Below are 89773 nucleotides of genomic sequence, written 5' to 3' on the forward strand. Positions count from 1 at the left end.
GTACTAGCACACCACATGCGCGGTGCGGCGCGCTAGCGGACGCCGTCGGCCCAGTTGTCGCCGTGTTCGTGGCGCAGGTGTTCGGCGAGGATGGCGGCCTGGGAGCGGCGGGCCAGGCCGAGTTTGGCCAGCAGGGCGGAGACGTAGTTGCGGACTGTTTTTTCGGAGAGGTAGATCTTGCCCGCGATTTCCTTGTTGGACAGGCCCTGGCCGATGTGGAGGAGGATCTGCTTTTCGCGTTCGGTGAGGTCTACGTCGGCCAGAGGGTTGGCGGGGGTGCGCTGTTGGAGGCGTTCGGTGACCTCGGCGGCGGTGCGGGGGTCGATGAGGGTTTCGCCGGAGGCCACGCGGCGGATGGCGTCGATGAGCTGGGGGCCGCGGAGTTGTTTGAGGACATAGCCTTTGGCGCCGGCCAGGACCGCGCCGAGCAGGGCCTCGTCGTCGGAGAACGAGGTCAGCATGAGGACGTTGAGGCCGGGCATCTCCGACATCAGGTCGCGGCAGACCGTGACGCCGTCGCCGTCCTCGAGGCGGACGTCGAGGACCGCCACGTCGGGGCAGACGGCGGGGACGCGGCGCAAGGCCTCGGCGGCGGAGCCCGCCTCACCAGCCACCTCGATGTCGCCCTCGGCTTCCAGCAGGTCCTGGAGGCCGCGGCGCACGATCTCGTGGTCGTCGAGTAGGAAGACTCGGATTTTGTCTGAGTTGTCCACGGTGATCATCCTCGCAGGTGGTCGGGTCGGATCGACGTAGGGGAGCACGGCGGGTGGCGGTCCGAAACCTCCGCCACCCGCCGTGTATTTCCCCTGTTCCTTGTCCCCGACAAGGTCTTCTAGTAGGCCGTCAGTCCTGCGGCCCGGAATACGTCTCGCGCCTCTTCGACCTGTTCAGCGGTCGGTGTCGGGGTGTCGGCGAGCACGAAACGACGGTTGAGCGCCTCCCACTTGGACTGGCCCAGCGTGTGGAACGGAAGCACGTCCACGCGCTCGATATTGCCCAGGCCGCCGGCGAATCCGGCCACCGCGCCGATCTCCTCGATCGCGTCGGTGAGCCCGGGCACCAGCACGTAGCGCAGCCACACCCGCTTGCCGCGCTTGGCCAGCTTGGTGGCGAAATCGAGGGTGGGCCGCAGTTCGCGGGAGGTCAGGCGGCGGTAGGTCTCGGGCTGTCCGGCCTTGATATCCAGCAGCACCAGGTCCGTGGCCGCGAGCAGCCGATCGGAGGCAAGGCGCCCCAGGTAGCCGGAGGTATCGAGGGCGGTGGACAGTCCGAGACCTTGGAACCCCTCCAGCAGCGAGGTCGCAAACTGAGGCTGCTGCATGGGTTCCCCGCCGCTGATGGTTGCGCCGCCGCCTGCGGCACGGATGAACGGCACGTATTTGGCCGCCTCGGTGAGCACATCGTCGACACTCATCGGAGTTCCGTTGCTGCGCAACCAAGTATCGGGGTTCTGGCAGTAGAGGCATCGGAGGGGGCAGCCGCTGAGGAAGGTCACGAAGCGGGTGCCCGGGCCGTCCACTCCGGTGGAGATGTCCCAGGAGTGAACGGTTCCGGTGGTCGAGCTGTCATCGGAGCTTTTTGCCTGACCGAAAGGATCGCCGACACCGAGACTCGGCTGGGGGAGAAGCACGGTGGTCATTCTGTTTCACCCTTTCTCGATGTCGGCGGCGCGATCTACAGGCTCGCGTGGAAGGTGCGGTTGATGACGTCGAGCTGCTGCTCCCGGGTCAGGCGAACGAAGTTCACCGCGTAGCCCGAGACGCGAATCGTCAACTGCGGGTAGTTCTCCGGGTGCTCCATGGCGTCGAGCAGCGTGTCCTGGTTGAGAACATTGACGTTCATGTGGAACCCGTTGGTGGCGATGTAGCCGTCCAGCACGCCCACCAGGTTGGTGATGCGCTCGTCGGCGCTGCGGCCCAGACCCTGCGGCGTCACCGTGGTGGTGAGCGAAATGCCGTCCGTCGCATGCTCGTAGGGCAGCTTGGCGACCGACATGGCCGAGGCCACGATGCCGTGGGTGTCGCGGCCGTTCATCGGGTTGGCGCCCGGCGAGAACGGCTCGCCCGCGCGGCGACCGTCGGGGGTGTTGCCGGTCTTCTTGCCGTACACCACATTCGAGGTGATGGTCAGCACCGACTGGGTGTGCTCGGCATTGCGGTAGGTCGGGTACATGCGGACCTTCTGCATGAACCGCTCCACCAGTTCGGCGGCAATGGAATCGACGCGGTCGTCATTGTTGCCGTACTTGGGGAAATCGCCCTCGATCACGTAGTCGGTGGCCAGGCCGGTCTCGTCGCGCACCGGGGTCACCTTGGCGTACTTGATGGCCGACAGCGAGTCGGCGGCGACGGCCAGACCGGCGATACCGCAGGCCATGGTGCGGCGAATATCCAAGTCGTGCAACGCCATTTCGATGCGCTCGTAGGCGTACTTGTCGTGCATGTAGTGAATCACGTTGAGCGCGTGCACATACGTCTTGGCCAGCCAGTCCATCAGCTTGTCCAGCGCGGCGTCGACCTCCGCGTAGTCGAGCACCTCGGAGGTGATGGGCTCGAAGCCGCGAGCCACGACCTTGCCCTTCTTCTCGTCGCGCCCGCCGTTGATGGCATACAGCAGCGTCTTGGCGAGATTGACGCGCGCGCCGAAGAACTGCATCTGCTTGCCGACCTCCATGGCCGAGACACAGCAGGCGATGGCGGTGTCGTCCCCGAAGCGCGGCCGCATCAGCTCATCGGACTCGTACTGGATGGAGCTGGTGTCGATGGACACCTTGGCGCAGAACCGCTTGAAGCCCTCCGGCATGGCCGGCGACCAGAACACGGTCAGGTTCGGCTCGGGGGCCGGGCCCAGGTTGTAGAGGGTCTGCAGGTAGCGGAAGCTGGTGCGGGTCACCAGCGGACGCCCGTCCACACCGATGCCGCCGATGGATTCGGTCACCCAGGTCGGGTCGCCGGAGAACAGCTCGTCGTATTCCGGGGTGCGCAGGAAGCGGACGATGCGCAGCTTGATCACGAAGTCGTCGACCAGTTCCTGGGCGCGCTCCTCGGTGATCAGGCCCTCGGCCAGGTCACGCTCGAGGTAGATGTCCACGAAGTTCGCGGTCCGGCCCAGCGACATGGCCGCGCCGTTCTGCTCCTTCACCGCGGCCAGGTACGCGAAGTACAGCCACTGGATGGCCTCCTGGCCATTGCTCGCGGGCTTGGAGAGATCGAAGCCGTAGGACGCGGCCATCTCCTTCAGCTCGCCCAGCGCGCGGATCTGCTCGCGGACTTCCTCACGGCGGCGGATGGTTTCGTCATCGGCCCACAGATCCTCGAGCGCGAGGTGGTCGGCCTTCTTGCCCTCGATGAGCTTGTCCACGCCGTAGAGGGCGACGCGGCGGTAGTCGCCGATGATGCGGCCGCGGCCGTAGGCGTCCGGCAGGCCGGTCACGATGCCCGCGCTGCGGGCCGCGCGAATGTCGGCGGTGTAGGCGTCGAAAACGCCGTCATTGTGGGTCTTGCGGTACTTGGTGAAGATCTCCGCGACGCTCGGATCCTCCTCCACGCCGTACGCGGCGAGGCTGGTCTGCACCATGCGGTAGCCGCCGTAGGGCATGATGGCCCGCTTCAGAGGCGCATCGGTCTGCAGTCCGACGATGAGCTCGTGGTCCTCGTCGATGTAGCCCGGCTGGTGCGCGGTGATGGTGGAGGGGGTGTGCTGGTCCACGTCGTAGATGCCGCGCTCGCGCTCGGCGGGGAACATGGCGCTCAGCTTGGCCCAGATGCCCAGGGTGCGGGCGGTGGGACCGGCCAGGAAGCTGCCGTCGCCCTCGTAGGGCGTGTAGTTCTGCTGAATGAAATCGCGCACGTCGATGGCGTCCCGCCACAGGCCGCCTTTAAAACCGGTCCAGGCTTCGGTGCGCGGTTCGGTTCCGATCATCGTCATTGTGTGACTCCTAAATCAGCCGAATGGTCTGATTACAGACTTCTCCCCGGCGACACCCGGTCCCAGAGACAAATGTCCCCATGTTGCTGGTCGGTAGCCTTTTGTCATGCCCGAAGAGCCGTGGAGTGTCGTACCGGATGAGCTGCGGGAGCTGACCGCCCCGGAGGAACGACTGCACGACCTGGTCGAAGCCGTCTACACGGTGGTCTCCGAGCTGGACGTGGATCGGGTGCTACAGCAACTGGTGACCGCGGCGGTCCGGCTGGTGGACGCGGAGTACGGCGCGCTGGGCCTGCTCGAACCGGAGAGCGGGAGCGGTGAGCGGCGGCTCGCGCAATTCGTGCCGGTCGGAATGAATGAGGCGACCATCCAGCGAATCGGGCACTGGCCGCGCGGCGAGGGCGTGCTCGGCGCGGTGCTGTCCGGAGATTCGGCGCTGCGCCTGGACGATCTCACCCGGCATCCGGCCTTCCGCGGCTGGCCCGCGGGTCATCCGCCCATGCACAGCTTCCTCGGGGTGCCGGTCCGCATGCGCGACACCATCCTCGGCGACCTCTATCTCGCGAACAAGCGCGGCGGCGGCCCCTTCACCGACGAGGACGAGCGGATCATCGACGCGCTCGGCGTGATCGCGGCGGTGAAGATCATCAATGTCCGCATGTACGACCAGGTGCAGCGCGATACCGTCCGCCGCCAACAGGATTCGGCCAAGATCGCCGTCATGGAGGACCGCGACCGCATCGCGCGCGATCTGCACGACTCGGTCATCCAGCGCATCTACGCCTCGGGCCTGGCCTTGCAGGGCGCGCTGCGCATGCACCCCACCCCCGATGTCGCCGACCGCCTGGAACGGGTGGTGGCCGACCTGGACGACACCATCCAGGACATTCGCGGCACCATCTTCTCGCTCCAGTCCACCTCCGGCGGGCAGGGCGGATTGCAAAGCGAGATAAGCGAATTGGTGACGCGGGCCGCCCGCCACCTCGGCTTCACCCCGGCCCTGCGCCAGAAGGGACCGATCGAAGCCGTGGTCCCGCCCGACACCGCCCGCCAGGCGATGGCGGTACTGCGCGAATCACTCTCGAACGTGGTCCGCCACGCCGACGCCACCCGCATCGACGTGGCCGTCACCGCCGCCCGCGGCGAACTCCGGATCTCGGTGGCCGACAACGGAATCGGCGTCGGCGAGGCACCGCGCCGGGGCGGTCTGCGCAATATCGCCGAACGCGCCACCGAACTCGACGGCGTGGTCGAGATCGGGCTGGGCCTGGACGGGCGCGGCACGACCGTGGTCTGGCGGGTACCGATTCCCGGGGCGTGACGCCCGACTTCAGCTGCCTGGCTGTGGGGCGGCGGGGGTAGGGGCGGTGGTGGTCTTGTCGGCCCACTTCGTGGTGCCGTCCGGGGAATTCATGGTGGTCAGCAGGTCGATGCCGGAGATGATGAGGGTCGGGCCACCCAGGGCGATGGTGCCGATGATGCCGCCCGCGGCCGCGCCGGTGGTGAGGCCGGGAATGCAGCCCGCGACCAGGGTGACCACGCAGCCGATGGTGGCGCCGATGGCGGTGCCGACGAAGGTGCCGATGCTGGTGGCCAGGCTGAACTGAGTGATGAAGTAGTTCAGGGCGCGGTTGTTCTCCAGCTCCGAGGCAACGGGTTTCACGGCGATGGGCTGATTGAACGACAGACCGGACGGCTTGTCCGGGGTCAGCGCCAGCACGGTGCCGTCCTTCTGCACCTCGGGCTTGACCGGAATGTCGATGGGGCCCAGATGGAATACCAGCGGCAGCGTGAGCAGTACCTTGCCGTCACCGTCTTTCACGTTCACCACGTCGACGGGCTTGACCGGGAGTGCGCCGGGCTCCGGTGCCGCGGGCGTCCGGGAGAGCTCGAAGGTGCCGCCCTCGAGGGTGGTGACGACCGTCTTGTCCACCAGCTTGGCCGAATACGCCAGGCTCGGCGCGGCCGGTTCGGGCGCGGCAGCGGGCTGGGCGTTCGCCGGGCCGGTTGCCGGCGATAGCGCGGTTGCCGAGGTGACCAATGCGCCGATCACCAGGGTGGCAGCCGCGGAGACAGTGCGGAACTGCATGCGGTATCCAATCAGTCATCAGGTGGGGCCGATCCAAATCCTGGATCTTAATGGAAGACATAGGTGCCGAACAGGTTTCGGCCGCAAGAGACCACGCGGGAAACTATTCGTCCGATATTCAGGATTAATCCGAAACGTCCGAGTTGCCGCAACGTCGCGCACGATAGCGCCCGAGGTGTGCCCCCGCGGAAGGATTCGGCAAACTCGATCCCAGGACCCTCCGATACAGCGCCGGCGTCCTGCTCTTCCGCCGCACCCCCGGACCGGAAGTGCTGCTCGGCCACATGGGCGGCCCACTGTGGGCCAAGAAGGACACCTCCGCCTGGTCCATCCCCAAGGGCGAATACGACCCCGCCGAGGAGCAACCGCAAGAGGCCGCTCGCCGCGAATTCGCCGAGGAACTCGGCCTGCCTGTCCCCGACGGCGACTGGATCCACCTCGATGAGGTCGAATACGGTAGCGGCCGGGGCAAGAAACAACTCACCGTCTGGGCGGTCGAAGCCGACCTGGACCCAACCCTGATAGTCCCCGGCACCTTCGAAATGGAATGGCCCCCACGCTCGGGCCGCACCGCCGAATTCCCCGAAATCGACCGAGTCGACTGGTTCGACCTGACCACCGCCGAGGACAAGCTGACCAAAGGCCAACGCCCCTACCTCTCCCGCCTCCGAACCCACCTGGCCTGATTCGGCGAGTGGCAACTCCTGGAGAGGAATTCGGACAAAACTCCTCCAGGAGTTGCCATTCGACGATCAGAGGCGGGGGTCGACGGGCTCGGTTTCGAGGGCGAGGATGGCGAAGACGGCCTCGTGGACTCGCCAGAGGGGCTCTCGGGCGATGAAGCGGTCCAGAGCCTCCAGGCCCAGGGCGTATTCGCGCAGTGCCATCGAGCGCTTGCCGCCCAGGCCGCGGCTGCGCAAACGCTGCAGCTGGTCCGGGCGGAGGTACTCCGGGCCGTAGATGATCCGGAGGTATTCCGGGCCAAGGCATTTCACACCCGGCTGCACCGGTCGGCCGCTGCGGGTGCCGGTGCCTGGCACCAGCGAACCGAGCGGCTTCACCACCATGCCCTCGCCGCCGGCCGCGGTGAGGGTGGTCCACCAGGCCGTCGCGTCCGCCTCGGCCTCGGGGGAGGCGAGGTCGACCACGCGGCGGCCGGTCGCGGTGAAGAACTCCGGATCCGCCGCGACCAGGCGGTCGATGCGCTCCAGGTGCCAGTTGTGTTCGCGGACGGCGCAATTCGCGCCGGACGCGGCCAGCAGCTGGAACGGGGCCAGGCGCACGCCGTCCAGGCCGTCGGTGGGCCAGCAGTAGCGGCCGTAGGCGGTGGTGAAGGCGTCGGCATCCTCCCGGCGCGCGGCGGTGCGCGCCGCGAGATCGCCTGTATCCAAACCCCTTTCGGCCGCCGCCGCCAGCACCGCGGAGGCGTCCGCGAGCGAGGCTCGCGCCGCCGCGCCGACGACCGCGTACTGGGACCGCAACAGCCCCAGTGCCTTGGCCGACCACGGCAGCAGTTCGGTGTCCAGCAGCAGCCAGTCGGTGCCCAATTCCTCGAAGAGCCCAGCGGTTTCGGCCGCCGCGCGCACCCGGGCCAGCAGGATTTCGGTGCGGGCCGGGTCGTCGAAGAAGGGGCGGCCGGTGCGGGTGTACACCGCGCCGGTGCTGCCGTCCTCGACGCCGAACCGGTCCCGTGCCGCCGCCGCGGATCGCGAAACCACCACGATCGCACGCGAACCCATGTGCTTCTCCTCGCACACCACGGTGTCCACGCCCTCGGAGCGGTAGTACTCGAAGGCCTGGGTCGGGTGCTCGAGGTAGCCGTCCAGGGTTGAAGTGGCGCACGGCGACATGGTCGGCGGCAGGTACACCAGCCAGCGCGGGTCCACGGCGAAGCGGCTCATCACCTCGAGCGCGGCGCTCGCGGCATCCTCCTGCACGCCGACGCGGCCGAGGTGGCGGGTTTCCACCACGCGGCGGCCCAGCACGTCGTCCAGGTCGAGCACGCCCGGATCGCGCTGCACCACGGCCTCGCCGGTGGCGAAGCTCGCGGCCTGGAGCGGGCGCACCGGTTCGAACCAGACCTGTTCGGCCGCAACCGAAACCGGCTCGCGCTCCGGGTAGCGCAAGGCGGTCAGGCGGCCGCCGAACACCACGCCGGTGTCCAGGCACAGCGTGTTGTTCACCCACGCCAGCTCGGTCATCGGCGTGTGACCGTAGAGCACCAGCGCCTTGCCGCGGTAGTCGTTGGCCCACGGGTAGCGCACCGGCAGCCCGTATTCGTCGGTCTCGCCGGTGGATTCGCCGTACATGGCGAACTCGCGCACGCGTCCGGAGGCGCGGCCCTGGTACTCCTCCTTCAGACCGGCGTGCGCCACCACCAGCTGCCCGCCGTCGAGCACGTAGTGGCTGACCAGGCCTCGCATGAATTCTTGTGCGGCCTTGCGGAACTCGGCGTCCTCGGCCTCGAACTGGGCCAGCGACTCGGCCAGCCCGTGCGCCACCTTCACGCGGCGGCCGTCCAGGGCGCGCACCAGCTTGAACTCGTGGTTGCCGGTGACGCACAGGGCGTTTCCGGCCGCGACCATGCCCATGACCAGCCGGACCACGCCGGGCGTATCGGGGCCGCGGTCGACCAGGTCGCCGACGAACACCGCCGTGCGTCCCTCCGGATGCCGGGCGTCCACCGCGCGGCCCGCCGCATCGCGGGCGATGAGGTAGCCGAGCTCGCCCAGCAGCGTCTCCAGTTCGGCGCGGCAGCCGTGCACGTCACCGATCACATCGAACGGGCCGGTGCGATCGCTCTTGTCGTTCCACAGCCGCTCGTCCCGGATGGTCGCGGCCTCGATGTCCTCGACCCCGCGCAGCACGTGCACCTTGCGGAAACCCTCGCGCTCCAGGAACTTCAGCGAGCGCCGCAGATCGCGCTGGTGGCGGCCCACCACGTGCGGGCCCAGATCGGCGCGATCCACCCGCAGCGCATTGCGCCGCACGCACTCGGCCTCCGGCACGTCCAGGACGATCGCCACCGGCAGCACGTCGTGCGCCCGCGCCAGTTCCACCAGCGCCTGCCGCGCCTTGGGCTGCACATTGGTGGCGTCGATGACGGTCCGCAGCCCGCGCCGCAGGCGCACACCCGCCACGTGGTGCAGCAGCTCGAACGCCTCGTTGGTGACCGACTGATCGGCCTCGTCGTCGCTCACCAGCCCCCGATAGGCATCGGAGGACAGCACCGCCGTCGACCGGAAGTGCTTGTGCGCGAACGTGGATTTGCCGGAACCGGAGCTGCCGATCAGTACGACCAGCGACAGCACCGGGATGGACAGCTCAGCCATTACGCGGCTCCTTTCTCGTCGCTGTCGTTCTCGGTTTTCGTGAACTTCGTGAACACGGCCATCTGTGTCGACGCCCCCACTTCCGCATCCTCGGGCCCGACCGGCTCGAATCGCACGGTGTACCCGTACGTTTCGCCGACCCGGTGCGCCCAGTCCGCGAATTCTGCCCGGCTCCACTCGAATCGGTGATCGGTATGCCGGAAATCCCCCGCCGCGAGCCCGTCGTAGCGCACGTTGTACTCGCTGTTGGGCGTGGTCACGATGACCGCGCCCGGGGCCGCCGACCCGAATACCGAGTGCTCCAACGCCTTCAGCCGCGGTGCGTCCACATGCTCGATGACCTCCATGAGCACGGCCGCGTCATACCCGCGCAACGACGCGTCGGTATACGTGAGCGCGCCCTGCCGCACGGTGACCCGCCGCGACTGCCACTCCGGCAGCCGCCGCAGCCGCCTCGCCGCGATCTTCAACTCCCGCATCGACACATCGATCCCGACGATCTCGCTGAAGGCCCGATCGACCACCAACTCCCGCAGCAGAGACCCCTGCCCACAGCCCAGATCCAGCACCCGGCTCGCCCCGACCGCCAGCAATGCCTCGTGCACCGCCGCCCGCCGCAGCACGGCCAGCGACGGCCCTCGCTCGTCCGGCTCCGCAGTGCTGTCCGTACTGTCCACCGCAGCGTCGTCCTCGCGGCCCGCGGGGACCGGGGCGGTTGCTTCCGCCCCGCCCGCCGACGCGGCTCCAGCGGCCTCCGCGAGCTCCGAATCCGCCGGTGCGGCAGCTGAATCCGGCGCGGTGACGCCGGTCCCGGCCGGGCCGGCATCGATGCGGACTGCCGCTGCGCCTGCGTGGGCGGCGGCGTCCACCGCATGGCGGTCGGAATCGGCCTGGCTGTCGGACGCGTCCTCGAAGTCCTCCTCGACCGCGTCCAGCTCCTCCGGTTCCGCGTCGTCCAGCTCGGCCAGGCGGGCCAGGGCGGTGCGGACCAGGGTGTGGCGGCGGGTCAGGTAGCGACGGGTGATCCACTCGCGTTCCGGATGGGGGGCGAGCCAGCCTTCGCCGAAGCGGAGCAGCTTGTCGATCTCGGCGTCGTCGAGCCAGTAGTGCTTGCTGCCGTCGAGGACGGGCAGCAGCACGTACAGGTGCGACAGGGCGTCGGCGAGCCGCAGCGTGCCGGTGAGTTCGAGCCGTAGGTAGTGCGAATCGCCCCAGTCCGGGAAGGCCGGATCCAGCGGCAGGGGAGTGGCGGCCACCGTCCAGCCCAGTGGGGCGAAGACGCGTTCGGCGTACTCCGGCCCGCCCTTGCAGGGCACCGCCGGGAGCTCGATCCGCAGATTCAGCGGGGTCTAGGCCAGTTCGGGGCGCTGCTTGCAGCGACCGTGCAGGGCGGTGCCGAATACCGTCGAGATGGCGACCGACAAAAGCGAGGACGCCGCGTAAGGGCGATCGTTCACATACTGGCCCAGGCTGAATTCGGGCGCGCCCTTGGACTTTCCGCGCACCAGCCGCACCGGGTCGATCTCCAGCAGCAGCGCCGCGGTGCAGCGCTGCTCGCCGGCCTCCGGATACAGCACGTGCGCCACACCGTAGGACTGCTCGAAAGTTTGTATGCGAGAAGGATTCTTGTGCAGCAGGTAGCCGAGATCGCTCGCCGCCCAGGCGGCGCCATCGGGTCGCGTACAAGAAATCGTCAACAGCATCCTGAGATGCTCCCTTAGGTCGAAGGCGGTCGCAAATACATTTCCGTCTACGGAAGGCGGCGTGTTTGCCGGAATTGTCACGGACCGGTCCCGATCTTCCGGTAACCGGGTGCCGCGCATAACCACTGCGATCACACTCGAAAAGGTGCGTCCGGGGGAGGATCTCGCCGATTTTCGACGGCGTGGCACGAAGCTTGCGCCCACCCAGGGCAATAGGTGATCCAGTCGCCCCGGAGCGAAGCTGTGCGACGGGTGGTGGCGGGATGCGCCGAGCTGATCCGAAGGTCCGGCGGGCCCATGCCGGACGGTTGGCGCTGGTCTCGGTCGCGGCGCTGGTGAGCGCCTGCGCCATCGCGGGGACACCGCGGGCGGCGCGGCCACAGCTCGGCGGCCTCGATCTGAGCGGCTACGCCGGACTACCGCTGTCCGCGCCGGTAGCCGGTGAAACCTATGGCGGATTCCTGGAATCGGCGCGCATGTCGGAGGCGGTGGTGTCGCCGCGCGATATCGACCCGGCCCTGCGGTACGTCTCGTCCGTTCCGGTGCCGACGCCCACCTCGGCCGTCGGCATCCTGGCCGACGTCAACAGCGGCACCCTCACCCGCTTCGGCATGCCGGCTCGACGCCTTCACCCCGACCCCCGCCGCGGACCTGTCCACGCTGCCGCTGGACCCGGCCGGAATGCTGAGCCGGATCCTGCCCGACGATCCCGGAAAATGGCCCTACCCGGCGCTTTCCGTGACCGGCGGCGGCCGCATCGCCGGTTGGGGTGGCAGGCGGGCGGCGACCGGGGTGGTCTACGGCCCCGTCGAGGCCGCCCTCTTCCTCGATCTCACCGAATCCGCGCCCGAGGCCCTGACCCTGCTGGATTCGGCACGGCTGCTGCGCTTCTCGGACGTGGTCGCCGCGCACCGCGCCCTGCGGCGGCTGACGAATTCGATCATCCCCCAGATCGCCGCCGCCCCGCCGCCCGGTCTGCCGGACGCCGCCTGCACGCAGGACCGGGTGGGGGAATCGCAAGGGGCCGCACGAGCCGTCGTCTGCGTGGTCCAGCACGGCCGCTATCTCGCCTTCGTGTACGGCCCGAACCAGCAGGCCGTCCACCGTAAGGCGGCCGCGCATACGCGCTCCTGGTGGACGCCGGCTGACGCCCGGAACCGGGTTGCCGGGCGTGCCCGCCCCGGCGCGACCCGATTCCGGCGTGTAGGTTCGGCGCGGCGTCGCAATCTCTGCGGCCATCCGGATCCGTCGGACAGGAGCGGTGAATGCGCTTGGTGGGCAAGGTCGGTGCGATCGGCGCGGTCGCGGTGGCCGTGGTGCTGGTGGCGGGCTGCGGGAGCGGCAAGTCCGACGACAAGGCGGCGGCGACGTCCACCACCGCCGCCGCGACCAGCGCGAGCAAGAGCAAGGGCCGCGAGTGCACCGCCGACGACATCAAGGTCGACGGCGGCTTCGGCCAGGCGCCCGAGATCACCATCCCCGACGACTGCGATCCGCCCAAGCAGCTCATCGTGAAGGACCTGGTCGCGGGCAGCGGCCCGGGCGCGGAGACCGGCCAGCAGCTGTCGATGAACTACACGCTGGTCACCTGGTCGGACAAGAAGGTGCTCGACAGCTCGTTCACCCGCGGCCAGACCTTCGACCTCACGCTCGGCTCGGGCAAGGTCATCAAGGGTTGGGAGCAGGGTCTGGTCGGCGTCCAGCAGGGCGCGCGGCGGCTGCTCATCGTCCCGCCGGACCTGGGCTACGGCGCGGGCGGCCGCGGCATCAAGCCCTACGAGACGCTGGTCTTCGTGACCGACGCCGTCAAGGGCTAACCCGCCTCTCCGCGCCTTTTGCCGGTCGTTGGGTGCCCCCACCTGTCCCGTACCGGGCCGCCGGGAGGTGCCGGGCTGGATTTTGGGCGTGCCCGACGAGTTACCCCGGTCGGTACCAGATCAGTCGTCGCGTCCCCTACGCATCCGATTGCGTGCCCCGAACGGCGGTCGACTAACCTGGTCGGGATGCGTTCGGGGGGAACCTAGACGTCAACCATGTACAACGAACAAGGAGCATGTCCGTGAAGAGCACCGTCGAGCAGCTGAGCCCGACTCGGGTCCGCATCAATGTCGAGGTGCCCTTCGAGGAGCTCAAGCCGGACTTCGATCGCGCCTACAAGGCTCTCGCGCAGCAGATCCGTATCCCCGGCTTCCGCCCGGGCAAGGCCCCGGCCAAGCTTCTCGAGGCCCGTGTCGGCCGTGGCGCGGTGCTGGAGCAGGTCGTCAACGACGTGCTGCCCAAGCGCTACAGCGAGGCCGTGATCGAGACCCAGGCGAAGGTCATCGGCCAGCCGGAGATCGAGATCACCAAGATCGAGGACGGCGAAGAGCTGGCCTTCACCGCCGAGGTCGACGTCCGCCCGGACGTCACCCTGCCGGACTTCTCGACCCTCGCGGTCGAGGTCGACCCGATCGAGATCACCGACGCCGACATCGACGAGCAGCTGCAGTCCCTGCGCGCCCGCTTCGGCACCCTCAAGGCCGTCGAGCGCGCCATCGAGAACGGCGACTTCGTCTCCATCGACCTGTCCGCCACCGTCGACGGCGAGGCCGTCGAGGAGGCCTCCACCACCGGCCTGTCCCACGAGGTCGGCTCCGGCCAGCTCATCGAGGGCCTGGACGAGACCCTGGTCGGCCTGAAGGAGGGCGAAGCCAAGGACTTCACCTCCAAGCTGGTCGCCGGCGATCACGCGGGTTCCGAAGCCGTCATCACCGTGACCGTGCAGTCGGTCAAGGAGCGCGAGCTGCCCGAGGCCGATGACGACTTCGCCCAGCTGGCAAGCGAATTCGACACCATCGACGAGCTGAAGGAAGACCTCAAGACCCGCGTCGAGCGCGTCAAGAAGGTCACCCAGGCCGGCGAGATCCGCGACAAGGTGCTCGAGGCCCTGCTCGCGGCCGTCGAGATCCCGCTGCCCGAGGGCGTCGTGAAGGCCGAGGTCGACGCCGTCGAGCACGACGCCGTGCACGGCTTCGACCACGACGAGGCCAAGCTGGCCGAGGCCCTCGAGGCCGAGGGCTCCTCGCTCGAGGAGTTCAAGAAGGACACCAAGGAAGCCGCCGAGAAGTCGGTCAAGACCCAGCTGCTGCTCGACGCCGTCGCCGAGCAGGAGAACACCCAGGTCGGCCAGGACGAGCTGTACGAGCGGATCATCTTCCAGGCGCAGCGCTACGGCATGAGCCCGGACCAGTTCATCCAGCAGATCCGGCAGGCCGGCCAGCTCGGCGCGGTCTTCGCCGACGTCCGCCGCGGCAAGGCCCTCGCCGGCGTCGTGGTCGCGGCCACCGTCACCGACACCGCGGGCAACACCGTGGACACCGCCGAAATGTTCGGCAACCCGGCCGCCGAGGCCGAAGAGGTGTCCGCCGAGGAGCTCGCCACCGTCGCCGACGCGACCGAGGCCGCCGAGGCCGAGGCCAAGTAAGTAATTGCACAACCCCGGAGTTCAGGGTCTCGGCGGGTGAGACCGCCGAGAACCCCCGTACACGGGAACGCGCGGGTTTCGCGTAAGTTTGCGCTGTGAGCGAAGCAGGGCGGTACCGGGAGTTCGGTGCCGCCCTGCTTCGTTAGGGTTTGTGTCAGCGAATCAGTAGGGGCTTTTAACCGAGCCGTTGAGAGAGGGCAGGTATCCGTGACAATTCATCAGGCAGGGGTGCACATGACATCCGCGACTGCTGGTCTGAACCTCAGTGATTCGGTGTACGAGCGCCTGCTGCGCGAGCGCATCATCTTCCTGGGCACTCAGGTCGACGACGACATCGCCAACAAGCTGTGCGCGCAGATTCTCCTGCTGACCGCCGAGGATCCGACCAAGGACATCTCGCTCTACATCAACTCGCCCGGTGGCTCGGTGACCGCGGGTATGGCCATCTACGACACCATGAACTTCGCCGAGTGCGACATTCGCACGGTCGGTCTGGGTCTGGCGGCCTCCATGGGTCAGTTCCTGCTCGCCGCGGGCACCCCGGGCAAGCGCTTCTCGCTGCCGCACGCGCGCATCATGATGCACCAGCCCTCCGCCGGCATCGGTGGCTCGGCCGCCGACATCGCCATCCAGGCCGAGCAGTTCGCCTACACCAAGCGTGAGATGAACGAGCTGCAGTCGCAGTTCACCGGCAAGTCCGTCGAGCAGGTGACCGCCGACGCCGACCGCGACCGCTGGTTCACGGCGAAGGAAGCCAAGGAATACGGCTTCATCGACCACGTGATCACGCACGCGAGCCAGGCGAACGGCAACTAGGTCCGCAACCCACACAGACTTTGGAGACGCGTATGTCCAACATGATCGATCCGCGGGCCGCGGGCATCACCTTCAGCGCCGCCGGTTCCTCGCTCAACCAGATGCAGATGCCGCAGGGCCGCTACATCCTGCCGTCCTTCGTCGAGCACTCCAGCTTCGGTGTCAAGGAGTCGAACCCGTACAACAAGCTGTTCGAGGAGCGCATCATCTTCCTCGGCGCGCAGGTGGACGACACCTCCGCGAACGACATCATGGCGCAGCTGCTGGTGCTGGAATCGCTTGACCCGGACCGCGATATCACCATGTACATCAACTCGCCCGGTGGTTCCTTCACCGCGCTGATGGCCATCTACGACACCATGCAGTACGTGCGCGCCGACGTCGCGACCGTTTGCCTGGGCCAGGCCGCCTCGGCCGCGGCCGTGCTGCTCGCCGCCGGCGCCCCCGGCAAGCGCGCCGCGCTGCCCAACGCCCGCATCCTGATCCACCAGCCGTCCACCTCGGGCGGCATCCAGGGCCAGGTCTCCGACCTCGAGATCCAGGCCGCCGAGATCGAGCGCATGCGTCGCCTCATGGAGACCACGCTGGCTCGCCACACCGGCAAGGACGCGGATGTCATCCGCAAGGACACCGACCGCGACAAGATCCTCACCGCCGACGAGGCGAAGGATTACGGGATCGTGGACACGGTGTTCGAGTACCGCAAGCTCAGCGCCCAGAAGTGAGCTGGGCGGGTGGCGGGGTCGGGAGTCGTCTCGGGCGTCCCCGCCACCCGGGCAGGGGTGAGTCCACGCACATGTCCGGTGAGAAACGTGCCCAAGTTGTCGACCTCGGTCACGCGAAGCGGGTACGGTCACTCTAGGGACCTTTGCTCGTGGTTGTCGGCTCTGCTTATTGGATCCAACACAGGGTGCTCGAATGGGCGCCGTGGAAACACACAGCCGAATTGCCGGATCCGCAAACTCAGGGGTCGCGGCATACGCTCGAAGTAGGCAGCTCGCCGGCAGCCAGGGACAGATGGTTGCACGCGGACAAGGAAGTAGGGACCCAGGAGATGGCGCGCATCGGTGATGGCGGCGATCTGTTGAAGTGCTCGTTCTGCGGAAAGAGCCAGAAGCAGGTCAAGAAGCTCATTGCGGGACCGGGGGTGTACATCTGCGACGAGTGCATCGACCTGTGCAACGAGATCATCGAGGAAGAGCTCGCCGAATCCAGCGAGGTCAAGCTCGACGAGTTGCCCAAGCCCGCGGAGATCAGGGATTTTCTCGAGCAGTATGTGATCGGGCAGGACGCCGCCAAGAGAACGCTAGCCGTGGCTGTTTACAACCACTACAAGCGAATTCAGGCGGGCGACAAGGGCCGTGACTCCCGGGGCGAACCGGTCGAGCTGGCCAAGTCCAACATTCTGATGCTCGGCCCGACGGGCTGTGGCAAGACCTATCTGGCGCAGACCCTCGCGAAGATGCTGAACGTCCCGTTCGCCATCGCGGACGCCACGGCGCTCACCGAGGCCGGCTACGTCGGCGAGGATGTCGAGAACATCCTGCTGAAGCTGATCCAGGCCGCCGACTACGACGTGAAGCGCGCCGAGACCGGCATCATCTACATCGACGAGGTCGACAAGATCGCCCGCAAGTCGGAGAACCCGTCCATCACCCGTGACGTCTCCGGTGAGGGCGTGCAGCAGGCGCTGCTGAAGATCCTGGAGGGCACCCAGGCGTCGGTGCCGCCGCAGGGCGGTCGCAAGCACCCGCACCAGGAGTTCATCCAGATCGACACCACCAACGTGCTGTTCATCGTGGCGGGCGCGTTCGCGGGTCTGGAGAAGATCGTCCAGGATCGAGTCGGCAAGCGCGGCATCGGTTTCGGCGCGGAGGTCCGCTCCAAGGCCGAGATCGACACCGCCGACCACTTCGCCGACGTCATGCCCGAGGACTTGATCAAGTTCGGTCTGATCCCCGAGTTCATCGGCCGCCTCCCCGTCGTCGCCTCGGTCACCAACCTGGACAAGGAATCCCTGGTCCGCATCCTGGCCGAGCCGAAGAACGCCCTGGTGAAGCAGTACGTGCGCCTGTTCGAAATGGACGGCGTCGACCTGGAATTCACCCAGGACGCGCTGGAAGCCGTTGCGGATCAGGCGATCCTGCGCGGTACCGGCGCCCGCGGCCTGCGCGCCATCATGGAGGAGGTGCTCCTCCCGGTCATGTACGACATCCCCAGCCGCGACGATGTCGCCAAGGTGGTCGTCAACGCCGACACGGTGAACGACAACGTCCTACCCACGATCGTGCCCCGCAAGCGCCAGACCCCGGAGCGCCGGGAGAAGTCGGCCTAGCCCGTACCGAACGAAACCGGCTCCGCGAGAATCTCGCGGGGCCGGTTTTTCGTAAGGGCCGAAGTTCGCGGGAACCGACGGGCGCGGTCCAGCCGCCGTGCGCGAATCCCCCCGCTCGGATCTTCTTGTTCTGCTGTGGGCCGTCCGATCCCGGATAGCCGTGGAGTCGGTGACGGTCGGTGGGGCCGATCGCGCCCGTGGCGAGGATCGCCGTTGATCCCCCGTGGTTCGCCGTTGAACCTTTACTCCGTTACTCCGAAAATCGGTGCGGCCGGGTCACCTGTTACGACGGTGTGATGCCCCCGATTTCATCGGCATCGGGCAGGGAAATTCATCGGCACGGGGTCAGCGGCGGGGAAATTTCACGGTGAAGGGGGCGGGCTCGGGGACCGGGAAGCGTTCGCGCGGGGCGACCAGCAGAACGGCCAGGCCGAGGGCCGGAAGGGCCAGCGCGGCAAGCAGTTCGAGGGTGAAGCTGAAGCCGCTCAGGGCGTCGGGGCGGTGGAAGGCGTGGTAGATGAAGTGGGGTACGCCGAAGACCAGCCAGGCCAGCCCGGCGATGCGGGCGATGACGCTGTCGCGGTAGTAGAGCGCGGCCGCGGTGATGGCGGCCAGCGCCAGGAAGAAGGCTCCCGCGTCGCCGACCAGATGGTGGTTGTACGGCCCGTCGGCGCGCACCCAGTGCAGGCCGAGGCCGGGGAAGCTGTTGTAGAACGATTCGGGCGCGACCACCGCCCACAGCCCGGGCATGACTCCGGCCGCGGTGAGCACCCCCAGCATGATGAGCAGGGCGATCCAGCGCCGCCGGTTGATCTCCAGCCGCATGCTCACCCGTAGCCCGTCGCCGGTGCCGCGTAACGAGATCCGCACAGGCCCTCCCGCCCTCGCCAAATCACTGTGTTGACACCGTAATTCGGGGAGCGGGAGGGGACAAGCCCGGAGGCTAGATCGGCTCCATCTTCAGGTCCTCGGGGCTCCAGTAGGCCCGCATGCTGACGATCTTGCCCTCGTCGTCGAGCTCCATCACGTCGATGGGCGAGAGGGTCATCCGGTGCCCGTTGGACACGGTGACGAGGGTGAAATGCGCGGCCACCTGGTTGCCCGCCACCTTCACGGTGTGCAGTTCGGTCTCCCGATCCAGGTTCTCGAGCGCCTTGTACAGCTCGCCGATGGCCTCGTGGCCGCGGCGCTCGGGGGTCCCGATCGGGTCCTCGACGACGGCGTCCGCGGCGTACAGGTCGACGATCGCCGACGTGGGCCCGGTGGCCACCAACTTCACGTACTGCTCGACCACATCCCGGGGCTGCGCTGCCATGGAAGACTCCCATCAGAATTGAAACGTGTTCTATCGCGGAGCCTAACAGTCGAAGGGCGCGAAGGGACCCCGCCGCCTCACCCTGTGGAACCCGCCGCGATCACAGGCCGAGGCGGGCTTCCCCGGTGTAGACGTTCATGGTTTCGCCGCGCAGGAAGCCGACCAGGGTGAGGCCCGCGTCGGCGGCCAGATCCACGGCCAGCGAGCTGGGCGCGGACACCGCGCCGAGCAGGGGAATGCCCGCCATGACGGCCTTCTGCACCAGTTCGAAGGAGGCGCGGCTGCTGACCATGAGGGCGAGATCGTGTGCGGGGAGCCGGTTCTCGCGGACGGCCCAGCCGACCAGCTTGTCGACCGCATTGTGGCGGCCGATGTCCTCGCGCACCGCCACGGCCGTGCCGTCGGTGGTGAACAGGCCCGCGGCGTGCAGGCCGCCGGTGGCGTCGAAAACCTGCTGGCGGGAACGGAGTTCGTCCGGGAGCTTGGCGAGGGTGTCGATATCGACGCGCGGGGTGTCCGGGGGCAGGGGGTGCCGGGTGCGGGTGCGGACCTCGTCGAGCGCGGTCTTGCCGCAGAGGCCGCAGGAACTGTTGGTGAGGAACGGGCGCGGCGTGACCGGCACCGGGTTGCGGAGCTGGATGTCGAGCACGTTGTAGGTGTTCTGCCCGTTCTCGTCGGTGCCTGCGCAGTAGCGGGCGCTGACGATGTCCTCGGCCGAGTCGATGATGCCCTCGGCGTAGAGGAAGCCGTGGATCAGGTCGATATCGGCCCCGGGCGTGCGCATGGTGACCGTCAATGACTGTCCGCCCGTGCGGATTTCGAGCGGTTCCTCGACGGCCAGGGTATCGGGGCGGGTGATGGTGCCGTGCGGGGAGATACGCAGGGTACGGCGGCGGGCGGTGACTCGGCTCATGCGGTGTGGCTGTCACATTCTTCAGAGACGCGGCTTTCCAGACGGATGGTGACCGCCTTGGAGACGGGCGTGTTGGAGCGCAGGGCGACGTGATCGAGGGGGATGAGCGGATTGGTCTCCGGGTAGTAGGCGGCGGCATTGCCGCGCGGGGTCGGGTAGCCGACCAGGCGGAAGCCGGTGACCTTCCGCTCGGTGCCGTCCGCGAACTCCGAGATCACGTCCACGAGTTCGTCTTCGGCGAAGCCCAGGGCGGCGATGTCCTCGGGATTGACCAGCACCACGCGCCGCCCGTTGCGGATGCCCCGGTAGCGGTCGTCGAGTCCGTAGATGGTGGTGTTGTACTGGTCGTGGCTGCGCAGGGTCTGCAGAATCAGGCGGCCCTCGGGGACGGGCAGCCAGTGCAGGTCGTTGACGGCGAAGTTGGCCTTGCCGGTGGTGGTGCGGAACTCGCGGGCGTCGCGGGGCGGATGCGGGAGCTGGAAGCCATTGCCGCCCCGCACCTTCGCGTTGTAGTCGGTACAGCCGGGCACGACATTCGCGATGGCGTCGCGGATCTTGTCGTAGTCGCGCTGGAACTGCGCCCAAGGCACCGGATGCGTCGGACCGAACAATTCCTGCGCCAGCTCGCACACGATGGCGACCTCGCTGCGCAGCTGATCGCTGACCGGGGTGAGCCGTCCGGTGGACAGGTGCACCATGGACATCGAGTCCTCGACCGAAACCTGCTGGCGCACACCGTTCTGGGTGTCCTCGTCGGTGCGGCCCAGGGTGGGCAGGATGAGCGCGGTCCGCCCAGTCACCACGTGGCTGCGGTTGAGTTTGGTCGAAACCTGCACGGTGAGTGCGCAATTGCGCAGCGCCGCCTCGGTGACCTCGGTGTCGGGGGTGGCGGAGACGAAATTGCCGCCCATGCCGAAGAACACCTTGCCGCCGCCGTCGCGCATGGCCCGGATGGCATTGACGGTGTCGAAGCCGTGGGTGCGCGGGCTGGTGATGCCGAATTCGCGGTCCAGTGCGGCGAGAAAGGTTTCGGGCATCTTCTCCCAGATGCCCATGGTGCGGTCGCCCTGCACGTTGGAGTGCCCGCGCACCGGGCACACGCCCGCGCCGGGCTTGCCGATCATGCCGCGCAGCAACAGCAGGTTGGTGGCCTCCTCGATGGTGGCCACGCCGTGCACCTGCTGGGTCAGGCCCATGGCCCAGCAGATGACGGTGGATTTCGATTCGGCCAGCAGTTTCGCGGTGCGGTCGAGGTCGGCGCGGGTGAGCCCGGTGGCCTGCTCGACAATGCCGAGATCGACGGCGCGCGTCTGCTTTTCGTACTCGGCGAAGCCCGCGGTGTGCGCCTCCACGAAGGCGCGGTCCACCACGGTGCCGGGCGCGCGGTCCTCGGCCTCGAACAGCAGCCTGCCCAGGCCCTGGAACAGCGCCATGTCGCCGCCGAGGCGGATCTGCAGGAAGTCGTCGGCAATGGTGATGCCGCCGGTGAAACCCTTGACCGTCTGCGGGTCCTTGAACCCGATGAGCCCGGTCTCGGCCAGCGGGTTGACGGCGATGACCTTGGCGCCGTGCGCCTTCGCCTCGCCCAGTGCCGAGAGCATGCGCGGATGGTTGGTGCCCGGGTTCTGCCCGGCCACGATGATCAGGTCGGCCTTGGAGAAGTCGTCGATGGTCACCGAGCCCTTGCCGATGCCGATGGAGCTGACCAGCGCGGTGCCCGAGGACTCGTGGCACATGTTGGAGCAGTCGGGCAGGTTGTTGGTGCCGAAGCTGCGGACCAGCAGCTGGTAGAGGAACGCGGTCTCGTTGGCGGTGCGGCCGGAGGTGTAGAAGACGGCCTCGTCGGGGGAGTCCAGGCCGCGCAGGGTGTCGGCGATGAGGCGGTAGGCGTCGGCCCAGGCGATGGGGGAGTAGTGGGTGTCGCCCTCGCGCAGCACCATCGGCTGGGTCAGGCGGCCCTGCTGGCCGAGCCAGTAGCCGGACTTGTCGGTCAGGTCCGCGATCGAGTGCGCGGCGAAGAATTCGGGGGTGACGGTGCGCAGGGTCGCCTCCTCGGCGACGGCCTTGGCCCCGTTCTCGCAGAATTCCGCCGGGCGGCGGCGGCCGGACGGCTCGGGCCAGGCGCAGCCGGGGCAGTCGAAACCGTGGCGCTGGTTCACCCGGGCCAGCGTGCGCGCGGTGCGCACCACGCCCATCTCCTCGATCGCGCGTTCCAATGCGACCGTGACCGCCTTGACACCGGCGGCCGCGGTCTTCGGCTCGGTGACCGTCAGCTCGGATTCGTCGATATCGGACTTCGGCGCGGCACGGTGCATGGTGGCGATTGTCCTCTCCGGCGCGGGGGCCGTCCCAGTCGGTATTCGCATCGTAGGTCGCGGCACGCCCGGTTTAGCGGACTGGTCGGTCGGAGGTGCGAACGCGGGTGATCACCACCGCGATAGACAGGGCGGCGGGGGCGGGTCTGGCCTTACCATCGAACAAGCGAGGTCACGCCGATGAAGAAAAGTTTGCATTCGGGTCGGCGTGCCGGTGGGGACCGGCATGCGAAACGCGCCCGCGCGCTGAGACTTTCACCCCGAACCCTACACCTCGGTCTGATGCTCGCGGCGGTGATCGCGTTGCTGATTCCCGCGGGCATCGGCTGGGCGAATCCGGGTGCGACCCAACCGGTCCCGATCACCACCGTCTCGGTGCCCGCGCCGCAGGAGCGCGCACCGATGAAAGTCCCTACCACCACGACGAATCCGCCCCAGAAGGACTGCCTGCCGGACTGCACCGGCACCCGCGACGGCGTGCCCGGCCAGAACGGCGGCAACCACTGCGACGATCCGACCAAGTGCGACGGCTCGGGGACCAGCGACGGCAAGTGCACGGGTGAGGGCTGTCTGCCGAAGACCGAACCGAAGTATTGCCCGGATGGTTCGGTGATGCCGTCGAGTGGCGTGTGCAAGACGACGCCGAAGCCGGAGTATTGCCCCGATGGTTCGGAGAAGCCGTCGGGCGGAACGTGCAAGACGACCCCGAAACCCGAGTACTGCCCGGATGGTTCGGGGAAGCCGACCTGGGGGACGTGCCCGACCACGCCCAAGCCCGAATACTGTCCCAACGGTTCGGTCAAGCCGTCGAACGGGGTGTGCCCGACCACGCCCAAGCCCGAATACTGTCCCAACGGTTCGGAGAAGCCGTCGAACGGAGTGTGCCCGACCACGCCCAAGCCCGAGTACTGCCCGGACGGTTCGGAGAAGAAGTCCGGTAGCAGCTGTCCGACCACGGATCAGGGTGGCGTCAAGCCGCCCACCGGGAATCCGCAACCGCCGAAACCGAATCCGGTGCCCACCACGCCGGTGGTGACCACCCCGCCGGTCGTGACGACCGCCCCGGCCCCGCCGCCGAGCGAGGAACCCAAGCCGCCGACCACCACGACCACCGCGCCCGTTCCGGCGCAGACCTCCGGGTTGTCGCTGAATCCGCCCGCGGTGCCGCCCGGCGGGCAGGTGACCGCCAGTGGGTCCGGGTGTGATCCGGGTTCGGATGTGCGGCTGTCGATCGGTGGCGCGAACGTGGGTGACACCAAGGCGCGCGCCGACGGCGGCTTCGAGGCCACGCTCGCCACCGGCGGGGCCGAGATCGGTCAGCACGAGGTGACCGCCGAGTGCGGTAGGAAGCTGGCGGCCGATCTGGACATCGTGCTGGTCAGTCAGGTCGGGGGCGGCGCGGCCACCATGACCGTGCTGCTGTTCTTCCTGCTCATCGGCGGCTGGTTCTACGGCCACCGTCTGATCTCCCATCTCCCGGCCCGGAGGCCCCGATGACCAGCTGCACACCCGCGCACGGAGAATCGCCGAGAGCGCCGCTGCCGCGCCCGTCCACGGTCGCGCTGCTGGCCGTAATCGCCCTGGTGGCAGCGATATTCACGGCCGGACCCGCCGCCGCGGCGGGCGGGGTGAGCGCGACGGCCACCGTCGGCGGCCGCGCCATCGCGGGCGCGAATGCGAGCAATCCGGTGCGCCTGGATCCGAAGAAGGTGGTGCTGGTCGTCGTCGAGGTGACCAATGGCACCGCGAAACCGGTGTCGGTCCGCCGGGTGGACCTGGCCGGGCACGTGCTCGGCCTGAACTTCTACTCCTATTCCACGACGGTCGAATTGACCGTCGCGGCGGGCAAGTCCGACAAGCTCACCTACCGGCTGGATCCCGCGGGCCTGGACGGTCAGGCCACCGGGCTCATCGGCTCGGACCTCACCCTCATCGGCGCGGACGGCAAGCCGCTGACCGCCGTGCACACCGTGGTCGACGTGCGCGGCTCGCTGATGTCGGTCTACGGCCTGTTCGGCATCATCATCGCCGTGCTGACCGGGCTCGCCATCGCCGACGCGGCCCTGACCGTTGCGCGCCACCGCCTTTCGGCCAACCGCTGGCAGCGCGGCCTGCGACTGCTGGCACCCGGCCTCGGGATCGGCCTGATGATCGGGTTCACCGCCTCGGTGGCGCGCTGGTGGGTGCCCGGCACCGAGCTGTGGCTGACCCTCGCCGGCGTCGTCGCCTGGCTCTTCTTCCTGGCCGGGTACCTCTCACCCACCCCGGGCCGGTCCGACGACCTGGGCCTGGACCCCGAAGATCTGGCCGCGGCAAGGGAACTCGACGCGCGCGGCTTCGCGGCGAGCGTCCCGGGGGCGCCGGTCGGCGCGGGCATGTCCCAGCCCGGTGGTCCCCATCCGGGGATCGGCGGCCCCGACCCGGCGCTGTTCCCCGTGCCCGGCCCCAATCCGCCCTACGGCGGCACCTATCCGGACCTGCCCGCGCCCGGACAGCCCGGCGGCACCTTCCGGGACCTGGACATCCGCGGCGCGAACCCGGCCGATGCCGCGACCCGGGTCGTGCCCGGCGCGCCCGTGGGACCCCCTGCGGCGCGGGTGTTTCCGGGCGGACCCGCACCCGACGCGGCCGGTCGGGATTTCTACAGCGGCGAGACGACTCGCATGACGCGGCCGGGATTCGGCGGAGCATACCCGGGCGGCGGGCCACTGGCCTCCGCCATGACACCCCCGTCGGGTGAGACCGCGGTCGTGCCGAAGGGTTCCGATCCGGCGGGCACCATCGCCCCGTCGGCACCCGGCACCATCGCCCCTTCCGGGCCTGCCACTATCGCCCCGTCGGGGCCTGTCACCATCGCCCCGCCCGGGCCGGGCACGGTTGGCTCGCCGGGGCCGGGCGCGGTGGCCGCGTCGGGTACGGGCTCGGGCGGATTGCCTGCCGTGAGCCGACCACCCGATGGGCCGGGCTCGGAGCCGTTCCGCTGTTCGGCCTCCGGTGTGGAGGAGGCGACGATGGGGTATCCGTCGGGCGTGCAGCGGCCGCGGCCGCCGGGCGGGCGGGGTGAGACCACCTTCGGGCGCGGCGTGGACCTGGGCAAGCCGGGAGAGGAAGGCGACGAGCCGACCATTCGAAGTGCGCCCGGCGGCAAGGGATCCGGGGACGGGGGAACGGGTACATGAGTGTGGCGAACCTGACCGACGCCGATCTGGCGCGGGTGCGGGCGGCGCTGCCCGGGTACGAGATCGGTGGGCAGATCGGTCGCGGCGGGTGCGGCGTGGTGCTGGCCGGGGTACACCGGGGGCTCAACCGCCGGGTCGCGATCAAGCAGATTCCGCCGCAGTTCGCCGACGATATGCAGGTGCGGCGGCGGTTCGTGGCCGAGGCGCGGATGATGGCGGCGCTGGACCACCCGCACGTGGTGCCGGTGTACGACTATGTCGAGCACGAGGACCTGTGCCTGCTGGTGCTCGAGTGTCTGCCCGGCGGCACCGTCGAGAACCGTTTCGTCACCGCGGGATTCGAGGCGACCGCCGCGCTGGCCGTCGCGCTGTCCTGCGCGGCCGGACTGGACGCGGCCCACCGCAGCGGCATCCTGCACCGCGACGTGAAGCCCTCCAACCTGATGTTCGCCGCCAATGGGACGTTGAAGCTCACCGACTTCGGCATCGCCAAGATCGTCGGCGGCGAGGAGACCCTGGTGACCCGTGCCGGGGAGATCATCGGCACCCCGTCCTACATCGCGCCCGAACAGGTGCGCGGCCACCAGCTTTCGCCCGCCACCGACGTGTACGCGCTGGCCACCATGCTCTACCAGCTGCTCTCGGGGGTACTCCCGTTTCCCACCGGCTCCGACGCGCTGGCCCTGCTCTTCGCCCATGCCTACGGCGAACCGGTCCCGCTCGCCGAGGTCGCGCCCTTCGTCCCGCAGCCCATCGCCGACGCCGTCATGCGCGGCCTGGCCTGCGACCCCGCCGAACGCTACGACACGGCCGAAACCTTCGGCATCGCCATCGCCGAACCCGCCGCGCACCTGTGGGGCGCGAATTGGCTTACACCCGTGGGTATTCCGGTGATCGGCGCGGACACGATCGTCGCCGCCGCGACGGGTGGCGGACGCAATCTCCGCGGCGCGGGCCCCTACACCCCGCCGCCGGGGGCGAACCGCTCGGGACCGCTGACGCCGCCACCTCGACGCGGTCCGGCAGGGCAGGTTCCCTGCGACACGACCGCTGACTCACTGCCGCGGCCCGCGCCGCAGGGCGCACCGGCCGGTCTGTATCGGGGCCCCGAAACGCCCGCGCCTCAAGGCGGACCCGGCGACCGTCGTGGTGCGCCACCGTCCGCTCCGCCCGGTGGTCCGCGCCAGACTTCCGGCGATCTCCGCAATGTTCCCGGCGATCCCCGCAACGCCCCGACCCGGCGCTCGGGCGCAGGCCCGGTCGCGACGCCGGGGCCTGCGGGTGCGGGGATATCGGCCGGGCGGGGCGGTCCTGCCACGCCGCCTCGGCAGGGTCCGGCCGCATCGGGCAGTGCCGGCGCATACCCGCCGGGACCCGGATCAAGCGGTGCGCCACCGGGATACGGCCCGGTGGGGATGCCGGGGCCCTCGGGCCCGGTGTGGACCGGGCCGATGGAACGCGTGCGGCCCAAGGAGCCGATCCAGCACGGCGGGGTGCGGCTGGCCGAGGTGGCGCGGGCGGATCTGGTGCCGGTGCAGCGCGTGGTCACGTTGCCCTCGCCGCGGGTGCCGTTCCTGGCGGGCGCGATGCTGGCGGCGGTGACCGTCGGGGCCGCAGTGCTCGGGCTGGGTGCGGCGGATCGGAATGTGCCGCCGGCGGGGATGATTCGGATCGCCGGAGCCGATCCGGCCGCGCAGACGGTCGAGCTCGATCTCTCGAAACCGGTGCCGGTCACGATCACCGGGTCGGACGCGGACAGCGCGAAACTGTCGGTGAATGTGCTGGGTATCGGTGCCGGAGGCGAGAGCGCGGACCTGAAGGGCGGTGCCGGTGAGCTGGCGGCACCGGTGAACAAATATGTGCTCGCCGGTCGGCTGACGGGTGAGCTGTCCTTGTCGCGCAATGGTTCCCAGATGCAGGCGTATCGGTTCGGGGTGCGGACCACGCAACCCGCGACCACCACCGCGACCGCCGTCGGCGTGCTGCTGTTGTTGCTGTTCGCCGGTGCCTACGCCGAATCCAATGCCCGGACGCTGCGCCGCGGCAGTGCGCGGTTCGCGTCGACGGTGGGCCTCGCCATCAGCGCGGGTCTGCTCGGGGTGGCCGCGGTCGGCGCCTCCTGGGTGCTGCTGGGACACGAGCCCACGCTGCTCGGTGTGATCGGGTGCGCCGCAGGCGGTGCCGCCGCCGGGCTGGCCCTGGCCACGGGCTGCCGCCGGGTCGGCAAACGGTACCGCTACGTGCGGATACAACGCCTCCGGGAGCGCGCCTGAGCGGCCCGCCGCGAGCGTAATGGTAGGCCCGCGTTCACGCGATACACGCACGAGCGCGGCAGGATCGGTGACCGCGCGAGAGCACGGGGGTGGAACATGGCGGGGCGTCCGGTCATCGAAATACGGGAGTGGGGGCGGCCCGCGCGGCGTCGCCTGCTCGACGGGCCGATCGTCTTCGGACGCGACGGCAGCCACGAGGTCCTCGCGGACAGCGGGGGCTCGCGGCAGCACCTGCGACTGGTGCCGACCCCGACCTCGCTGTCGGTGGTGGACCTGGGCAGCCGTAACGGCACCACCGTCAACGGCGTGCCGCTGACCGGGCGACACGAACTGGTGACCGGTGACGTGGTGCGGCTGGGCCGCAGCGAGATCCTGGTCCTGCACACCCCCACCGCGGAGTTCGAGGAGCACGAGCTGTCGGCGACGGTGCTGGGCCCGTCGGGTCCACTGCCGCGTCCGCCGGGTGCGCGCGCCGCGCTGCCGCGCTGGGTGAACGCCGCCAACCGGGTCCTCGGCATCGATCCCACCGGCGAGCGAAATCCGTTCCCCGCCTTCACCGAACTGCCCAGCCGGATTCCGCTGCCGGTCTGGCAGGCGGCGCGGTTCGCGAGCATCGCGGTGTTCCTGGCGCTAGTCGTCACCCTGTTCGTGCGGCCCGCCGCCGGGCTGTTCTGGTTCTTCAAGGTGGTGGTGCCGATCCTGCCGGGGCTGTTCCTGATCGCGCCGGGCCTGTGGCGCAACACCTGTCCGCTGGCCGCCACCAATCAGCTGCCGCGACTGTTCGGTTTCACGCGCGCGGCGACACCACCGGTCTGGATGCAGCGGCGGGGCTACCTGATCGCCGTCGCCCTGTTCTTCGGCATCGCCGGATCCCGGGTTGCTGGACTGGATCGCAGCGGAATCGCCACGGGTGCAGTGCTTTCCGCAGTACTGGTGGCCGCTTTCACCGGCGGTGTGGCGTTCAAGGGCAAGAGCGGCTGGTGCAGCAGCATCTGCCCGCTGTTCCCCTTGCAGCGGGTCTACGGGCAGACGCCGTTCGTCACCATCGCCAATAATCACTGCCGTCCGTGCGTGGGCTGCGCCAAGAACTGCTTCGACTTCAAGCCGCGCGCCGCCTACCAGGCCGATATGGCCGACCCGGATCCCGGCTGGAGCGCGCCCCGCAAGCTGTTCGCGGCGGCGCTGCCCGGGTTCGTGCTGGGCTTCATGGTGCTGGCCGGATACACGGGACTTCCTGTACTGCAACGGTATCTGGTGCTGGCGGTGTTCCTGCTGGCCGCGATCGGCGTCTACTTCGCGGTCGAGGCGCTGACCGGGGTGAGCGCGGCCATGCTCTCGGCGGTGTACGCGGCGCTCGCGTTGAACGTCTTCTACTGGTTCGCCGGACCGGTGCTGCTCGCCTCGTTCGCAACCGTCACCGGTGTCGGCGTGGCCTGGTTGCACTGGCCGATCAGCGTTTTCGTGCTGGTGGCCTCCGTGCTGTTCCTGGCTCGGACCCGGGTCAGCGAGCTGCAATACGCGCTCACGACCGGGGCCCGCACCGAACCCGTCCTGCTGCCCTTCCCGCGACCCCGCGCCGACGCCGAAAAGCCCGCCGCCACCGGCCCTTCGGTGATCCTGGACGGCACGACGGTGGCCGCCGAGACCGGGGCCAGCCTGCTCGAACTCGCCGAACAGGCGAGCCTGCCGCTGGAGGCGGGCTGCCGCATGGGCGTCTGCGGCGCGGACCCCGTGGCGGTGCTCGAGGGCGGCGATCAACTCTGCGAACCCACCGGCGACGAGCGGAACACCCTGCGGCGGCTGGGTTTCGCCGCCAATACCCGCATGGCCTGCTGCGCCCGCGTCAACGGCGGCGGCATCAAGGTGGCGCTCACCCCCGAGCCCGGCCACGGCAATGGCGACCGCCCGGCCCACTTCGACCGCTCGCTGGTGAGCCTGGTCGTCATCGGCAACGGCATCGCCGGTGTCACCGCCGCCGACTTCCTGCGCCGCGGCCACCCGGACTGCGAAATACACCTGGTCGGCCGGGAATCCCACGACTTCTACAACCGCATGGGCATCTCCCGCCTGATCCCCGGCCGCTCCGCCATGCAGGGCCTGCACCTGCTGCCCGAACAGTGGTACGAGGAGCACCGCATCCACCCGTGGCTCAATACCCTGGCCACCCAACTGGATCCGCGCGCCCAGCGCGTCCACCTCGGCACCGGCGACGTGCTGCCCTACGACCGGCTCATCCTCGCCACCGGGGCCGCCGCCGCGCTGCCCGAGATCGAGGGCCTGCACCGGCCGGGCAGCTTCGTGCTGCGCGAAGCCGGTGACGCCCTGCGCATCCGGGCCTACGCCCAGCAGCGCTCCTGCACCCGCGCCGTGGTCGCGGGCGGCGGCCTGCTCGGGCTGGAGGCCGCATATGCCCTGCACCAGTTGGGCTTACGGGTCACCGTGCTGGAGCGCGGTGAACGCATGCTCGGCAAACAGCTCGACCGCCGCGCCTCGGCCATCGTGCACGACCACTTCGCGCGCGCCGGTATCGAGGTGCGCCACCGCGCCGAAACAGCCGCTCTGACCGGGGGTTCCGGACCGATGGGCCGGTCCGGCGGCCAACCGGACGCGAGCCCGGTCACCGCCGCGATCCTGAAGGACGGCACCGTCGCACCGTGCGAGATCTTCCTGGCCTCGATCGGCATCCGACCGAACGTGGATCTCGCGCGCCGCGCCGGAATCCCGGTCCGGCGCGGCATTCTGGTGGACGACCGCATGCGCACCGCCGCGCCGAACGTGTACGCGGCCGGGGACGTGGCCGAGCATCGGGAGCGGGTGCTCGGGCTGTGGCCGATCGCGGCGGAGCAGGCGCAGGCCGCGGCCGTGAACGCGCTCGGCGGCGATCAGGTGCTGAGCGCGGAGACGCCCGCGACCATCCTCAAGGGCGTCGGCCTGGAGCTGTTCAGCATCGGGCAGGTGGAGCCGGGGCAGCGCGACGAGGTGATCGTGGTCGACCGTGCGCCGCAGCGGTCCTACCGCCGCCTGGTCATCTCCGCGAACCGACTGGTCGGCGCGATCGTCCTCGGCCACCACCCGACCGACGTGGCCGCCGCCCAGCAGGCCGTCCGCGCGCGCCGCGAGATCGACCCGTACTCCCGCAATGCCCTTCAACAAGGAGACTGGTCGTCTTTGCAATGACCACCGCTCCCGGCGACGACCCACCGCTCCCAGCAATGGGTCAGGGCTCCCCGCGATGAGCTACGGCGAGCCCGGCGCGGTGCGGTAGGTGAGAACCCGCTCGCCGATGCGCAGACTCCACCCCGCCTTCAACTCCATCGGCCGCTGCCCCACCCGAACCCAGTCCGCCGCACCGGGAGCCGCCACGAACGTGCCGCCCGGCGTCCCCGCGTCGCGCACCTACACCAGGCCGTTCTCGATGAAAACCCGCGCGTGCACCCGCGACACGTGCCGATCCCGCGCGATCACGATGGGCGAGGCCACCGCTCGCCGCACCGCCTCGTCGATCATCGGATCCCGGCCGATCACGTAGGGGCGATCCAGCGGATACACCGCGCCCTCGGCACCGGTCAGCGCACCGGCCACCGCGGCCTCCGCCGCCGTGGTGGGCGGCGGCGCGCCGCGACCCCGGGGCGCGGATTCCTCGAGGGCTTCGGCCCCGGGGCTATAGGCGGCCGTGGGCGGCTGGTCGGCCGGGTCCGGCCGGTCCGCACGCCGCCTCGCGGCACCCGAATCGGCATCGGGCGCTGGACGTTTCGATAGATCCGGACCCGCCGCCCGCGGCCCGTGCGCATGTTCCGGACCAGTCGCCGGTGCTCTGCGCGTCTCGGCGGGTGTCGCACGCGTCGCGGGGCCGGAGTCGACCTGTGCCTCGATCCGCACCCGCTTGTCGAGCACACCCCCGGGCCGGTCGGATCCGGAACCGCCGGCCAGCCGCGAACCCGGAGCCGGAGTGGTCGCGGCATTGCGCGGATTGGCCGCCCCGGCCTCGGCCGGGGATTCCGGCGTCGGGGAAACCGGCTGTCCCCGACCGGATCCCGATGCCGGGGTCGGCCCGGAGAAGCGGGTGTGCGACGGCGTGGGAGTCGGGGCCCGGCGGGTCGTGGCCGGGATCGGGGCCTCCTCGGCGGCAGCGCTCGGCGCTGCCCCTGATGAGGCGCTCGGCATCGCCTCGGACGGGGCGTTCGGCATCGCCTTGGACGGGGCGTTCGGCATCGCCTTGGACGGGGCGTTCGGCATCGCCTTGGACGGGGCGTTCGGCATCGCCTCGGCGGCGGCTTTCGGCGTGGGCTCGGGAGCGGATTTCGCGCCCGCCTCGGCGGCGGGGTTCCGCGCGGCCTCTCTGAGGCGCGCGGCCCCCAGCCCGGAAACCGGGGCGTGCAGGACGAAACCGCCGCCCGCCACCACCCCGGCCCGCAGATCGGTGTGCGCGATCTCGCCGCCCACCCCCTCGGCGATCACCGTGAGCCGCCGCACCGGATTCCGCACGATCTCGTCGGCCCAGGTCATGGCCCGCTCGCCGGACAGCGTGCGGGCGCCCTCCGGGCCGTCGACCGCGGCCGTCACCGGGCCTCGCAGCAGGATCAGGATCCCGCCCGCGGTGGGCGCGACCACACCGAACGCGGGCGGCTGCGCGGAACCGCTGCTGAACACGGTCGCCGCCAGGCGCTGCGCGATCGCCACCCCCGGATCGGGTGCGCTCGCCGCGGTCTCCGCCGCCCCGAGTATGCGGTCCGTGGAAGGACTCTCACCGTGCAGGAAGATGACCAGGTTCGCGAACCGCGCGACCAGTCCCGCCCCCGGTATCAGCCCGACCGTCGTCGGAATTCGGCCCATCCGCGCCTCCCTCTCCCGGCGCTCACAACATCGCTGCCAAGCATAGGACCGTTGCGCCCGCCTCCGCAGCGCCCTGTCACCCGGGGACACCGGGTTCCCGGAAGACACGGATCGCGCCAGATTGCCGCAATGTCACCCATATCCCGGACCGGCGGGCGAGGATCGAGGCATCGTGCCGGTGCATCCGGCTCCGGCATCACCGATGAGGACCGAACCATGATGGGCACGATCATCAGGAACACGACCGCCGCCGCGGTCGGCTGCGCCGCGCTCACGACCGTCGTCGGCCTGGCCGCCCCCGCCGGCGCCACCGCCACCCGGATCGGCATCGACCCGGGCATCAGCTTCGGCATGGCGAGCAACTACGGCACCGGCTGCAGCTACGACGTCGACGGCTACGTCGACGACCCCAGCACGCCGGTCGTCTTCTACGACAACAGCGTTCCCATCGGAATCGCGAAGCCTTCCGGAGCGCTCGCCCAGATTCGCTGGACACCCACCACCACCGGTCCGCACCGGTTACAGATCTGGCAGTACCACCGCGACAGCGAGGACGTCTTCCCCTACGTCGACATCCACGTCGGCACCGGCATAGCCACCGGCTCCGGCTGCAACGTCTTCGGCTGACCCTTACCGGCCTATTCGAAGGCGGCGCGGGCGGCGGGTTCGGCGGCCTTGCGGTCCTCCTCGACCAGGCCGATACGGGTGCGGCGGTCGAGGAGGTCGGATTCGTCGAGGGCGCCCTCGTGGGTGACCGCGAAGGCGAATTCGGCGGCGGTGACGTCCATACCGGGGGCGACCTCGGCCGACAGGGCCGGAGACTGTTGCGTCAGCTGGAGAATCGCCGTGGCCTCGCTGCCGAAGCGCTCGACCAGGCGGGGCGGAGCCGCGATGGCGTCGCGGGCCGCGCCGGAGACCGCGCCCACCAGCGGTAGGGAGCGGGTGCGGCAGGGGGCGGCGGGCAGGCTCGCGTGTGCGACCGCCGCGTCCACGGTGTCCTCGGCCATCTTTCGATAGGTGGTGAGCTTGCCGCCGACCACCGTGATCAGGCCGGTGGGGGAGGTGAGGACGGCGTGCTCGCGGGAGATGTCGGCGGTGCTGTCGCCGCCGGTGCGCAGCAGCGGGCGCAGGCCCGCGAAGGTGCCGCGAATATCGCTGCAGCTCAGGGGCTCTCGCAGCACGGTATTGACGGTGTCGAGCAGGAAGTCGATCTCGGCGTCGGTGGCGTGCGGCACGTCGGGCACCGGGCCGGGGGCCTCCTCGTCGGTGAGACCCAGGTAGACCCGGTTGTGCGCGGCCGGGAACGCGAAGATGAAGCGGCTGGTGCTGCCCGGGATCGGCACGGTCAGCGAGGCGGTGAGCCCGCCGAAGGCCGCCGCGTCGAACACCAGGTGGGTGCCGCGCGAGGGCCGCAGTTCGATGCTGGGATCCACCTGATCGGCCCACACGCCGGTGGCGTTGACGACCGAACGCGCTGTCACATCCAGGGTTTCGCCGGTCAGCGTGTCCCGCAGGGTGGCCGAGGTGCCGGTGACATTCGTGGCCTCGACCCGGGTCAGCACCGACGCGCCCTCCCGCGCCGCAGTGCGGGCGATGCCCACCACCAGCCGCGCGTCGTCCACCAACTGCCCGTCCCAGGCCAGCAAGCCGCCGCGCAGCCGGGCCCGGCGCACGGTCGGGGCCAGCCGCAGCGCCTCGGCGGCGGCCACCCGCCGCGAGCGCGGCAGCACCGACGCCGGGGTTCCGGCCGTCCGCCGCAGCACGTCACCGGCCAGGAACCCGGCCCGCACGAGAACCTTCTGCGCCGCACCGATATTCGGCAGCAGCGGCACCACCTGTGGCAGCGCCCGGGTCAGATGCGGGGCGGTGCGGGTCAGCAGAATGTCGCGCTCGACCGCGCTCTCGTGCGCGATCCCCACCCCGCCGCTGGCCAGATACCGCAGCCCGCCGTGCACCAGCTTCGAACTCCACCGGCTGGTCCCGAACGCGAAGTCGTGCTTCTCCGCCAGCACCGTCCGCAGCCCGCGCGCCGCGGCGTCCAAAGCCACTCCGGCACCGGTGATACCGCCACCGATCACCAGCACGTCAATGGGCTCCCCATCGCCCAGCCTGGTGAGTTCCCGCTGCCGTCGCGCCGCATTCAGCGCCGAATCGCCCGTGTTCCTAGCCATGGAGGTCCTCCCAAACTGTGCGCTTGTCGCCGAGTGGCACACCAGCGAGGGGATTTGCCCGAATTCGCCGCGCTGGTGTGCCACTCGACGGATCGGGGGTGGGGTTTAGGTGGGGGTGAGGTAGCCGTGGAGGGCGCGGGCGAGTTCGGTGTCGAGGTGCGGGGCGTCGATTACCGGTTCGAAGGTGCTTGCCGACTGGACGGAGGACTGGGCGATGAGGAGCAGCATGGCGGACAGGTGGGCCGGATTGCCGTCGCGAATCGAGCCGTCGTCCTGGCCCTCCAGGATGGCCGCGGCGAACAGGTCCAGCAGGGCGCGCTGATTGCGGCCCAGTCGCTCGAACACGTAGGTGAGCATGATGTCGGTGTCGGCGCGGAAGATCTTGGCGAACAGGGGGTTCCGGCGCATTGCCGCACCGCCGCCGACAATGCCGCCGACCAGGCGCTCGCGGGCGCTGCCGGTGCTTGGCGCGGTGCCGGTGATGATCTCACGTAGTTCCCGCACCAGCAGATCCGCCACCAGGGACCCGGTGTCGGGCCAGCGCCGGTACACGGTCGGGCGGCTCACGCCCGCGCGCCGGGCCACCTCGGTGAGGGTGGTCCGGCGCACGCCGAATTCGGCGACGCAGGCGCGCGCCGCGTCGAGGATGGCCCGATCGACGGCGGAGGAGGTTTCGGTAGAACTCACTGCTTGCACCACCGGAGACTAGTTCGGTTACTGCTTGACATTCTATGTCAGACTGTAACGCATGGTCGACACACAAGCACCCGCCGCATCGACGGAAAACCCGGGCGAGCCGCAGGCCCGCGCGAGTATGGTGTGGGACGCCTGGGGCTCCCCGTCCGGACACAAACCGCTGCCCGAGCAGATTCGGGGACTGCTCGCACAGGTATTCGGGGTGTCCGGCGAGCCGGTGACTCGTCGCGATGAGGGCGACGTGCCGCTGCGCGCCTCGGCGCTCACGCCGGAACAGCACGCCGGGCTCGTCGCGGTGGTCGGAGCCGAGAACCTGTCGATCGACCATCGCGACCGCCTGCTCCGCGCGGGCGGCAAGTCCACCCCGGACCTGCTGCGCCGCCGCGCCGCGGGCGAACAGGACGCCCCCGACGCCGTCGTCTTCCCCGCCGATCACGACGATGTCCTCGCGGTGCTGAAGTACTGCTCCGCCAAGGGCATCGCGGTCGTCCCGTTCGGCGGCGGCACCAGTGTGGTCGGCGGCCTGGACCCGGCACGCGGCAGCTTCCCGGCCGTCATCGCCCTGGACCTGCGTCGCCTCGACACCCTCACCGACCTCGACCCGATCAGCGGCACCGTCACCCTGGGCGCGGGCCTGTCCGGCCCGCAGGCCGAGGAACTGCTTGCCCGCCATGGCTTTTCGCTCGGCCACTTCCCGCAGAGCTTCGAATTCGCCACCATCGGCGGGTTCGCCGCCACCCGTTCCTCGGGCCAGGCCTCGGCCGGGTACGGGCGCTTCGACGACATGATCATGCGCCTGCGGATCGCCACCCCCGCGGGTGATCTCGATCTCGGCCGCGCCCCCGCCTCGGCCGCCGGACCCGATCTGCGCGAGCTGTTCTCCGGCTCGGAGGGCACCCTCGGCATCATCACCGCGGTCACCCTGCGCGTGCACCCGGTCCCGGAGACCACCGCCTACCAGGCATGGTCGTTCCCCGACTTCGCCACCGGCGCGAACGCCCTGCGCACGGTCATCCAGGCCGGGGCCGCCCCCACCGTCATGCGCCTGTCCGACGAGGCCGAGACCGGCCTCAACCTGGCCCGCGCCGGGGATGTCGGCGGCGCGGCCGTCGGCGGCTGCCTGGCCGTCACCACCTACGAGGGCACCGCCGCGCACGTGGCCGCCCGCAGCGCCGAGGCCGCCGCCCTGCTGGCCGCCGCCGGCGGCACCGCACTGGGCGAAACGCCCGCCCAGGAATGGGAGCACGGCCGCTTCTCCGCCCCTTACCTGCGTGATGCCCTGCTCGACGTGGGCGTGCTCTGCGAGACCCTCGAAACCGCCACCAACTGGGCCAATCTCGCCAACCTCAAGGCGAAAGTGACCGCCGCGCTGACCGACACGCTCACCGCCCAGGGCACCCCGGCGCTGGTCATGTGCCACATCTCGCACACCTACCCGACCGGTGCGTCGCTGTACTTCACCATTGTCGGAAAGCAGGCCGATGACCCGATCGCCCAGTGGGCCAAGGCCAAACGGGCCGCGGGCGACGCCGTCGTGGCCGCGGGCGGCACCATCACCCACCACCACGCCATCGGCGCGGACCATCGCCCGTGGATGACCGACGAGGTCGGCGACCTCGGCGTGCGGGTGCTGCGCGCGGTGAAAAACGCCGTAGACCCGTCCGGAATCCTCAACCCTGGGAAGCTGATTCCGTGACGACCATTCGCTCCATCGCCCTGGTGACCAACCCGCTGTCCGGGAAGGGCAAGGGTGCGCTGGTCGCCGTCGAGGCCGCCAATCTGTTCGCCGAGCGCGGTGTCGAGGTCACCGAGATCCGCGGCGACTCGGCCGCGGAGAGCGAACGCCTGCTGCGCAAGGCGCTGGCCGACTTCGACACCCGGCCCGACGCCGTGGTGGCCGCCGGCGGCGACGGCCTGACCGGCGTGGTGCTGCAGGCCCTGGTCGGCACCGGCCTGCCCCTGGGCCTCATCCCCGGCGGCACCGGCAACGACCTGGCCCGTGAACTCGGCATTCCCGACGACACCCCGGCCGCGGTGGCCGCCGTGCTGGGCGGCAATACCCGCTCCATCGATCTCGGCACCGTGGAGACCGAGGAATCCGGGCGCGCGCTCTGGTTCGCCACCGTGACCGGCACCGGCCTGGACGCGCGAGTCACCCTGCGCGCCAATGCCCTGCGCTGGCCCAACGGCCCCAAGCGCTACACCGTCGCCGCACTGCTCGAGCTGGCGAGCAAGCTGGCGGTGCCGTACCGCATCGAACTGATCGGTTCGCCCGACCACCCGGACGGCACCGTGCTCGAGCTCGACGCGATCATGGTGGCCGTCGGCAATACCCGCAGCTACGGCGGCGGCATGCAGGTCTGCCCCGACGCCGTCATCGACGACGGTCTGCTGGATCTGACCGTCGTCGGTGCCATGTCGCGCCTGGACATGCTGCGCCTGCTGCCGGACCTGTCCTCCGGCAAGCGCATCGACCACCCGGCCGCGGCCTTCCACAAGGCCCGCGAGATCCGCCTGACCGCGCCCGGCGCACCCGCCACCGCCGACGGCGATCCGGCCGGGCTGCTCCCGGGATTCTTCCGGGCCATCCCCGGCGCGCTGGACGTCCTGGTGCCCTGATCCTCGTCACCCGCCCGAGCGGTCCGCCGCTCGGACAACACTGCGCCCCATGCCTTTTCGGCATGGGGCGCAGTGCGTATGCGGGGGTTGTCGCAGACGCGTCACCATTCCTGGATGACGGCCACGCCCTCCCCGTCCACGAGGATGTCCACCGAACCGTTCGGATGCGCCGCGGCCTCGCCGACGATCGTGGGCATGTCCGCGAAGACATAGGTGCCGTCGTGGGGAATCTGCGAATCGGGCTGGACGCCGACGCTGACCGCGGGGCCGGGTGCGAACCTGTCCACCAGGGCCGGAATCGGGCTGTTGGCCAGGGCTTGGGTTTCGCCGGGGGAGAGTTCCACACCGGCCGCACCGATCTGCGGAATCACGAACGGGGTTGCGGCGGAGGCGGTTCCGGTCGTGGCCAGTCCGGCGATGGCGAAGCCGGTGACGAGGACGGCGGGGGCGGCGATGGTTCGAACGCGCATGATGACTCGCTTTCCGGCGGTGGGACCGGAGTCCCTTGGGAGCTGTCTCGGTACTGCGATGAACTTGAGTACGACTGGCGCCAGCCGAGATAGCTAGAAGACATCACCGCAGGTGGTAGAGACAAGTAATCGCGAGTCAGCTCACCCCGGGGAGCCGGAGTGGCCTTCGACACGTGCCCTGACCGGGCGAATGGGACGCTCGGCCGGGTGATCGGGGCGCTCGGTCAGGCGGGGCGGCCGATCAGCAGGTGCCCGGGGATCGGCTTGTTCGGCAGGTCCCGGCGCTCGACGGCGAGCCCCGCCTTTTCCATGGCCGCGATGACCTCCGCGACCGGGCGCAGTGTGAAACCGTATGGCGTGAAAGGCATTTTCGCCATGGCGTCCGGATCGCCGATGCCGATGACCAAGCGGCCCTTCGGCTTCAGCACCCGCGCCAGTTCGGTGCACGCCGCATCCAGCTCCGGCACGAAATACACGGTGTTGCAGGTGATCACGGCATCGAGCGAGGCGTCGGGCAGCGGCAGCTCGGTGAGTGAGCCCGCGGCCAGCTTCAGCCGTCCCTCGGACAGGTCGGCCGCGAACTCCGATCGCGCCCGGTCCAGCATGTCCTGCGACAGCTCGATCCCGGTCACCGTCCCGGTGGCCCCGACCCGCTCGAGCAGCAGCGTCAGCCCGATGCCGCCGCCGAATCCGATATCGGCGGCCGCGTCCAGGGCGCTGACCTCGGCCGCGGCCACCGCGGCCGCGATCATCGGCCGATTGCCGCGATTGAGGAATCGGGCCACGCCCTTGCCCAGTAGTCCGCGCGGATTTCCCAGTTTTCCGGCCACCGTCGACATCACCCGCGAGACAATCGGATTCATGGTGAAGAGGCTACCCGCCGGTCACCTGACAGGTGGTCTGTCACGACGCGAAAACAATGCGGCGGACGCAACGCTCATGCAACGAAAGCTGTTCTAACCTGGCCCATTTGGGCCAGAACCTGAGAATTGCCTTTGGATCCGGAACAGCGGCCCGAAACGGCGGTAGGCTGAGGTTCGAGGGCGAGGCTTCCGGTGTCCCTCATCCGCCGGAAGCCTCGCCCTTCGGCTTGCTCGCGACAGGGCCCTCCGGCGGCCCGCTCCGACCCCGGCGGGCCCCTACCAAAAACCCGGTCGTTGGGCGATAATCCCTGCCCTTAGAATCGACCGGTGACCAGCGCAGCCTCTGAGAACCCGCGTAATCGTGCCGATGCCCTCCCCAAGAGCTGGAACCCCGGCGATGTCGAGGCCGACCTGTACGAGCGTTGGGTAGGCGCCGGTTACTTCACCGCCGACACCTCCAGCGGCAAGCCGGCCTACTCGATCGTGCTGCCGCCCCCGAACGTGACCGGCACCCTGCACATGGGCCACGCCCTCGACCACACCCTGATGGACCTGCTCACCCGCCGCAAGCGCATGCAGGGCTTCGAGGTGCTGTGGCTGCCCGGCATGGACCACGCCGGCATCGCCACCCAGACCGTGGTGGAGAAGCAGCTCGCCGTCGACGGCAAGACCAAGGAGGACTTCGGCCGCGAACTGTTCGTGGACAAGGTCTGGGACTGGAAGCACGACTCGGGCGGCCAGATCCAGGGCCAGATGCGCCGCCTCGGCGACGGCGTGGACTGGAGCCGCGACCGCTTCACCATGGACGACGGCCTCTCGCGTGCCGTGCAGACCATCTTCAAGCGTCTGTTCGACGCGGGCCTCATCTACCGCGCCGAGCGCCTGGTGAACTGGTCGCCGGTGCTGCAGACCGGCATCTCCGACCTCGAGGTGGACCACAAGGAGGTCGAGGGCGAACTCGTCTCGCTGCGCTACGGCTCGCTGAACGACGATGAGCCGCACGTGATCGTGGCCACCACCCGGGTGGAGACCATGCTCGGCGACACCGCGGTGGCGGTGCACCCGGATGACGAGCGGTACCGGGCCCTCATCGGCACCACCGTCTACCACCCGATCACCGGCCGCCAGATCCCGATCGTGGCCGACGACTACGTGGACCCCGAATTCGGTTCCGGCGCGGTCAAGATCACCCCGGCGCACGACCCCAATGACTTCGAGCTCGGCCTGCGCCACAACCTGCCCATGCCCACCATCATGGACAAGACCGGCAAGATCGCCGACAGCGGAACCGAATTCGACGGCATGGACCGCTTCGAGGCCCGGCTGAAGATCCGCGAGCGCCTCGAATCCGAGGGCCGCGTGGTCGGGCGCAAGTACCCCTACATCCACCAGGTCGGCCACTCCGAGCGCTCCGGCGAGCCCATCGAACCCCGCCTGTCCATGCAGTGGTGGGTCAAGGTCGAGGGCATCGCCAAGGCCGCCGGTGACGCGGTCCGCAACGGCGACGTCAAGATTCACCCCGCCAGCCAGGAACCGCGCTGGTTCGAGTGGGTCGACAACATGCACGACTGGAACATCTCGCGCCAGCTGTGGTGGGGCCACCGCATCCCGATCTGGTACGGCCCCGAGGGCGAGATCGTCTGCGTCGGACCCGACGAGCAGGCGCCCGAGGGCTACGTCCAGGACCCGGACGTGCTCGATACCTGGTTCTCCTCGGGCCTGTGGCCCTTCTCCACCATGGGCTGGCCCGACGCCACCGCCGAGCTGGAGAAGTTCTATCCGACCAGCGTGCTGGTGACCGGCTACGACATCCTCTTCTTCTGGGTCGCCCGGATGATGATGTTCGGCATGTTCGTCTCCGACGACGCCGCCATCACCGCGGGCAAGCACGCGGACCACAAGCAGGTCCCGTTCCAGGATGTGTTCCTGCACGGCTTGATCCGCGACGAGTTCGGCAAGAAGATGTCCAAGTCGCGCGGCAACGGCATCGACCCGCTGGACTGGATCAACGAGTACGGCGCGGACGCCACTCGATTCACGCTGGCCCGCGGCGCGCAGCCCGGCGGCGACCTGTCGGTCGGCACCCCGCACGTGACCGCCTCGCGCAGCTTCATCACCAAGCTGTTCAATGCCACCAAGTTCGCGCTCATGAACGGCGCGCAGCCGGGCGAGCTGCCCGCGCGCGAGACCCTCACCGATACCGACCGCTGGATCCTGGACCGGCTCGACGAGGTCATCGCCGAGGTCGACGGCGCGCTGGACCGCTACGAGTTCAGCAAGGCGCTCGGGGGCCTCTACCACTTCGCGTGGGACGAATTCTGCAGCTGGTACCTGGAATTGGCGAAGGTCCAGTTCGCCGAGTCCGAGGAACGCGCGGCGAGCACCCGCATCGTGCTGGGCAACGTTCTCGACGCCGTGCTGCGCCTGTTGCACCCCGCGGTCCCGTTCGTCACCGAAACCCTGTGGCAGGCACTGACCGACGGCGCGGAGGGCGAGTCCATCGTCATCTCCGCCTGGCCGACGGTCTCCGCCGCCACCGCCGACGCGGTTGCCGCCCGGCGCATCTCGGACACCCAGAAGCTCATCACCGAGATCCGCCGCTTCCGCGCCGACCAGGGCCTGGCCGACAGCCAGAAGGTGGCCGCCAAGCTGGTCGGCATCGACGCCGCCGACCTGCCCGGCCAGCAGCCGAGCATCGCCAACCTGGCCAAGCTCACCGCGGCGGGCGACGACTTCGCCGTCACCGCCTCGCTCGAGGTGCGCCTGACCAATGCCACGGTCACCGTCGAGATCGACACCTCCGGCACGGTCGACCTCGACGCCGAGCGCCGCCGCCTGGAGAAGGACCTGGCCGCCGCCCAGAAGGAACTGGCGGGCACCAACGGCAAGCTCGGCAACGAGGCGTTTCTGGCCAAGGCCCCCGACGAGGTCGTCGCGAAGATCAAGGCGCGCAAGGAGATCGCCGAGGGCGACGTCGAGCGCATCACCGCCCGCCTCGCCGAGATCGTCACGCTGGCGGCCAAGTGAACGACGAACCGGAACGCCAGTACGCGGAAGGCTCATTGAGCGCCACCGGCACCTCGCCGGTGGACCTGGCCGAAATGGCGCTGGTCGAGGCCGAACTCGACCGGCGCTGGCCGGAGACCAAGATCGAGCCGTCGCTGACCCGCATCGCGACCCTGATGGACCTGCTGGGCTCGCCTCAGCAGTCCTATCCGGCCATCCACATCGCGGGCACCAACGGCAAGACCTCGGTCACCCGCATGCTCGACTCGCTGCTCACCGCCCTGCACCGGCGCACCGGGCGCATCACCAGCCCGCACCTGCAACTGGCCACCGAGCGCATCGCCATCGACAACGCGCCCATCACGCCCGGGCGCTACGTCGAGGTGTACCGGGAACTGCTGCCCTACATCGAGCTGGTGGACAAGCAGTCCAAAGCCGCGGGCGGCCCGGCCATGTCGAAGTTCGAGGTGCTCACCGGCATGGCCTACGCGGCCTTCGCCGAAGCGCCCGTGGACGTGGCCGTGGTGGAAACCGGGCTGGGCGGTCGCTGGGACGCCACCAATGTGATCGACGGCCAGGTCGCGGTCATCACCCCGATCGGGTTGGACCACACCGACTATCTGGGCACCGACCTCACCTCCATCGCGGGGGAGAAGGCCGGAATCATCAAGAAGGCCGTCGAGGACGAGCTGTCCCCGCGCGACACCGTGGCCATCATCGCCCAGCAGGAACCCGAGGCCATGGACGCGCTGCTGCGCCGCGCCGTCGAGGTGGACGCGGCCGTGGCGCGCGAAGGCTCGGAGTTCCAGGTGCTTTCGCGCCGCGTCGCCATCGGCGGGCAGATGCTGGAACTTCAGGGCCTGGGCGGCGTCTACGACGACATCTTTCTGCCCATGCACGGCGAACACCAGGCCCGCAACGCGGTGCTGGCGCTGGCCGCGGTCGAGGCGTTCTTCGGCGCGGGCGCGTCCCGGCAGCTCGATATCGACGCCGTGCGAGCGGGTTTCGCGGCCGCCGCCAGCCCCGGCCGGATGGAGCGCATGCGCAGCGCGCCCACCATCTTCATCGACGCCGCCCACAACCCGCACGGGGCCAAGGCCCTGGCCGCCACGCTGACAAGCGAATTCGACTTCCGCAAACTGGTGGGTGTGATCGCGGTACTGGGTGACAAGGACGCCGGCGGCATCCTCGACACCCTGGAACCGGTCTTCGACGAGATCGTCGTCACCGAGAACGGCTCCCCGCGCGCCCTGCCCGTCGACGATCTGGCCAACCTGGCCGTGCAGCGCTTCGGCGATGAACGCGTGGCCGTGGCGAACGATCTCGCCGATGCCATCGAGACCGCCATCGCATTGGCCGAGGAAGGCGAGGATGGCGAATTGGTCTCGGGCGCGGGCATAGTCATCACCGGCTCGGTCGTCACCGCCGGGGCCGCCCGCAGCCTGTTCGGAAAGGACCCCGCATGACCTCCGACGCCAAGCCCGAGGTTCCGCCACCCGCCACGGACCCGTGGAAGGGCCTGCGCGGGGTCATGGCCGGAACCCTGGTCCTGGAAGCCATCACGGTCCTGCTCGCCCTGCCGGTGATCAGCGCGGTCGGTGGCGGTCTGCGCTGGTGGTCGGTGCTCTACGTGGTCGGCCTGGCCGTGATCATGTTCCTGGGTGCGGGCCTGCAACGCCGCCCCTGGGCCATCCCCTTCAACCTGGCCCTGCAGGTGGCTCTACTGCTGGGCGGCTTCATTCACCTCTCGATCCTGGTGATCGGCGTGGTCTTCGTCGCCGTCTGGATCTTCGTCCTGTTCCTGCGCGCCGATGTGAAAAAGCGCATGGAGGCCGGGATACTGCCCAGCCAGCGCATGTCCGGAGCCTGAAAAATCCCCTGAATCGGGCGGACCGGGGCATTGTCCCCGGTCTGCGTTTTTCCTGCTGAGGGCGCGCCGGTTAAGGTTGCGCTTGTGACTGAGCAGACGTTGGTACTCATCAAGCCCGACGGCGTGGCCCGCGGCCTCATCGGGGAGATCATCACCCGCATCGAGCGCAAGGGTCTGAAGCTCGCGGCCCTGAAGCAGGTGAACGTCTCCGAGGAGCTCGCCGCCGAGCACTACGCCGAGCACGCCGAGCGCCCGTTCTTCGGCTCGCTCATCGAATTCATCACCTCCGGCCCGGTCGTCGCGATCGTCCTGGAAGGCCCGCGCGCCATCCCCGCCTTCCGCCAGATCGCCGGCGGCACCGACCCGGTCGAGAAGGCCGTCCCCGGCTCCATCCGCGGCGACTACGCCCTCGAGACCCAGTACAACCTGGTGCACGGCTCCGACTCGCCCGAGTCCGCCAAGCGCGAGATCGCGCTCTGGTTCCCCGAATTCGCGCTCTGATCTCTCCGGGGGCCGTGCCCCCGCAGCTCCACCGATAGGTCCGGGGGCCCACCCCCGGACCCCGGAATCAGCGGCCGCCCGCGAGACTCGCGAGGCCCGCTCCGGGCCGCGTGGGCACGACGCCCCGACGTGGTGTGGGATACTGGCTCTGGAAGTGACCGACGCCGGCCGTTTGCGGCAGGTGTCGTTCACCTTCGAATTGACACCGCGGAGCGACGGACGATCATCGCTGCCGCCGACGGCTTCCAAGACTCGGCCGCCGGGCAGGCACGCTGGATGAACGCTCGTGACACGGAGTTGAGCCAACCAACCAGGCGCCACGTGACCAGTTAGCCCGAACGACGAGATACCGGTGATAACGGGCCACACGGCGCGAAGACTTACGATCTCATGCCCGCGGGTGTGAGGCCGACAAGACAGCGCCCCCGCGACGGCCGCGTCACTCCTCAGAGGAGCGCGCCCGGGGGCCCCGAGGAGATTTCGTGGCCGATCAAGAGCCGCTGGAAGCATCGCAGAGCAATGGCGAAGGGGAGGGCGCTTCGACCACCCCGGCTGCCGAACAGTTGCCGGAACGGATCCGAGTGCACGCACTGGCGAAGCTGCTGGGCACCACCAGCAAACGTATTCTGGCCCACCTGACCGAGATGGGCGCGCAGGCGAGAAGCCCGCAATCCAGCCTGGACCGCGCCGTCGCCGAGACCGTCCGCGACGCCTTCGGCCCCCGTGATATCGATGCGCCCGATCCCATCGCGGTTCCCGAACCCGCCGAGGAGCCGGTCGCTCCCGGGCCCATCGCCGAGTCCACCGTCGACGCGGCCATCGCCGCGCAGGACGATCGGGCCGCCGACGAGATCGCCGCCGAGGAAGTGGAAGCCGCGGAGGCGGCCGTCGCCGCCCCGGCCAGGCAGACCAGCCTGTTCGCGAGCCCGTTCCAGAGCGAGCCGCAGGTCGACGAGCCGGTCCAGTACCAGCCGTCCGCCGCGGTGGCCGCGCCGCTGTTCCAGGCGCCGGACGCCGCGGCCGCCGAGGAGGCCCGCCGCGCGCGCCGCGCCGAGCGCAAGGCCCGCACCGAAGAACGGGTCGCCGCCGAAAAGGATGTCGAGACCAAGGCCGTCACTGCCAAGGCCGTCGCCGAGGAGCCCGTCGCCGAGGACGCCGAGGACGAGGGCGAATGGGACGGCGAGCAGCGCGGCCGTGACGAGGCCGACCGCGAGGGCACCTCGCGCCGTCGTCGTCGTGGTCGCCGCGGTCGCGGCCGGGGTCGCGGAGAACAGCACGGCGACAATGACACCGACGATCTCGACGGTGACGAGGCCGAGGCCGACGAGACCGCCGAAGCCGCCGATATCGACGCCGCCGAGGATGAGGACGAGGGCGCGGCCGTGCCCGAGGGCTCGAGCAGCCGTCGCCGTCGCCGTCGTCGCCGCCGCAAGGGCGGGGAGGACAACGAGCCCGAGGCCTCGGACGACGATCCGCCCAACACCGTCGTGCATGAGCGGGAGCCGCGCAGCAAGCGCCGTGCCGCCGCCAAGGATGTCGACGAGGTGCAGGGCATCAGCGGTTCGACCCGCCTGGAGGCCAAGCGTCAGCGCCGCCGCGACGGTCGCGAGGCCGGGCGCCGCCGCCCGCCCATCCTGACCGAGTCGGAGTTCCTGGCCCGCCGCGAAGCGGTGGACCGGGTGATGGTGGTGCGCGAGAAGCACTTCGCGGAGCACCCCACCTCCACCACCCAGGTCGCGGTGCTCGAGGACAACATCCTGGTCGAGCACTTCGTGACCTCCACGGGTTCGGCGTCCATGGTCGGCAATGTGTACCTGGGCAAGGTGCAGAACGTGCTGCCGTCGATGGAGGCGGCGTTCGTGGACATCGGCCGCGGCCGCAACGGCGTGCTGTACGCGGGCGAGGTGAACTGGGAGGCCGCCGGTCTGGGCGGCAAGGAGCGCAAGATCGAGCAGGCGCTCAAGCCCGGTGACACCGTGCTGGTGCAGGTCTCCAAGGATCCGGTGGGCCACAAGGGCGCCCGCCTGACCACGCAGATCAGCCTGGCCGGTCGCTTCCTGGTGTACGTGCCGGGCGGCACCTCCACCGGCATCTCCCGCAAGCTGCCCGACACCGAGCGCAAGCGGCTCAAGGAGATCCTGCGCGACATCGTGCCGCAGGACGCCGGTGTGATCATCCGCACCGCGTCGGAGGGCGTCTCCGAGCCCGAGCTGGCGCGCGATGTCGAACGGCTGCAAGCGACTTGGCGCACCATCGAGGAGCAGTCCAAGCAGGGCTCGGGCGCGCCCAAGACCCTGTACGAAGAGCCGGACCTGCTGGTCAAGGTGGTCCGCGACCTGTTCAACGAGGACTTCTCCAAGCTGGTCATCGAGGGCGAGCGCGCCTGGACCACGGTCGAGAACTACGTCCGCACGGTCGCCCCGGACATGCTGGCCCGGGTCGAGCGCTACGAGGGCAGCGGTGTCGACGTGTTCGGCTCGCTGCGCATCGACGAGCAGCTGGCCAAGGCCCTCGACCGCAAGGTGTGGCTGCCCTCGGGCGGCACCCTGGTGATCGACCGCACCGAGGCCATGACCGTCATCGACGTCAACACCGGCAAGTTCACCGGGTCGGGCGGGTCCAATCTCGAAGAGACCGTGACCCGCAACAACCTGGAGGCGGCCGAGGAGATCGTGCGCCAGATGCGGCTGCGCGATATCGGCGGCATGATCGTGGTCGACTTCATCGACATGGTCCTGGAGTCCAACCGGGACCTGGTGCTGCGCCGCCTCACCGAGGCGCTGGGCCGCGACCGCACCCGCCACCAGGTCTCCGAGGTCACCTCGCTGGGCCTGGTCCAGATGACCCGCAAGAAGCTGGGCACCGGCCTGGTCGAGGCGTTCTCCACCACCTGTGAGACCTGCCACGGCCGTGGCATTCTGGTGCACAACTATCCCGTCGAAGCGTCGGCTCCGGCCGGTGACACTGGCGAGGGCGTGGGTCGCCGCGAGGGGTCGCGCCGCCGCCGCAAGGACCGCAACGCGCCCGCCGCCGAGGCCCCGGCCGTCGAGCCGGTGGTCGAGGAGAAGGTCGAGAAGACGGACAAGCCTGAGGTCAAGGCCGAGCAGGCCGCAGCCAAGCGGGCCCACCCGGTCGCCATGGCCATGGCCGCGCACGCCGCCGAAGAGGCCGTGCACGCCGCGGACGAGGACGCCGTCACGGCCGCCGACGCCGCGAATGCGGTACCGGCCGAGGGTGATTCCGTGGCCGATGTCGCGGCTGCCGAGTCGGTCATCGTGCGCGCGGCCGAGAACGCCGCCGCCGAGGCCACCCTCGCCGAGCGCGCGGTGACCGAGGTCGAGGACGAGGTGGCGGCGAGCACCAACGGCACCGCGGTCGCACCGGTCGTGGACACCGTGGTGGTCGAGTCCGAGCCCGCGGCAATCGAATCGCCGATCGCCGAGGCGCACGCGGCCGAGGCCGCCGTGGCCGCCGCCGAGGCGCGCTCCGGCCGCCGCCCCACCCGTCGCCGGGTGGCCCGCACGGCCTCGGCCCCGGCCGCCGACAGCAAGGGCGCGGTGTTCGTGCTGTCCAGCACCGACCAGGCGGACAAGCCGGGCTTCAACCTCGAAGACCTGGCCCCGGCCGTGGTCCCGCCGCGGGCCCGCCCGCGCCGCCGGGCCGCGGGTCGCGCCGCCGGTGCGCCGGAGGGTGAGAACTAGCCCGTTCACACGAGACGACTGTGGCCCCGCCGGAATCCGGTGGGGCCACACGTTTTCGGGGGCTACTTCTTCTGGAAGCGCCCGGAAATGTAGGTGCTGACCACCACCATGACGGCGATGATCAGGGCGATGATGACGGCTGCGGTCGACCAGGCCATGACGATGTCCTCGGGGTTGGGCGGCCGCTGCGTTGGGTGTCCGGGCCGCTGCAATCACCGTATGTCGCCGCGGTGTGCGGATTCTCGTGCCGGAAGTCGCCGGGTCCGCGGTCGGAGGTCCTCGATTCGGTCGCGGGCGAGGGGCGGGCAACCCCGGTTTGGAGGGGGTGAGCCCGTCCTGTAGTCTTGACCAGTCGCTGCCCCCTGCGACGGCACTCTGTTGTGACTAGTGCTGTGAGTGGGCCCGGTTCGGTTCAACAGAGCCAAAGGCCCGAGGCGGCGGTGAAAACCACCAGACCAGTCTGCGGCGGTTTCCGATGCGAATCGGGCGACCAGCCGTGTGAGCAGAGTGCCGAGTACTTCGCGCACTCGAATACGAAAGAAGGGCAGCCGACCGATGGCAACGTACGCGATCGTCAAGACCGGCGGAAAGCAGTACAAGGTCGCGGTCGGTGACCTGGTGAAGGTCGAGAAGATCGAGGGTGAGCCGGGCACTTCGGTGTCGCTGTCGCCGGTGCTGGTCGTTGACGGCGCCGAGCTGACCACCGATGCTGACAAGCTGGCGAAGGTTTCCGTGTCCGCCGAGGTCGTCGAACAGACCAAGGGCCCGAAGATCCGCATCCACAAGTTCAAGAACAAGACCGGCTACCACAAGCGTCAGGGCCACCGTCAGAAGCTGACGGTCCTGAAGGTCACCGGCATCAAGTAATCCGACTTGGGGTTCGTCACCCCGGCACGAGGAGTTTGAGAAATGGCACATAAGAAGGGTGCATCCAGCTCGCGCAACGGTCGCGATTCGAATGCCCAGCGGCTCGGCGTGAAGCGCTTCGGCGGCCAGACCGTCAAGGCCGGCGCGATCCTGGTTCGCCAGCGCGGCACGCACTTCCACCCCGGCGTCAACGTCGGCCGTGGCGGCGACGACACGCTGTTCGCCCTCGAGGCGGGCGCGGTGCAGTTCGGCACCAAGCGTGGTCGCAAGACCATCAACATCGTGGTGCCGGAGCCGGTGAACGCCTGACCGGCGCACCGGAGTTCGCTCCACTAGCTTTCGAGCGGGTCAGGGTTGTGAATACCCTGGCCCGCTTTGCTGTTTTCAACACGAAGTCCCGAAACGTCAACGACTAGTCCTGAAGGAGGATGATCACCGATATGTCCAAATTCATCGACCGTGTCGTATTGCACGTGCGTGCGGGCAAGGGTGGGCACGGGTGTGCCTCGGTGCGGCGTGAGAAGTTCATGCCCCTGGGCGGACCCGACGGCGGTAACGGCGGCAATGGCGGGGATGTGATCCTCGAGGTCGACCCGAACGTCCACACCCTGCTGGACTTCCACTTCCACCCGCACGCCAAGGGCGGCAACGGCAAGCCCGGCGAGGGCGGCAACCGCAATGGCAAGCAGGGCGAGGGGTTGCTGCTGAAGGTGCCGGACGGCACCGTCGTCATGAGCACCGACGGCGAGATTCTGGCCGACCTGATCGGCGTGGGCTCGACCTACGTGGCGGCCCAGGGCGGTCGCGGCGGGCTCGGCAATGCCGCGCTGGTGTCCAAGTCGCGCAAGGCCCCCGGCTTCGCGCTGATCGGCGTGGACGGCGAAGAGCGCGATCTGGTGCTCGAGCTGAAGTCGGTGGCCGATGTGGGCCTGGTGGGCTTCCCGTCGGCCGGTAAGTCCTCGCTGGTCTCGGTGCTCTCGGCGGCCAAGCCGAAGATCGCGGACTACCCGTTCACCACGCTGGTGCCCAATCTCGGTGTGGTGCAGTCGGGTGACACCACCTTCACCGTGGCCGACGTGCCCGGCCTGATCCCGGGCGCGAGCGAGGGCCGCGGCCTGGGCCTGGACTTCCTGCGGCACCTGGAGCGCTGCGCGGTGCTCGCCCACGTGGTTGACTGCGCCACCCTGGAGCCCGGCCGCGATCCGGTCTCGGATGTGGACGCGCTCGAGGCCGAGCTGGCCGCGTACCAGCCCGCCCTGGTCGGCGACGCCGGTCTGGGTGATCTGGCGGACCGCCCGCGCGTGGTCATTCTGAACAAGGCCGATGTTCCCGATGCCGACGAGCTGGCCGATTTCGTGCTGCCCGAGTTCGAGAAGCGCGGCTGGCCGGTGTTCAAGATCTCGGCGGTGAGCCGGGAAGGCTTGCGGCCCTTGACCTTCGCGCTCGCCAAGATGGTCGCCGAGTACCGCGAGGCGCATCCCAAGGCCGAGCCGAAGCGGCAGATCATCCGCCCGGTCGCCAAGGGCGACAGCGGTTTCCGGGTGCTGCCCGATCCCGAGGTGGAGGGCGGCTTCATCGTCGTCGGCGAGCGGCCCGAGCGCTGGGTGCACCAGACCCAGTTCGACAATGACGAGGCCGTGGGCTACCTGGCCGACCGCCTGGCCCGCCTCGGCGTCGAGGAGGAGCTGGTCAAGCTGGGTGCGGAGCCGGGTGCGTCGGTGACCATCGCGGACTACTGCTTCGATTGGGAGCCTTCGATTTCCGCGGGCGTGGAGACGCTGATGACCCGCCGCGGCGTGGACCCGCGCCTGGATCAGACCGAGCGCATCGGCGCGGCCGAGCGCAAGCACGCCTCGCGCGTGCGCCGCGGCCTGGTGACCGAGGACGACGAGTAGTACACGGTGCGACGGCATCTGAGTTGATCGGTGCGACGGCACAGTGGTGCCGCGGGCGAATTGAGGTGTGGTGCAAGTGAGTTCGGGTGGCACTCCGGTGACCGAGCTGAGCGCGGCGCGGCAGGCGATCGCCTCGGCGCGCAGCGTGGTGGTCAAGATCGGGTCCTCGGCGCTGACCAGTCTGGAGGGCGGCCTCGACACCGGGCGGCTGGACAAGCTGGCCGATGCGGTGGAGGGCCGCATGCGCGCGGGTTCCGATCTCGTGGTGGTGTCCTCGGGTGCCATCGGGGCGGGCATGGCTCCGCTCGGATTGTCCAAGCGACCGAAGGATCTCGCCACCAAGCAGGCCGCCGCCAGCGTCGGTCAGCTGGCCCTGGCGCACGCCTGGGGCACCTCCTTCGCACGCTACGACCGGGTGGTCGGGCAGGTGCTGCTCAGCGCCGGTGACTTCGGCCGCCGGGAGCCGCACCGCAATGCCCAGCGCACCCTGGACCGGTTGCGCTCGCTGCACGCCACCGCGGTGGTGAACGAGAACGACACCGTCGCAACCGAAGAGATCCGGTTCGGCGACAATGACCGGCTGGCGGCGCTGGTCGCGCATCTGGTCGGCGCGGACGCGCTGATCCTGCTGTCGGATGTCGACGGCCTCTACGACGGCGATCCGCGCAAGGGCGCCGCCAACTTCATTCCCGAGGTGCGTTCCAGCGCCGATCTGGACGGTGTCATCGCCGGGTCCGGGGGTGCGCTGGGGACCGGCGGCATGGCCTCCAAGCTGTCGGCCGCCCGGCTGGCCGCGGATGCCGGGGTGCCGGTGCTGCTGGCCGCGGCTTCCGATGCGGCGGCGGCGCTTTCGGGCGCGACCGTCGGCACCGCCTTCGCCGCCCGCCCGGTGCGGCTGTCGGCGCGCAAGTTCTGGGTTCGCCATGCCGCCGACGCGCGCGGCGCGGTGCACCTGGACGCGGGCGCGGTGGCCGCGGTGGCCGAGCGCAGGCATTCGCTGCTGGCCGCGGGCATCACCGCGGTGGCCGGGCACTTCTACGGCGGCGATGTCATCGACCTGATCGGTCCGGACGGCCGGATCGCGGCCCGCGGCGTGGTCGCCTACGACAGCGACGAGCTGGAAACCATGAAGGGCCGCTCCACCTCCGACCTCCCGGACAGCATGCAGCGCCCGGTCGTGCACGCCGACGATCTGGTCAAGGTGTAACCCTCGGCCATCGCGGGTTACGGCTGAATTGCGTTGGGGGAGAGGGCGAGTAACGAGCGCGGACCGGTCGGTCGGTCCCCTCGGTCAGGGGCAGTCGGAGGGCGGGGGAAGGGCAGTGGGCGGGACGGCCCGAGCGGTCATTCTGGAAGAGCACCCGGTGCCGCATCGAGATGTGCCCTTCGCCGATAGCGGTTGCCTGGATCCGGCGCGGTCCGCCCTTGCCGCGCCGGGCTCGCGGTCCGGTGACCGCCCGCGGCTCCGGGTGCGCCCGCGCCGCCCTGGAGGTAGGTATGTACGTACCCCAACCTGATAACAACCAGTGCTGGCGGGCGAGCGGTCGCGCTCTGCCCGGTTCGAAGTCTGTTTCCAATTCAAACGCCGTGTCCAGTTCAAACGCCGTATCGAATTCAACCGACGAGAGTTTCCAGGAGAATCGTCCGCTGCTGCCCGATTGGCACGAACTGCTGGCCGCCTTCTGCGGTCACATCGGCGACCAGCCCGACGACCACGCGGTCACCCGCTGGGCCCGGGCGCTGGCCGAGCTGCACCTGCAGCGCCGCGAGCGCCCCGGCGACGCGGGCGGAATCGATGAGCTACGTGCCGAACTGGTTCGCTTCATCGATGAGTGGGTGGCGAGCCGGGCGCTGCGGAGGGGTGCAGCGCGGGCCGAATCCCTCGGGGTCGTGGTGGATGCCATGGCCGCGGCGCATGTGCGCGCCGTGCATCTGCTGAGAACGGCCGAGAAGGTATCGGACGAACAAGTACACGCCGCCTGGTTCCTGTTGGCGCAGATGGCGGACGGCTGGACCGATCGGGCCGCAGGGGTTGTCGGCCCGAGGATCCGCCGCTCCGCCTGAGATCCACTGCGCGACAGCCGGATCAGGCGGCGGCGAGCCCGTGGCGGGCGTGTGGGTTGCGCCGCGCACGCCCCGCCCGGGCATCACCGTGCAGGTTCGGCCGTCACCAGGCCGGATGGGCCTCGAGCACGGAGTACGGTGCGGCGGTGGGCACCACCCGGGCGAGGGTGAAACCGCTGCGGGAGAGCAGGTTTCCGAATTCGGTCAGGGTGCGTTCACGGCCGCCGCGGGTATTGATTAGCATCTCCAGGTCGATGACCTTGCCCGGGTGGGACCGATGGTGATCCGGCATGACCGTGTCGATGATCAGCAGGCGCGCTTCGGATTCCATGGCGGTGCGGACGGTGCGCAGGATGCGCTCGGCGTCCTCGTCGCCCCAGTCGTGGACGATGTGTTTGAGCAGGTAGGCGTCACCGCCCTTGGGGACGGTGTCGAAGAAGCTGCCGCCCTCGAAGGTGAGGCGGCCGGTGAGGCCGGGGCCGAGGAGCTCTTCGAGCAGGCCCTCGATGACACGCGGCAGATCGAACACGGTGCCGCGCATGGACGGATGGCGCCGCAGCACGTCGACGAGCAGGCTGCCGCGGCCGCCGCCGACATCGACGATCGAGCCGAAGTGCCCGAAATCGTAGGCGGCCTGCAGGGGTTCGGTGGCCAGCGAGGTGACGCTGGTCATGGCCCGGTCGAAGACCGCACCGATCTCCGGATGCTGTTCGGCGTAGTCGAAGAACTCCATGCCCCGCAGCTCGGGCCACAGCGACCGGCCCTGGCGCACCGAGTCGGTGAGGTGAGTCCAGGACTGGCGATGCAGGTCGGATCCCAAGAGCAGGAACAGATCCCGCAGCGAGACCGCGGCATCGGAGCGCAGGCCCCGGGAGATCCCGGTCAGCCGGTAGCTGCCGTCACGGCGCTGCGCGAAGACCCCGGCACTGATCAGCAGCCGCATCAGCCGACGCAGCGCGGCCTCGTCGGCGCCGACGGCACGCGCGAGTTCACCCGGCTGCTTGGGTCCGGAGGCCAGCGCGTCGGCGATGCCGAGTTCGGCCGCCGCGCAGGCGGCCTGGGTCAGATACCCGGCGGTCGAGAGTTCCAGCAGGGCGATGTGACCGGGCACCAACCGCCGGTGCAGGGCGGCCAGGCCGTCGCGGAACCACGCCAGTGCGCGCAGAAGGGGCAGCGGCGGGGCCTTGGGTGCTGCGGACGCCATCATGAACTCCCCGGGATCGTACGGCGACTGCGGGATTCGTCTGAGCGTACGCGCCGCGCCCCTGGTGGGCAGTGGTTTCCGCGACGGCCGGGCAACCTCGCGCCCGGCCGGATCGGGCCGAGCCGAAAGTGGGATCAGGCCGGAGCGAAAGCCCCGGCGTTCTCGCGGGCCCACTGCTCGAAGGTGCGGGCGGGGATGCCGAGCAGGGTCTCGGCGGTGTCGGCGGGCGTCTCGGGCTCCTCGGTGGTGCGGGCCCAGACGGTCAGCAGGGCATCGACGATGTAGGGCGGCATGGTGCGCGACAGCTGGGTCCGGCCCTCGTCCCGGGTGATGGGGACGATCGGGATCTCCCGGCCGACGGCCGCGGACAGGGCCGCGATCTGCGCGCGGAAACTGATCGGCTCGGGACCGGTGAGCGAGACCGTGCGACCGCGCAATTCGTCCCCGGTCAGGGCGGCGACCGCGATATCGGCGATGTCCAGCGGGTGGATCATGGCCAGGGCGGCGTCCGGGTAGGGGTGTTCGATGGGCCGCCCGGCCGCGATGGCCTCGATCCAGCCGAAGGCATTGCTGTCGAAGCCGCCGGGCCGCAGCGTCGTGGTGGTGAGACCCGCGGCGGCGAGCGACTTTTCGACGGCCAGGTGGCTCGCGCCGATGGGATTGGACGCGGCGTCGGGCGAGTCGACCGCCGAGGAGGACAGCAGCACAACGTGTTCCACGCCATTGTCTGCGGCGGGCCGCAGAGAAGGCTTCGGCGAGAACTGGATCGGCGTAGAGGAAGACCTGCCGCATGTCTTTCAGCGCGGCGGAAAGGGTTTCGGGATCATCGCCGAGCGCGACGGCCTCGATCCCGGCCGGCAGGTCGAGCGCGGACGGGTCCTTGCTGGCGGCTCGGACCGGAAAGCCCCTGGCGTGCAGGCTTTCCAGGACGGCGCGGCCGATCTGGCCGCGGGCGCCGGTGACGAGGATGGTCATGGGTGCTCCGATCGAGCGAAAATCTGTGCATACGGACGAATGCAGTCCCAGCTCGACGGCCGCCGCGCGGTGCTCGAATTGAGCCCGCAGGGACTGGAATTCATGCGCGGCTTCCGCGAACAGCAGCGCGCGGCCTATGAGTACATCACCGCGGAATGGTCCGAAGCGGACCGTCTCGCCTTCGCCCGCCTCATGCTTCGCTACGTCGACGCCATCGACAATCTGAAGAACCGGCGGCCCGCCCCCGAATCCTGAGCTGTCTCACGGCGCGCCCTGCCCCCACCAGGGCAGTTTGGCGTCGGGGTCGTAGGTGGTCCCGTAGTCGATGGCCGCCGGTTCGCGATCGGTTTCCTCGATGAACTCGGTGGGCTCGGGCGGCAGCTTGCGCCAGCGCGCCCGGGGGTCCGGTTCTGCTTTTTCCTTGTCGTTCATGGTGATCCCTCCCGCATTCGACGGCACCGGGGTCAGGACGGGGTGGCCAGCGCGAAGGGCAGGACCGCGTCGGCCCCGGCCGCGCGCAGGGTGCGGGCCGCCATGGTGAAGGACCAGCCGGTGTCGGTGAGGGCGTCGACCAGCAGGATCGGGCCGTCGACCGAGCCGAGATCCGGTGTCGCCCAGGCATTGTTCAGGGCCGCGACGCGGTGGGCCGAATTCGCGGCCGAGACCGGCGGGAGATCGGGGCGCAGGTGCAGGACGCCGAGATCCTCCAGGCGGCCGACCTGGGCCAGGCGGGCGGCGAGGGAACGGGTCAGGATCGGGCGGCTGCCGGAGTCCAGGGCCAGCACCGCGGTGGGGCGGCGGGCCCAGTCCCACTCGCGCAATACCGTTGTGCAGAAACGGAATACGTCGTCGGGGATCGGGGCGTCGGGGCCGTCGAGCAGCGGGCGCAGCCGTTGACCCCAGCCGAGGTCGCTCAGGCGGCCCAGTACACGGCCGGTCTCCGGGCCGTCGGAGATCTTGCCGGACAGTGAGATTCCGAGTTTCGCCAGGCCGGTGGGCCACTGTTTGCGGGGTGCCAGGTCGATGCCGGGGCGGTCCAGGCGGGTGCGGATCTCGGCGAGGGCGGCGGCGTCGACGGTGGTGTCCTGGCGGGTGCCGGTGCAGTTGTCGCAGCGGCCGCAGTGGGTGCCCAGGGCCAGGCCGGGATCGTCGAGTTGACTGCGCAGGAACGTCATTCGGCAGCCGTCGGTGGATTCGTAGTCGATCATGGCCTGCTGCTCGGTCTCGCGGGCGACGGCCAGCCGCTCGTAACGTTCGGTGTCGTAGGCCCAGGGCTGACCGGTGCCGAGCCAGCCGCCGCGCACCCGGCGCACCGCGCCGTCCACGTCCAGCACCTTGAGCACCATCTCCAGGCGGGAGCGGTTGAGCTCGACCAGCGGTTCCAGCGCCGCCGTGGACAGGGGACGGTCCGTGTCGAGGGCGGCGAGTACCGAGCGCACCACGTGTTCGCGCGGAAAGGCCACCGACGCGAAGTAACTCCAGATCTGACGGTCCTCGCGGCCGGGCAGCAGCACCACCTCGGCGCGCTCGGTGCCGCGGCCCGCGCGGCCCACCTGCTGGTAGTAGGAGATGGGGGAGGAGGGCGCGCCCAGGTGCACCACGAAGCCGAGATCGGGCTTGTCGAAACCCATCCCGAGCGCCGAGGTGGCGATGAGCGCCTTCACCTCGTTGTTCAGCAGGGCGGCCTCGAGGTGTTCGCGTTCGGTCGGGTCGGTCTGCCCGGTGTAGGCGGCGACGGTGTGGCCGTGGGAATTCAGCACATCGGCCAGATCGTGCGCGGCGGCCACCGTCAGCGTGTAGACGATGCCGGCGCCGGGCAGTTCGTGCAGCCGCTTGCTCAGCCAGGCCGTGCGCTCGACGGCGTCCGCGATGCGCACCACCGACAGGTGCAGCGATTCCCGATCCAGGCTGCCCCGCAGCACCAGTGTGTCCGTGCCGATCTGGGTCGCCACATCGGTGACCACGCGGTCATTGGCGGTGGCCGTGGTGGCCAGCACCGGTACGTCCGAGCCGAGATCGGCGATGAGCGTGCGGATCCGGCGGTAGTCCGGCCGGAAATCGTGCCCCCAATCCGATACGCAGTGCGCCTCGTCGATCACCACCAGCCCCGCGTCGGCGGCCAGTTTCGGCAGCACCGAATCCCGGAAGTCCGGATTGTTCAACCGCTCCGGACTCACCAGGAGCACGTCCACGTCGCCTGCCGCCACCCGGGCGTGAATCTCGTCCCACTCGGTGACATTCCCCGAATTGATGGTCGCCGCAACGACTCCCGCCCGCTCGGCGGCCGCCACCTGGTTCCGCATCAGCGCCAGTAGTGGCGACACGATCACCGTCGGCCCCCGCCCCTGCGCGCGCAGCAGCTTGGCCGAGATGAAGTACACCGCCGACTTACCCCATCCGGTCCGCTGTACCACCAGCGCCCGCCGCCGCCCCACCACCAGCGCCTCGATCGCGACCCACTGATCCTCCCGCAGCCGTGCCGCGGGTCCGGCCAGCTCCCGCAACAGCGCTTCGGCGTCCCCGCGCAGTCCGCCCCTCGGAGGCGCGGCCGCCGACGTCGCACTCTGCCGGTCGGTGGGCGCGGTGTCGGATGCGGTGTCGGATGCGGGCGCGGTGTCGGGGTCGGTCGAGGTCACGCGCTCCATCGTGCCCCACCGCCCCGACATCCAGGGGTCACCGCCCTGATCCGCGCCAACTTCGCACCCCTGCGGTCGCGGCAGATCGGACGAGGTCGGGGCGAATCCCCCGGTCAGCGGCGGGGAATTGCGCTCCTGCGGCGACCGTTGGGGCGCATCCTCGGCTGGCCGGATTCCGCACCCGAATGGCCGGACTCCGCACCCCTGGGGCGGGTGGAAGCCCCGGCTCCGACCGGATCAGCGGGCGGCCGCCAGGTGGGCCGCCACCAGGGTGTCGACCAAATGGGCGAGGGGGAGCCAGGGGAAGCTGGGGCGGTCCTGGCGGAGGGTGATGAGTCCGTGCATGCCCGCCCAGAGGCATTGGGCGGTCGCCTCTGGGTCGGGGGATCCGGCGGCGGTGGCGGTGTCGGCGAGCAGGGTCATGGTCGGGAGGCCGGGGAGTTGGCCGGCGGTGGGCTCCCAGCCGGGGGTTCCGGCGGTGCCGAAGAGGACGCGGTAGTGGCCGGGGTGGGTGACGCCGTAGTCGACGAAGGCGTGGCAGAGGGCCGAAAGGCGGGCCGCGCCATCGGTTTCGGGGATGGGGGCCAGCGCGGCGAGCAGGGCGTCGCGGAGTTCGCCGAAGCGCAGGGTGTAGACGGCGGTCAGGAGTTCGCGTTTGTCGGCGAAGTGCAGGTAGACGCTCTGTGGGGCGACTCCGGCGGCGCGGGCGACGGCGCGCAGGGACGGGGCGTCCTGTGCGTCGAGGTCTTCGAGCAGTCGGCTGGCGGCGGCGACGAGTTCGTCGCGCAGCAGCGCCCCTTGGCCGCGGCGGTTGCGGTTGCGGGCGGTGGTGGGTCGGTCCGGCACATTGACAGACTAACAAGACAGGCGTCTACTTACTGCTGATTTAAGTAGACGCCTGTCTTGTTAGGAAAACGCCATGCTCACGGTGACCCGCGTCGTCCATGCCAGCGCCCTCCTCGATTTCGGGGGAGCCCGAATCCTCACCGACCCGTGGCTGTCGGAGACCCGCTTCTATCGGCAGGGTGAGCCGCGCGCCTTCGCCACCGCGGCCGATCTGCCCGAGCTGTCCGGAATCGTGATCAGCCACGGCCACTACGACCACTGCGATCTCGCCGCCCTCGTCGGATATCCCGACAAGTCGGTACCGTTTGCGGTGGAGCCGGGCCTGGCGAAGCAGGTTCGCGCCGCCGGATTCTCGAATGTGGTCGAACTCGCGCCCTGGCAGTCCACCCGCCTGGGCCCGGTCGAGGTGACCGCGGCCCCGGCCAGCCACGGCGTCCCGGAGGTGACCTTCGTGCTGCGCGCCGACGGCCACACCGTCTTCTTCGGCGCGGACACCCTGCGCATTGCCGAGCTCGACGAAATCGCCCGGCGTTTCCCGGATCTGGAGCTGGCGCTGCTCCCGGTCAACGGCCTGCGCATCCGCCCGGCGCTGAACAAGCAGGTGGTCATGGATGCCGTCGAGGCCGCCGACCTCGCCCGCGCCCTGCGCCCGCGGGTGGCCGTGCCGATCCACTACGCCTTCTCCAGCGGCCCGCTCGGCGACCGCCTCATGACCAAGGGCGACCGCGCCGGAGCCGACCACTTCCGCGCCGCCGCAGCCGATCTCGCACCCGACACAACCGTGCAAATCCTCCCAACCGGACACGAATTCGCCCTGTGAAGCACCGCTGAACAGCGCCTTGATTGCGGACCGGTCAAGATCGCGCGGAATCCCGGGCCCGGACGGACAATAGGGTTCCGGGCACGAAGGGCGTCCGGGGGTGCGCAGGGAGACGCAATGCCGGAGAAGTTTCCGTCGCCCGCGGGGTGGACTCCGCCCGGGGCCGAATTTCGCAGCAGTGGCGGTGTTTCGCGGACGGTGACCGGCGCGCTGGTGGGGTTGATCCTGACCCCGATCGGCATCGCGCTGGCGGCCCGTGGCGCCGCCGGGACCAGGCAGTGGACCATTCTCGGGGATTTCGCCGACCGGGTCGGCTCGACCTTCGAGATCCTGCTCGCCGCGGCCGTATTCCTACTCGTGGCGGCGCTGGCCGCCTACTCGCCGGCGGGCGTCATCAGCGCCGGTCTGGTGTGGGGCGTATTGCCCGGGATCATCCATTTCATCTTCCCGGACGACACCTTCCGCCTGATCGGCGATCTGCCCCTCTCCGACGACATGCACATCGCGCTGTTCCAGTGGCTGCAAACTGGATTCCCGCTCATTGTTGGCATCCTGCTGGTGGGCGCGGGTGCAGCGGCGACCTTCCGCCGCCGCTGACCCGTCTCACCCCTTGACGCACAGCACCTGCCGCAGCGTGGCGACAATATCGACCAGGTCGGACTGCGCCGCGATGACCTGATCGATGTCCTTGTACGCCGCCGGGATCTCATCGATCACCCCGGCGTCCTTCCGGGACTCCACCCCCTCGGTCTGCGCCACCAGATCCGCCACCGTGAACTGCCGCTTGGCCGCATTCCGGCTCATCCGCCGCCCCGCCCCGTGCGACGCCGACTGGAACGAGGCCGGATTCCCCTTACCCCGAACCACATACGACCGCGTACCCATCGACCCGGGAATCAGCGCGAGATCCCCCGCTCCCGCCCGCACCGCACCCTTGCGGGTGACCAGCATGGGCATCCCGTCGATGATCTCCTCCGCCACATAGTTGTGGTGGCAGGAGATCGGCTCGTCGAAACGCACTGTCAGCCCGTCGAATTCGTCGCGCACCGCCTTGCAGACGAGTGCCAGCATGACGGCACGGTTGCGCGCCGCGTACTCCTGCGCCCAGGTCAGGTCACGCCGGTAGGCATCCATTTCCGGTGTGCCGGAAAGGAATACCGCCAGATCACGGTCCGGCAGGTCGACATTGTGCGGCAGGGTGCGAGCCACGGCCATGTGCCGCTCGGCGAGTTCCTTGCCGATATTGCGGCTTCCGGAGTGCAGCAGGATCCAGACGCGCTGCTCGGTATCGATGCAGAGTTCCTGGAAGTGGTTGCCCGATCCGAGCGTTCCCATCTGCTTGTGCGCCTTGGACTCGCGGGAATGGACCGCAGGATCCAGAGCATCGAACGCCTTCCAGAAGCGCTCCCATCCAGCACGCATGGTGGTGCCTGCCGCGTGCTGGCCGAAAACCTCTGCGTTCAATCGATTCACGTTGACCGGGTCGTCATGCGCCCGGAATCCGACCGGTAGGGCCGCCTCGATACGTGACCGCAGCGAGTGCAGATTATCGGGCAGATCCGCCGCGGTCAGCGACGTCAGCACCGCCTCCATCCCGCACCCGATATCCACCCCGACCGCCGCGGGTGCGACCGCGTCCTTCATGGCGATGACCGATCCGACCGTCGCCCCCTTGCCCAGGTGCACGTCCGGCATGACTCGCACGCCGTACACCCACTCCAGTTGCGCGATATTGCGCAGCTGTGCCAACGCGGCCGGTTCGACCTCGTGCTCGTGGGCCCACATGAGCGTCTGCGCCCGAGTGCCGCGCAGCTCGACGGGAAACATCTTCTTGTCCTTCCTCTTGACTGCCGTCGAGGGTAGGTGCGTCGCCCGTCCCGCCGCACCGCATTATTCGGCCGTCAGGGTTCGACGAAGTCGGCGGCGAGGCCGCAGAGTTTCCAGGAGCCGTTGCGGCGGACCATGGTTCCGGTGTAATCGATGTCCTTGAAGTAGCCGCGGTATTTCTCGGGGACGTTTGTGAAGGTTTCGTGGAATGCGAAGGTTGCGGAGTTCGGGTCGGTTTGGGTGACTCCGGTGACGGTATTCGTGTAGCCCGCGTTCTTCACTTCGGTGCCGAGATTTTTGTCGAATTGCGGGGTGTATTGGAAAACGATTTCATCGATGGCGTCGGCGGTTTCGGGGCAGACCAGAGAGCGGAAGCCTTCCCAGTCGCGGGCATTGGAGGTGGCGGCGACGGCCTTGGCGGCATTGACCAATTCGGGGTCGAGGGTGGTGGGATCGCCGGGTTCGACCACTTTGTCGGGGGCATTGAAAACCACCGGCGCGGGCAGCGGCTTGTAGCCGCTCGCCGTGAGATTGCCCTCCATGGCGCGCCGCCAGCTGCCGTCCTCGATCATCAGGCGGACGGCCGAGGTGACGCGGCCCTGTAGATCCAGGTCCCCCTTGTGGACTCCGACCCCGTAGCGCTCGCGGGTGAAACGGTGCCCGACCACGCGCAGCACGCCGGGATGCTCGTGGGCGTAGCCGGCCAGGATGACATCGTCGGTGGTGACGGCGTCGATGGTGCCCGCGATCAGATCGGCGACGCACTGCGCGTAGGTATCCCGAGTGCTGAGCTTGACATTGTGGGCGAAGCTGCGCCGGATCTTGTCCGCGGAGGTGGAGCCCTCGGCGGTGCACACGGTGCGCCCGTCCAGGTCCTCGGGGGTCTCGATGGCGCGCTCGCCCTGCCGCACCAGCAGGTCCTGCCCGGACATCAGATACGGCCCCGCGAAGGAGACCAGTTGCTGGCGGGCGGCCGTGATCGAGTAGGAAGCGACGACGAAATCGACTGCGCCGGAGTTCAACAGGTCCTCGCGCTGTTCGGAGCGGGCCTCGCGCCAGGTGATGTGCTCGGGTGTGACGCCGAGTTTCCCGGCGATGTAGACGGCGGTGTCCACGTCGAAGCCGCGGGGTTTGCCGTCGAGTCCCTTGACCGACAGTCCGGGCTGGTCGAATTTGATGCCGACGGTCAGCGTGCGCGCCGGCGGCTGTAGCGGCGCGGCGTCCGGTTTCGGGGTGCTGCAACCGGCTGCAACGGTCAGACCAGCCATTACTGCGACGGCACGGATCGCGCGCTTCATCGAATCTGATCTCCTGTCGTCAACTCATGTGGATGAAACACGAAGAACAGCCCCGGGCTGACGTGCCTGAGAGGGCAATCGATCAGCACATGGTGCATCAAATCACCCGAGTTGCAAAAACGTGCGGACATTGCGGAACTATGCGGGCGATTCGCCCGCGTTTCAGTTCCTTCCGCAATATTTCAGCGATTATTGCCGTGAGTTTGCGATCGGCGTGCGCGGAGTCCGTCGGCGATCACCGCGAAGGTGCGCTCGCGCAGGCCGGGGTCCGCTCCGGCCTCGTGCACGGCGAGAAAGATGCCCTTGATGATGGTCAGCAGGTCGTCCACGCTGATCTCCGGTCGCACCGCCCCGGCTTCCTGGGCGCGTGAAAGCAGCGTCGCGAGTGCCGCTTTGAGGTCGTGCGACACCGTGCGCGGGTGCTCCCCGCCCCGGCCGCGCAGGGCGTCGGCGAGGTCGCGCTTCACGCCGCCCTGCATGACCAGCAGCTCGAGGAACTCGAAGAACACCGTTCCGGGGTCCTCGGCCGCGGTCAGCTCCCGGGCGTGCGCGGTGATCTTCTCGACCTGGTCCAGGATGGCCGCTTCGAAAAGCGCCTCCTTGGTGGGGAAGTGGCGGTAGACGGTGCCCGCCCCGACGCCCGCCCGTCGCGCGATCTCGTCCAGGGGCACCGAAATGCCTTCGGCGGCAAAGGCTTCCTGGGCGGCGGCCAGTACCCGCTCGCGATTGCGGCGGGCATCGGCGCGCAGGGGTCGATCCGTCACGTCCGACAGCCTACCCACCCGTTGACAAGCGGGGCGTGCGCCCCGCATGCTAACCGGGTCCAACGTTCCGTTTTTTGGAGGCAGTCGTGTCCACTTCCCTCGAAACCCCTCGTGACCTTGTCGAACGGCTTTTTCTGGGTCTGCCCTCGCGCGATGCCGACCGCTTCGCCGCACTGCTCGCCCCGGATGTCGCCTTCGAGATCCCCTTCCCGATTCCGGGCGAGCCGACCCGGATCGAGGGCCGCGAACAGGTCCGGGCGTACCTGGCCGCGCGCTGGTCCGGCATGTCCGGCGTGCAGGTGCACGACATCCGCCCGGCCATTCACCAGACCGTCGATCCGGAGGTGCTCGTGGTCGAGAACGATGTCGAGGTCACCCGGCCGAATGGCGAGCGCGGCTGGTTTCGCAGCTCCGTCAATGTGATTCGCGTGCAGAACGGCCTGGTCACGCTCTTCCGCGACTATATGGACACGGGCCGGATCATGGCGATGCGGCAGTCGATGCGGGACTGAGCCTGTGACCCTGATTACTCGCCGGGTCGTCGACTAACACTTAGTGCGTTAACTATTATCGCCCTAACCAAGACGAACCGGGAGGCTGGGCGATGGAGTTGGGCGATGACCCGCTGCGGCTGGATCGGCAGGTGTGTTTCGCACTGGCCGTGGCCAATCGGGCGGTGCTGGCCGTGTATCGGCCACTGCTCGAACCCATGGGGCTGACGCATCCGCAGTATCTGGTGATGCTGGCGCTGTGGGGGGAGGCGCCGATGTCGGTGAAGGACATCGGGGAGGCTATTCAGCTCGATTCGCCCACGCTGTCCCCGCTGCTCAAGCGGCTCGAGGCGGCCGGGCTCATCACTCGGCGGCGCGACAGTCACAACGAACGCAATCTGGTCGTGGATCTGACCGACGCCGGGCGCGAACTGCGCAAGGAGGCCGAGAAGATCCCGCCCGCGGTGGTCGCGCGGCTGGGTGTGAGCCTGGCCGATCTCGAGGAGTTGCGCGAGGTGCTGGAGCGGGTCAATGCGGCGGCGCGCCGGTCGGTCTTGGCGGATACCGAGCAGGGATCGACGAAGGGAAACCGGAAATGAAGCGCCCCAACCCCATTCAGTGGCTCGGTTACTCGTGCGGGCGGGTGCTGCCCGATGAATTGCAGGAGTGGGTGCGCAACGATCTCACCGGCCCGTGGGCGGTGCCGCGTCACATCGTGCGCCAATTGGTGCCGCTGGTACCGATTTTCGCGATGGCGTTCCTGTTGCCGGGCGAGCTGTGGCTGAAGCTGGCGGTCATCCTGCTGGGTCTGCTGCTGGCGCTGTTCTACATCGTGGCCTATATGCCGATGAACCGAGAGCATCGGCTCCTGAAGCACGGTTTCCCAGCGGATTTGGAGAATCCGGCCCGGGCGGCGCGGCGAGCGGCCGAACGCGCGGCCTACGAGGCCCAGTACCCGCACTGAGCCCGAATCGCGGAAGCCGCTGCTACTGAACGTTTCTGGTGCAGGCGCTGGTGACCACGTGCGCGGCGACCGGCTGGGCGCTGCCCAGGTCCGGGAACGGGGGAGCGCTCTGGCCCAGCTCGCTGATCGCGTTCTGCTGGGCCTCGTCGAGGCTGGCCCCCACCGCCCAGCCCCAGGCGCCGTCCGCGCCCTGGGCGACCGCGCCGCAGCCGTCGGTGAAGCGCAGCACGATCTCGCAGTCGTAGCTGGCGCAGTCGCGGATGGCGGCGGCGTCGGCGGTGACCTTGTTGGTGTCGACCCCGGCGACGGCGGCATTGCGCAGCCGGGAGACGGCCAGTGAGCCGTAGCCGCCGGGAGCCGCGTCCGCGGTCGCGGCCAGCCCGGCCGAGAGAGTCATGGCCGCCGTGAGGGCGGCGGTGCCTGTCACGATGCGTGCAACCGACAAGAGAATTCCTGACGTTTCAGAAAAGGCGAACGCAGGTGATGCTAATCGGTCGCACTGTGAACCCGCGGCGAATTTCAGACGACGGGGGTCCGGGCCAACGCGCGGCGTAGCGCGGTGAACGCGGCGGTATTGGCGCGCTGGGTTTCTCGCAGGTGCCAGGCCATGGACATGAAGCCGTGGACGGTGCCGTGCCAGCGGTGGATCTCGGTCTCGATCCCGGCGGCGCGCAGCCGCCGCCCGTAGGCCTCGCCCTCGTCGCGCAGGGGGTCGAATTCGGCGGTGGCGATGTGGGCGGGTGGCAGTCCGGTCAGGTCGGCGATGGTGGGGTTGGCGTAGGGGTCGGACTTCTCGGCGTCGGAGTTCAGGTATTGCCGCCAGTACCAACGCAAGTGGGCCGCGGTGGTGAAGTAGCCCTCGGCATTGTCGGTGTAGGACGGGCTGTCGCAGTTCGGGTCCAGCATGGGGTACATGAGCAGCTGGAAGGCGATGTCGGGTCCGCCGTTGTCGCGGGCGGCCAGGGCCGCGACGGTGGCCAGATTGCCCCCGGCGCTGTCCCCGGCCACGGCGAGCCGGTCGGGATCCCCGCCCAGGGATTCGGCGTGGTCGGCGACCCAGCGCAGCACGGCGTAGGCATCGTCGGCCGCGGCGGGGAAGCGGGCATCGGGGGCGCGGCGGTAGTCGACCGAGATCACGATGACTCCGGCCGCATCGGCCATGGTGCGGCAGAACCGGTCGTGGGAATCCAAGCCGCACAGGACGAATCCGCCACCGTGGTAGAAGACCACCACGCCCGGGGCGCGTTCGGCCTCGAGGGGGCGGTACAGCCGCACTGGCACGCCGGGGGCGTGATCCGGACCCGGTACCAGCCATTCTTCCACTCCCGCAACGGGAATCGGTTCGACGGCGGGTGTGGGGCGGGCGGCGAGGAAAGCCCGTGCTTCGGCGGCGTCGAGCACCTCGGTGCCCAGCGCCGGGAACGCCGCGGTGGCGGCGTCGACGAAGGTCTGCCATTCGGGGGACAGGGTCATTGCGGGCCTTCCTGGATTATGCCGTCCGGCTACATGTTTCGCGGGATGAACTTGCCCGCGGCCAGGCCGCCGTCGACGGTGACCTCCGCGCCGGTGATGTAGACCGAGGCGTCCGACGCCAGGAAGGCGACCAGTTCGGCGACCTCCTCGGGCAGGCCGGTGCGCTCCAGCGGCAGGGTCGGGAAGCTGCCCGGGCCGGTGGTGAGATAGGGGACCATCGGGGTGGCGATGGGGCCGGGATGCACGGAGTTGACCCGGATCTGCGCCGGGCCCAGCTCCAGGGCGGCGATCTTGGACAGGCCGCGCAGGCCCCACTTGGAGGAGCCGTAGGCGGAGTGGTTCATCAGGCCCTCGAGCCCGGCCTGGGAGGAGATGTTCACGATGGAGCCGCCCCCGGCCGCGGTCATGGCGGGCAGCACGGCCTTGATGCCGCGGAACGCGCCGACCAGGTTCACCTTCAGAATCCGTTCCAGCTCATCGGGTCCGGTCTCGGTGATCGGCTTCATGACGTAGATGGCGGCATTGTTCACCAGCACGTCCAGCTTGCCGAAGGTGTCCACGGCGACCGCGACGGCGGCCTCCCAGCTGTCGGCGTCGGTGACGTCGTGGCGCACGAAAACCGCTGCCTCGCCGAGCGAGTCGGCCAGTTCCTTGCCCTCGGCCTCGAGCACGTCGGTGATGACCACCTTGGCGCCGCGCTCGACGAACAGGCGCGCCTCGGCCGCGCCCTGGCCGCGGGCGGCACCGGTGATCAGGGCGACTTTGCCGGTCAGATCAGCCATTTCGACTTCTTTCTACTTTTCGCGACGGTGTTAGCGTTTACGGAAGTGTGGGATGACCTTCTCCCCCCACTGACGGATGGTTTCCAGGCAGGCGGCCTGGGGCATGGTGCCCATCTGGATGAGGCACAGGATCTCGTCGGCCCCCGCCTCTTGCAGGCGTTCGACATACGCGATGGCGTCGTCGGCATTGCCGTAGGCGTGCTCGGTATTGAAGATGGCGGTGGACCCGGACTTCACCGGAATCCTGGCCTCGTGCAGGTAGGCGACGTGCTCGTCGGCGACCTCGCGCATCCTGGCGATCTCGTCGACATTCGGGTCCACGGCCTCGTCGGGGACCGGGCCCGCGCCGTAGTAGTACTTGATGGACTGCGCGAAGAACCGCTGCCCGCGCGCACCGATCTGCCGGGCCTGCTCCCGGTCGTCGAGCACGATGGTCGGGCACAGAGCCGCGAAATGATCGTTGACGACCGTGGATACGAAGCGCTCGCCGGTGCGGGCCGCGATGGCGGCGTCGTAGATGCCGCGCAGTTCGGCGATCTCCTCGATGCCCGCGAAACCCAGTACCAGCGCGCCGATTCCGTAGTCGGCGGCCAGCTTCAGGGTGTCCTTCTTGGTGCACGCCATGAACAGCGGCGGGTGCGGGCGCTGCACCGGGCGCGGCAGCAGGTGGTGCGGGTCGATATCCAAAAGCTCTCCGTGATAGGAGAATTCGCCTTCGGGATCCTGCCAGGCGGCGGCGATCATGCGCAGCGATTCTTCGACTTCCTGATACGTGCGGTCGGGATCGACTCCGCACATGGAGGTTTCGACGGCGGTCGCGCCGCGGCCCGCGCCCAGGTTCAGGCGGCCGCCGGAGAGCACGTCGAGCATGGCGGCACGTTCGGCGGTGCGGACCGGGTGATTGAAGCCGAAGGGCATGCACACCACGCCGTGCCCGATGCGCACTCGCGTGGTCTTGGCGGCCACCCAGGTCAGGAAGATCTCCGGCGCGCTCATGTGGGCGTACCACTTGAGCCCGTGATGCTCGACGGCCCACACGGCGTCGAAGCCCAGCGCGTCGGCGAGCACCGCCTGTTCGACGCAGTCGCGCAGCACCTGGGCCTCGTGCGCGGCGGTCGGGTCGGTCATCTGCGCTTCGAAGATCATCGAGAACTTCATCCGAGACTCCTTGCCGCCGCGCCCGCGCGCCCGTCCGGGCGCTTATGCCTAACCGGAATACTTCTGCACCCATAGCCTCTGGTCATCGGGCTGTCTCAGTGGCCGGGACCACATCGTGCCGGGGTTCGGCATCCGGACTTAGCGTCGGTTGACGAGCAGAGGAAGGGCAGGATTCGGTGGGACAGCTGGACGGCAAGGTGGCGTTGGTGACCGGTGGCGCGCGCGGCATGGGAGCCGAGCACGTGCGCCGTTTCGTGGCCGAGGGCGCGCGGGTCGTGTTCGGCGATGTGCTCGACGACGAGGGCAAGGCCCTGGCCGCCGAGCTGGGCGACGCCGTCCACTACGTGCACCACGACGTCACCAGTGAAAGCGACTGGCAGGCAGCGGTTTCCGAGGCCACCACGAAGTTCGGCAAGCTGGATGTGCTCATCAACAATGCCGGGATCCTGCGGTTCGAGCGCATCGTGGAGATGAGCCTGGACGAGTTCAACCTGATCATGAACATCAACGTCACCGGCGCCTTCCTCGGCATCAAGACCGCCGCACCCGCGCTCACCACCGCCGGTGGCGGGTCCATCGTGAACGTGTCCTCGGTCGAGGGCTTCGTCGGTGCGGCGGGGCTGTCCGCCTACAGCGCAAGCAAATTCGCGCTGCGCGGGCTCACCAAGTCGGCCGCCCGGGAGCTGGGGCATTCGGGTATCCGGGTGAACTCGATTCATCCCGGCGGTATCGCCACCCCCATGACCACGTCCGTGGCGGGCGCGTCGGGTGTGGACGGCAACAGTTTCTTCTCCGAATTGCCCATTCCGCGCTGGGGTCGGCCGGTCGAGGTCTCCGAGGTGGCGTTGTTCCTGGCCTCGGACGCCGCGAGCTATTGCACCGGAGGCGAATTCGTCGTCGACGGCGGCATGCTGACCAGCTGCGGCTACTAAGGATCGAGATTCATGGAATTCGAATTCGACGTCGTTGTCGTGGGTTCCGGCGCGGCGGGCATGACCGCCGCGCTGACCGCGGCCTACCGGGGGCTGTCGGTGACCCTGGTCGAGAAGAGCCGCCTGTTCGGCGGCTCCACCGCGCGCTCGGGCGGCGGCATCTGGGTGCCCAACAACCCGGTGCTGCAGGCCGCGGGCGTGCCCGACAGTCCCGAGATGGCCCGGAACTACCTGAAAGCCGTTGTCGGCGAACGTGTTCCGGAGGCCAAGCAGCGCGCCTTCCTGGAACAGGGACCGGAGATGTTCCGCTACCTCGGCGCTCGCTCCCGGTACTGGAATTTCGCCTATGACCGTGGCTATTCCGACTACCACCCCGAGTTCCCGGGCGGGCTGGCGCAGGGCCGCAGCATCGAGCCCGAGCCGATCGACGGGCGACTGCTCGGCGGGGATCTGCACAAGATCAACCAGCCGACCATGTCCGCGCCCAAGGGAATCGCGATCACGGTCAAGGACTTCCACGACCTGAACATGATCGCGCGCACCTGGGCGGGCAAGAAGACCGCCATGAAGGTCGGCGCGCAGACCGCGCTGAACCTGATCAAGGGCGCGAAGCCGCTGAGCCTGGGCAAGGCCCTGGCCGCGCGGCTGTGGCTGTCGCTGCGTGACGCCGGGGTGCCGGTGTGGCTGAACACGCCGCTGACGGATCTGATCGTGGAGGGCGGCACCGTGGTCGGCATTCGCGCCGAGCACGAGGGTCGCCCGGTCGTCATCAAGGCCCGGCGTGGCGTGGTGCTGGCCGCGGGCGGCTTCGAGCACAACCTCGAGATGCGCGAGCAGTACATCGACGGGCCGCAGAACACCGGCTGGACCGTCGGCGCGACCGAGAATGTCGGCGAGGGCATCGTCGCGGGCCAGAAGGCCGGTGCCGCAGTCGATCTCATGGACGACGCCTGGTGGGGTCCGTCGGTGCGCAACCCCGACGGGCCGCCGTTCTTCATGCTGGCCGAGCGCTCGCAGCCGGGCGCGATCGTCGTGAATGCCAAGGGTGAGCGCTTCGTCAACGAGTCCGCGCCCTACGTGAACGTCGTGCACACCATGTACGAGGAGGAGAAGAAGGTGCCGGGCAGCATTCCGGCGCACTTCATCTTCGACCAGAACTTCCGTGACCGGTACCTGTTCCTGGGCAACTTCCCCAAGCGGCCGCTGCCCCAGAAGTACTTCGACGCGGGAATCATCAAGCAGGCCGACACCCTTGCCGAACTGGCCGACAAGCTGGGTGTTCCGGCGAAGTCCCTGGCTGCCACGGTGGAGCGTTTCAACGGCTTCGCCCGCAAGGGCCGCGACGAGGACTTCCTGCGCGGCGACTCGGCCTACGACCGCTACTACGGCGACCCGACCGTCAAGCCCAACCCGACCCTGGCCCCGCTCGAGCGTGGCCCGTTCTACGCGGTCGAGATGGTGCCGGGCGATCTGGGCACCAAGGGCGGTCTGGTCACCGACGAGCACGCCCGCGTGCTCGACGACCAGGGCGCGGTCATCGGCGGCCTGTACGCGGCGGGCAACAACTCCGCCGCGGTGATGGGCAACGACTACGCGGGCGCGGGCGCGACCATCGGGCCCGCCATGGTGTTCGGCTACATCGCGGCCAATCACCTCGCGGAGATGGAATCCGAAGCGGCACAGGAGAACTGATATGGGACGGGTTGATTCCAAGGTCGTCATCGTCACCGGCGGCGCGCGCGGCATGGGGGCGGCCTTCGCCCGCAAGCTGGCCGCCGAGGGCGCGAGGGTGGTGATCACCGATGTGCTGACCGAGGCCGGGCAGGCAGTGGCGGCCGAAATCGGGGATGCCGCACGGTTCTTCCCGCTCGACGTCACCGACGAGGCCGCGTGGAACGACGTGGTCGCGCGGGCCGAGGCCGCGTTCGGTCCGATCTCGGGTCTGGTCAACAATGCGGGCATCGTGCACGTCGACCCGATCGAGAAGCTCACGGAAGCCGACTACCGCAAGGTGATCGACGTGAACCAGATCGGTGTCTTCCTGGGCATGAAGGTCGTCATCGGGTCCATGCGCCGCGCCGGGGTCGGTTCGATCGTGAACATCTCCTCGACCGGCGGCCTCATCGGCTACTCCAACATCCTCGGCTACGTCGCCTCCAAGTGGGCCGTGCGCGGCATGAGCAAAATGGCCGCACAGGAATTCGCGGCCGACAATGTGCGCGTCAACTCCGTGCATCCCGGCATCGTCGCCACCGAAATGGTCGCGAGCTCGGATCGCTCGGCGAATATCGCGGCCAATCAGCCGATCGCCCGGCCCGCCAGCCCGGAGGAGCTCGCCAATCTGGTGCTGTTCCTCATCTCCGACGACTCCTCCTACAGCACCGGCTCCGAATTCGTGGCCGACGGCGGCTTCACCTCTCAGTAGTAACTCCGTTGCGAGACAAGGAAACACCCATGAAGGACTTCCACGGCAAGGTCGCCGTCATCACCGGTGCGGGAGCGGGCATCGGCCGGGCGCTGGCCCTGGAGCTGGCCCGCAACGGCGCGCAGCTGGCGCTGTCGGGGCGCAATCTCGAGAATGTGGCCGAGACCGTCGCGCTGTGCGAGAAGGAGGGCGCGAAGGCCCGCGCCTACCGGCTGGACGTGGCCGATCGCGCGGCCGTGTACGCGCACGCCGACGAGGTGGTGGCCGATTTCGGCAAGGTCAATATCGTCATCAACAATGCCGGTGTCTCGCTGACCGCCAATATCGAGGAAGTCGCCTGGGAAGACCTGGAGTGGATCTTCGGGATCAACTACTGGGGCACGCTGCACGGCGTGAAGGCGTTCCTGCCGCACGTGATCGCCTCCGGTGACGGCCACATCGCCAATGTCTCCAGCATGTTCGGTCTGGTGGCCTGCCCGAGCCAGGGCGGCTACAGCTCCTCCAAGTACGCCATGCACGCCATCAGCGACGCGCTGCGCCAGGAGAGGATCATCGCCGGCTACAACGTGGGCGTCTCCAGCGTCCACCCCGGCATGATCAAGACCGAAATCGCCTGGAAGGCACGGGCGGCCGCCAACCGCAGCCGCGACGACCTGGCCGCCAACTTCGACCGCCTGGCCCAGACCAGCCCCGAGGACTGCGCCCGGGTCATCGTCAACGGCATCCGGAAGAACAAGCCGCTCATCCTGATCGGCAAGGACGCCAAGGCCATGAACATCATGCGCCGCCTGCTCGGCTCGGGCTACATGAAGCCGCTGACCGCGCAGATGCGCAAGGAGATCTGATCAGGCCGGATCGCGCAGCTGCTGTTTGAGCACCTTGCCACCGGCATTACGCGGGAGGTCGTCGACGAAGACGACCTCCCGTGGCACTTTGTAGCCCGCCAGTCGCTCGCGTGACCACTCGATAATGGCGGCCGGGTCCGGCGCGGTCCCGCGGGCCGGGACGACCACGGCGCGGCCGACCTCGCCGAGGCGCGCGTCGGGGATGCCGATCACCGCGACATCGTGAATGCCGGGGTGTTGCAGCAGGACTCGCTCGATCTCGGCGGGATAGGCGTTGAAGCCGCCGACGATGAACATGTCCTTGAGGCGGTCGGTGATGCGCAGGTAGCCGTCGTCGTCGAGGGTGCCGATATCGCCGGTGTGCAGGTAGCCGTCGGGGTCGATGGCGGCGGCGGTGGCTTCGGGGTCGTCGAGGTAGCCGAGCATGACGTTCGGGCCCTTCACGGTGATCTCGCCGGGCTCGCCCGCCGCCACCGGCTTGCCCTCGCGGTCGACGATGCGGATTTCGCTGCCGCGCAAGGTCTTTCCGACCGTGCCCGCGACCAGTTCGGTCGGGGCGTCGGGTGGGCAGATGGAGACGACGCCGATGGATTCGGTGAGGCCGTAGGCGGTGAACACGAAGGGGACGCGCAGGTCGTCGCGGATGCGGCGGACCAGTTCGGCGGGGATGGTCGCACCGCCGGTGCCCGCCAGGCGCAGCGAGCCGAACATGTAGCGGTCGTGGTCGGCGGCCAGCAGATCGGTGAAAAGCGTTGGGGGACCGGCCATGACGGTAATGCGCTCGCTCTCGATGACTTGCAGCGCGTCGGCGGTGTCGAACCTTTCCATCGGCACCATGGTGGCGGTGCGCAGCAGGCAGGCCAGGATGCCGGCCTTGTAGCCGAAGGTGTGGGAGAACGGATTCACCAGCAGGTACCGGTCGCGGGGACGCAGGGTGACCGCATCGGCCCACTGCGAGAACACTTCCAGGCTCTGGCGGTGGGTGGCGAGCACGCCCTTGGGCGCACCCGTGGTGCCGGAGGTGAACAGGATGTCGGAGACCGAATCCGGCTCGATCTCGGCGGCGCGCTCGGTCGCCGACTGCGGCGCGATCACGGTGCCGGGGGCCAGGAATCCCTCCCACGAGCTGATGTCCCAGTCCGCGTCGCCCTCGCCGCGGGCGTCGTCGAGCAGGATCAGATGCTCCAGATCCGGTAGCGCACGGCCGGATTCGGCCAGCATGCGCGGATAGTCCTGCCCCAGGAACTCCTGCACCGTGCACACCGCCTTGGCGTGGCTGCGGGCCAGCACCTCCGCGGTCTCCGCACCGCGCAGCCGGGTGCTGATCGGCACCAGAGTCGCACCCGCGCCGAGCATTCCGAGCGCGGTCACGATCCAGCGCACGCTGTTGGGCGCCCACATCCCGACCCGATCCCCGGTCTCCAACCCCGACGCCATGGCCGCCCGCGTCACCGCGGCGACCTCCTCGGCCAGCTCAGCAAATGTGAACCGCCCGGCTGGTCCGGCAATCGCGACCGCGTCCGGATACCTCCGGGCTCTGTCCGCCACCAATGCCGGGATGGTCGTCACGGGTCCCACCGCGGAGCTCCCGCCCGAGTGCCGCCGATCCATCCGCCCATCCTGCACCAGACCCGCTCCCCGGACGCCCCTTTTCGCAGTGCCATCCCGCTGACCGGGCGTGCCAGGGTGCAGCCGTGCGAACGCACTCTCCTCCGCCTCTCCGTGCCTCGAGCGGGCGGCTCGAGAGCCGTGGCCCGTCTCGCACCCGTGCCGGCGGGCGGGAGCGGCACCGATTCCGGGGGTGCCGCAGGAGTTGCCCCGGTCGGCGCGAAATCGGTTGTCGCCTCGGGGAACGGGGGATCGGAGTGGCGTTCGTTCCTTTGTGCGTGCTCGATTCCGGTCATCGGGATGGGAGTTGGGTGTGGGGGTGCTCACGCGGCACGCTCGTTGTAGTGGTCCCGTGGGGGGACGGGGTATTGCCCGGCAGGTCGCTCGAGCAGCGGCGGAGCGCTGGAGTGCGGATGAATTCAGGATCTCGGAGGAGTGACATGACGGCCGGAATGGAGCTTGCGCGGCGTCTCGACCATGTGGCGGGCGCGGTGACCGTTGTCGAGCTCGACGGCGCCTGCGGGCTGTCGCGGGACAAGATCGGCGGCAAGGCGTGGAGCATCGACCACATGCGGGCGCTCGGGCTGGCGGTGCCGCCCGCGTTCGTCATCACCACCGACGGGTGGGCCGATGACACGCGGCGGGGCTCCATCGCGGAGGAGATCTGGGCGCAGGTGCGGGACGGTATCGCCACGATCGAGCGCGGTACCGGGCGGCGGTTCGGGTCGGCGGAGCGGCCGCTGCTGGTGTCGGTGCGCTCGGGTGCGGCGATTTCCATGCCGGGCATGATGGATACCGTCCTGAATCTGGGCATGACCGATGCGGTGCAGCGGGCTGGCCGCCGAGACCGGCAATCCGGGCTATGCCGAGGACACCCGGCGGCGGTTCGTGCACCAGTACCGGGAGACGGTGCTCGGGGACGAGCACGGCGCGGTGCCGGGCGATCCGTGGGAGCAGCTGCGCGGTGCGGTCGAGGCCGTGTTCCGGTCGTGGGATTCCCCGCGCGCCAAGACCTATCGCGCTCATCGCGGGGTGCCGGACACGCTCGGGACCGCGGTTACCGTGCAGGCCATGGTGTTCGGCAATCTCGACGAATTGTCCGGCACCGGAGTGCTTTTCAGCCGCAACCCCAATACCGGCGATGGGCCGGTCTACGGTGAGTGGCTGGTGGGCGGGCAGGGCGAGGACGTGGTGTCCGGCCGCCTGACCCCGCGACCGCTGGAGGATCTGGCCGCCACCCAGCCCGAGGTGCACGAGCGGCTGATCGCCGCCGCCGAGCTGCTGGAACGCGACGGCCGCGATATCCAGGATGTGGAGTTCACCGTCGAATCCGGCAATCTGTGGCTGCTGCAGTCGCGTCCGGCCAAGCGTTCGGCGCGGGCCGCGGTACGCGCCGCGGTCGCCATGGTCGCGGAGGGACTGATCAGTGCCGACGAGGCGCTGGATCGGGTCACCGCCGATCAGGTGCGCGAGGTGCTGCGCCCGGCCTCCGGTGACACCGGCGGTCAGCAGCCTCTGGCCCGCGGCGAATCCGCCTGTCCCGGACTGGCTTCCGGCGTGGTCGTGACCGATCCCGACGAGGCCGAGGCGCGCGCCGAAGCGGGGGAGGATGTCATTCTGGTCCGCCCCACCACCAGCCCCGACGATCTGCACGGCATGATCTCCGCCCGTGCCATCGTCACCGAATTGGGCGGCACCACTTCGCATGCCGCGCTGGTGAGCCGGGAGCTGGGCCGCCCGTGCGTGGTCGGCTGCGGACCCGGTGTCGTCGCCGCGCTCACCGGCCGGACCGTGACCGTCGACGGCGGTGCCGGGCTGGTACTGCCCGGCGCGGTCGTCGCCAAGCCGGTCGAGCAGGCCGTGCTCGACGATATCGCCCAGCTCGCCCAGTGGGCGGGCGTGGATGGTGCGCGGCTGGCCGAACGCCTCGAACAGCGTGCACCCGAGGCCGAAAGCGCCGAGCAGGAAGAGGTTTCCGTGGAGGTTCCCGTCACCGAGCTGGCCGTGCTGCGCCTGGTCGGCATCAAGGGCCGGGTGAACGCCGACAATCTGGCCGCCAGCCTGTTCGCCGAGGTCGCCGAAATCGCCTCCTGCTGTGAGGTTCTGGTGACCGCGGGCTACTGCGCCACCACTCCCGCCGGCTTCCGCATCACCCCCGAGGGCCGCCCCCGTCTCGCGCAGCTGCTCGCCGAGGAGCGCGGAACCGTCGACGCGGCCGCCATGACCGCCGCCTACGACGAGTTCTGCGTTTTCAATGCCGATCTCAAGGTCATCATCACCGACTGGCAGATGAAGGACCCGGCCACCGTCAACGACCACGCCGACGCCGATTACGACGCCGCGGTCCTGGGCCGCCTGGGCGACACTCATCGCACCCTGCGTCCTTTGATCGCTCGCCTGGGTGGCCTGGCTCCTCGCCTGTCCCGCTACCTGGACCGTCTCGACCGGGCCATCGACCGCATCACCGAGGGCGACCACACCTACGTGGCCCGGCCGATCATGGACAGCTACCACACCGTCTGGTTCGAACTGCACGAAGACCTGATCGGGCTGTGTGGCCTGACCCGCGCGGAAGAGGCGGCGGCCGGTCGTGCCCACTGAGTCCCTGATGCCTGCTGACGCCATGCCGACCCGCTGGATCGACTTCGCCCAGATCGACAATGTCCGCGATCTCGGCGGTCTCCCCGTAACCGGCGGCGGCACAACCCGTTTCGGCATCGTCCTGCGCTCCTCCACCTTGCAGCAGGCCACCTGCGACGACCTGTCCCACTTGGTCGATCAGCTGGGCCTGCGCACGGTCATCGACCTCCGTCTCCCCGACGAGGTGGAACGTGAGGGCTACGGCCTCATCGCGGATGCGGAGGTGCGCATTGCCAACCTCCCTATTCGGAAGTCGCCCCAGTCCTCCCTGGCCGCAAGGGATCTGGTCCCGGACAAGACCCGAGTGGACCTCACCGAGCTCTACGGCCAGCTGCTCGCCGGCAGCGGCGAACACATCGTCGAGGCGGTCCGCCTGATCATCGACCCCGACCGCCACTCGGTCCTCTTCCATTGCGCCGCGGGCAAAGACCGCACCGGCGTCCTCGCCGCCGTCCTGCTGGACGCGGTCGGCGTCCCCGCCGAAGCGATCGCCCACGACTACGCCCTGACCAACGAGCGCATCCAGCAGGTCCGCGAGCGCCTGGACGCCCTCCCCTCCTACGAGGGCCTGCCCCAGACCGATACCGGCATCCTGGCGGTCTCCGCGGACGTCATGCTCGGCTTCCTGGACACCCTGCACACCGGCCACGGCGGCGCGGCGAAATGGCTGTTCGCCAACGGCCTCACCGAATCCGAACTCCAGCGGCTGCGCGAGGTCCTGGTCGCCTAGGGTCCGGGCGCTCCCGTCTGCGGCACCAGCGACCGGACGCCCGCGGGCAGCGCGTCGTCCGCGGCGGCCTCCCGCAGGAAACTCTCCAGCGTCGCGCGGAACGCCCCGGCGGCGTGGGTCGGTGTGACGTCCTTGCGATGGGCGAGGGCGACCGTCCGGTGTAGCCCGTGCGGCTCGCGCCCGTCGTTACCCGACAGCGGAATCCCGCGCAGCCCGGGCCGCCCGGCCAGCACCGTGCTCGGGACGACCGCGATCCCGAGTCCCACCTCGACGAACCGCAGGACGGCATCCATCTCACCGCCCTCGACGGCGAAGCGGGGTTCGAATCCGGCCGCCCGGCAGGCCCCGATCGTCGCCTCGCGCAGGTCGTAGCCGGACCGGAACATCACCAGCGGCCGATCCCGCAGATCGGTGATGCGCAGGTGCGGGCGCGGCGGCAGTGAATCGTCGTCGATCCGGGCCGCGACCATCAGGTCCTCGCGCAGGATCGGCGTGGTGGCCAGCGGGGTGTCCTCGGCCAGCGGCAGGATCACCAGGGCCGAATCCAGTGCGCCCCTGGTCAATTGGCGCACCAGATCGCGCGAGCCGCCCTCCTCCACCAGCAGGCTGATCCCCGGGTACGCGTCGTGGAAGCGCCGCGGGGTGTCGGCGAGCAGTCCGGAGCACAGCGAGGGCGTGGCCCCGAGCCGGACCCGCCCGCGCCGCAGTCCGGCGAGCTCCTGCACCTCGAGCCGGGCGGTGTCCACATCGGCCAGGATGCGGGTGGCCAGCGGCAGCAGCGCCTCGCCCGCCGGGGTCAGGGCGATATTGCCGCGGGCGCGGCTGAACAGCTCGGTACCGAGTTCGGTCTCCAGGGTCCGGATCTGCTTGGACAGCGAGGGCTGGGCGACGCCGAGCGCGTCGGCGGCCCGGGTGAAGTGCCTGGCCTGCGCCACAGCCAGGAAATACGACAACTGCTGCAACTGCACAACTCGATAGCCTAGGACTATGGACTGCGGCATTTCGATGCCGGAGTCGATGATCACATCCGGTGGCCGGACCCGGTGTGACATCGTTCACCCGCCGAATTCACTACTGCCGGTAGTAATCCCGGCCCCAGCTCGGTCCATAGACCACGGTCATGGACACCAGATCCAAGCGGACTTGGACCGGGCGCGCGGGCCGGACGTACTTTCCGGCGGTGGCTATCGCATTACCTGAGCTCTACCGCACGACGGTGGGCAAGAAGGCCGTGATGGCGGTGACCGGGGGCATCCTGGTGCTGTATCTCATCGCCCACATGGCCGGGAACCTGAAGATCTTTCTGGGCGCGTCCGCCTTCAACCACTACGCCGAGTGGCTGCGGACCATCGGTGAACCCGCCATTCCGCACCGCGGGCTGCTCACGGCCGTGGAGGTGGTGCTCGCGGTGAGCGTGATCCTGCACATGTGGTCGGCGGTCTCGCTGGCCCGCACGGCGCGCCGCGCGAGACCCGTCCGGTACGCGGCGCGGCGCAAGTCGCACGCGCACGGGTATGCCGTGCACACCATGCGGTGGGGTGGGGTGATCATCGCGCTGTATCTGGTCTGGCACCTGCTGGATCTGACCTTCGGCGCGGTGAATCCCTTGGGCCGCAACGCGACTCCGTACGAGAAGGTCGTCGCCGACTTCGCGCCGTCGCACTGGTACGTCACGGTGTTCTATGTCCTGGCCGTGGTCCTGGTGGGCGTCCACCTGCGGCACGGCATTCGCAGCGCCTTCCAGACCCTCGGCCTGGCAAGCGGTTCCAGTTACCCGGCCTTTGACCGGCTGGCGGCCGCCGTCTCGGCCCTGCTGGTCGCGGGCTTCCTGTCGGTTCCGGTCTCCGTCACGCTCGGATGGGTGAAATAGCCATGAATGAAAGCCTTTTCGATATCGGCGCGCCGATCGCCGACACCAAGGCTCCGGCCGGGCCGATCGCCGACCGCTGGACCACCCGCAAGTTCGAGGCCAAGCTGGTCAACCCGACCAACAAACGCAAGAAGACGGTCATCATCATCGGCACGGGGCTGGCCGGTGGTTCGGCCGGGGCCACCCTCGGCGAGCAGGGCTATCACGTCATCCAGTTCTGCTTCCAGGATTCCCCGCGCCGGGCGCATTCGATCGCCGCGCAGGGCGGTATCAATGCCGCCAAGAACTATCGCAACGACGGTGACAGCGTGCATCGGCTGTTCTACGACACGGTCAAGGGCGGCGACTACCGCTCCCGCGAGTCGAATGTGCACCGGCTCGCCGAGATCTCCACGCAGATCATCGATCAATGTGTGGCGCAAGGTGTTCCGTTCGCGCGCGAGTACGGCGGGCTGCTCGACAATCGATCCTTCGGCGGCACCCAGGTTTCCCGGACCTTCTACGCGCGCGGGCAGACCGGACAGCAGTTGCTGCTGGGCGCGTATCAGGCGCTGATGCGCCAGATCGACGCGGGCACGGTCGAATTGCACGCCCGGCACGAGATGCTCGACCTCATCATGGTCGACGGGGTGGCGCGGGGTGTGGTCGTGCGCGATCTCATCACCGGGGAGATCGAGTCCTACACCGGCGACGCGGTGGTGCTGGCCTCGGGCGGGTACGGGAATGTCTATTTTCTGTCCACCAATGCCATGGGCGCGAACGTCACCGCGTCCTGGCGTGCGCACAAGCACGGCGCGTACTTCGCCAATCCGTGTTTCACCCAGATCCATCCCACCTGTATCCCGGTCTCGGGCGAGCATCAGTCGAAGCTGACGCTCATGTCGGAGTCGCTGCGCAACGACGGCCGGGTGTGGGTGCCCGTGCGGGCGGGCGATCACCGTGCGCCCGAGGACATTCCGGAGGCCGAGCGCGACTACTACCTGGAGCGCATCTACCCGGCGTTCGGCAATCTGGTCCCACGCGATATCGCGTCCCGGGCGGCCAAGAACGTGTGCGACGAGGGCCACGGGGTCGGTCCGGGCGGGCTGGGTGTCTACCTGGACTTCGCCGACGCGATCGCGCGGCTCGGGCTGAGCGCGGTGGAAGCCAAGTACGGCAACCTCTTCACGATGTACGAGCGGATCACGGGGGAGAACCCGTACGAGCGGCCCATGCGCATCTTCCCGGCCGTGCACTACACCATGGGCGGGCTGTGGGTCGACTACGACCTGCAATCCACCATCCCCGGGCTGTTCGTCATCGGTGAGGCCAACTTCTCCGACCACGGTGCGAACCGGCTGGGCGCGTCGGCGCTCATGCAGGGTCTGGCCGACGGGTATTTCGTGCTCCCGGCCACCCTCGGTGACTACCTCGCTCGCGGTCCGCTCGGCGAGGTGCCCGCCGAGGCGGTGAAAGCCGCTGAGACACGGGTCGTTTCGATGATCGACCGACTGCTCGCGGTGCGCGGTGATCGCACCGTCGACTCCTTCCACCGGGCGCTCGGCCACCTCATGTGGGAGTACTGCGGCATGGAACGGACCGAGGCGGGGCTGCGCAAGGCGCTCGCGCTGATACCCGCGCTGCGCGCGGAGTTCTGGGAGCGGGTCAATGTGCCGGGCTCGGGCGCGGATCTCAACCAGTCGCTCGAACGCGCGGGCCGGGTGGCCGACTTCCTCGAGCTGGCCGAGCTCATCGTCATCGACGCCCTGCATCGCACCGAGTCCGCGGGCGGCCACTTCCGCGCCGAATCGCAGACCGACGACGGTGAGGCGCGGCGCGACGACGAGAACTTCTCCTACGTCGCGGCCTGGGAGTGGAACGGCGGGCGGCCGCCGACACTCCATCGGGAGGCGCTCGTCTTCGACCACGTCCACCCGACCACCCGGTCCTACAAGTAGTTGGTGATGACAGTGAAACTCACACTGCGTATCTGGCGGCAGCGCAACGCCCGCGACCAGGGCGGGCTGGTCGACTACCGGGTGGAAATCTCCCCCGACGCCTCCTTCCTGGAGATGCTCGACGTCCTCAACGAACGTCTCGCGGGTGCGGGGGAGGAGCCCGTCGCCTTCGACCACGACTGCCGCGAGGGCATCTGCGGCATGTGCTCACTGGTCATCGACGGCACCCCGCACGGCCCCGAAAAGGCCACCACCACCTGCCAGCTGCACATGCGCAAGTTCCGCGACGGAGACACCATCACCGTGGAACCCTGGCGCGCCAAGGCTTTCCCGGTCGTCAAGGACCTGGTGGTCGACCGCTCCGCCTTCGACCGGATCATCCAGGCCGGCGGCTACATCACCGCCCCCACCGGCACCGCCCCCGAAGCCCACTCGGTCCCCGTCCCGAAACCCGACGCCGACTTCGCCTTCCAGGCCGCCGAATGCATCGGCTGCGGCGCCTGCGTGGCCGCCTGCCCCAACGGCTCCGCCATGCTCTTCACCGCCGCCAAGATCACCCACCTCGGCCTGCTCCCCCAGGGCCAGCCCGAGCGCTACACCCGCGTCGCGGACATGCTCGAAACCCACGACGAACTGGGCTTCGGCGGCTGCACCAACACCGGCGAATGCACCCTGGCCTGCCCCAAGGAAATCCCCCAGGACGTCATCGCCCGCCTGAATCGAGACCTCCTCAGCCCCACCCGAAAACCCCGCTGAGTTGACATTCCCATCACCCGGATCTTGATGGCGATCCGAAGCAGCGGTTTCGATCAGCGGGTTTCGAAGATGACCTTGCCGTCCTCGTCGGGGGAGAACATCGGCAGGAGGTGTTCCGCCTCGGCTCGGACGGCCGCCTCGGTGGCCTTCGACAGCGGATGCCAAGGGGTTACTCGGATGGTCGATCCGTCGAGATCCCAGCGGCCGTGGACGAATCCGTCGACGAGGTAGAAGGGGACGCCGCCGGAAGCGATCTTCGCGATGCGGCGGCGGTCCTCGTCGCCGATGATGCGGGTGCGGTCGCGATGGCCCAGGCAGGAATTGTCGAAGGCGGGGAGGAAGCGGATGGGGGCCGGGAGGTCCGGGTCGGCGAGGGGGGCTTCGGGGAGGTCGAAGAGTTCGCGGCCCGAATCATCGCGCAGGACAACGAGTTCGGGGCCCAGGCGGGTCATGGCCTCGGAGAGGCGGGTGACGCCGGCGAATTCCTGGATGTCGGCGATGGTGGCGGGGCCGTAGGCGGCCAGGTAGCGGCGGATCAGGGTTTCCGGTTGCGGGGTTTCGGACAGGGGCGCGGCGAGAAACTCTTCGGCCAGCGACACCGATACCGAACGGCCGCGCCACGCGCCCCAGGTACCCGCGTCGGCATCGTGGAGCAGCGGGTGGATGATGCCCAGCGCGTGGACGAGGGCACGGGGTTCGCGGCCGGGGAAGCGGGCGGCGAGTTGTCTGCCGAGGTCGCGGCGGGGGAGGGTGCGGCCGGTGAGGAGTTCCGTTCCGGCCGTGGCCAATTCGACGATGTCGAGGCCCTCGATGGCGTCGCGGAGGTGGACCGAGCGGAGGGCGGGTGCGACGGCGGGGCGGACCGTCGGGTAGAGCCAGCGGTAGTCGGCGGCGTCGGTGAGGTGGACGGTGCGGCGAATGGTGGTGGCGCGCACCACGGTTCGGTCCTGTAGCAGCGACGACAGCTCCTCGTGGCGGAAGCCGGCGAGGCGGGTCCACAGGCCGATATAGGGCCAGTTCGGTTCCTGGGCCTGGACCGCGACGAGGTGGCGGACGAGATCGGCGGCGGGCATACTCACCCGTTCGTTCAACTTCTGGCGCAGCAGCAGGGTGCGGTTCAGGGTTCGCAGCGAGATCTCGGGCATGAATCCAGTGTCGGATGGAACTAGGACCGAACGGGTCCTAGATGGAGGCGCGATCATGGACGGCGTGCGGGCGGGGGGGTTCCGGCACATCTATGACCCGAGCGAGCCGGAACAGGCGTGGTACATCAATGACCACACCCTGATCCGGGCCGCCGACGGCCGCTGGCATCTGTTCGGCATCACCCATCCCGAGCCCGCCGACCCGCTCGGCGAGTCCGAGTTCGCGCACGCGACGGCGGCGGATCCGCACGGACCGTGGATCAAGCAGCCCTCGGCCCTGACCGTGGACCGGGGGCGCGGCGAGACCCACCTGTGGGCTCCCTACGTGGTCCGCGACGATGACCGCTACCTCATGTTCTACGACGGCGGCGGAACCGACCTCACCGCAACGGGTATGGGGCTGGCCACCTCCACCGACCTGTTCCACTGGACCCGGCATCCGGACAGCCCGGTATTCCGCGACGGCTTCGAGGCCCGCGACCCCATGGTGCTGCGCCACGATGGCGAGTGGGTCATGTACTACTGCGCCACCAGCGCTCCCACCGGCGGCAATCACATCGTCGCCTACCGCACCAGCCGCGACCTGGTGCACTGGGGCACCCGCCGCATCGCCTACACCGACCCGACCACCGGCACCGGTGCGGGCAATACCGAATCGCCCTTCGTCTTCCGCCGCGGCGAGGTCTGGTACCTGTCGATCGGCCCCCGCCCCGCCTACGTCGGCACCGAGATCTTCCGCAGCGACAACCCTTTTCACTTCGACACGTCCGACCGCGTGGGGCGCATTCGGGCCCACGCCGCCGAGGTGATCACCCACGACGGTCGCCTCTGGATCACGCACGCGGGCTGGGGCCAGGGCGGAGTCGCGCTGGCCCCCTTGATCTTCCCGGCCTGACGATCTTCCCGACCTGACCCGAAAATCCGATTTCGGGCGTGGCGTGCGGTCTGAACTGGGATTCTGAACCCAGTCGAGAGTCCACCCAGTGCGGGGAGGCAGGCAAATGGCCCGAATCGGCGTGATCAGTCTTTCCGACGGCCGCGACTACGTGCACGGCGGCATCGTCGGCTTCATCCGGACCGCGGAGGACCGCCTGGTGGCCGAGCGGACCGCGGCCGGGCACACCGTGATTCGCGGTGTCGAACCCATCGGCGGCAATGCGTGCGCGGTGACGGTGGCCCGCCAGGTGGAGGCGGCCGGGGTGGATCTGACCGTGCTGCACTACGCGGTGTGGGCGTTCCCGCACTTCACCATGCTGGCGGCCGGAGCCCTGCGCGGCCCGCTGCTGCTGCTGTCGAATATCGATCCGGTGCAGCCGGGCATGGTCGGCATGCTGGCCGCGGGCGGCGCGCTCGATCAGCTCGGGCGCGAGCACGCCCGGCTGTGGGGCGACCCCGCCGACCCGGATCTGATCGCCGCCATCGGGGAGCGCGCGCGGGCCGCCGCGGCGGTGGCGAGCCTGCGCGGCAGCACCTTCGGGCGCATCGGCGGCCGCCCCATGGGCATGAACACCGCGGTCGCCAATACCGATCAGTGGCAGCGCGTGTTCGGTATCGACGTGGAGGAGATCGACCAGTGGGAGATCGTGCGCCGCGCCGACCTCGCCGACACCGGTGAGGCCAAGGCGGCGCGAGAGTGGCTGGAGCGCAATGCCGCCGGAGTCCACTACGACGGCCGCAAACTGACGCCGGAGCTGCTGGAACGGCAGATTCGCTCCTATCTGGCCATGCGCGACCTGATCGCGGAATGGCGCCTGGACTTCTCGGGCATCAAGGGCCAGCCGGAGCTGACCCAGTACTTCGCCACCATGGATATCACCGAGGCCTTCCTCAACGACCCCTACGACTGGAACGGCCCCAAACAGCCGCACGTGTGCGCCACCGAGGCCGACATGGACGGCGCGCTCACCATGCAGCTGCTGCACCGGATCGCCGACACCCCGGTGCTTTTCGCCGATGTCCGCCACTACCACGCCGACCGCGACATCTGGGACCTGTGCAATTCCGGCCAGCACGCCACCTGGTACGCCGCCCGCAGCGACGACCCCGCCGAGAACCTGGCACGCGTGCATCTCTACCCCGAGGTGTTCTTCTTCCCCGCCGGTGGCGCGTCCGTGCATCACCTGGCCGCGCCCGGGCAGATGACCCTGGCCCGCCTCACCCGCTGAAACGGTTCCTACCGAATGCAATTGATGATCGGCGAGTTCGAGACCTACGACCGGGCCACCAACGAGTCGCTCATGAAGCAGTCCACCTGGGAGTGGCCGCACGCCTTCGCCCGCCTCGACGCCGACGCCGGGGACTTCCTGTCCCGCTTCGGGGCCAACCACATTCACGCCGTGCCGGGCGACCACCGCGCCACCGTGCGCGCGGCCTGCGAGCTGCTGGGCGTCACGCTCGACGAATTCACCAGGGCGAGTTGACATGCTCCTCGGCATAGATATCGGCACCTCCGGATCCAAGGGCGTCCTGGTCGACCAGAAAGGCATGGTCGCCATGAGAGCCGAACGCCCGCAACGGGTTTCGACCCCGCGCCCGGGCTGGGTGGAACACGACGCCGAAACCGTGTGTTGGGCCGATTTCGCCGCCATCGCCCGCGAGCTGGTGGCCGCCGCCGACGGCGACCCCATCGACGCGCTGTCGGTGAGCGGCATCGGCCCGTGCCTGCTGCCCGCCGATGCGGCGGGCAACCCGCTGCGCCCCGCCATCCTCTACGGCGTCGACACCCGCGCGACGGTCGAAATCGACGAACTGGAAGCGGAATTGGGCGCGCACACCGTGCTGGAGCGCTGCGGCTCACCCCTCACCAGCCAGGCCGTCGGCCCGAAACTGCGCTGGCTCATCCGCCACGAGCCGCGGGTCTGGAAGTCCACCCGCATGCTGTTGATGGCGAGCTCCTTCCTGGTGCACCGGCTCACCGGCCGCTACGTACTCGACCATCAATCCGCCAGCCAGTGCGTGCCCATGTACGACCTGATGGCCCGCGACTGGGCCCGGGACTGGGCCGAATCCGTCGCACCCGGCCTGCGCCTGCCCGAATTGGCCTGGCCCACCGAGACGGTCGGCCAGGTCACCCCCGAGGCGGCCGCCGCCACCGGCCTCCCGGCGGGCCTGCCCGTCACCACCGGCACCATCGACGCCTGGGCCGAGGCCGCCGGAGTCGGCGTCCGCGCCCCCGGCGACTGCATGATCATGTACGGCACCACCATGTTCCTCACCCAGGTCCTCACCCACCCCCGGCCCCAACCGGGCCTGTGGACCACCTGCGGAACCTGGCCCGGCACATACACTTCCGCCGCCGGGATGGCCACCTCCGGCGCGATCACCGACTGGCTGCGCACCCTCACCGCCACCGACTTCACCGACCTGCTCGACGAGGCCGCCCACGTCCCGCCCGGCAGCCGCGGCCTGCTGGTGCTGCCCTATTTCGCGGGCGAACGCACCCCGCTGTTCGACCCCGACGCCCGCGGCATGATCGCGGGTCTCACCCTCACCCACCAGCGCGCCGACCTCTACCGGGCCGTCCTCGAGGGCATTGCCTACGGAGTGCGCCACAATCTCGAGGTCATGTCCGCCGCGGGCGCTCCCGCCACCCGCCTGGTCGCCGTCGGCGGTGGCACCAAGGGCGGCCTGTGGACCCGCAGCGTCTCCGACGTCACCGGCCTGCCCCAGCAACTCCCCGCCGACACCGTCGGCGCGGCCCTGGGCAATGCCCTCCTCGCCGCCGAATCCCAGTCCATCGACACCGCCGCCTGGAACCCCATCATCGCCACGATCGAACCCGACCCCACCCGCACCGCCCGCTACGACCCCTACTACCGCCACTACCGATCCCTCTACGAGGCAACCAGATCCACCGCCCACTTCCTCGCCCGGGAGCAGCACCGCGCCGCGACCTGACCCACGGCCGTCATTTGCGAAGGATGGATATTTCAGAGTTGTGTCGCTCCCGGTCACCTCGAGGTGGTATGACTTCCCGGTGGCATGGACTTTGCGGCTCAGCGAGGACGAAGAAGCTGCGCTGAGCGCGCAGGCGGTGATGGAAGGGCGGTCGAAGCACGAGATCGCCCGCGACGCTATCCGCAACTACATCAACCGGCACAGCACGTGGGATGAATACCTCTCCGACGGGTCGGTTGTCTATGGGTAGTAGGTGTCTCTGATCTCCGCGTAGCGCTGGCGGATGGCGGCGCCGATTCCCGCTGTCAGGGAATGGAACTCGGTGCCGGTGGGAGTGGGCCAGCGGGGTGGGCGGGGACCGCCGCGCAGGGCCCAGGCGGCCTGGCGGGCCGCGCCCAGGGCGACGTATTCGCTCGGGTTGGGGACGGTGACGGTGCGGCCGAAGATGGTGGCCGCGGCGTGCGCGATGAGGCGGGAGCGGGATGCGCCGCCGATCAACAGGATTCGATGCGGGACCGTGGGCAGGCGGTCCAGGGCCTCGGCGATATTGCAGAGCATGCCCTCGATGGCGGCGCGGGCCAGATGGTGCGGGCGCATGGTGTGCGGGCGCAGGCCGTGCAGGCTGCCGGTGGCGTAGGGCAGGTTCGGGGTGCGTTCACCGGCGATGTAGGGCAGCAGCGTGAGACCGTCCGCGCCGGCGGGGGATTGGGCGGCCAGCACTTCGAGGCCGGACACGTCGGTGCCGAGCAGGGTGGCGGTGGCGTCCAGCACGCGGGCCGCATTGAGGGTGCAGACCAGCGGCAGGAACGCGCCGGTGGCGTCGGCGAAGCCGTTGACCGCGCCGGAGGGGTCGGCGCTCGGGCTCGCCGCGCGGGTGAAGACGGTGCCGCTGCTGCCCAGCGAGACCACCACGTCGCCGTCCTCGATGCCCAGACCCAGTGCGGCGGCGGCATTGTCGCCGGTGCCCGCGGCCACCAGCCGACCGCCGGGGGTGTGGCCCGCGATCTCGGCGGGCGCCAGCACCCGGGGCAGGGCGGGATGGCGGCCGCGGAAGGCCAGGGCCAGCAGGTCGGGACGGTAGGCGCCCTCGGCGGGGGACCAGTAGCCGGTGCCGGAGGCGTCGCCGCGGTCGGTGGTGGGTTCGGTGGCCGGATCGCCGCCGCGCAGCTGCCAGGTCAGGTAGTCGTGCGGGAGCAGGACGCGAACCGTTCGGTCGGCCAGTTCCGGTTCGTGGTCGGCGAACCAGCGCAGCTTGGCCACGGTGTGCGCGGCCAGCGGCACACTGCCCACCGCGTCCGCCCACGCCTGCGGCCCGCCCAGCTCGCTCACCAGCTGGGTGGCCGCCTCCGCGGAGCGGGTGTCGTTCCACAGCAGCGCATCGCGCACCGGATGCCCGGAGGCGTCGAGCACCACCAGCCCGTGCTGCTGCCCGGCCACCGCGATGGCCTCGACATCGCGCATCATGCGGTCACACGCCGCGCGCAGCGCCTCCCACCACATGAGCGGCGGCACTTCCGTCCCGTCGTGGTGCGGAATCTGGCGGTGCCGCAATACCGTTCCGGTATCCGCGTCGCACACCACGATCTTGCAGGACTGAGTGGAGGAATCCACTCCGGCAACGACCGTCATTGGTCATTTCCCGTCTATCGTGCCGCCCGTCGTCCGGGGTGCAGCTGGATCTTGCGTCCGGTGCCCGCGCGGAAGGTCCGCAGGGCATCGCCGAATTCGTCGAGGGCGAAGTCGTGGGTGATCACCGTGTCCGCGTCGATCACGCCCTCGCCCAACAGGTCCACGGCCCGCCCGAAACTGTGCAGCACGGCCATCGAGCCCACGATCCGGATCTCGTCGTTGTAGAGGCTGAACGGCGAGATGACGGCCCGCGCCGCCGCGGGCGTGACACCGAACTGCTGATAGGTGCCGCCGCGCCGGACCCGGGACAGCCCGTCCTCGAACGCGGCCACCGTTCCGCTGCAATCGATCACGATCTCCCAGCCCTCGGGCCGGTCCATATCGTCGGCGGAGATGGTCGCCGCGTCCGCGCCCAGGGTGCGGGCGATGGCGAGGCGATCGGCATTGGTGTCGATCATCGACACCGACGCCGCGCCCGCGGTGAGCGCCAGTTGCAGCATGAGCAGTCCCATGGTGCCCGCGCCGTAGATCAGATAGTGCGACCCGAGTTGCCGTGGCAGCACATCGAATCCGTGCACCGCGCACGAGAGCGGTTCCACCAGTGCGCCGTGCGCGGGCGACAGATGACCGGGTAGCCGATAACAGTTGGCGGCGGGCACTTTCACGTACTCGGCCATGGCCCCGTCCACCGTGTCCCCGATGGCGCCCCAGTGCTCGCACAGATTCCCGCGCCCGATCGCGCAGAAGTGGCAGTGCCCGCAGAACAGCGAGGGATCCACCGCGACCCGGTCTCCGACCCGCACCCCGGCCGCCTCCGTCCCGAGCGCCACCACCTCCCCGGCGAATTCGTGCCCCGGCACGATCGGATAGGGCGTCGGCGGGAATTCGCCCTCGACGATATGGAC

74 protein-coding genes and 6 pseudogenes are annotated in these 89773 nt (G+C 69.4%); 45 read left to right on the forward strand and 35 right to left on the reverse strand.

The genetic code is table 11. From position 1 onward, the window contains the following. Nucleotides 1-32 precede the first annotated feature (32 nt). The 3 genes from NS2_RS06745 to pflB form a co-directional block, all read right to left on the reverse strand. Nucleotides 33-713 (reverse strand): response regulator, encoded by a 681-nt coding sequence (locus NS2_RS06745; RefSeq protein WP_228102662.1) that lies wholly within the window; start codon nucleotides 711-713, stop codon nucleotides 33-35. Between the two features lie 119 nt (nucleotides 714-832). Further along, nucleotides 833-1639: a pyruvate formate-lyase-activating protein gene (gene pflA / locus NS2_RS06750; protein ID WP_033086554.1), complete on the reverse strand. Its 807-nt coding sequence runs from the start codon at nucleotides 1637-1639 to the stop codon at nucleotides 833-835. Nucleotides 1640-1674: 35 nt separating this feature from the next. Beyond that, the gene (pflB, locus tag NS2_RS06755; RefSeq protein ID WP_147207108.1) at nucleotides 1675-3927 is read right to left on the reverse strand and encodes a formate C-acetyltransferase; all 2253 of its coding nucleotides are present in this window, start codon (nucleotides 3925-3927) and stop codon (nucleotides 1675-1677) included. A 106-nt stretch (nucleotides 3928-4033) separates the two neighbouring features. On the opposite strand from pflB, the gene NS2_RS06760 reads away from it, so the two are divergent. Next, entirely contained in the window at nucleotides 4034-5248 is a 1215-nt protein-coding gene (locus NS2_RS06760; protein ID WP_033086552.1) for a GAF domain-containing sensor histidine kinase, read from the forward strand. 9 nt (nucleotides 5249-5257) lie between these two features. Here the strand turns inward: NS2_RS06760 and NS2_RS06765 are convergent, their stop codons facing one another. Beyond that, nucleotides 5258-6016 carry a DUF8020 domain-containing protein gene (locus NS2_RS06765; RefSeq protein ID WP_033086551.1) on the reverse strand — a complete coding sequence of 253 codons (759 nt, stop codon included), beginning with the start codon at nucleotides 6014-6016 and terminating at the stop codon, nucleotides 5258-5260. A 221-nt stretch (nucleotides 6017-6237) separates the two neighbouring features. Between NS2_RS06765 and NS2_RS06770 the strand changes: the two are divergent. Further along, nucleotides 6238-6702, forward strand: a pseudogene (locus NS2_RS06770) (NUDIX hydrolase); the annotation flags it as partial. 66 nt (nucleotides 6703-6768) lie between these two features. Here NS2_RS06770 and NS2_RS06775 read toward each other — a convergent pair. The 3 genes and pseudogenes from NS2_RS06775 to NS2_RS38190 form a co-directional block, all read right to left on the reverse strand. After that, nucleotides 6769-9348, reverse strand: coding sequence for a polynucleotide kinase-phosphatase (locus NS2_RS06775; RefSeq protein WP_033086549.1), 2580 nt, complete (start codon nucleotides 9346-9348; stop codon nucleotides 6769-6771). Further along, nucleotides 9348-10217 carry a methyltransferase domain-containing protein gene (locus NS2_RS38185; protein WP_306455119.1) on the reverse strand — a complete coding sequence of 290 codons (870 nt, stop codon included), beginning with the start codon at nucleotides 10215-10217 and terminating at the stop codon, nucleotides 9348-9350. The genes NS2_RS06775 and NS2_RS38185 overlap by 1 nt, the downstream gene beginning before the upstream one ends. Nucleotides 10218-10370: 153 nt before the next feature. Next, a pseudogene (locus NS2_RS38190) lies at nucleotides 10371-11171 on the reverse strand (3' terminal RNA ribose 2'-O-methyltransferase Hen1); the annotation flags it as partial. Between the two features lie 356 nt (nucleotides 11172-11527). Between NS2_RS38190 and NS2_RS38715 the strand changes: the two are divergent. From NS2_RS38715 to clpX, 7 genes and pseudogenes are all read left to right on the forward strand, one after another. Next, nucleotides 11528-11605, forward strand: a pseudogene (locus NS2_RS38715) (hypothetical protein); the annotation flags it as partial. A gap of 127 nt (nucleotides 11606-11732) precedes the next feature. Then, nucleotides 11733-12110, forward strand: a pseudogene (locus NS2_RS38720) (DUF7373 family lipoprotein); the annotation flags it as partial. A 206-nt stretch (nucleotides 12111-12316) separates the two neighbouring features. Continuing rightward, nucleotides 12317-12868, forward strand: coding sequence for an FKBP-type peptidyl-prolyl cis-trans isomerase (locus NS2_RS06790; RefSeq protein WP_033086547.1), 552 nt, complete (start codon nucleotides 12317-12319; stop codon nucleotides 12866-12868). A gap of 242 nt (nucleotides 12869-13110) precedes the next feature. Then, nucleotides 13111-14514 carry a trigger factor gene (gene tig / locus NS2_RS06795; protein ID WP_033086576.1) on the forward strand — a complete coding sequence of 468 codons (1404 nt, stop codon included), beginning with the start codon at nucleotides 13111-13113 and terminating at the stop codon, nucleotides 14512-14514. 234 nt (nucleotides 14515-14748) lie between these two features. Further along, on the forward strand, nucleotides 14749-15330 hold the full coding sequence (locus tag NS2_RS06800; RefSeq protein WP_033086546.1) for an ATP-dependent Clp protease proteolytic subunit: 582 nt from the start codon (nucleotides 14749-14751) through the stop codon (nucleotides 15328-15330). Nucleotides 15331-15431: 101 nt separating this feature from the next. Continuing rightward, nucleotides 15432-16055, forward strand: a complete 624-nt coding sequence (locus tag NS2_RS06805; RefSeq protein WP_033086575.1) for an ATP-dependent Clp protease proteolytic subunit — start codon at nucleotides 15432-15434, stop codon at nucleotides 16053-16055. Nucleotides 16056-16384: 329 nt separating this feature from the next. Further along, nucleotides 16385-17665 carry an ATP-dependent Clp protease ATP-binding subunit ClpX gene (gene clpX / locus NS2_RS06810; RefSeq protein ID WP_033086574.1) on the forward strand — a complete coding sequence of 427 codons (1281 nt, stop codon included), beginning with the start codon at nucleotides 16385-16387 and terminating at the stop codon, nucleotides 17663-17665. Nucleotides 17666-18010: 345 nt separating this feature from the next. Here clpX and NS2_RS06815 read toward each other — a convergent pair whose 3' ends face one another. From NS2_RS06815 to NS2_RS06830, 4 genes are all read right to left on the reverse strand, one after another. Further along, complete coding sequence (locus tag NS2_RS06815) at nucleotides 18011-18535, reverse strand: hypothetical protein (protein WP_052086119.1); 525 nt, start codon at nucleotides 18533-18535, stop codon at nucleotides 18011-18013. A 73-nt stretch (nucleotides 18536-18608) separates the two neighbouring features. Beyond that, a complete protein-coding gene (locus NS2_RS06820; RefSeq protein WP_033086545.1) occupies nucleotides 18609-18980 on the reverse strand; it encodes a nuclear transport factor 2 family protein in 372 nt (123 codons plus the stop codon). 100 nt (nucleotides 18981-19080) lie between these two features. Further along, the gene (gene fdhD / locus NS2_RS06825) at nucleotides 19081-19893 is read right to left on the reverse strand and encodes a formate dehydrogenase accessory sulfurtransferase FdhD (protein ID WP_033086544.1); all 813 of its coding nucleotides are present in this window, start codon (nucleotides 19891-19893) and stop codon (nucleotides 19081-19083) included. Continuing rightward, nucleotides 19890-22208 (reverse strand): FdhF/YdeP family oxidoreductase, encoded by a 2319-nt coding sequence (locus NS2_RS06830; protein ID WP_147207109.1) that lies wholly within the window; start codon nucleotides 22206-22208, stop codon nucleotides 19890-19892. Before NS2_RS06830 ends, fdhD begins: the two co-directional genes overlap by 4 nt. Nucleotides 22209-22490: 282 nt before the next feature. Between NS2_RS06830 and NS2_RS06835 the strand changes: the two genes are divergently transcribed. The 4 genes from NS2_RS06835 to NS2_RS06850 all read left to right on the forward strand — a co-directional run bounded on the left by NS2_RS06835 (nucleotide 22491) and on the right by NS2_RS06850 (nucleotide 30837). Next, entirely contained in the window at nucleotides 22491-23705 is a 1215-nt protein-coding gene (locus tag NS2_RS06835) for a hypothetical protein (protein WP_052086117.1), read from the forward strand. Continuing rightward, nucleotides 23702-25387 (forward strand): hypothetical protein, encoded by a 1686-nt coding sequence (locus tag NS2_RS06840; RefSeq protein WP_147207110.1) that lies wholly within the window; start codon nucleotides 23702-23704, stop codon nucleotides 25385-25387. Before NS2_RS06835 ends, NS2_RS06840 begins: the two co-directional genes overlap by 4 nt. Beyond that, nucleotides 25384-27660, forward strand: coding sequence for a serine/threonine-protein kinase (locus NS2_RS06845; protein WP_036548341.1), 2277 nt, complete (start codon nucleotides 25384-25386; stop codon nucleotides 27658-27660). Before NS2_RS06840 ends, NS2_RS06845 begins: the two co-directional genes overlap by 4 nt. A 96-nt stretch (nucleotides 27661-27756) precedes the next feature. Continuing rightward, nucleotides 27757-30837: an FAD-dependent oxidoreductase gene (locus NS2_RS06850; RefSeq protein ID WP_033086541.1), complete on the forward strand. Its 3081-nt coding sequence runs from the start codon at nucleotides 27757-27759 to the stop codon at nucleotides 30835-30837. A 60-nt stretch (nucleotides 30838-30897) separates the two neighbouring features. Here the strand turns inward: NS2_RS06850 and NS2_RS35850 are convergent, their stop codons facing one another. Both NS2_RS35850 and NS2_RS06855 read right to left on the reverse strand, forming a co-directional pair. After that, nucleotides 30898-31056: a hypothetical protein gene (locus tag NS2_RS35850; protein WP_155239901.1), complete on the reverse strand. Its 159-nt coding sequence runs from the start codon at nucleotides 31054-31056 to the stop codon at nucleotides 30898-30900. After that, nucleotides 31057-32493: a hypothetical protein gene (locus NS2_RS06855; RefSeq protein WP_096490678.1), complete on the reverse strand. Its 1437-nt coding sequence runs from the start codon at nucleotides 32491-32493 to the stop codon at nucleotides 31057-31059. A gap of 216 nt (nucleotides 32494-32709) precedes the next feature. On the opposite strand from NS2_RS06855, the gene NS2_RS06860 reads away from it, so the two are divergent. Further along, entirely contained in the window at nucleotides 32710-33120 is a 411-nt protein-coding gene (locus tag NS2_RS06860; RefSeq protein WP_052086112.1) for a hypothetical protein, read from the forward strand. Between the two features lie 11 nt (nucleotides 33121-33131). On the opposite strand, the gene NS2_RS06865 is transcribed toward NS2_RS06860, so the two are convergent. Both NS2_RS06865 and NS2_RS06870 read right to left on the reverse strand, forming a co-directional pair. Next, nucleotides 33132-34664, reverse strand: a complete 1533-nt coding sequence (locus NS2_RS06865) for a glycerol-3-phosphate dehydrogenase/oxidase (RefSeq protein WP_033086539.1) — start codon at nucleotides 34662-34664, stop codon at nucleotides 33132-33134. 105 nt (nucleotides 34665-34769) lie between these two features. Next, nucleotides 34770-35360: a TetR/AcrR family transcriptional regulator gene (locus tag NS2_RS06870; RefSeq protein ID WP_033086569.1), complete on the reverse strand. Its 591-nt coding sequence runs from the start codon at nucleotides 35358-35360 to the stop codon at nucleotides 34770-34772. A gap of 118 nt (nucleotides 35361-35478) precedes the next feature. Here NS2_RS06870 and NS2_RS06875 point away from each other — a divergent pair, with 118 nt between their 5' ends. Together NS2_RS06875 and NS2_RS06880 are read left to right on the forward strand one after the other, a co-directional pair. Further along, nucleotides 35479-37056 carry an FAD-binding oxidoreductase gene (locus NS2_RS06875; protein WP_033086568.1) on the forward strand — a complete coding sequence of 526 codons (1578 nt, stop codon included), beginning with the start codon at nucleotides 35479-35481 and terminating at the stop codon, nucleotides 37054-37056. After that, nucleotides 37053-37979 carry a diacylglycerol/lipid kinase family protein gene (locus NS2_RS06880; protein WP_052086111.1) on the forward strand — a complete coding sequence of 309 codons (927 nt, stop codon included), beginning with the start codon at nucleotides 37053-37055 and terminating at the stop codon, nucleotides 37977-37979. Before NS2_RS06875 ends, NS2_RS06880 begins: the two co-directional genes overlap by 4 nt. A gap of 101 nt (nucleotides 37980-38080) precedes the next feature. Here the strand turns inward: NS2_RS06880 and NS2_RS06885 are convergent, their stop codons facing one another. Beyond that, nucleotides 38081-38449, reverse strand: coding sequence for a hypothetical protein (locus NS2_RS06885; protein WP_033086538.1), 369 nt, complete (start codon nucleotides 38447-38449; stop codon nucleotides 38081-38083). Nucleotides 38450-38673: 224 nt separating this feature from the next. Further along, nucleotides 38674-39312, reverse strand: a complete 639-nt coding sequence (locus tag NS2_RS06890; protein WP_147207111.1) for a class I SAM-dependent methyltransferase — start codon at nucleotides 39310-39312, stop codon at nucleotides 38674-38676. A 327-nt stretch (nucleotides 39313-39639) separates the two neighbouring features. Here NS2_RS06890 and NS2_RS06895 point away from each other — a divergent pair, with 327 nt between their 5' ends. The 10 genes from NS2_RS06895 (at nucleotide 39640) to NS2_RS06940 (ending at nucleotide 53216) form a co-directional block, all read left to right on the forward strand. Continuing rightward, nucleotides 39640-42339: a valine--tRNA ligase gene (locus NS2_RS06895; protein WP_033086536.1), complete on the forward strand. Its 2700-nt coding sequence runs from the start codon at nucleotides 39640-39642 to the stop codon at nucleotides 42337-42339. A gap of 74 nt (nucleotides 42340-42413) precedes the next feature. Beyond that, complete coding sequence (gene folC / locus NS2_RS06900; RefSeq protein WP_052086122.1) at nucleotides 42414-43784, forward strand: bifunctional tetrahydrofolate synthase/dihydrofolate synthase; 1371 nt, start codon at nucleotides 42414-42416, stop codon at nucleotides 43782-43784. After that, nucleotides 43781-44188: a DUF4233 domain-containing protein gene (locus tag NS2_RS06905; RefSeq protein WP_033086535.1), complete on the forward strand. Its 408-nt coding sequence runs from the start codon at nucleotides 43781-43783 to the stop codon at nucleotides 44186-44188. The genes folC and NS2_RS06905 overlap by 4 nt, the downstream gene beginning before the upstream one ends. Before the next feature lie 84 nt (nucleotides 44189-44272). After that, on the forward strand, nucleotides 44273-44689 hold the full coding sequence (ndk, locus tag NS2_RS06910; RefSeq protein WP_033086534.1) for a nucleoside-diphosphate kinase: 417 nt from the start codon (nucleotides 44273-44275) through the stop codon (nucleotides 44687-44689). Between the two features lie 482 nt (nucleotides 44690-45171). After that, complete coding sequence (locus tag NS2_RS06915; RefSeq protein ID WP_033086533.1) at nucleotides 45172-48390, forward strand: translation initiation factor IF-2 N-terminal domain-containing protein; 3219 nt, start codon at nucleotides 45172-45174, stop codon at nucleotides 48388-48390. A gap of 555 nt (nucleotides 48391-48945) precedes the next feature. Beyond that, nucleotides 48946-49257, forward strand: coding sequence for a 50S ribosomal protein L21 (gene rplU, locus NS2_RS06920; protein ID WP_036547931.1), 312 nt, complete (start codon nucleotides 48946-48948; stop codon nucleotides 49255-49257). A 42-nt stretch (nucleotides 49258-49299) separates the two neighbouring features. Further along, nucleotides 49300-49566 (forward strand): 50S ribosomal protein L27, encoded by a 267-nt coding sequence (gene rpmA / locus NS2_RS06925; RefSeq protein WP_033086531.1) that lies wholly within the window; start codon nucleotides 49300-49302, stop codon nucleotides 49564-49566. A gap of 131 nt (nucleotides 49567-49697) precedes the next feature. Next, nucleotides 49698-51152: a GTPase ObgE gene (gene obgE / locus NS2_RS06930; protein ID WP_036547938.1), complete on the forward strand. Its 1455-nt coding sequence runs from the start codon at nucleotides 49698-49700 to the stop codon at nucleotides 51150-51152. A 106-nt stretch (nucleotides 51153-51258) separates the two neighbouring features. Further along, on the forward strand, nucleotides 51259-52359 hold the full coding sequence (proB, locus tag NS2_RS06935) for a glutamate 5-kinase (RefSeq protein ID WP_033086564.1): 1101 nt from the start codon (nucleotides 51259-51261) through the stop codon (nucleotides 52357-52359). 380 nt (nucleotides 52360-52739) lie between these two features. Then, on the forward strand, nucleotides 52740-53216 hold the full coding sequence (locus tag NS2_RS06940) for a DUF4254 domain-containing protein (protein ID WP_228102664.1): 477 nt from the start codon (nucleotides 52740-52742) through the stop codon (nucleotides 53214-53216). A gap of 103 nt (nucleotides 53217-53319) precedes the next feature. On the opposite strand, the gene NS2_RS37205 is transcribed toward NS2_RS06940, so the two are convergent. The 3 genes and pseudogenes from NS2_RS37205 to NS2_RS38365 form a co-directional block, all read right to left on the reverse strand. Continuing rightward, complete coding sequence (locus NS2_RS37205; protein WP_033086562.1) at nucleotides 53320-54420, reverse strand: methyltransferase; 1101 nt, start codon at nucleotides 54418-54420, stop codon at nucleotides 53320-53322. 134 nt (nucleotides 54421-54554) lie between these two features. Further along, entirely contained in the window at nucleotides 54555-55139 is a 585-nt protein-coding gene (locus NS2_RS37210; RefSeq protein ID WP_197707856.1) for a Rossmann-fold NAD(P)-binding domain-containing protein, read from the reverse strand. Between the two features lie 109 nt (nucleotides 55140-55248). After that, a pseudogene (locus NS2_RS38365) lies at nucleotides 55249-55395 on the reverse strand (NAD-dependent epimerase/dehydratase family protein); the annotation flags it as partial. A 39-nt stretch (nucleotides 55396-55434) separates the two neighbouring features. Between NS2_RS38365 and NS2_RS38370 the strand changes: the two are divergent. Continuing rightward, entirely contained in the window at nucleotides 55435-55650 is a 216-nt protein-coding gene (locus tag NS2_RS38370) for a winged helix DNA-binding protein (RefSeq protein ID WP_052086109.1), read from the forward strand. 6 nt (nucleotides 55651-55656) lie between these two features. Here NS2_RS38370 and NS2_RS35855 read toward each other — a convergent pair whose 3' ends face one another. The 3 genes from NS2_RS35855 to NS2_RS06965 all read right to left on the reverse strand — a co-directional run bounded on the left by NS2_RS35855 (nucleotide 55657) and on the right by NS2_RS06965 (nucleotide 58877). Continuing rightward, the gene (locus NS2_RS35855) at nucleotides 55657-55827 is read right to left on the reverse strand and encodes a hypothetical protein (protein ID WP_155239892.1); all 171 of its coding nucleotides are present in this window, start codon (nucleotides 55825-55827) and stop codon (nucleotides 55657-55659) included. Nucleotides 55828-55859: 32 nt separating this feature from the next. Continuing rightward, on the reverse strand, nucleotides 55860-58040 hold the full coding sequence (locus NS2_RS06960; protein ID WP_082062560.1) for a RecQ family ATP-dependent DNA helicase: 2181 nt from the start codon (nucleotides 58038-58040) through the stop codon (nucleotides 55860-55862). A gap of 228 nt (nucleotides 58041-58268) precedes the next feature. Beyond that, on the reverse strand, nucleotides 58269-58877 hold the full coding sequence (locus NS2_RS06965; RefSeq protein WP_033086529.1) for a TetR/AcrR family transcriptional regulator: 609 nt from the start codon (nucleotides 58875-58877) through the stop codon (nucleotides 58269-58271). Between the two features lie 73 nt (nucleotides 58878-58950). Between NS2_RS06965 and NS2_RS06970 the strand changes: the two genes are divergently transcribed. Continuing rightward, a complete protein-coding gene (locus NS2_RS06970) occupies nucleotides 58951-59697 on the forward strand; it encodes an MBL fold metallo-hydrolase (protein WP_033086528.1) in 747 nt (248 codons plus the stop codon). 117 nt (nucleotides 59698-59814) lie between these two features. Beyond that, on the forward strand, nucleotides 59815-60294 hold the full coding sequence (locus NS2_RS06975) for a hypothetical protein (protein WP_033086527.1): 480 nt from the start codon (nucleotides 59815-59817) through the stop codon (nucleotides 60292-60294). Between the two features lie 6 nt (nucleotides 60295-60300). On the opposite strand, the gene NS2_RS06980 is transcribed toward NS2_RS06975, so the two are convergent. The 3 genes from NS2_RS06980 to NS2_RS06990 form a co-directional block, all read right to left on the reverse strand. Continuing rightward, nucleotides 60301-61524, reverse strand: coding sequence for an RtcB family protein (locus NS2_RS06980; RefSeq protein ID WP_033086526.1), 1224 nt, complete (start codon nucleotides 61522-61524; stop codon nucleotides 60301-60303). Between the two features lie 74 nt (nucleotides 61525-61598). Beyond that, a complete protein-coding gene (locus NS2_RS06985) occupies nucleotides 61599-62822 on the reverse strand; it encodes a glutamate ABC transporter substrate-binding protein (protein ID WP_081985727.1) in 1224 nt (407 codons plus the stop codon). A gap of 182 nt (nucleotides 62823-63004) precedes the next feature. Next, nucleotides 63005-63586: a TetR/AcrR family transcriptional regulator gene (locus NS2_RS06990; protein WP_228102665.1), complete on the reverse strand. Its 582-nt coding sequence runs from the start codon at nucleotides 63584-63586 to the stop codon at nucleotides 63005-63007. Between the two features lie 86 nt (nucleotides 63587-63672). On the opposite strand from NS2_RS06990, the gene NS2_RS06995 reads away from it, so the two are divergent. The 3 genes from NS2_RS06995 (at nucleotide 63673) to NS2_RS07005 (ending at nucleotide 65041) form a co-directional block, all read left to right on the forward strand. After that, nucleotides 63673-64098: a nuclear transport factor 2 family protein gene (locus NS2_RS06995; protein WP_052086104.1), complete on the forward strand. Its 426-nt coding sequence runs from the start codon at nucleotides 63673-63675 to the stop codon at nucleotides 64096-64098. Between the two features lie 92 nt (nucleotides 64099-64190). Then, nucleotides 64191-64676 (forward strand): MarR family winged helix-turn-helix transcriptional regulator, encoded by a 486-nt coding sequence (locus NS2_RS07000; RefSeq protein ID WP_033086523.1) that lies wholly within the window; start codon nucleotides 64191-64193, stop codon nucleotides 64674-64676. Continuing rightward, a complete protein-coding gene (locus NS2_RS07005; protein WP_033086522.1) occupies nucleotides 64673-65041 on the forward strand; it encodes a DUF5313 family protein in 369 nt (122 codons plus the stop codon). Before NS2_RS07000 ends, NS2_RS07005 begins: the two co-directional genes overlap by 4 nt. A gap of 22 nt (nucleotides 65042-65063) precedes the next feature. Here the strand turns inward: NS2_RS07005 and NS2_RS07010 are convergent, their stop codons facing one another. From NS2_RS07010 to NS2_RS07025, 4 genes are all read right to left on the reverse strand, one after another. Next, a complete protein-coding gene (locus NS2_RS07010; protein WP_033086521.1) occupies nucleotides 65064-65486 on the reverse strand; it encodes a DUF4189 domain-containing protein in 423 nt (140 codons plus the stop codon). Between the two features lie 74 nt (nucleotides 65487-65560). Further along, on the reverse strand, nucleotides 65561-66514 hold the full coding sequence (gene lipP1, locus NS2_RS07015; RefSeq protein WP_045436635.1) for a LipP1 family hormone-sensitive lipase: 954 nt from the start codon (nucleotides 66512-66514) through the stop codon (nucleotides 65561-65563). A 29-nt stretch (nucleotides 66515-66543) separates the two neighbouring features. Then, nucleotides 66544-67296, reverse strand: coding sequence for an SDR family NAD(P)-dependent oxidoreductase (locus NS2_RS07020; RefSeq protein ID WP_033086520.1), 753 nt, complete (start codon nucleotides 67294-67296; stop codon nucleotides 66544-66546). Between the two features lie 30 nt (nucleotides 67297-67326). Further along, nucleotides 67327-68454 carry an LLM class flavin-dependent oxidoreductase gene (locus NS2_RS07025; RefSeq protein WP_033086519.1) on the reverse strand — a complete coding sequence of 376 codons (1128 nt, stop codon included), beginning with the start codon at nucleotides 68452-68454 and terminating at the stop codon, nucleotides 67327-67329. Nucleotides 68455-68630: 176 nt separating this feature from the next. Here NS2_RS07025 and NS2_RS07030 point away from each other — a divergent pair, with 176 nt between their 5' ends. From NS2_RS07030 to NS2_RS07045, 4 genes are read left to right on the forward strand one after another with little or no spacing between them, the layout of a single operon-like run. After that, complete coding sequence (locus tag NS2_RS07030) at nucleotides 68631-69386, forward strand: glucose 1-dehydrogenase (protein WP_033086518.1); 756 nt, start codon at nucleotides 68631-68633, stop codon at nucleotides 69384-69386. Nucleotides 69387-69398: 12 nt separating this feature from the next. After that, on the forward strand, nucleotides 69399-71078 hold the full coding sequence (gene kstD, locus NS2_RS07035; protein WP_033086517.1) for a 3-oxosteroid 1-dehydrogenase: 1680 nt from the start codon (nucleotides 69399-69401) through the stop codon (nucleotides 71076-71078). 1 nt (nucleotide 71079) lies between these two features. Next, nucleotides 71080-71811: a glucose 1-dehydrogenase gene (locus NS2_RS07040; protein WP_033086516.1), complete on the forward strand. Its 732-nt coding sequence runs from the start codon at nucleotides 71080-71082 to the stop codon at nucleotides 71809-71811. Nucleotides 71812-71840: 29 nt separating this feature from the next. Further along, nucleotides 71841-72656, forward strand: coding sequence for an SDR family NAD(P)-dependent oxidoreductase (locus NS2_RS07045; RefSeq protein ID WP_147207112.1), 816 nt, complete (start codon nucleotides 71841-71843; stop codon nucleotides 72654-72656). Here NS2_RS07045 and NS2_RS07050 read toward each other — a convergent pair whose 3' ends face one another. Then, nucleotides 72657-74225 carry a FadD3 family acyl-CoA ligase gene (locus tag NS2_RS07050; protein ID WP_228102666.1) on the reverse strand — a complete coding sequence of 523 codons (1569 nt, stop codon included), beginning with the start codon at nucleotides 74223-74225 and terminating at the stop codon, nucleotides 72657-72659. An 858-nt stretch (nucleotides 74226-75083) separates the two neighbouring features. On the opposite strand from NS2_RS07050, the gene NS2_RS07055 reads away from it, so the two are divergent. Next, entirely contained in the window at nucleotides 75084-76865 is a 1782-nt protein-coding gene (locus tag NS2_RS07055) for a pyruvate, phosphate dikinase (protein ID WP_052086101.1), read from the forward strand. A gap of 7 nt (nucleotides 76866-76872) precedes the next feature. Then, nucleotides 76873-77634 (forward strand): tyrosine-protein phosphatase, encoded by a 762-nt coding sequence (locus NS2_RS07060; protein ID WP_081985726.1) that lies wholly within the window; start codon nucleotides 76873-76875, stop codon nucleotides 77632-77634. Here the strand turns inward: NS2_RS07060 and NS2_RS07065 are convergent. Further along, entirely contained in the window at nucleotides 77631-78686 is a 1056-nt protein-coding gene (locus tag NS2_RS07065) for a LysR family transcriptional regulator (RefSeq protein WP_228102667.1), read from the reverse strand. The two genes, NS2_RS07060 and NS2_RS07065, sit on opposite strands and share 4 nt — an antisense overlap. 68 nt (nucleotides 78687-78754) lie before the next feature. Here NS2_RS07065 and NS2_RS07070 point away from each other — a divergent pair, with 68 nt between their 5' ends. The 3 genes from NS2_RS07070 to NS2_RS07080 are packed head-to-tail and all read left to right on the forward strand — an operon-like array spanning nucleotide 78755 to nucleotide 82197. Continuing rightward, nucleotides 78755-79504, forward strand: a complete 750-nt coding sequence (locus NS2_RS07070) for a succinate dehydrogenase cytochrome b subunit (RefSeq protein WP_155239891.1) — start codon at nucleotides 78755-78757, stop codon at nucleotides 79502-79504. 2 nt (nucleotides 79505-79506) lie between these two features. Beyond that, the gene (locus tag NS2_RS07075) at nucleotides 79507-81441 is read left to right on the forward strand and encodes a fumarate reductase/succinate dehydrogenase flavoprotein subunit (RefSeq protein WP_033086511.1); all 1935 of its coding nucleotides are present in this window, start codon (nucleotides 79507-79509) and stop codon (nucleotides 81439-81441) included. Between the two features lie 12 nt (nucleotides 81442-81453). Then, nucleotides 81454-82197: a succinate dehydrogenase/fumarate reductase iron-sulfur subunit gene (locus tag NS2_RS07080; RefSeq protein WP_033086556.1), complete on the forward strand. Its 744-nt coding sequence runs from the start codon at nucleotides 81454-81456 to the stop codon at nucleotides 82195-82197. 53 nt (nucleotides 82198-82250) lie between these two features. Here NS2_RS07080 and NS2_RS07085 read toward each other — a convergent pair whose 3' ends face one another. Next, nucleotides 82251-83342: a winged helix DNA-binding domain-containing protein gene (locus NS2_RS07085; RefSeq protein WP_033086510.1), complete on the reverse strand. Its 1092-nt coding sequence runs from the start codon at nucleotides 83340-83342 to the stop codon at nucleotides 82251-82253. 55 nt (nucleotides 83343-83397) lie between these two features. On the opposite strand from NS2_RS07085, the gene NS2_RS07090 reads away from it, so the two are divergent. From NS2_RS07090 to NS2_RS07105, 4 genes and pseudogenes are all read left to right on the forward strand, one after another. Then, nucleotides 83398-84237: a family 43 glycosylhydrolase gene (locus NS2_RS07090; protein WP_033086509.1), complete on the forward strand. Its 840-nt coding sequence runs from the start codon at nucleotides 83398-83400 to the stop codon at nucleotides 84235-84237. Between the two features lie 106 nt (nucleotides 84238-84343). Further along, nucleotides 84344-85762: pseudogene (locus NS2_RS07095) on the forward strand (L-fucose/L-arabinose isomerase family protein). A gap of 1 nt (nucleotide 85763) precedes the next feature. After that, entirely contained in the window at nucleotides 85764-87239 is a 1476-nt protein-coding gene (locus tag NS2_RS07100; RefSeq protein ID WP_147207113.1) for an FGGY-family carbohydrate kinase, read from the forward strand. 79 nt (nucleotides 87240-87318) lie between these two features. Beyond that, nucleotides 87319-87489: a ribbon-helix-helix protein, CopG family gene (locus tag NS2_RS07105; protein WP_155239889.1), complete on the forward strand. Its 171-nt coding sequence runs from the start codon at nucleotides 87319-87321 to the stop codon at nucleotides 87487-87489. On the opposite strand, the gene xylB is transcribed toward NS2_RS07105, so the two are convergent. Both xylB and NS2_RS07115 read right to left on the reverse strand, forming a co-directional pair. After that, the gene (xylB, locus tag NS2_RS07110; protein WP_033086506.1) at nucleotides 87480-88868 is read right to left on the reverse strand and encodes a xylulokinase; all 1389 of its coding nucleotides are present in this window, start codon (nucleotides 88866-88868) and stop codon (nucleotides 87480-87482) included. The two genes, NS2_RS07105 and xylB, sit on opposite strands and share 10 nt — an antisense overlap. A gap of 14 nt (nucleotides 88869-88882) precedes the next feature. Further along, nucleotides 88883-89773, reverse strand: an 891-nt coding sequence (locus tag NS2_RS07115; protein ID WP_036547216.1) for a zinc-dependent alcohol dehydrogenase family protein, incomplete at its 5' end; no start/stop codon positions are given.

The organism is Nocardia seriolae NBRC 15557 (assembly GCF_007990715.1).
In the GTDB taxonomy this organism is placed as follows: Bacteria; Actinomycetota; Actinomycetes; order Mycobacteriales; family Mycobacteriaceae; genus Nocardia; species Nocardia seriolae.

Coding starts and splice junctions, on each gene's coding strand:
- pflA (WP_033086554.1), bottom strand. CDS start 1,639: ATGACCACCGTGCTTCTCCCCCAGCCGAGTCTCGGTGTCGGCGATCCT.
- pflB (WP_147207108.1), bottom strand. CDS start 3,927: ATGACGATGATCGGAACCGAACCGCGCACCGAAGCCTGGACCGGTTTT.
- NS2_RS06760 (WP_033086552.1), top strand. CDS start 4,034: ATGCCCGAAGAGCCGTGGAGTGTCGTACCGGATGAGCTGCGGGAGCTG.
- NS2_RS06765 (WP_033086551.1), bottom strand. CDS start 6,016: ATGCAGTTCCGCACTGTCTCCGCGGCTGCCACCCTGGTGATCGGCGCA.
- NS2_RS06775 (WP_033086549.1), bottom strand. CDS start 9,348: ATGGCTGAGCTGTCCATCCCGGTGCTGTCGCTGGTCGTACTGATCGGC.
- NS2_RS06790 (WP_033086547.1), top strand. CDS start 12,317: ATGCGCTTGGTGGGCAAGGTCGGTGCGATCGGCGCGGTCGCGGTGGCC.
- NS2_RS06800 (WP_033086546.1), top strand. CDS start 14,749: ATGACATCCGCGACTGCTGGTCTGAACCTCAGTGATTCGGTGTACGAG.
- NS2_RS06805 (WP_033086575.1), top strand. CDS start 15,432: ATGCAGATGCCGCAGGGCCGCTACATCCTGCCGTCCTTCGTCGAGCAC.
- clpX (WP_033086574.1), top strand. CDS start 16,385: ATGGCGCGCATCGGTGATGGCGGCGATCTGTTGAAGTGCTCGTTCTGC.
- NS2_RS06820 (WP_033086545.1), bottom strand. CDS start 18,980: ATGGCAGCGCAGCCCCGGGATGTGGTCGAGCAGTACGTGAAGTTGGTG.
- fdhD (WP_033086544.1), bottom strand. CDS start 19,893: ATGAGCCGAGTCACCGCCCGCCGCCGTACCCTGCGTATCTCCCCGCAC.
- NS2_RS06830 (WP_147207109.1), bottom strand. CDS start 22,208: ATGCACCGTGCCGCGCCGAAGTCCGATATCGACGAATCCGAGCTGACG.
- NS2_RS06835 (WP_052086117.1), top strand. CDS start 22,491: ATGCTCGCGGCGGTGATCGCGTTGCTGATTCCCGCGGGCATCGGCTGG.
- NS2_RS06840 (WP_147207110.1), top strand. CDS start 23,702: ATGACCAGCTGCACACCCGCGCACGGAGAATCGCCGAGAGCGCCGCTG.
- NS2_RS06845 (WP_036548341.1), top strand. CDS start 25,384: ATGAGTGTGGCGAACCTGACCGACGCCGATCTGGCGCGGGTGCGGGCG.
- NS2_RS06850 (WP_033086541.1), top strand. CDS start 27,757: ATGGCGGGGCGTCCGGTCATCGAAATACGGGAGTGGGGGCGGCCCGCG.
- NS2_RS06855 (WP_096490678.1), bottom strand. CDS start 32,493: ATGGGCCGAATTCCGACGACGGTCGGGCTGATACCGGGGGCGGGACTG.
- NS2_RS06860 (WP_052086112.1), top strand. CDS start 32,710: ATGATGGGCACGATCATCAGGAACACGACCGCCGCCGCGGTCGGCTGC.
- NS2_RS06865 (WP_033086539.1), bottom strand. CDS start 34,664: ATGGCTAGGAACACGGGCGATTCGGCGCTGAATGCGGCGCGACGGCAG.
- NS2_RS06875 (WP_033086568.1), top strand. CDS start 35,479: ATGGTGTGGGACGCCTGGGGCTCCCCGTCCGGACACAAACCGCTGCCC.
- NS2_RS06885 (WP_033086538.1), bottom strand. CDS start 38,449: ATGCGCGTTCGAACCATCGCCGCCCCCGCCGTCCTCGTCACCGGCTTC.
- NS2_RS06890 (WP_147207111.1), bottom strand. CDS start 39,312: ATGAATCCGATTGTCTCGCGGGTGATGTCGACGGTGGCCGGAAAACTG.
- folC (WP_052086122.1), top strand. CDS start 42,414: ATGGCGCTGGTCGAGGCCGAACTCGACCGGCGCTGGCCGGAGACCAAG.
- NS2_RS06905 (WP_033086535.1), top strand. CDS start 43,781: ATGACCTCCGACGCCAAGCCCGAGGTTCCGCCACCCGCCACGGACCCG.
- rplU (WP_036547931.1), top strand. CDS start 48,946: ATGGCAACGTACGCGATCGTCAAGACCGGCGGAAAGCAGTACAAGGTC.
- rpmA (WP_033086531.1), top strand. CDS start 49,300: ATGGCACATAAGAAGGGTGCATCCAGCTCGCGCAACGGTCGCGATTCG.
- obgE (WP_036547938.1), top strand. CDS start 49,698: ATGTCCAAATTCATCGACCGTGTCGTATTGCACGTGCGTGCGGGCAAG.
- NS2_RS37205 (WP_033086562.1), bottom strand. CDS start 54,420: ATGGCGTCCGCAGCACCCAAGGCCCCGCCGCTGCCCCTTCTGCGCGCA.
- NS2_RS38370 (WP_052086109.1), top strand. CDS start 55,435: ATGCAGTCCCAGCTCGACGGCCGCCGCGCGGTGCTCGAATTGAGCCCG.
- NS2_RS35855 (WP_155239892.1), bottom strand. CDS start 55,827: ATGAACGACAAGGAAAAAGCAGAACCGGACCCCCGGGCGCGCTGGCGC.
- NS2_RS06960 (WP_082062560.1), bottom strand. CDS start 58,040: ATGGAGCGCGTGACCTCGACCGACCCCGACACCGCGCCCGCATCCGAC.
- NS2_RS06970 (WP_033086528.1), top strand. CDS start 58,951: ATGCTCACGGTGACCCGCGTCGTCCATGCCAGCGCCCTCCTCGATTTC.
- NS2_RS06975 (WP_033086527.1), top strand. CDS start 59,815: ATGCCGGAGAAGTTTCCGTCGCCCGCGGGGTGGACTCCGCCCGGGGCC.
- NS2_RS06980 (WP_033086526.1), bottom strand. CDS start 61,524: ATGTTTCCCGTCGAGCTGCGCGGCACTCGGGCGCAGACGCTCATGTGG.
- NS2_RS06985 (WP_081985727.1), bottom strand. CDS start 62,822: ATGAAGCGCGCGATCCGTGCCGTCGCAGTAATGGCTGGTCTGACCGTT.
- NS2_RS07000 (WP_033086523.1), top strand. CDS start 64,191: ATGGAGTTGGGCGATGACCCGCTGCGGCTGGATCGGCAGGTGTGTTTC.
- NS2_RS07005 (WP_033086522.1), top strand. CDS start 64,673: ATGAAGCGCCCCAACCCCATTCAGTGGCTCGGTTACTCGTGCGGGCGG.
- lipP1 (WP_045436635.1), bottom strand. CDS start 66,514: ATGACCCTGTCCCCCGAATGGCAGACCTTCGTCGACGCCGCCACCGCG.
- NS2_RS07020 (WP_033086520.1), bottom strand. CDS start 67,296: ATGGCTGATCTGACCGGCAAAGTCGCCCTGATCACCGGTGCCGCCCGC.
- NS2_RS07025 (WP_033086519.1), bottom strand. CDS start 68,454: ATGAAGTTCTCGATGATCTTCGAAGCGCAGATGACCGACCCGACCGCC.
- kstD (WP_033086517.1), top strand. CDS start 69,399: ATGGAATTCGAATTCGACGTCGTTGTCGTGGGTTCCGGCGCGGCGGGC.
- NS2_RS07040 (WP_033086516.1), top strand. CDS start 71,080: ATGGGACGGGTTGATTCCAAGGTCGTCATCGTCACCGGCGGCGCGCGC.
- NS2_RS07045 (WP_147207112.1), top strand. CDS start 71,841: ATGAAGGACTTCCACGGCAAGGTCGCCGTCATCACCGGTGCGGGAGCG.
- NS2_RS07055 (WP_052086101.1), top strand. CDS start 75,084: ATGCGGTGCAGCGGGCTGGCCGCCGAGACCGGCAATCCGGGCTATGCC.
- NS2_RS07060 (WP_081985726.1), top strand. CDS start 76,873: ATGCCTGCTGACGCCATGCCGACCCGCTGGATCGACTTCGCCCAGATC.
- NS2_RS07065 (WP_228102667.1), bottom strand. CDS start 78,686: ATGTCACACCGGGTCCGGCCACCGGATGTGATCATCGACTCCGGCATC.
- NS2_RS07070 (WP_155239891.1), top strand. CDS start 78,755: ATGGACACCAGATCCAAGCGGACTTGGACCGGGCGCGCGGGCCGGACG.
- NS2_RS07075 (WP_033086511.1), top strand. CDS start 79,507: ATGAATGAAAGCCTTTTCGATATCGGCGCGCCGATCGCCGACACCAAG.
- NS2_RS07085 (WP_033086510.1), bottom strand. CDS start 83,342: ATGCCCGAGATCTCGCTGCGAACCCTGAACCGCACCCTGCTGCTGCGC.
- NS2_RS07090 (WP_033086509.1), top strand. CDS start 83,398: ATGGACGGCGTGCGGGCGGGGGGGTTCCGGCACATCTATGACCCGAGC.
- NS2_RS07100 (WP_147207113.1), top strand. CDS start 85,764: ATGCTCCTCGGCATAGATATCGGCACCTCCGGATCCAAGGGCGTCCTG.
- xylB (WP_033086506.1), bottom strand. CDS start 88,868: ATGACGGTCGTTGCCGGAGTGGATTCCTCCACTCAGTCCTGCAAGATC.